Source organism: Streptomyces sp. NPDC033136 (genome assembly GCF_055578235.1).
In genome coordinates this window covers 78076-189810 of record NZ_JBVIPD010000010.1, presented here as the reverse complement: position 1 = coordinate 189810, position 111735 = coordinate 78076, and the positions used below count along the sequence as shown (strand labels likewise).

The window sequence follows — 111735 nt, the reverse complement described above, 5'->3', positions numbered from 1 at the left end:
GACGGCGGCACCGACGTCCTCGTGGTCCACGAGGGCATCCCCGACGCCGTGCCCGCCTCCGACAACGAGACGGGCACGCGCATGGCCCTGGAGAACCTGGCCCGCTTCGTCGAGGCGAGCTCCGGCTCCGGCTAAATGGCGTCGCACACCGACGGAAGCGCCCGCCCGAGCGCCTTGAGGTGCAGGGCGTCGAGCCGGTGGCCGTACGCGGACCAGCCGGCTGCCACGGCCAGGCGCGGAGCACACGACGGCAGGGTCCGGGTCCTTTCCGTCTCCTTCAGCGCGGCCAGCAACTCGGTGGTGATGCGGTCCAGGGCCGGGCGGACCTCCTTCACCAGGTCCGGGCGCTCGGTGGGGCGCTCCCCGGGGTGCGCGTCCCAGCGGGCGTACAGCCCGCGCTGCACCAGCTTGTTCGCCTCGATCTGGTCCCGGAACACGGCGGCCACGGCGTCCGGATCGAGCCCGAGGACGGCCGCCCGGGCCCGGACGCCGTCCAGGATCTGCGCCTCCCGCACCGGATCGTCGATCGGCGTGCTCGTGCCGTACTTGGCGGCGGCGACCTTGTCGGCCAGCAGCAGCCGCTGAGCGAGCAGTTCGGTCACGGAGGTGAGGCCGAGCCCGGGGGCGGCGGCGTTTTTGGCTGGAGCGGGGTGCTCGGCGGCGGCGGTCGCCGGGGCCGCCGTGCCGAAGGCCAGCGTGGCCGCGGCGGCGAGCAGGGTGAGTGCTGTCCGGAGGCGTCGAGGGCGCACAGGGATTGTCCTTCCGTGGAGGCTGGCGTCAACTTACCGATCTCGCAAGGGCGTGCGGCACCGTCGAGGCCAGATCACGCCACCTTGTGCACAGCGGCACCACGCCCCGCATCTGGACGCCCTCGCACGGGCTCGCCTAGGGTGCGACGGCAAGCGCTTTCTAGCCTGCCCATGCCCTTCACCCCTGTGCGCAGCCCCGCCGGCGGCCCGGACGAGGAACCGCCGCGGGTCTGGCGCGGAAAGGCAGTGCCCGTGCCGCAGAGACCGTCGTTTCCGTCAGTGACCCGCAAGTCGTTCTTACGGGGAATGGCAGCCGTGGGCGCTGCTCCCCTGCTCCCCGTCGCCGCCGCCGAGGCCGCCCCCTCGGCCCGCCCCGACTTCCCTCTGGTCCACGGCGGCACCGCCGTGGACGTGTTCGTGGACGCCGCGGACGATCCCGCCGTCCTCCGCGCCGCCGGGGACCTCCAGGCGGACGTGGAGCGGGTGGGCGGCGTACGGCCGCGCCTGCTGTACACCGTCCCCCCACGGGCCCAACTCCTGGTCCTGGTGGGGACGATCGGCGCGAGCCCCGTGATCGACCGGCTCGTCGAGCAGCGCCGCCTGGACGTCTCCCGGGTCGAGGGCCGCTGGGAGGCGTCCGTCACGCAGGTCGTGGAGCGTCCGCTGCCCGGCGTGCGGCGCGCCCTGGTGATCGCGGGAAGCGACCGCCGCGGCACGGTCTACGGCATCTACGACACATCGGAGCGCATCGGCGTCTCCCCCTGGTACTGGTGGGCCGACGTCCCCGTGCGGCGCCGCGAGACCGTCACGGTCCCGGCCGGCCCCGTCAAGCGCCTCGAACCCGCCGTCCGCTACCGGGGCATCTTCATCAACGACGAGCAGAACCTGACCACGTGGTCGCGCCGCACGCAGGAGCCGGACAAGAACATCGGCCCCAGAACCTACGAGCGGGTCTTCGAGCTGCTGCTCCGCCTCAAGGCCAACTACCTGTGGCCGGCGATGCACCCGTACTCCGACTTCTTCAACAAGCACCGCGAGAACCCCGAACTGGCCGACCGCTACGGCATCGTGGTCGGCTCCAGCCACCCCGAGGCCATGCTGCGCAACGGTGTCCACGAGTGGGAGCCGTGGGCCGAGGAGCACCGGAATCCCGACGGCACGCGCCCGCTCTACGACTACACGGTGAACCCGGCGGTCATCTCCGCCTACTGGCGGGCCCGGGCCCGCGAGAACGCCGGGTACGAGAGCAGCTGGACGATCGGCATGCGCGGCCTGCACGACTCGGCGCTGGAGACGAAATACGCCACCACGATCCCGGAGAAGGTCGCGGTGATGAACGACATCATCGCCGACCAGCGCCGCATCCTGGCCGAGGAGGTGGGACAGCGGGCCGAGCCGCAGATCTTCATTCCGTACAAGGAGGTCCTGGAGCTCTACAACGCGGGTGTCCAGGTCCCCGAGGACGTCACGCTGATCTGGCCGGACGACAACCACGGCAACATGCGCCAGCTGCCCGACGACGCGGAGCGCCGCCGCTCGGGCGGCAACGGCATCTACTACCACCTCTCCTACTGGGGCCGGCCGCGGAGCTATCTGTGGCTGGACACCACGCAGTTGGCCAAGGTGTGGCAGGAACTGCGGCGGGTCCACGACCATGGGGCCGACCGCATGTGGATCTTCAACGTCGGCGACATCAAGTCGATCGAGACCGGACTGTCCTTCAGTCTGGACATGGCCTGGGACGTGGACCGCTGGGGTCCGGACAACGTCGAGGACTTCCTGGTCGAGTGGGCGGGCCGCCAGTTCGGCCGGCGGTACGGCTCGGAGATCGCCGCCATCCGCACGGAGTACTACCGACTGGCGGCGGAGCGGCGCCCGGAGTTCATCGACCGGGCGGTCTTCTCGACGGTGCACCACGGTGACGAGGCGGGCCGCCGGATGACGGCCTACGAGCAGTTGCTGGAGCGGGTCCGCCTGCTGGGGTCTAAGCTGCCCGAGGCCTGCCGGGACGCCTACTACGAGCTGGTCGAGTACCCGGTCCACGGCGCGTACGTGATGAACCTCAAGTACTACTGGGCGGACCGCAACACGCTCGCCGTCCGCCAGGGCCGCGGCGCGGGCACCAACCGCTTCGCGGACCTGGCCGAGGCGGCACACGCCGAGGAGCAGGCGATCACCCAGCGCTACAACACCGGGATCGCGGGCGGGAAGTGGGACGGCATCGTCAACCCCTACCCCTCCCAGATCCCGAAGGCGCCGGGCCGCCCGGCGGTCACCCGGGTCCCCCGGCAGGAGACCTCGGGTCTGGGGCTGGCCTCCGAGGGCAACCAGACGGGAACGGACCGGCCGCTGTCCTTCTCCTCCTACACCCGGGACCGCCGCTTCGTGGACGTCTTCAACACCGGCTTCCTCGCGCTGCAGTGGCAGGCCGAGCCGAGTGTCCCGTGGGTCCGGCTGAGCACGGCGGGCGGCGAACTCACGGACCAGACACGGGTATGGGTCGAGATCGACTGGGCGCGGGCACCGGAGGGCACGCACAGCCCGACGCTGGCCTTCACCGGCGCCGGCACCACCATCGAGGTGCCGATCCGGGTGGTCAACGACGGCGAACGAGCACGGCAGCGCGCCCGCGGCTTCGTCGAGGCTCACGACTACGTGTCGATCGACGCCACCCACTTCGACCGCCGGGTGGAACGCGGCGGGGCCCGGTGGCGGGTCGTGCGCGGGCTGGGGCGCCGTACGGCCGCCGTCGAGGCGGTCCCGACGACGGCCGCACCGGTCACCGGGGACCTCACCACGCGGTCACCGGAACTGCGTTACCGGGTGCGCTTCACCACGGCCGGCACCTTCCCGGTGACGGTCTTCCGGCTGCCTTCCCTCGACGAACGCGGCAAGCGCCGCCTGGCCGTCGCCCTGGACGACCAGCCGCCGGCGGTCCTGTCGGGCCAGGCGATCGCCACCGGCAACCGGGGCGACGCCTGGGCGCGCAACGTGGAGGAGGGCGTCGAGAAGCTGACGGCCCGGGTGACCGTGTCCGCGCCCGGTGAGCATGTGCTGAGGGTGTTCATGGTCGACGCGGGGATCACGGTGGACCAGATCGTGATCGACACCGGCGGGCTTCCGGTGAGTTATCTGGCACCGCCGGAGAGTTTCCGGCGCATATGACACCGAGACCGGGCGGGCCTCCTCTTCGATGAGCGCCCGCCCGGTCTTTCACAACGGCGTCGCCAGCCAAATCCATGTATACGGAAAAGACATAAGGGCAACCGAACATGCCCGAGTGACGGAAAACAACCACCTGACGCCTGACGTGCGTCCGATGTGATGCACCCAGCGCTTCTCCGTGCACCCGTGCGCCCCCCTCGAGAAAGGGTTCACCAAGCGGGCGGGCAGAGTGGACTGGGCAGGACATGATGCATAAGCCACGTCGGTGAAACATCACCGTATGTGCTGTCGACTCGGGCAGGTGGTATTTCATGAACAGCTGCGTTCCTGAACCGGAACGGGTATGGACGGTTGGCACTGCTCCAGGCATATTCCCATCCATCGGCCACGGTATCGCCTTGTTCCGTCGGCCGCTGGAGTTTCTGAATTCTCTGCCCGTGCGGGGCGATCTGGTCGAGATACGTCTCGGCCCGCAGCGCGCCTGGATGGTGTGTCACCCGGAGCTGGTCCACCGGATGCTCCGGGACACCCGGACGTTCGACAAGGGCGGTCCGCAGTACGAGCGGCTCCGGGCGCTGATGGGCGGCGGCATCGTCACCTGCCCGCATGCGGAGCACCGGCGGCAGCGCAGGCTGCTGCAACCCACCTTCCGCCCGTCCAGCGTGGCCGGGCACACGGGTCTGATGGCCGAGGAGTCCGCGCTGCTGTGCCGTGACTGGCGGGCCGGGCAGAGGATCGATGTCAGTGCCGCGATGCTGGGGCTGACGACCCGGCTGATCAGCCGGGTCCTGCTGTCGGACTCGCTCGGCCCGGCCGCGGCCGACGAGGTGCGGCACTGCCTGGCCGCCATCGTCCGCGGCCTGTTCGTCCGCACGGTCGTGCCCGTCGAGGCCCTGTTCCGTCTTCCCACCCCGGCGAACCGCCGCTACCGGCGTGCGGTGGAACGGGTCCGCGAGCTCATCGACGCGGCCATCGCCGAGCGCCGCCGGGGCGCTCCCCGCGACGACCTGCTGGGACTCCTGCTGGCGGCGGCGTCCGCCCGGGGCGAGGGCGACTCGCCCCCGGTCACCGACCGGGAGGTGCACGACCAGTTGGTCTCACTCCTGCTCACGGGTTCCGAGAGTCCTTCGATGTGCCTGGCCTCCGCCTTCAGTCTCCTGGCCCGGCACCCGGAGGTGGAGCAGCGGCTGCACGCCGAGGTCGACACCGTGCTCGCGGGCAGGCTGCCCGACGCCGACGATCTGCCGCGCCTGGTCTACACCCGGGCCGTCCTCACCGAGACGCTGCGCCACTCCCCGCCCGGCTGGCTCTTCACCCGGGTCACGACCCGGGAGGCCGAGCTCGGCGGACGCCGTCTGCCGCGCGGCACCACCGTCCTCTACAGCCCCTATCTCCTGCACCACGACCCGGCGTCGTTCCCCGAGCCCGGCCGGTTCCTGCCCGAGCGCTGGCTGGAGGGCGAGGCCGCCGCCGGCCCGCACGGGGCGCTGGTCCCGTTCGCCGCGGGCAGCCGCAAGTGCATCGGCGACCTGTTCTCCCTGGCCGAGATGACGGTGGCCCTCGCGGCCATCACCGGCCGCTGGCGGCTGCGCCATCCGCCCGGACGCATCGCACCGTCGTGCCCGGGGGCGACGCTGGGGCCGAGGTCCCTCACCATGATCTGCGCACCACGGGCCGACGCGCCGGGCGGCACCGCGCCGCGCACCGTCGCCCTCACACCGGGGGCCGCGGCCGCTGCGCCCGGGACGGAGAAGAGCCGGAGGGACGGTGACAACGGTGTCCACCACGCATGAGGAGGCCGGAACCCTCACACAGAGCGCGATGCCCGCTGGGAACTTGGTGGAGCTGATCGACGCTCACCTCTACATGCCCTTCCCGTTCCGGCGGAATCCCCACGAGTCCGCGGCCGCGGCGGGCGTCGGCCACTGGCTGCGCGTGAGCGGCCTGAGCGACGAACCGGGGGTCACAGCGATGATCGCCCACACCCGCCCCGCCGAGCTCGCCTCCTTCAACAGCCCGGACACCGACGCGGGAATGCTCCAGCTGGTGGCCCATCAGATCGCCTACCAGTTCGTCTTCGACGACCGCGCCGAGGAGGTCGGCCGGCAGCGGCCGGGCTCACTGCTGCCCATGCTGTGCGAGAGCATCGCGATCCTGCGGGACGACGCCCCGCCCGCCACCCCGCTGGGAGCGGCCCTGGCCGACCTCTACCGGCAGATCCGCGAACGGTGCACCCCCGCACAGGCCGAACGCTGGGCCTCCAAGAGCCGCGAGTACGTGCACGGGCTGCTGTACGAGGCGGTGGCCCAGAACCACGACTCCCCCGTACGGTCCGGGCTGTGCACCTCGATACGGTCCCTCACCGCGGGCGTCGAACCCTTCTACCCGCTGTGCGAGGCGGCGCAGCCGTGCGAGCTGAGCGACGAGGAGCTCCATCACCCGCTCATGCGGCACCTGAGCCGGCTGTCGGCCGACGCGGCGGTGTGGATCCCCGACCTGTTCTCCGCGGTGAAGGAACAGCGGTCCGGGGAAATGATCAACCTCGCCCTGGCCTACCAGCGGGCCCACCAGTGCTCCCTGCCGGTAGCCGTCACCCTGGCCATCCGGCAGATCAACCGCACGATCCGCGAGTTCGAGAGGCTCTACGCCGAGATCGCACCGGAGTTGAGCCCTTCGGGCGTCGGCTACGTGGAGGGCATGGCCGGCTGGATCCGCGGCTGCTACTACTGGTCCCGCACCGTGCCGCGCTACGCGGACGCGGCCAGGGCCCCGACCCTGCGGTGAGGGCCCTCGGCTGCGGGCCGGGCGGCGGGTGCCCATCCGAGCCACCGTACCCACCGGATCGCCGCTCCACGCCGCCGTAGCGGGCCATTCACCCTTCTTCGTCGTGCTCGTCCCGGATTCCGGAACGGTGCAGGCCGGGAGGCGTACGCTCTGCGCTGCCTCCCGATGGCCGACGACAGGAAGCGGTACGGCACATGGCGAACGAGCTGCGGCAACCCCCGCCCGATTCCCGGCCGTTGCTCGAGCGCCGGAAGGAGCTCCGGGCACTCGACTCGGCGCTGACCGGCCTGCGCGACTGCGTCGACGGTGTGCCCCAGGCGCCACGCGGCGGGCTGCTCGCCTTCACCGGTGCGGCCGGGATGGGCAAGACCGCCCTGCTGACCGAGGCCCGGGCCCGCGCCCGGGCGCAGGGCTTCACCGTGCTGTCGGGCCGGGGCGGCGAGAAGGAGCAGGAGCTGGCGTTCCACGTGGTGCGCCAGCTCGTCCAGCCCTCCCTGGCGCCGATGGACGAGAAGGAGCTCCGTGACTTCCTGGGCGGCTGGTACGACATCGTCGCCGCCGCCCTCGGTCTGGTCGCGACACCGACCGGCCACGTGCCCGACCCGACCGGGGTCCGTGACGGACTCGACTGGGTGATGACGCGCCTCGCGGTGCAGAAGGCACCCCTCGTCCTGCTCCTGGACGACCTGCACTGGGCCGATGCCGAGTCGCTCGGCTGGCTCGCCTCCTTCGCTCCCCGGGCGGTGGACCTGTCCCTGCTGGTCGTCGTCGCCTACCGGCCCGACGAACTGCCGCCGGAGGGGGACGCCTTCAGCACCGCCGCCTCCGACACGGGGAACCGTCCCTTCACGCTGGCGCCGCTCAGTGCCGCCGCCGTGGCACGGATCGTCCGGGACGAAGTGGGCGAGCAGGCCGAGGAGGGATTCTGCGAGGAATGCTGGGAGGTCACCGGCGGGAGCCCCTTCGAGGCCGTCGAACTCGCCATCAGGCTCGGTGAGCGCCGGCTGCGGGGCGCCGGCCGGGACCTGCCCGTCATGCGTGAACTGGCCGCCGCGGTGACGGGCCCCGGGCTGATCGCGCGTCTGCGGGGGTTCGGTACCACGACCGTCCGCTTCGCCTACGCGGCGGCCGTCCTCGGTCAGGCCATCTCACCGGAACTGGCCGCCCGCATCGCGGCGATCGGCAGCGCCGCGGCGGCCGAGGCGACGGAGAAGCTGCGCGCCGCCCGCATCCTGGCCGACGGTGAGGAGCCGGGAGACAGCCTGGAGTTCGTCCATCCGCTGATCGCCGCCACGATCTACGGGTCCATCAAGCCGAGCCTGCGGGAGGGCATGCACAACTCGGCGGCCGAGGCGGTACTGGCGGCCGGGCTCGGATCCGCCGCCGCGGCCCGGCATCTGCTGGAGGTGCCCTGCGAGGGCAGCGCCGAGGCGGTCGTCTGCCTGCGGGCGGCCGCGCGTGAGGCCCTGCACTCCGGTGCTCCGGAGGCGGCCCGCCGACTGCTGAACCGGGCCCTGCAGGAGCCGCCGCTGCCGGAGGAGCGCGCCGCCCTGCTCCACGAACTCGCCTGCGCGACCTTCCTCATCAAGCCCACGGCCACCGTGGCGCATCTGCGGGAGGCACTGACGGAACCCGGCATCGATCCCGAGCTGCGTGCCTCGATGGTGTACCGGCTGACCCAGGCGCTGGCCCACACGGACCGGATGGCGGAGGCCGCGACGGTGGCCGCCGACGAGGCGCAGCGGGCAGCCCATCCCCGGATCCGGCTGCGGATGCAGGCCGACCACTTCGTCTGGAGCGCGTTCCGCACCGACGAGCGCGACTCGGCCGGCCGGTCCCGGACGCTCGCCCGGCTGGCCGGCCGTCTGACGGGCCGCGGCCTGGAGGAGCGGTACATCCTCGGACTGAGGGCGTGGGACGCCATGATGTGCGGCGAGCCCCGGCACGAGGCCCTGGCGTACGCCGAGAAGGCCCTGCGCGGCGGGCTGAGCTGGACCCACGAGAACCGGGGCTTCGAGGTTCCCGTCTCGGTCGCGCTGGTGTTCATGTACTGCGACCAGCCGCGACGGGCCGAGGAGCTGTTCGCGAAGGGCATGGCGGAGTGCGAGTCGAAGGGCTGGCGCGGCTCCCATATGGCCCTGAGCCAGACGCTCTCCGCGTACATCCGCTACCGCCGCGGCTGCCTGGCCGAGGCCGAGAGCCTGGTGCGCGAGGGTCTGCGCATCGCCGACCGGGTGGAGGGCGCGGTGCCCGCCCAGTGGTTCGCCGTCGGCATCCTGATCCAGACCCTCCTGGCCCGCGGCCGGGCGGTGGCGGCACGCCGGATCGCCGACACCTACCGCTACGGCGACACCATCCCGAACGCCGTCATCTACCCCGACCCGCGCACCGTCTACGCCGAGCTGCTCCTGGCCGAGGGCCGGCCCGACGAGGCCGCGCCGCTGCTGTCCGGGGTCGGCGAATGGCTGGAGGGCCGTGACTGGCGCAACCCCGCCTGGTGCCCGTGGCAGCTGGGGCTGGCGAGGGCTCTGGCCCGGACCGCTCCCGACCGGGCGGTGCACCACGCGCAGGACGCCGTGAAGCGGGCCCGGGACTTCGGCGCGGCATCCGCGATCGGCCAGGCGCTGCGCATCCAGGCGGAGGTGACGGGCGGGGCGGCGGCGCTCGACCTGCACGCGCAGGCCGTGGACCACCTACAGCGGTCACCGGCCGCGTACGAGCTGGCCGGCGCGCTGGTCGGCCACGGCGCCGCGCTGGCCCGCAACGGCCGCCTGCACGACGCCGCCGACCGGCTCTACCAGGGCCTGGAGGGCGCGGTGCACTGCGGCGCCGAGGGGCTGGCCGCCCGGGCCAGGCGCGAACTGTCCGCCGCCGGCCTGCGGCCGCTGCCTCTGCGCTACGCCCAGACGGACACGCTCACCACGCAGGAGCGCAAGGCCGCCGAGATGACGGCGCAGGGTCGTCCGGTGGCGGCCGTCGCCCAGGCACTACGCCTCACCGAGCAGGGCGTGCGGCAACTGCTCTCCTCCGTGTACCGCAAGATCGGCACCGACGCCGGAGGCCTGGCCGAGGCCTTGGAGACGTTCCCCCGGCCACGGCCGTGACCCGTCACATGCTGGTCCGGTCGTAGCCCTGCCGGGTCAGCGGACGCCGGCGCAGGGCACGGCGGACGCCGAACGGATCCAGCAGCACGCGACCCCCTCTCACTTTCCCAAGTGCCCTGCGCTGCCCACCACTTGACGTTGAACCGTTTCACTGCTTCTCTCGTAAGACTGTCTCTGGGAGCGCTCCCACCCCACCTCCATGTGAAGGGAACTCCGTGCAGACCTCCCCCCACGCCACCCCCAAACGCACCCTGCCCGCGCTGCTCACGGCCGTGCTGCTGGCCTGCCTGCTGTCCTGGGCAGGCGGCTCGCCCGCACACGGCACTCCGGGTGACGGCTCCGCGCCCGATCCGGACATCGCGTCCGCCGGACGCTGGGACGCCTCCTCCGGCAGAGCGGCCGAGGCCGCCGCTCCCGGGCAGCCGGGCGACCCGAACATCAAGTTCGTCGGCCGCTGGGACACGACCAGCTCCAGCACCGCCTACACCCCGTACTGGGCGGGTGCCTACTACCGGGTCGGCTTCACCGGACGGACCGTGAAGCTGAAGCAGCGGGGCACGATCGACCTGTGGGCGCGGATCGACAACGGGCCCGTGAAGTTCTACGACGACGTGAAGGGGACGGTGAACCTGACCCCGGCGGCCCTCTCCCCCGGCAACCACACGCTCCAGGTCAACTACCAGGTGGTGGCCGGTTCCTACCGGGGCGACGCCGTCTTCCAGGGGCTCGTCCTCGACAGCGGCGCGACGACCTTCGCACCGCCGGCCCCGGCCAGGCTGGTCGAGTTCGTCGGCGACTCGATCACCGTGGGCACGACGACCTCGCAGAACGCCAGGACCGCCTACGGCTGGCTGATCGGGGAACGGCTCGGCGTCGAGCACACGCAGATCGCGCAGGGCGGTGCGTGCCTGGTGGCCGCGGCCGACGGATGCGTCGGTCTGGAGCGGCAGTTCACCAAGCTCAACCCCAACCGGGCGACGCCCGACTGGAACTTCTCGCGCTACCGCGCCGATGCGGTCGTCATCAACCTCGGCACCAACGACGTGGGGCACGGGGTGAGTTCGACGCAGTTCCAGTCGGCGTACAGCAGCCTCCTGCGCAAGGTCCGGGCCGCGTACCCCAACGCGTGGATCTTCGCGCTGGAGACGTTCCGCGGACGGTACGTCCCGCAGACCGAGGCCGCTGTGCGGGCCGCTGTCGCCGGGGGTGACGCCCGCGTGTCCTTCGTGGACACGACCGGCTGGCTGAGGTCGGGCGACCTGACGGACTCGGTGCATCCCAGCGACCGGGGGCACCGGGCCGTCGCCGACCGGCTGGCGCCGCTCATCGCGGCGAGGATCGGGGCGTAGGGGCGATTCCAGGGGGCGGGCCTCACACCTGGCCGGGGCCCGTCCCTCCCTTCAGGCGTTCCAGGTCGGAGGGGCGGACCTGGATGACGACCAGGGCGATCAGGGCGGCGACGGCGGTGAAGACGGCCGCCATGATGAAGGCGGCCGAGACGCCGGACGTGAGGATCTCGTCGGACCAGGGCTTGGGCAGTTCCCCGGTGCGTTCGAACCGCAGGCGTTCGGCCGGGGTCGCCTGCCGGAGGAAGTCCGGGACCTGATTCTCCGCCTTGTTGGCGCTGGCCGTGCCGTACATCGTGACCAGGATGGACAGGCCGAGGGAGCCACCGACCTGCTGGGTGGCGTTGAGGATTCCGGAGGCCGCGCCGGTCTCCGGGGTGGGCACGTTCGACAGCGCCATGAGGGTCAGCGACACGAACTCCATGCCCATGCCCAGACTGAAGACGAGCATCGGGCCGAGGACGCTGCCCGCGTAGGTGGAGTGCACGTCGGTCAGGGTGAGCCAGGCCAGTCCGATCGCCGCCAGGATCGCGCCCACCACCATGAACGGCTTGGGCCCGTAGACGGGCAGGAACCGCGAGGCCAGTCCGGCGCCGACCGCGATGACCGCGCTGACCGGCAGGAAGGCCAGTCCGGCCGCGAGCGGGCTGAAGTCCAGCACGTTCTGCACGAACAGCGTGAGGAAGAAGAACATGCCGAAGATCGCGGCGGCGAGGCACAGCATGATGCCGTAGGTGCCCGCGCGGTTGCGGTCGGCGAACATGTGCAGCGGCGTGATGGGCTGTCTGGAGCGCCGCTCGATCAGGACGAAGGCCGCCAGGAGCACCACCGCGCCGGCGAACGAGGCCAGGGTGAGGGAGTTGCGCCAGCCGTCCTGCGCGGCCCTGATGAATCCGTAGACCAGCAGCACCATGCCCGCCGTGGAGGTGAGCGCGCCGGTGACGTCGAAGCGGCCGGGGTGACGTTCGGACTCCCTGATCCAGCGCGGTGTCGCGAGCACGATGAGCAGGCCGATGGGCACGTTGACGAACAGCACCCACCGCCAGTTCAGCCACTCCACCAGCATGCCGCCCGCGAGCAGCCCGATCGCGCCGCCGCCCGCGGAGACCGCGGCGAAGACCCCGAAGGCGCGGTTGCGTTCCGGGCCTTCGCGGAAGGTGGTGCTGATCAGGGCGAGGGCCGTCGGGGAGGCGATGGCGCCGCCGACGCCCTGCAGGGCGCGGGCCCCGAGGAGTTGGCCGGCGTTCTGGGCGAACCCGCCGAGCAGGGAGGCGAGCACGAACAGCAGCACGCCGAAGACGAAGACGCGCCGCCGTCCCAGGATGTCGCCGGCCCGGCCGCCGAGCAGCAGCAGGCCGCCGAAGGTGAGCGTGTACGCGTTCACCACCCACGACAGGCTCGTGGTGGAGAAGTCCAGGGAGCTCTGGATGTGCGGCAGCGCGATGTTCACGATGGTGATGTCGAGGACCACCATCAGCTGGCAGGAGGCGATGACCAGGAGTGCCATCGCGTTCCCGCCGCCACTGGATCCCTTGGTGGTGGTCGCCTGTGAGACCGGCTGCGGGCCACTGCCTGCGGTGTCCACCGTTCGACGGTACGTCCGGCCTCCAGCGCTCACCACTCGATCACCCTCTGCCCCTGTGAGGGCCGTGCGCTGACGGCAGTCGCTCGGGCGGGAACGCCAGTTGCGCTGCGGCCCCGAACTGGAATTCCGGGAGTGTGCGGCGACACTCCGAGGAAGGCGGACCGGCGGGCCGCGTACGGAACCAACGCCCCGCCGGACCGGCTGGTGCACGGGTCCGCAAGCTGGTGCGGGGGCAGCGGTTCGCCGATCCCGAGTTCGCGCTGGCGCTGGACGCGGGAGCGAACCCGCTGACGCCGCACGAGGTGGAGGTGCTGCGGCTGACCGCCGACGGCACGCCCACGCGGGAGATCGCCGAGCGGCTGTGCCTGTCCGTGGCGACGGTCAAGCAACCATCTCGGCGATCACCCGGAAGACGGGGGGCGCAACCGCATCGACGCGATCCGCATCGCCCTGGAGTCGGGCTGGGCGTGAGCCTCACGTCCGCAGACGCCCTGGCAGAGGAGCGGCCGGGCAGGTCATCGAGGTGTACCTGCCCGGCCCCCGCGGGCCCTCGCTCCCTGCCGGGGTCTGTCACGAGCATCCCAGCCCCGGCGCCCCGCCGGCCAGCACCGTTCGTCACGCGTCCGGCGTGAACGCGTCCTCCCGGGACCGGGAGGAACGCCGATGCGGGATGGGCGTTGGGCTCGGCCTCTTCGCGGTCAGCGGCCGCCGCGGATGAGGCCCGTCAGGTAGCGCCACAGCGAGGAGCGCTGCCGGGCGGACGGGTCCGGAAGGATCTCCTGGGCCACCTCCGGCGCGGGGTCGTCCGTCCACGGCCGCGCGGGCGGCGCCGAGGCGAGTTCGTACCGCACGGGCAGCGAGCGCAAGCCGCGCATGAACGGCGAGGAGCGCCAGGGCAGTTGGTCGGCGGGCAGGGCGAGGTCGAGGTGGTCGAACCGCTCGAACAGGCGGCCCACGCCGGCCGCCGCGACCGTGGAGGCGAGTTCCCGCGCCGGGCACTGGCGCGGACCCGCCCCCCAGGACAGATGCGCGCGGGTGCTGATGGTGGTGCCGGAGGCGACGTGGTCGGCGAAGAGCGGGTCGGCGTGCGCGGCGGCCGAGGAGACCCACACCGGGTCACCGGCCCGGATGGTGTAGTTGCCGAGCGGGGTGTCCTCGGCCGCGAAGCGCGGGACGAAGTTCACCAGGGGCGGCTTGCGCATGACCACGCGGTTCATGGTCTCCCTGACCATCCCGGCGGACAGGCTGGCGCGCACGCTGCCCTCCCCCGAGATGACCTCCACGACCGTGTTGGAGATGAGGATGCCGACGTGGTCGGAGGTCATGCCCAGCAGCATGAACAGCTCGCGGGCCAGCTGGTCGAGCGACAGGTCCGGGTGCGCGGCCAGCAGGTAGGAGGGGAAGTCGTCGCCGGGCTGCTCCAGCTTCAGCGCGGCCAGTTCCGCCAGCGTCGCCAGCAGGCGCTCCAGCGCGGCCTCGGCGTCCGGGCCCGCGTCCAGCACGCGCCACATGTCCATCAGCGCGTCGTCGCCCTGCGAGCCGGGGAAGCCGAGCAGATGGCTGGCCACCATCAGGGGCAGCGGCCGGGAGAACTGCGCGGACAGGTCGGCCACGCCGGTCCTGCCGCCCTGCCCGACCAGGGTGATCAGCTCGTCGGCGTAGGCCGTGACGGCGGACTTCAGGCGCTTGGCCTGCGGGTGGCGGGGGTCCTGGAAGGGTTTGAGGGCCACGTCCCAGGCGGTGCGCAGCGGCCGGTAGCCGGGGCCGCCCTGGATCAGGATGTGGTTGACCTCCAGGGACGGGCCGAGCGGCCAGTCGGCCGGCACCCGGCCCTCGGAGCGGGCCCGCCAGTTCTCCAGGCCCTTGGGCCAGCCGTCGTCGTCCTGGAGCACCCGGAGCGCCTCACGGTAGCCGAGGACCAGCCAGGCGGGCACCCCGAGCAGATCGACGGGCGCGACCGGACCGTGCTGCTGCCGGAGCCGCTCGTACACGAGCGCGGGACGCGTCTCGTAGTCCCTGGTCAGCAGCGGTTCGGGACGCAGTGTCTCCAACCGCGTGTCGTCCAGGTCCACGGATCCGCCGTCACCCCGCTGGGATTCCATCGCTTGCCACCCTCCGACACGCCCTGTACCGGCGCGCCATCAGCCGGTAACCGGAAACGGGGGGACCCTACCTCAGGCCGAACCGACGGGTAACGACGGGGGTGGGGTGACGCGGAAGCCTGGGTCGCGTATCAGGCCGCGGTGTAACCGAGTTGACGCCGCATGTAGGGCGTCATGAGGGTCTTCGCCTTGGCCAGGGTGGTGGTGCGGCTGCCGAGGACCGCGGGCTCGCCGCCCGGGACGGGCAGCACGGTCAGTCCGTCGGCCGGGCCGAACGGCACGATGAACGGGGGACGGTGGACCGGCCGGTAGAAGCGCGGCTCCTTGCGGTGCCTGCCCGGACTCTGCAGGTAGGCACGGATGTTGTGGGCGGCCAGGTCCGCCTGGGCGAGGGCGGCCGGGGTGATCTTGAGTTCGCTTACGTCGTTGACGTCGCCGACGGCGAACACGTCGAGCCTGCCCTCGACCCGGAGGGTCCGGTCGACCTTCACATGTCCGGCGCCGTCGAGCCAGTCGCCGTGCCCGGCCAGGCGGAGCCAGAGGGTGTTGGGGGTGGTGCCGGTCGCCCAGAAGGACAGATCGGCCTCGAGGACGGTGCCGCGGGCGTCGCGGTAGGTGCCGAAGTCGTTGCCGGGTGACATGAAGGAGTCGAGCCGCACCTCGACGTCGTGGGACTCCAGCCATGCCAGGGCCTTGCGGCCGGGGCGCTCGCTTCCGGCGGAGTCGAGCAGGGCGGGCCCGGAGTGGGCGAGGGTGACCCGGGCGTCCGGGCGGGCGAGGCGGATCTCGGCGCTGAGTTCGACGCCGCCGGGTCCGCCCCCGACGACCAGGACATGCTCGGCCGTGGCGACGTTGCGCTGATGCTCGGCGAACGACTTGGCCGCTTCCTCGGTGGTGGTGCCGGTGAAGCGGGCGGGCTCGGGATAGTCGGCGCCGGTGGCGATCACGAGCACGTCGTAGGGCAGCCGCTCACCGGTGGCGAGGACCACCTCCCGCTCGGCGGTGTCGATGCGGACGGCCTTGCCGGTGACGACCCGGCCCTGGTGCAGCAGCCGGTCGTAGGGGATGAAGGGGGCGTGGGTCCACTCGGGGCGGATGCCCGCGCGCAGGGAGGCGACCCGGTGGAAGAAGACCTCCTTGCGGTCCACCAGCGTGACCCGGGCCGTGCCGTCCAGCCGCTTCGCCAGCCGGACACCGGCGTAGCCGCCGCCGATCACCACTACGTCGCCGTCGAACACACCGAGTCTCCTGTGCCGGGGTGGGGGGATCGAGTGCCGCCGCGGACGGGCCCCGCTCGGATTCGGCTCCCGGCGGTCACTCGACTGACCGCGACAGTAGCGCTTGAAGGTTAAAGGGATTACAGGGATCCGTGCATGTTCCGTGAAGGCATCGGCACTTGACCGGCCGTCACTTCCCCCAGATCTTCCGGTAGGCCTCCCGGTAGCCCGTCGGATTCCAGGCCGAGGCGCCCTCGCTGTTTTCGGCCGTGGCGATGTGCACGGGCGCCACATAGCCGCTGGCGGGACGGCCGGAGAAGGCGCGGTTGAACTCGTCGACGATCTGCCAGCCCTGCAGGGACAGCGGCTCGGGCACGGTGGCGGCCTGGTACTGCTCGCTGTTGATGCGCTGGAAGGCGGACGGGTCGCCGTCCCCGGCGCCGATGTTGAAGGGCGGGCCCGAGCCCTTCACGCCGGCCGCGCGGAAGGCGGGGGCGGCGTCGGCGAAGTACAGGTCGTTGATGGCCACGGAGTGGGTCCACCGGTCCTGGAACCGGGAGAGCAGGGAGGAGATCTCCCGCGGGGTGCGGCTGCTCGCGTCCGGAATCGGGATGTTCTCCACCGACAGCAGCCGCACGCCCTGGCAGCGCTCCAGCTCCTTCCGGATCAGGTCGGACTTGTTCCGCGCGAAGGGGATCGAGGCGTCGGTGATGAGGACGACCCCGGCGCGTCCGCCCGAGTCGGCGATGACCCACTGGGCGCTGATGCGGGCCACGTCCTGGACCCGGGTGGTGACGTTGGTGAAGAGGTCGGGCCGCAGGCTGGGGCCCGGCTCGGGGACCGCGTGCCAGCCGATGAGCGGGATGCGCAGGGCGTTGGCCCGGGCGGCCTGCTGTGCCGTCGAGTCGGGGTCGAAGCCGCCGATGACGATGCCCGCTGGCCTGAGGGCCACGGCTTCGCTCATGGCCGCCTGGATGCCGGCCGGTGTGCCCTGGCCGTCGATCACCCGGACGTCCCAGCCGATGACCCGCGCGGCTTCCCGCACCCCTTCGGCCGTGCCCGCGACGCCCGGGTTGGTCATGGTCTGGGCGACGTAGACGATGGTCTTGCGGGACACCGCCTCCGGGCCGTCGGCGGGGCCGTCCCAGGCGATGTCGGTCCGCTCCGCCCGGGTGACGGCTTCCCCGGCCCGGGCGTGGACGGCGGGGCAGCCGCTGCGGCCCGTGGCGGTCTCGTCGGCGCCGTCCGTCGAACCGCGTTCGCAGCCGGTGAGGACGGCGGCCGCGGCCAGCAGCACGCAGGAGGCGAGCCGCGCGGTGCGGAGTGCGGGGGCGGCCTTGCGGGTGCGGTCCACGGGTGCTCCTGTGAGGGGATCGACGGGATCTGCCGAAGAGGTCAGGGGGGCGCGCCCGCCGTACCGCCCTCGGGGACCGCGGAGGGCGGGGGCGGCGGCGCGGCGGGGGTGTCGCGGGCCGCACCGCCGCGCAGCCGGCGGCGGGCGGCGTATCCGGCCAGGCCCACGGCGATGAGCAGCGTGCCGCCGTGGAACAGTGGGACGGTCCAGAAATCGGCGCCCAGCTGGGCGATGCCGGTGAGGCCGACGGCGAGGACGGCCACGGCGACGACCGTGCCGAGGGGGTTGGGGCGGCCCGGCCTGATCGCCGTGGAGCCGAGGAGGGCGCCGACGAAGGCGGGCAGCAGATAGTCGAGGCCGACGCTCGGGTTGCCGATCTGCTGCTGGGCCGCGAGCAGCACTCCGGCGAAGCCGACGATCAGACCCGAGGCGGCGAACGCGTAGACGGTGTACGTGCGGGTCGGGATGCCGACGAGGTCGGCCGCCCGCGGGTTCGAGCCGACGACGTACAGGTACCGGCCGAGCGGCAGCCGCTCCAGCACCAGCCAGAGGACGGCCGCGAGGGCGAGCACGTAGAAGGCGGGGACCGGCAGGCCGAGGAACGAGGAGTCGTAGAGGTCGGTGAACGCGGGCGGGAGGCCCTGCGGGCCGGGGACGATCCGGCCGCCGTCGGTGACCCAGCCGGTCACCGCGTACATCATGCTGCCGGTGCCGAGGGTGGCGATGAAGGAGTCGATCCGGCCGAACACGACGATGATGCCGTTGAGGACGCCCACGACCAGCCCTCCGGCGACAACGGTGAGGCATGCGAGCGGCCAGGGCCAGGCCAGTTCGACGACGAGTTGCAGCACCATCACATGGGCCAGGCCGAGGCCGTAGCCGATGGAGAGGTCGAACGCGCCGGTGACGATGGGCACCATGGCGGCCAGGGCGAGGACGGCGGGGATCGACTGGCTGAACAGGATCGAGTCGAGGGTGTCCAGCGTGGGGAAGGTGTCCGGCAGGGCGAGGGAGAAGACCAGGTAGAGCAGGGCGGTGAGGGCGAGCAGGCCGTAGGCGCCGATGTGGTGCCCGCCCGGACGGCGAAGGCGCCCGGGGCGGCGCTGAGGCCGGGGCGGGGGCGTCATGGGTGCCCTGCGGTGGACGGGGGCATGGCCGAGGCCGCCCGGGTGAGTCCGGCGACGGTGAGGGCGGGGCCGCTCAGCTCGGCCGTCACGGCTCCGCGCACGAACACCAGCGTGCGCCGGCACACGCTCGCCACCTCCTCGAAGTCGGTGGACAGCAGCAGGACCGCGAGGCCGGCCTCCAGTGCCTCGTGGAGCAGGCGGTGGATGGTGGCCTTGGCGCCGACATCCACGCTCGCGGTCGGCTCCTCGAGGATCAGCAGCCGTAGGTCCGCCCGCAGCCAGCGGCCGATCATGACTTTTTGCTGGTTGCCGCCGGAGAGGGTGGCGATGGGGGCCTCGCTGTCGCGGGGGCGCACCGAGAACCGGTCGATCAGCTGTGCCGCCCGGGCGCGTTCGCGGCGGGGCCCGATCCAGCGCGGTGCCGGCGGGCCGCCCGCGCGGGGGTTGGCCAGGAGGTTCTCCCGGACGGTCAGCTCGGCGAGGCAGCCTTCCCGCAGCCGGTCGCCCGGTACGAGGCCGACCCCGAGGGCGACGGCCTCGGCGACGGTGCGAGGGCGGTAGGGCCGCCCGTGGAGCACGGCCCGCCCGCCCAGGAGGGGCAGGGCCCCGGCCAGGGCGCGGCCCAGATCCATGTGCCCGGCACCCGAGAGGCCGACCAGGCCGAGGACCTCTCCGGCAGCGAGCTCCAGGCTGACCGGCCCGGCGCGGCCGGTGCGTACGCCGTCGAGGGTCATGACGGCCGGTGCGTCGGCCGGGGCTGCGGCGGGACGGCGGGCGGCCGGTTTCTCCTCCTCGCCGACGATGTCCCGGACCAGGCGGGTGGGGCTGTGGCCGGCGAGCCGGCCGTGGCTGACGAGGCGGCCGTCGCGCAGGACGGCGAAGGTGTCGGCGACCTGGTAGACCTCGTCCAGGCGGTGACTGACGTAGAGGAGGGCGTGCCCCCGGTCACGCAGACCGTGCAGGACGCGGAAGAGCCGGACGCTGTCCGCGGCGGGCAGACGGGCGGTGGGCTCGTCGAGGACGATGAGCCGTGCGCGTGCCGCGAGGGCCCGGGCGATCGCGACCAGCGAGCGGTCGGCGGGCGTGAGTCCGGAGACCGGCGCGTCGGGGTCGAGGTGACCGGCGACGCTCCGCAGCGCGTCGACGCAGCGTTCGCGGGTGCCCCGCCAGGAGACGATCCCGGCCCGGCGCGCGTACCCGTTGGTCAGGGCGATGTTCTCGGCGACCGTCATCCACTCCACGAGGCCGAGGTCCTGGTGGATGAAGGACATGCCGCGGGCGGCGGTGCGGCTGCCGAGGGGCTCCCCGGCGACGGTGATCTGCCCCGCGTCGGCCTGGTGGACACCGGCGAGGATCTTGATGAGCGTGGACTTCCCGGCGCCGTTGGGCCCGAGGAGGGCGAGGACACTGCCGGTGTGGACGTCGAGGTCGACCCCGGCCAGCGCGACGGTCCCGCCGAACCGCTTGCCGAGCCCCCGGATCCGGACCAGGGGCTCCGGGCCGAAGGGCGAGGCCGCCTTCGTCGAGGTGCCGGGAGCGTCATACACCCGAACAAATTACATCATTTCGGGCACTTTTCAGGAGTGTCGCGAGTCCGGCGGGGCCAGTGGCCGCGTCACGCCGCGTCGAGTCCGCACTCGGCCCAGATGACCTTGCCCTCGGGCAGATAGCGGGTGCCCCAGCTCTGCGAGAGCTGGGCGACGAGGAACAGACCGCGTCCGCCCTCGTCGGTACTGGCCGCGCGGCGCAGGTGCGGGGCGGTGTTGCTGGCGTCGGAGACCTCGCAGATCAGGGTGCGCCCGTACAGCAGCCGGACCCGGATGGGCCCGGTGCCGTGCCGGATGGCGTTGGTGATCAGCTCACTGAGGATCAGTTCCGCGGCGAACGCGGTCTCCTCGAGCCCCCAGTCGGACAGGCGGCGCATGGCGGCGGCCCGGACCTCGCCGACGAGCGCCGGGTCGGCGGACAGCTCCCAATCGGCGATCCGGCCGGGGTCCAGGGCATGCACGCGGGCCACCAGCAGGGCGATGTCGTCGTGCGGGTGCGCGGGCGCCACGGTGTCCAGGACGGCCTGGCAGGTCTCCTCGGGCGCGCGTTCCGGATGGGCCAGGGCGGTGCGCAGCTGGTCCAGGACCACGTCGACGTCGCGGTGCCGGTCCTCGATCAGGCCGTCCGTGTAGAGGACCAGCTGGCTGCCCTCGGGGAGGTCGACCTCGACGGTGTCGAAGGGCAGGCCTCCGAGGCCGAGCGGGGGCCCGGCCGGCAGGTCGGGGTAGGTGACGGTGCCGTCGGGGCGGACGAGCGCGGGCGGCGGATGGCCTGCGCGCGCCATCAGGCAGCGTTGCCCGGCCGGGTCGTAGACGGCGTACAGACAGGTCGCGCCGATGACGCCGACGCCCTTGCCGTCGGGGTCCTCCCGGTCCAGGCGTCCGACGAGGTTGTCCAGGTGGGTGAGGACCTCGTCCGGGGGGAAGTCGAGCTCGGCGAAGCTGCGGGCGGCGGTGCGCAACCGGCCCATGGTGGCCGCGGAGAGCATGCCGTGGCCGACGACGTCACCGACGAGGAGCCCGACGCGGGCACCGGAGAGGGGGATGACGTCGTACCAGTCGCCGCCCACGTCGGACTCGGCGGGCAGATAGCGGTGAGCGACCTCGACGGCGTCCTGGTCGGGCAGGCCGTGCGGGAGCAGGCGGCGCTGGAGGGCCAGGACCATGGCGCGTTCGTGGGTGTAACGCCGGGCGTTGTCGATGGACAGGGCGGCGCGATTGGCGAGTTCCTGGGCCAGGGAGCGGTCGTCGTCATCGAAGGAACCCCCGGCGCGGTAGAAGCCCGCGATGCCGAGGAGGACGCCGCGGGCCAGCAGCGGCACCGCGATCAGGGAGTGCACGTGGCCCAGCAGGCCCGCGGGGTGCTCGGGGTCCTGGGCGAGCCAGCCCGCCGCGGCCTCGAGGTCGGGTTCCAGCACGGCTTCGCCGCTGGTCAGGCAGCGCAGCTGGGGCGCTGTCGGGCCGAAGTCGACGCGCTTGCCGGGCGGGGTGAAGGGCACGCCCTCGCGGGCACCGTGGAGCACCGTGCGGCGCAGGTCGGCCAGTGGGTCGGCGGACTCCTCGCCGCGCAGGACGGCGTCGGGCAGGTCGATGGTGACGAAGTCGGCCAGCCGCGGGACCGCCGTCTCGGCCAGTTCCTCGGCGGTACGGCGCACGTCCAGGGTGGTGCCGATGCGGGCGCTGGCCTCGGACAGCAGCTCCAGGCGCCGCCGCGCGGCCAGGGCGTAGGCCCCGACGTGCGGCTCCCCCAGCATCACGAGGCCGCGGGCCGGGAACGGCGCTTCCGCGTGCCCGTCCGCCACACCTGGCCCCCCGTCGTCCGCGGCAGACGGGCTGAGCCCAGCGGCGCCCCCCTCCCCGCCGGCCGCGGGAGGCTCCCCCGGTCCGGCGGCATACCGGCCGAACCCAGCCGCGCCCTCCTCCGGACCGGCCCCAGCCGGCTCCCCCGGCTCGGCAGCCCCCCGCCCTCCGTCACCCGCGGCAGGCTCGCCGATACCTGGGGTACCCAGGCCGGTGCTCAGGTCTCCCGTGGTCGCGGTGGCGGGGCCGGGCTCGGTGGCCTGTCCGTCCCCGTCGGCCGTCACGGCCGGGCCCGGCACGGTCGCGAGGTGGCCCGACGGCAGCACGATCGAGGGGCGTGCGGCGTGCGGGACCGCGGGGACGGACAGGCCCGGTGGCTCGGCCGTCTGGTGCGGCATGGCGAGCGGATCCGCCGCCGGTGAGCCGGGGAGCACGGCCTCGATGGCGATGCCCCGCAGCCCGGCGGTGCTCGTCACCGGGCGGCTCACGAGGGTCGCCCGCCGGCCGCCGGGCAGGGGCACGTCGACGGCGCCCCGCTGTCCGCGGGAGATCAGCTCGGCGGCCTTCTCCCGCAGAATGTCCTGTTCACGGGGATGGAACTCGCGGGCCAGCGCGTCCATCGGGACGCCGCGGTGCCGCCCGGCGGCTTCGGCCCCGGAGGCCTGGTACGCCCGCAGCAGCGCGCGCTCGTGCGCCGAGCTCTGCCCCAGCAGCCGCCGCTCGATGCCCTCGGCCGCCCTGCGGATGGTGACGCCCAGCCCTGGCTGCTCGAAGCCGCGCGGATAGCCGAAGCACAGGACGCCTTCGATGCGCCCGCTGAGCGGGTCCCGGACGGGCAGCGCGACGCAGGCGCTCGCCTGGGAGCGCTCCGCGAAGTGCTCGGCACCGTAGACACGGATGAGCTGCCGCTCCGCGAGGGCCAGTCCGATGCCGTTGGTGCCGGCGACCTGCTCGGCGAACACGAACCCGGGGACGACCTGGATGGCGGGCAGGCTCCTGACCATCGCCGGATCCCCGAAGCGGCGCAGCAGGACCGTCCCGTTCGCGTCCGCGACCGAGATGTTGACCTGGCGGCCGGAGAACGTGGCCTGCAGCCGGTCGAGCACCGGCACGGCCGCGCGGACGATCCGGGCGGCCGGATCGAAGTCCTCCTGGTAGGGCAGGTCGGACGTGGCCGGCGACAGGCCGAGGGTCCGGCAGCGCCGCCAGGAGTTCAGGATGGACGTCCGAACGCCCGTCTCGACCGGCTCGCCCTGCAGGAACCGCTCGCGAAGACGGGCGGGCCCCGTGCCGTCCGTCGCACGTCCCGCCTGCCTGGGTTCCTCGCCGGACCGAACCACGCTTCGCCTCACTTGCGCCCGCGGTAATCCCCTGCTCGGGAAGAGCATCTGGCATTGATGAGGATACGGGCATTACGGGCATGCGTCACGGCTGTGCCGGAGCACCTCGGCCGGGGTGGGCGGGCGCGTGCGGCCCGGCGGACCGCGATCACCCCAGGAAACTCAGCCGCACCTTCCGGTCCGGGTTGTCCTTGTTGGTGTCCACCAGGCACACCGACTGCCACGTGCCGAGCTCCAGTCGTCCGCCCAGCACCGGCAGGGTCGCGTGGGGCGGGACGAGGGCGGGCAGGACGTGGTCGCGGCCGTGGCCCGGGCTGCCGTGCCGGTGCTGCCAGCGGTCGTCGGCGGGCAGCAGGGTGTGCAGCGCGGCGAGCAGGTCGTCGTCGCTGCCGGCGCCGGTCTCGAGCACGGCGATCCCCGCCGTCGCGTGCGGGACGAAGACGTTGAGGAGGCCGTCGCGGCCGGCCGCCGCCTCCCGCAGAAAGGACTCGCAGTCGCCGGTGATGTCGAGGACCCTCTCCGTGGATCCGGTGCTGACGTTCAGAACGCGGGTGGTGAAGACATCTGACATGCCCTCCATCCTGACCCATGCGCCGGGTTCCGCACGGCCGCCCCGGCCCGGCGGCCCGTTGGTTCCGCACGGCCGCCCCGGCCCGGCGGCCCGTTGGTTCCCCCGCCGCGCGGCGGGGGAACCGCGCCTCACGGCCTGGTGACGACCGAGCCGCCGTAGACGTTGCCGGGGCTCGCGACCGCGGTGATCGCCCGGGCGAGCAGCGTGGACGGTTCCTGGCCTTGATCATCATCACGCGGGTCCTCGCCGGGGGCCTCCTTCCGGCCCGCCGGCCGGAGAAGTCCACTGGTTCGGCGCCGTCGAGCCGCTCCGGGAAGATCCGCACCCCCGGCACCGTTAGTAGAAGCGTGAACAACACGCGTGAGGTCGAGGTAGTGGTCATAGGCGCTGGTCAGGCCGGTCTGGCAGGCGCCTATCACCTGCGGCGATCCGGTTTCGAGCCGGACCGCGACTTCGTCGTGCTGGACCACTCCCCCGGGCCCGGCGGCGCCTGGCAGTTCCGCTGGCCGTCGCTGACGTACGGCACGGTGCACGGGATGCACGCACTGCCGGGGATGGAGCTCACCGGCGCGGACCCGGCACGGCCGTCCGCCGAGGTGATCGGCGCGTACTTCGACCGGTACGAGCGGACCTTCGACCTGCGGGTGCGGCGGCCCGTCGACGTGCGGGCGGTGCGCGAGGGTCCCGGCGGGCGGCTGCGCGTGGAGACCTCGGACGGCGTGTGGTCGACGCGGGCGCTGATCAACGCCACCGGCACCTGGGACCGGCCGTTCTGGCCGCGCTATCCGGGCCAGGAGACGTTCCGGGGGCGGCAGTTGCACACCGGGCAGTACCCCGGGCCCGAGGAGTTCGCCGGTCAGCGGGTCGTGGTGGTGGGCGGCGGCGCCTCGGGCACCCAGCATCTGCTGGAGATCGCCCCGTACGCGGCGGCCACCACCTGGGTGACGCGGCGTCCGCCCGTCTTCCGTGAGGGGCCGTTCGACGAGAACGCGGGCCGGGCGGCGGTCGCGCTCGTCGAGGAACGGGTGCGGCAGGGGCTGCCGCCCCGCAGTGTCGTCTCGGTCACCGGCCTGCCTGTCACAGGACTTTGACAACACACTCTCGTGACCAGGGATGATGACTGTCCGTATAACCGGGCATGAGTAAGGCCCCTGGTCATGGTGCTCACCAGGGGCCCTGTCTCTGGGGTGCAGCCTGCTAGGGCAGGGTGTCTAGCCGCTCCTGCCTGGACTCAGCGACACGCACCGCAGCACGGGCGGACTGCGCCAGGAAGAACAGGGCCACCGTGAGTTCCGCCCTGGTCACCTTCTCGTCCTCTGCCACGGACAGGGCCCGGACCACGTCCATCCTGGCCACTCCCAGGATGGACTCTTCCCAGGACTGCACTTCCCTGGCCTCAGATGCTCGGGGAATGAGGAGAGCCCTCTGTAGAAGCTGCTCGATCCTGCCACCTGCCTCACAGATGACAGTCTTGGCCGGCTCTGACTGACCCTCTGGGATGATGCCCATAGTCCCTACCTCCAGGGGCAAGGCCCCGGTGTCAGAGCTAGTCCCTCTGCCCGGGGCCGTTCTGTGTCTCCAGTGAGTACCGGAGAAGGGTCAGCGTACTCGTACCCTCGAATACTCGTAAGGTCGAATCCTCGGATGCGTGTATCCCCGAACGGTCGCACGCTTGACCCATGATCGACCGGACGCAGCCTGTCTACCCGCAGCTTGTGAGCATCCTCAGGGCCAGGATCACCGAGGGCACCTACGCCTCAGGGTCACGCATGCCTGCTGTCCTCGCCGTGGCGAGTGAGTTCGACGTAGCTGCGTCAACAGTCCAGCGGGCATTTGCAGCCCTCAGGGCAGACGGACTGATCATCACTTGGTCTGGCCGCGGTTCATTCGTGGCAGACCGGAGCACTTAGCCAGGAACGTTTGTCGGCTGTCGTTGCCGTGGGGCCAAGTCTCTACCCCTGGCCTCTCCTACTCTGTCTGCTCTCTGGCTTGTCAGTGTCGTTTCGTATGCCACTCACCTAAGGCATGCCGGCATTGTCTGCGCCTGCTCAGGTATATGCACACGCACACCCCCGGGGTAATGGCTAGAAAGACATTCGATGAACCCGCCGGGAGCGCCTTCCTCTGTTTGCGTACGAGTTTGGCACTTTTCATGATCGGAAACACCCCCGTCAGTAGTCGTTGCATTCGACCATGTACGGGTTTCGAGATTCTCGCAAGAGCAGATGCCAAACACAAAAGCCGGGGACCCTGACAGCCAAAAAAGGCGTGTCAGAATCCCCGGAAATGTGTCAGTGCTCCCAGCTATTACCGTAGCCGTCCGCCTTGGCAATGAACATCTTAGGCTTGTAGGTACGCCAGAATTCCGCCTCAGCTTCCGCGGCCTCATCAATCACGGGCTCAGGCATGACAATGAGTCCACCAATGACGCCTACTCCCTCATAGCCAAGTGCAATGGCTGCCTCTGTGGTCAGCCGGCCATCCTCCGCCAACTCCCAGTGTTCAACTCGGTTACCGGCACTGGCACCTTCAAGAGGAGTGGTCTCGTAGTTGCCAGAGGTGGCGCACCACGCAAACAACCCTGCATGCCTCTCCAGGGTCCTACGGGCATCCTCCGCAGCCTTATACAGTCGCTCCCATTCCTGGCGTGCCTTGGCAGCCTTCTGGGCCTCCTTAAGGCCCATGGTCACAAGCTCATCCTTCAGAGCCTCTGAGTATTCCTGGTGAGCCTTCTCCACAAGGGCATTGAGGATAGGCACCATGCGCTTGTATTCGTCAGCCTTGGCCTGAATGGGGAGCAGCACTGAATCCCTGTCAGGCAGTTCCTTGCCGGCCTGTACCGCGGTAATTTCCTGCTCTCGCAATTCCTGCTCAGCCTTGACCAGGGCCGGAACCTCATACCGGGGCGTAGCCTCGTACTCCCTGGTGACATTCCGTGTGGCATAGGCTGCGTTCTCCTGCCTGTAGTCAGACAGCTTTGCCTTGGCATCCTCGTATGCCTTACGCAGTGCCTTGACCTTAGGGGAAAGGGGGAGGTCACTCGGGGGTTCAACAATGTACTTAGTCATGGTCTCTCCTAGTCGACATCAGCGATGCTGATGCCTAGTTCTTAGTCAGCGTGTTCCCTACTCACCCCGGAAGTGTCCGGCCCTAATGGCCTCCCACACTTCCAGGGGTGTCATGTCATTGATCTCTGCATGGGTCTGTTGTCCTGCTGCCTCTGTGTCCTTAGCCGTGTCATCCATGGCATTCCTCCTAGGCAGTAAGAGCAGAGAGGTACCTAGCGCCAGTGCGCTCCGAGACCTTGAAAGCGGCTGACAGGGCCTTAGCCGTGACCTTCTGCCCAGTCTTATCGAGAGTGTCCGCCACCTCTCGAATAGCCGCTAGAGAAGGCTTGGAGCGCCCCTTTGGACCAGTCGCCAGACAGTCATCAGAGGTTGGAGCCTCAGTATCGTTTCCGTCGCTCTCAGGGCCCTCATGGACTGAATCAGCCTGAGTGACACCGACAGTCGTGTTCCGGGGCGTCACGGCAAGGTGCAGGAGGTGAGCTGCACTGACAGAGGGAGCTGCACTCAGGGCAGCGATAAGCCATGGGCCGGAAGTGACATAGCCGGCTGCAAGTAGGTGCGCCGTAATCTGCGCACCCGCAGCAAGTCCGATCGATGTAATGGCACCCACAATGGCGCTGATACGGCCCCTGACACCCTTGGGGCGAGTGGCAGCAATAGCGGCGCAGACGGCATACAGAGAAAGGACCAGGGGTGCCATGTATTCGGTACCGCCACTGAATCCCGCGGTTCGAGCAAGACTGATCTCAGCCGGCGCACCCATGAGCAGTGCGCCGAGCAAGACAGCCGGACGCCCAATAGCAGCAGTAGCCATGGCATACCAGGGAGTGTGGAAGTTGTTCATTCGCCATGTGTCCTAACGTCTAGTCGTTGTATGCGGCTCGAATAGCCGCACGCACCCCGGGATCCTTGATCGCGGCAAGTACGGTGCGCAGAGGAATACCAAGCACCTTGGCAACGGCTACCTGATACTTGAGCTTCGGGTTACGTTCCCCGTTGAACCACTTCTCCGGGGTTCCCTCGTAAACGTCGCAAGCCTCGGCAATTTGCCGATAGGTAATGCCCTTGACTTCCCTGATTGACGACCACGTTTGGCGGTCCCATACGGACACCTTGTTTCGCATTGACATCACTTTCCTTCTGCCATGTGTGGAGTTGTGGGGTCCATGGGCATAAAAAATGACCCTGGCCTCTGCGACATGGCGAACACAGAGACCAGGGCCACTTACCTAGGCAACCCAGTGCCAGAACCTAGGAGAGGGGGAACGCATGACCACAACTACGGAGGGAGGTTGAGAGAAGAGAAGCCTGTTTTCTGCTCTCACTATTGACGTCGGTGTCACTCGGGGGTGGTTTGTGACTTCTAGTGGTGGAACTGAGAGCCACATCACAGGAGAGAGGTTGGCTCTGGTCTCGGAGCCCGGGGCAGGGCCCAACACAGGCGCCACAGACAGACCTTGACGCCCTGTGCGCCCTCCTGAGGGCCGTACAGGGGCTCAGATGACCACAGAGACCAGGGAGCGGCACAGAGGCCGCTACAGCGCCACACAGAGGCTTAGCCGGGGCTGGACAATCCCTAGTCGAGACATGAGGTCTCTCCACTCGACTAAGTCTCGTGTTTCGCTGCCAGACCCCTAAAGGTCTGGCTAGCTCAACTCTCCCTCACTCCGTTCGGTCGTTGCCTTGGCTGTCAGGGATCCCCTTGGCCTCTGAGCCAAGGAACCTCTTACTTACTAGGTATATGTTCCCCTCTCTTAAGGAGAGAGGGGTATATGTTTGGGGGGTTGTCCTGACCCTCCCTAGCATGGGTCGTGACGACCCTCCCTGTAGAGGGTCGACCTAGCAGAGTGTTCTAGGGGAGGGTTCTTACGACCCTTCCTCTAGCCATGACCTCTTGACACCGATGTGCCGAACCTTGGTTCCACTCATCCCAGGGCGCACCGCGGGGCACATGCCGTTCTCTCGAATCCAGCCTTCCTTGGTGAGCCGGCTCAGCTTCTTCCGGAAGTTGGCCTTATCCATATTGGCTTCCTCGGCCAGAGTCTCATTGGAGGCAGTGCAGCCACGGCTATTCACGCCACAGTGCAGGGCCACGACACCCAAGACACTCTTGTCAGCATGGTTAAGGTCTGACCGGTAGACATGGCGCATGTAGTCCATGTTCCTGTCTGTCATGTCAATCCACTCAGGGTCATTGATGAGCACTAGGCCATTCCTACCAATGGCCTCTGACACTTCCTCCTGCCGTTCCGCGGCATCCATTTGCGCATAGACCTCTGCCAGGATCTCTGACAGTTCCTCGCCCTCAGGGATTCCAGAGACTTCCTCGGCCGGCTCTGTTTCCTCCTGCCGCGCCCCGGCTCTGATACGGGCTAGTTCTACCTGTTGCTCAATGCTCAGCATCCGGCCCCAGGGGTCATTAGGGTCAATGCCAAGGGCTATGCATTCTTCCGCGGTAATGTCAGTCTGCATTTTTCTCTCCCACCATCTCAAGCATGCCTTCCAGTTCTTTGGTCATGTACGCAGACATGGCAAACTCCATGAGTCCGCGCGCCCTCTGCCATTCCATTCCGTAGTGACGAGTGAGGAACCATATTCCGGCGTCATACTGCATGGCGCCACGCCAGACCATATGGGCAATGTCCACCACTGCCTTTGTCTCAGCCTTTGTCACTGCCATGCCCTTTCTGGACATAAGAAAAGGGCCCTGCGATAACAGGGCCCTCACGGGGTAATGCTTATTCTGTTGTCTGCTATGCGTCGTACTCCAGTTGAGACACGCTGTCGTCTACCCAAAGACCTATCAGGAACTCTGCTGCCTCATCCTCTGTGAGGTACGCCGTTTGCGCGTAGACCTTGACTGCTGCTGCCAGGGTCAGCACTCCTGCGTTCCAGTAGTCCCCCAGGGCGTTGACCAACTCGGTCAACGTCTCTACGTGCCCCTCCTGCCAGTCAGACAGCTCCGAGCCGTTCTCGTCTGCGTACAGCCCCATGTATCCTGGCATCTCCTTCACAGGAGACACGGGGCGTGTTCTTGTTTGGCGACAGGCACGCCCCGTGCCTATGTAACAACGGTGTGTTGCTGGTTATTCCCCGGTCGTCAGACCAAGTCTGTTGAGCCTAGCCGTGCGTTCGGTCGGTGTCTCAGGTTCGGGCCCCGTGACCTCAAACTTCCCGTGAGCCAACTCAACTCGGAACCCGGACCGAATGAGTTGCTTCCTCTGCCCCTCGGCATCAAGGGTTGGCCAGAGTTCCCCGTAGGTCTGTCCCGTGCTCACCTCAGACCAGTGACCCTCGATCACGGGTTCCGCGGCTAGCTCATCCCTGCGCCCCATGAGGGACGCCATGAGGCCCCGGAACCCTTCTTGGTCGTCATCCCAGAGGCCGGCCACAGAGTCTCGCCTAAGCCTGTCAATGCGCTTGCGCACTTCCTCAAGCTCTCGGGTGTTGTCTGTGCCAGGGACCCATACCCTCTCGGTCACCGGCTCATGAAACCAGCGCTGGAGGAAGAGCAATTCCATCCACTCTTCCAGCTCATCTGCACGCACAGAGCCCTTGCATCGCTCTTCCTTGGGGAAGGATCCGCACACGTAGTACCGATACGTGATGTCCCCTCGGGTGCGTACTTTCTGTACTGCCTTGGCTCCGCAGATGGCGCAGAACGTGACGCCATACAGAGGGTTGACCTTGTTCGCCCTCTTGGCCTTACTGAGTGTCCGCCGCTGGATAGCGGCCTGGAGAGACTCCCACTCTTCATCAGTGAAGACAGGCTCAGCCAACCTGACAGGCTCCCCGTCCGGACCATAGAGCAACTCACCCCGGTACTTCTTCAAGCCCTGAGTTGACTCACTGGTGAGAACGTTCTTGACCGTGGTCTCTGCCCACTTCTCCTGTACGCCCTCCCCCTTGCGGCTCTTGACAGGCTTGCCCTTGCGCAGCCTGGCGCGGTCCCTGGCAGTCAGGATGCCTTGTGCGTTGAGGTACTTAGCCACTCCAAGGAACGACTGCCCGTCAATGATCTGCTGCCGCATCTCATGCAGGATCTCGACCATTTCAGGGTCACGTTCGAGGTACGCCGCGGTCTTGCCGTTCTCGTACCGGTTGACAGGACGGAACCCAAAGGGAGGGAAACCGCCGTGCCATCGTGCAGTGAACCGGCGCCGCTCGTGGCTGTCCTTGACCCTGGCCTTGATGCGTTCCAGTTCCTTGGCCGGTCCCATGGACTTGAGGCGCAGCATGGTCCTGCCCTCAACCGTGTGCATCATCTGGTTGAAGTCAGGGTCATCGAGAACAACGATGACCTTGTTGTGATCCAGGGCCCAGTCAATGAACGCAGAGAAGTGTCTGTCATCACGGGACAACCGGTCTTGGGTGGTCACCCAAATCTCGTCCCATGCGTCGAGTCCCTCAGGGGCAAGACGCTTGCCGAGTTCCGGCCTGTCCATAGGCTTAACGTCACCGGACACTGACACATCCTGTGCCACGTCAACGATAGTGACGCCTGCTTCCTCGGCACGTCTGCGCAGCTTCTCGTCTTGCGCTTCAATGCTCTCGGAACGCTCCCCCTTGGCATCACTGACACGTTCACACAGCAGTACGCGGCGCCCCACGTCCACCCCTCCCCTATGGGGGGACCGTGTGTTCTGTCCCCCTCTGCCTCCAACTCTCCCAGGGGCTATGCATAGTTGTCAATCATCTGTGAGAGGACTGCCGCTCAACGACGCGATCCGGCAGGGCATCGAGGACGGAGTGCTCGACCGGCAGCCGATGTTCGACCGCATCACGCCCACGGGGGTGGAATGGAGGGAAGGCCGGCACGTCGACGCCGACGTCATCCTCTGGGCCACCGGCTTCCGCGCCGTCATCGACCACCTCGCCCCATTGCGGCTGCGCGCCCCGGGCGGCGGCATCCGCATGCAGGGCACGCACGCGGCCGCCGACCCCCGCGTGCATCTCGTCGGCTACGGCCCGTCGGCCAGCACCATCGGCGCCAACCGCGCCGGTCGCGCGGCCGTGCGGGACATCAGGCGGCTGCTGGCGGGGGAGCCGGTCGCCGCGTGACGCGGGCCGGTGCCCACGGGGCTCTCACCCGGCGGCCTGCTTGGGAGTGCTCTTCCGCTGGGCGTTGAACTCGGCCACGTTGCGCTGGTGTTCCTGGTAGTCCGCCGTGAAGCGCGTGTCGCCGGGGCGGACCGTGACGAAGTACAGCCAGTCGCCCGCGGGCGGGTTGATGGCCGCCCGCATCGCCTCCTCGCCGGGATTGCCGATCGGCGTGGGCGGCAGTCCCATGCGCTGGTACGAGTTGTAGGGGCTGTCGATCCGTGTGTCGCTCACCGTCGTACGGAGGGTGGAGCGGCCGAGGACGTAGTTGAGGGTGGAGTCCATCTGCAGCGGCATGCCGCGTTCGAGGCGGTTGAAGATCACGCGGGCGACCTTGCCCATGTCGGCCGTGGTGGCCGCCTCCGCCTGGACGATGCTCGCGGTGGTGACGGCCTGGTAGACGTTCATGGCGTTGCGCTGCGCCCCCGCGGCCATGGGCGCGCCGTTGAACTTCTCGTTGGCGGTGTCGACCATCAGCGACAGGAGTTTCTCCGGGGTCGTCTTCTCCCGCAGTGGATAGGCCGCCGGGAAGAGGTAGCCCTCCGGGTTGCCCTCGGCGTCGTTCGGCAGTTTCAGCGCTGCCTTCGCGAGGGACTTCTTCGCGCTGCCGGCGGGCAGGGCGAGGGCTTTGTCGACGGCGGCGTAGACCTGGCTCGCACGCCAGCCCTCCGGGATCACCAGGGTCCTGGGCCGGCTGTCCTTCTCGGGCGCCAGGGTCAGCAGCGGCACCGCCACGGCGGTACCGACCACGACGGCTCCGGTCGCGACGAGGGCGATGCGGCCCCGGCGCGTCAGTCGAATCGTGCTCCGTGGCGGAGTGTTCTTCTGCATGCGGGCACGGTAACCCGCATATCGTCATAAACCCGGCATATTTTCATCTTGTCGGTTCCAGTTGGGCGTCCCGGCGTACGAGTGCCGCGTACCGGCCGTCCCGCTCCAGAAGTTCCTCGTGCGTGCCGCGTTCGACCGCGCGCCCCGCGTCGAGGACCACGATCTGGTCGGCGCCCCGCACGGTGGACAGCCGGTGGGCGATGGTCAGCGTGGTGCGGTTCGCCGACAGCGCGTCGATGGCGTCCTGAACGGCGGCCTCGGTGCGGGTGTCCAGCGCGCTGGTGGCCTCGTCGAGGATGAGGACCGGAGGGTCGCGCAGGATCGTGCGGGCGATGGCCAGGCGCTGCTTCTCCCCGCCCGAGAAGCGGTGGCCGCGCTCACCCACGACGGTGTCGTAGCCGTCGGGCAGGGACGTGATGTGGTCGTGGATCTGCGCCGCCTTCGTCGCCTGGTGCAGTTCCTCGTCGGTGGCGTCGGGCTTGGCGAAGCGCAGGTTGTCGGCGACCGAGGCGTGGAAGAGGTAGGTCTCCTGGGAGACGACGCCGACCGCGCGCGCCAAGGTGTCGAAGTCGAGGTCGCGGACGTCTGCCCCGTCGAGGGTGACGCGGCCGCCGGTCACGTCGTAGAGGCGGGGCACCAGGTAGCCGAGGGTGGACTTGCCGGCGCCGGTGGGACCGACGATCGCGAGGCTGCCGCCGGCCGGGACGTTGAGGTCGATGCCGTCGAGGACCGGGACGCCCTGGTCGTCGTAGCCGAAGGAGACGTTCTCGAAGCGGACCTCGCCCTTGATCCGGTCGAGGCGGACCGGATCCGCGCGCTCGGTGATGTCGACCGGCAGGTCGAGGTACTCGAAGATGCGCTGGAACAGGGCGAGCGAGGTCTGGATCTGCACACCGGTCGACAGCAGGCTCACGGCCGGGCGGAAGAGGCCCTGCTGGAGCGAGACGAAGGCGACGATCGTGCCGATGGAGACCTTGGGGCCGCCCAACTGGAAGGCCATGCCGGCGGTCCAGTAGATGACGGCGGGCAGGGCGGCCATGACGATCGTGATGACGGCCATGCGCCACCGGCCGGCCATGTTGGACCGCACCTCCAGGTCGACGAGTTCCTCGGACTCGTCGGAGAAGGACTTCGTCAGCGAGTCGGAGCGGCCCATCGTGCGGCCGAGCAGGATGCCGCTGACGGAGAGCGACTCGGTGACCGTGGCGGCCATGGCGGCCATCTGCTTCTGGCGCTGGGTGGTGATCTTCCGGCGTTCGTTGCCGACGCGTCGGCTGATCCACACGAACACCGGCAGCAACAGCAGCGAGACGACCGTCAGGCGCCAGTCGAGGGCGAGCATCGCGACGATCGTGGCGATCACGCTGGTCAGGTTGGAGACCAGGGAGGTCGCGGTGGAGGTGACGGTGGCCTGCATGCCGCCGATGTCATTGGCGATGCGGGACTGCACCTCACCCGTGCGCGTGCGCGTGAAGAAGGCGAGGGACATGCGCTGGAGGCGGCCATAGACGGCGGTGCGCAGGTCGTGCATGACGCGCTGGCCGACCGTCGTGGAGATCAGGGTCTGGAGGACACCGAAGACGCTGGTGAGGACGGCGCTGAGGATCATGCCGAGGGCCAGCAGACTGAGCAGGCCCGTACGCCCCTCGGGGATGGCGACGTCGAGGATCTCCTTCAGCAGGAAGGGCGTGGCGACCGAGACCAGCGACGCGGCGCCGACCAGCAGGCCGACGATCGCGAGGCGGCCCCGGTAGGGGCGGAAGAGCCTGAGGATGCGGCGGACCTGCCGGGGCTGTTCCTTCGCGTCGGCCGGCGGGGTCCAGGGGGCTTCGTGATCGGGATGCATGGGCTCCTACGTGAGGGTGCGGCGGATCGGATCGCAGCTCATTGTTACCTATACTCACAATGAACCGCATCCTGATAATGTTCCCGCATGACCACGCCCGACCCCGACGGCCTTCTCGCCGAGCAGTTGCTGCGGCTCACGCGCCGGGTGCACCGCATTCAGAAACGCCATCTGGAGCAGCGCGAGCTCGGCATCACCCCGGCCCAGTCCCGGCTGCTGCGCACGCTCGCCCACTGGGGCACGCCGCCACGCATGGCCGACCTGGCCGAGCGCCTGGAGGTGGTGCCGCGGGCCGTGACCACGCTGGTCGACGGGCTCGAGGCGAACGGCAAGGTGCGGCGGGTCCCGGACCCGGCCAACCGGCGGGTCATCCGCATCGAGCTCACGGACGACGGCCGGGGCGCGCTGCGCGAGTTGCGGGCGGCGCGCAGGTCGGCCGCGGAGGAGATCCTCGCGCCGCTGACGGAGGATCAGCGGGAGGCGCTCGGCGGGCTGCTGGACACCCTCATTGACGGAACACCGGTGAAGTCCTGCTGACACCGCGGAACATGTGAACCGGCCGCGGCCGATTCACAGTGGCTCACGGACGATGGCCCGGGGCGCGCTGCGCGAGCTGCGGGCAGCGCGCAGGCGGCCGCGGAGGACCGTGGACCGGCCGCGGCCGCCGCTCGTCCTGCTGGAGCGGTGGCCGCGGCCGGTTCCGGTGTCCGTCAATCCGTCCGTCAATCCCTCCGTCAACCAACCTCGGCTGCGGGTTCCCTGGGCTTCTGGCCGGGGATGCCCGGCGCCGGGTTCCCGGCCGTCGCCGGCGCGGCCGCCGGGACCTCGCCGCCGTCGGCGTCCTCCGGCGGATCCGTCTCCTCCCTGTCGAGCGTCCTCTTCGCCCGTGCGGTGTCCAGGGCCCCCTCCCAGCGGGACACCGCGAAGACGGCGACGCAGTTGCCGAGCAGGTTGGTGACCACCCGCATCGAGTCCATGATGCGGTCCACGCCGAGCAGCAGAGCGACGGCTCCGGCCGGAATGGCGCCCAGGGACGAGGCGGTCGCGGACAGCGCCAGGAACGCCGAGCCGGGGATGCCCGCCATGCCCTTGCTGGTCAGCATCAGCACCAGCACCACGGTGACCTGCTGGCTCAGGCTCAGGTCCACGCCCACCGCCTGGGCGATGAACAGCGTGCCGATGGACAGGTAGAGCGAGGCGCCGTCGAGGTTGAAGGAGTACCCCGTGGGCAGCACCAGACCCACGGCGTCGTCGCGGGCGCCGGCCCGGCGCAGCTTCTGCATCACGCGCGGCATGACGGACTCGGTGGAGGCGGTGCCGAGCGCGAGCAGCATCTCCTCGCGGATATAGCGCAGGAACTTCCACAGGCTGAGCCCGGTCACCATGCGCAGGGCGACCGCGAGCAGGGCGACGAACAGCGCCGCGGCGACGTAGCAGAGCACGATGAGCTTGGCGTACGTCTCCATCACGCCCAGGCCGTAGTTGCCGACCAGGTGGGCCATCGCGCCGAACACGGCGAGCGGGGCCAGCCGCATGACGAATCCCACGACCGCGAAGATGATCTCCTGGGCCTGCTCGACGGCGGGCAGGATCTTCGGCACCCTGGTGTGCCCGAGGTGCAGCAGGGCGGCGCCCACCAGGCAGGCCAGGATGAGGACTTGGAGCAGTTCGTTCTCGGCGAAGGCCCCGGCGAAGCTCTGCGGCAGCGCGTTCAGGACGAACTCGGTCGTCGTGGGCAGTTGGCCGCCGCCCGTCGTCTCGTCCACCGCCGCGGTGTTCAGGGAGGAGGGATCGACGTTCATGCCCCTGCCGGGGCCGACGACGTTGGCGGCGACGAGACCGATCACCAGGGCGGTCGTGGAGGCGACCTCGAACCAGATCAGGGCCGATCCGGCCGAAGGCCTTCAGGTCGCCGGCCCTGGCGATGCCGACGACGACCACACAGAACACCAGCGGTGAGATCACCGTCTTGATGAGCCGGGTGAAACCGTCGCCGAGCGGCTGGAGAGCCGTGGCCGTGTCCGGCCACAGCTTTCCAACGGCGATTCCGAGGACGAGAGCGCAGAGGACCTGCGCGAAGAGTGAGCTACGCAGGGGGCGTGCGACGCGCCGCGGCAGGGACGGTACGGACGGTGGCACGAGGCCTCCTCAGGGGACGGGAGACACAGAAGCCGGAGGCGACTTCTGCGATACGGAAAGATACTTCCGTGATCCATCACCCTGGAGGGCCTCTTGATCACGCACGAGACCGCAGCGTTTCAGCCACGTAAAAGTGCCTTGGGTGGCGCGTGCCACACGGCGCTCAGCGGCGGCTGCGGTCTCCGGTGAGCACCCCCTGCGCGGTGGTCAGCGCTTGGTCGTAGCAGCCGTGCGAGCCGTACAGCCGGTAGCGCTCGCTCGTGGTGCCGACCGCGAGGCCCTGGTCGCGGGGCACGTTCGCGGTGCAGGTCGCGTCGCCCGTGGAGATGTGGTCGAGCCGGGACCATGCACTGCGCCTCGTGCCCCGTGTCTCGACGGTATTGGCGCGGTCCCCGAGGGTCAGCGCGGTGCGCAGCAGGTCGCCCGCGCCGAGGGTGGTCGTGCCGTCCCTCATGTGAGTCCGGTGCGTGCGCGTGGTGCGGCCGTCGACGGTCACCGACTCGTCGTCGCTCCGGGTGGCTTCGCGCCCGTCGCTCGTCTCGCCGTCGGCCCAGCGGTGCGCGGAACGGTAGGCGAGTGAGCGGCTGACGGCGGTCCTGACGCGGCCGTGCGAGGTGTCGACGCATCCGGCGACGGTGAGCCGGTGGGCGCCCTCGGCGTCCACCCGGTGCTCCCGGACCCGGCGTGTACGCCGAGGAGCCGGTGAGGTCACCTTCCTGGTGTGCGGTGAGTTCCAGGTGACCTGCTCGCGCCGCTCGCACTGCCAGACCAGGACGTTCACAGGCGTGCTCCAGCCGGTCCGCCCCTCGGGCACGCCGGCCACCGAGACCTCGAACCGGTGCGGACGGCCGTCGTTGAGGAGGCCAGGAGGGTCGCCCCGGCGAGCATCGACATGACGATCCGTCTTTTCATGGGCGGTGTACTACGGGGAGTCCGCCACCTCCGCAATGAGCACCGGCGGGCCGAGGCGGCCCCCGTCCCACCCCTGTCGGCCGGTTCCGGCCGGTGAACGGAAAACCTGTTGCCCCCGGCCTCGCGGCGAAGCGAACCTGTCACGGTTTGTTGCCTTCGGCCTTCTCCCCATCCCCCTGACCCGAGCCACTGGGACGTCATGCAGATTCAAGACCTTCCGTACCCCGACCCGGGCGTGCCGGACGCGCGTTCGGGTCCCCGATTCCTGAGGTGGCTCTTCCGGAACCAGCTGGGCGGGCAGCTCAAGGCGCTGGCCTGGGGGCTGCTGCACTTCGCCTCCGTCGCCGCGCTGCCGTTCTGCGTCGGCGCCGCCGTGCAGGCCGTCGTCGACCGCTCCGGCACGGGACTCGCCCTGGCGGGCGGTCTGCTGGCGCTGGCCTGCGCCGGCAGCGCGGTCGGCGACACCCTCCTGCACCGCGTCGCGATCACCAACTGGATCACGGCGGCCGCGCGCGTCCAGCAGCTGCTCGCCCGCAAAGCCGCCCACTTGGGCTCGGCACTGACCCGGCGCGTCGCGGCCGGTGAGGTCGTGGCGGTCTCCACCGGTGACGTCGAGAAGATCGGCTGGTTCGTGGAGGCCCTGTCCCGGTTCACCGCGGCCCTGATCACCGTCGTACTGGTCTGCGTCGGCCTGCTCGTCTACCAGCCGGCCCTCGGCGTGGTCGTCGCCGTGGGCCTGCCCGTGCTGGCGCTCGCCGTCCTGCCGCTGCTGCCCCGCGCCACCCGGCGTGCCGACGTGCAGCGTGAGAAGGCCGGACGCGCCACCGAACTCGCCTCGGACACCGTCGCCGGTCTGCGGGTGCTGCGCGGCATCGGCGGTGAGGAACTCTTCCTCGACCGCTACCGCCGCGCATCCCAGGAGGTCCGCCACGCGGCCGTGCGCAGCGCCCGGATGTGGTCCCTGATCTCCGCGATCCAGGTCCTGCTGCCCGGTCTGCTGCTCATCGCCGTCGTCTGGTACGGCGTGCATCTGGCGCGCCAGGGCCGGATCACCGTCGGTGAACTGGTCACCGTCTACAGCTCGGTCATGATCCTCACCTATCCACTGCGGCACTTCGAGGAGATCGCCATGGCGTACTCCTTCTCCCGGCCCTCCGCCAGGCGGACCGCGGGCGTGCTGGCGCTGGAGCGGGCCACGGACACCGCCGGGTCGCGAGCGGCCGGCGTCCCCGCGGGGGACCTGTACGACCCGGAGAGCGGGCTGCTCGCACCGGCCGGCCGGCTCATGGCCGTGGTGTGCGGCGACCCGGACGCGGCGGGCCGGCTGGCGGAACGGCTGGGCGGGCACCCGTCCCAGGAGGGCACCTCGGTGCTGCTGGGCGGTGTGCCGCTCGACGAACTCCCGCTGGACAGCGCCCGTACGGCCGTCCTCGTCCAGGACAAGGACCCGGTCCTGCTGTCCGGCACGCTGCGCGAGCTGCTCGACGTACCCGCCTCGGACGACGTCGAGCCGCGGGATGCGCTGGCGGCCGCGCAGTGCGGCGACGTGCTGGCGGCGCTGGTGCAGGGCTCGCTGGACGCCGCCGACCCCATGGACGCGCGGATCACCGAACGCGGCCGGTCCCTGTCCGGCGGTCAGCGGCAGCGGCTCGCGCTCGCCCGGTCGCTGCTCACGGACCCCCAGGTGCTGGTCCTCGACGAGCCGACCTCGGCCGTCGACTCGCACACCGAGGCCCGGATCGCCGAGGGCGTACGGGAGTTGCGCGCGGGGCGCACGACCGTGGTGTTCACCTCCTCCCCGCTGCTGCTGGACCGCGCCGAACGCGTCGTGTTCCTGCACGAGGGCGAGGTCGTGGCGGTCGGCGCCCACCGCGAACTGGTGCACGCCGAGCCCCGTTACCGGGCGGTGGTCACCCGCGAGACCGACGACGAGGCCGCCCCGCACGTGCGGTCCGGCGGGGCCGTTCTCGACGGCGTACCGCAAGAAGACGTACTGCAGGACGACGTACTGCGAGAAGACCTACTACGAGAAGACGACGTGCTGCACGAACTGGAAGAGATCGAGGAGAAGGCATGATCGGCGTCGCGCCACCGGCGTACGACCCGGCGGCCCCGACCACGGCGAGCACCCTGCCGGTCGGCGTCCCCGCGACCGTCCGTGCCTACGTGACCGAACTGCTGCGGCGCCACCGCCGGGCGTTCGTGCTGCTGGTCGCCGTCAACGCAGCGGCCGTCATCGCCTCGATGGCCGGTCCGTGGCTGCTGGGCGGACTGGTGGAGCGGGTGTCCGACGGTGCCCGGGACCTGCGCCTGGAACGCACCGCGGGGCTCTTCGTGGCCGCGCTGGTGGTCCAGGCCGTGTTCGTCCGCCAGGTGCGGCTGCACGGCGCGATGCTGGGCGAGCGGATGCTGGCAGACCTGCGCGAGGACTTCCTCGTGCGGTCGGTCGCCCTGCCGCCCGGCGTGCTGGAGCGGGCCGGGACCGGTGACCTGCTGTCCCGGATCACGACGGACATCGACCGGCTGGCCAACGCGATGCGCGAGGCCGTGCCGCAGCTGTCGATCGGTGTGGTGTGGGCGGTCCTGCTGATGGGAGGACTGGTCGTCACGGCACCCCCGCTGGCGCTCGCCGTGCTGGTCGCCCTGCCGCTGCTGATCGTCGGCTGCCGCTGGTACTTCCGGCGGGCGCCCTCGGCCTACCGCTCGGAAGCCGCCGGGTACGCCGCCGTGGCCGCAGCGCTCTCCGAGACGGTGGACGCCGGGCGTACCGTCGAGGCCCACCGTCTCGGTGACCGCCGTATCGCGCTGTCGGAGCGCCGGATCCGGGAGTGGACCGCCTGGGAGCGGTACACGCTCTGGCTGCGGTCGGTGCTCTTCCCGGTCGTCAACATCACCCACTTCACCGTGCTCGCCTCGGTCCTGATGATCGGCGGCGTGTTCGCCCTGAACGGGTGGATCGACGTCGGCCAGCTCACGACCGGCGCGCTGATCGCCCAGATGCTCGTCGACCCGGTGGGCATGATCCTTCGCTGGTACGACGAGCTGCAGGTGGCGCAGGTGTCGCTGGCCCGGCTCGTCGGGGTCCGGGACGTCGAGCCGGACGCGGGCGACGCCACGGTCGTCCCCGAGGGGCGCCATGTGCACGCCGACCGGGTGCACTTCGGGTACCTGGAGGGCGTGGACGTCCTGCGCAAGGTGTCCCTGGAGGTCTCCCCCGGCACCCGGCTGGCCCTGGTCGGCCCCTCGGGTGCGGGCAAGTCCACGCTGGGCCGGCTGCTCGCCGGGATCTACGCGCCCCGGGACGGCCGGATCACCCTGGGCAGCGCCGAGCTGTCCCGGATGCCCGCCGAGCGCGTGCGCTCCCATGTGGCGCTGGTCAACCAGGAGCACCACGTCTTCGTGGGCTCCCTGCGCGACAACCTCCGGCTCGCCCGGACCGGGGCGGTCGACGCCGAGCTCTGGGCGGCGCTGGGCGCGGTCGACGCGGACGGCTGGGCCAGGGCGCTCGACGACGGCCTGGACACCGAGGTCGGCTCCGGGGGCCTGGCGCTCACTCCCGCACAGGCCCAGCAGATCGCCCTGGCCCGCCTGGTGCTGGCCGACCCGCACACGCTGGTCCTGGACGAGGCGACGTCCCTGCTCGATCCCCGCGCCGCCCGCCACCTGGAGCGTTCCCTGGCCCGGGTCCTCGACGGCCGTACCGTGATCGCCATCGCCCACCGGCTGCACACCGCGCACGACGCGGACGTCATCGCCGTGGTCGAGAACGGGCGGATCAGCGAGCTGGGCAGTCACGAGGAGCTGGTCGCGGCGGACGGGGCGTACGCGGCGCTGTGGAGGTCCTGGCACGGGTGAACCGGCACGGGTGAGGGCCCCGGGGGCGGGGGCACGTGCTGGTGAGTCCTTGGCGTTGCGCGGTCCCGAGGCTCGGTGGAAGGCTGGAAGCAGGCACCGGCTCGGGGAACGCCCGGGGACCGTGGCAGTGGTCCAGCGACGGGCGGCGCCGGTGCACCGTGCGGCGGCGGCCCGGCGCGGGCCTTCGTGAGAACGGGCCCGTCCCCACCCCCTGGAGGTACCCGTGAACAGCTCCGACGGCTGGGGAGACGACGTCTACCAGCCGGATCAAGACGAGCAGAGAGAGGACACGGGGCTGCTCGACGCCGAGGACACCCTGGAGAACGACGGCGTCGACGATCCCCTGGACCGGGGCTGGTCCCCTCCGGAGCGGCCCTGGGCCGTCGAGCACCTCGGTGTGACGGCGGCCGAGCGGCAGCGGGGCGAGACGCTGGACCAGCGGCTCTCCGAGGAGCTGCCGGAGCCCGTCGCCCCGGACGGTGACGGCCTCGGGGACTGCGCGGGCACCGACGGGGAACTCCTGGACAACGAGGTCGGCGCGGCCCGCTCCGGCCGGCTCGTGGCCCCCGACGAGGGCGCCCACGAGGACGAGGAGGCCGCGCTGGTCGCCACGGACGTGGGCATCGACGGGGCCGCGGCGTCCGCCGAGGAGGCCGCCGTGCACATCGTCGACGAGGACACCCTGTCCGGCTGACCGCGGAAACCGGCCCGAGCCGCTGGAGGAGCATCCATACAGCAGGACAAGCACCCCGACTACCACCCCGTCGTCTTCCGCGACCGCGCCGCCGGTTACGCGTTCCTCACCCGGTCCACCGCGACCAGCGAGCAGACGATCGCGTGGGACGACGGCGAGACCTACCCGGTGGTGGACGTGGAGATCTCCTCGGAGAGCCACCCCTTCTACACGGGCAGGGCCCGCACGGTGGACACGGAGGGCCGGGTCGCCGCGTTCGAGCGGCGGTACGGCAGCGGCTGAGGCGCGTCTTCGGGCTCGGGGAGCGCACGGGCCTGCGGCGGGGGAAACGCACGGACCTGCGGCTCAGGGAGGACCCGGAGCTGCGGCTGGTGAAGCCACGGACTGTCGGGCTCGGGGAGACACCCGGACCTGCCGGCGCACGGGAAGAAGCGAACAGACCTGCCGGCCCGGAAGCAGCACGGACCTGCCGGCGCACAGACCTGCCGACTCGGAAGGAAGCCGGACCCGGCCCGCCGGCTGGGGCCGGGGTCAGATCACGTTGAGCGCCGCCGCGCAGCCCACCCCGCCGAGCAGCATGAACACCGGCATCAGCACCTTGAGCTCGACCCAGCTGCCCGCCCGGAACCGCATGAACTTCGGCGGCCCGACCGGGTACCAGCGCTTGCGGCCGACGGGGATGGGCCACAGGATCGGGCAGCCGGAGACGGTCAGCGCGTCCCCGATGTCGTGCACGATCGCGCCCAGCACGACCGGCAGCCCCAGCCACAGGTACTCCTGGCCCGGCGCGGTGAACAGCCAGTCGGCGCCGTTGCCCGGCTTGTCCAGCACGCCCGCGAGGATCCACGCGGTGGTCGCGGCCAGCAGCCACACCAGGACCTCGCTGCTGGAGCCGCGCGTCGCCCGCCACAGCAGGCCCTCGATGGCCAGGACCATGTGCACGAAGAGGACCGCCAGCACGCCCCAGCGGTCACTGGTGATCGCCACGGCCGAGGTGCCCGCACCGATCAGCACCGCCCACAGCCAGGTGTGCGTCAGAGTGCGGTGCCCGCCGGAGCGGCGCGGGTCGCCCTGCTTCTTGGTGGCCTTGTAGACGGCGTACGACAGCTTGTCGACGATCTCGCACAGCCAGCGCGACACCGGTCCGAAGGACCGGGAGATGGTTGCCGCCTTGTGGTCGAGGTCCGGGGCGAGGGCGGCTCCGGCGCAGATCAGGGCACCGACGAGGAGGACCGGCCAGGGCATCGGGTGCCCGGCCGCCGCGGCGGCCGCGCCGACGCCGAGCCAGGCCGCGCCGCCCGACAGTGAGTGTGCTGGTCCCATCATGGCCGTTGCCCGCCCCATTCCTCATGTGCCGCTGTCCAGTTGACCGGGTGCGCTGACGTTCCCGTCGGCGCCCCAGCGTAGCGTTCGTGATCTTCGGGCCCGCAGCCGATTCCCGCATCGGGCACCGGGCCAGGCAAGATGGGGGGCGTGACCCTCATCGATCAGTTGCCGCGGACCGCCGACCCCGACGCCCTGTACGAAGCCTTCGAGTCGTGGGCCGGCGAGCGGGGTCTCACGCTCTACCCCCACCAGGAGGAGGCACTGATCGAGGTGGTCTCCGGCGCGAACGTGATCGTGTCGACGCCCACGGGCTCCGGCAAGAGCATGATCGCGGCGGGCGCGCACTTCGCGGCGCTGGCCCGGGACGAGGTCACCTTCTACACGGCTCCGATCAAGGCGCTGGTGTCGGAGAAATTCTTCGAACTGTGCAAGATCTTCGGCACGGAGAACGTGGGCATGCTGACCGGAGACGCGTCGGTCAACGCCGACGCCCCCGTCATCTGCTGCACCGCCGAGGTCCTCGCGTCGATCGCGCTGCGCGACGGCAAGCACGCGGACGTCGGCCAGGTCGTGATGGACGAGTTCCACTTCTACGCGGAGGGCGACCGCGGCTGGGCCTGGCAGATCCCGATCCTGGAGCTGCCGCAGGCACAGTTCGTGCTGATGTCGGCGACGCTCGGCGACGTCTCCTTCTTCGAGAAGGACCTCACCCGCCGCACCGGCCGCCCGACGGCGGTGGTCCGCTCGGCGACCCGCCCGGTGCCCCTGTCCTACGAGTTCCGCTACACCCCGCTCACCGAGACGCTGACCGACCTGCTGGCAGCCCGGCAGGCCCCCGTCTACATCGTGCACTTCACGCAGGCCCAGGCGGTGGAGCGGGCGCAGGCGCTGATGAGCATCAACATGTGCTCGCGGGAGGAGAAGGAGCGGATCGCCGAGCTGATCGGCAACTTCCGCTTCACCACCAAGTTCGGCCGCAACCTCTCCCGTTACGTCCGGCACGGCATCGGCGTGCACCACGCCGGCATGCTGCCCAAGTACCGGCGTCTGGTGGAGAAACTGGCGCAGGCCGGCCTGCTGAAGGTCATCTGCGGCACCGACACCCTCGGCGTGGGCGTCAACGTCCCCATCCGCACGGTGCTGTTCACGGCCCTCACCAAGTACGACGGCACCCGCGTACGCACCCTGCGCGCCCGGGAGTTCCACCAGATCGCGGGCCGTGCCGGGCGGGCCGGCTTCGACACGGAGGGCTTCGTCGTCGCGCAGGCGCCCGAGCACGTCGTCGAGAACGAGAAGGCGCTCGCCAAGGCGGGCGACGATCCGAAGAAGCGCCGCAAGGTCGTCCGCAAGAAGGCCCCCGAGGGCTTCGTCGCGTGGTCGGAGCAGACCTTCGAGAAGCTCATCGCCTCCGAACCGGAGCCGCTGACCTCCCGGTTCCGGGTGACGCACACCATGCTGCTGTCGGTGATCGCCCGCCCCGGCAACGCCTTCGAAGCGATGCGCCACCTGCTGGAGGACAACCACGAGCCGCGCAAGCAGCAGTTGCGGCACATCCGCCGCGCCATCGCGATCTACCGTTCGCTGCTCGACGGCGGCATCGTCGAGAAGCTCGACCAGCAGGCCGCCGAAGGGGAGGAAGGTGAAGGCCGCATCGTCCGCCTCACGGTCGACCTCCAGCAGGACTTCGCGCTCAACCAGCCACTGTCCACGTTCGCACTCGCCGCGTTCGAACTGCTCGACCCCGAGTCGCCGTCGTACGCGCTCGACATGGTGTCCGTCGTGGAGTCGACGCTCGACGACCCCCGGCAGATCCTCGCCGCCCAGCAGAACAAGGCACGCGGCGAGGCCGTCGCCGCGATGAAGGCCGACGGCGTCGAGTACGAGGAGCGCATGGAGCGCCTCCAGGACATCACGTACCCGAAGCCCCTGGAGGAACTGCTCTTCCACGCGTACGACACCTACCGCAAGAGCCACCCCTGGGTGGGCGACCATCCGCTGTCGCCGAAGTCCGTCATCCGGGACATGTACGAGCGGGCCCTGTCCTTCACCGAGTTGGTGTCCCACTACGAGCTGGCCCGCACCGAGGGCATCGTGCTGCGCTACCTGGCCAGCGCCTACAAGGCCCTCGACCACACCGTCCCGGACGACCTCAAGTCCGAGGATCTGGAAGACCTGATCGCGTGGCTGGGCGAGATGGTGCGCCAGGTGGACTCCAGCCTGCTGGACGAGTGGGAGCAGCTCGCCAACCCCGAGGTGATGACCGCCGAGGAGGCCCAGGAGAAGGCCGACGAGGTCAAGCCGGTCACCGCCAACGCGCGCGCCTTCCGCGTCCTGGTCCGCAACGCCATGTTCCGCCGCGTCGAGCTCGCCGCCCTCGACCAGGTCGGGGATCTGGGCGAGATGGACGCGGAGTCCGGCTGGGACGCCGACGCGTGGGGCGAGGCGATGGACACGTACTGGGACGAGTACGACGACCTCGGCACCGGCCCCGGCGCCCGCGGCCCCAAGCTGCTCCTTATCGAGGAGGAGCCGGAGAACGCCCTGTGGCGGGTCCGGCAGATCTTCCACGACCCGAACGGCGACCACGACTGGGGCATCAGCGCGGAGGTCGACCTCACCGCCTCGGACGCGGAGGGCCGCGCGGTCGTCCGGGTCACCGACGTCGGCCAGCTCTGACCGGCCGGGCAGCAGCGAGCACAGGAGAATCCCACCCATGACGACGAACCCGGCCGAGAGGCTCGTCGACCTGCTCGACCTGGAGCAGATCGAGGTCAACATCTTCCGCGGCCGCAGCCCGCAGGAGTCCCTGCAGCGGGTCTTCGGCGGCCAGGTGGCCGGCCAGGCGCTGGTCGCCGCCGGCCGCACCACCGAGGGCGACCGCCCCGTGCACTCGCTGCACGCCTATTTCCTGCGCCCGGGCCGGCCGGGCGTGCCGATCGTCTACCAGGTCGAGCACGTGCGCGACGGGCGGTCGTTCACCACCCGCCGGGTCACGGCCGTGCAGCAGGGCCGCACGATCTTCAACCTCACCGCCTCCTTCCACAAGCCGGAGGAGGGCAGCTTCGAGCACCAGCTGCCGCCCGCCCGCAAAGTCCCGGACCCCGAATCCCTGCCCACGGTCACGGACGAGATCCGCGAGCACCTGGGCACACTGCCCGAGCAACTGGAGCGGATGGCGCGGCGCCAGCCCTTCGACATCCGCTACGTCGACCGGCTGCGCTGGACCGCCGAGGAGGTCCGGGACGCCGAGCCGCGCAGCGCCGTGTGGATGCGAGCGGTCGGGCCGCTCGGCGACGACCCGCTCGTCCACACCTGCGCCCTCACCTACGCCAGCGACATGACCCTCCTGGACGCCGTCCGCATCCCGGTGGAGCCGCTGTGGGGGCCGCGCGGCTTCGACATGGCGTCGCTGGACCACGCCATGTGGTTCCACCGGCCGTTCCGCGCGGACGACTGGCTGCTCTACGACCAGGAGTCGCCGATCGCGGTCGGCGGCCGTGGTCTGGCCCGGGGCCGGATCTACGACCAGGAGGGCCGGCTGGTCGTGTCCGTCGTGCAGGAAGGGCTCTTCCGGAAGCTGGGCTGACCTCGCCCTTCGCCCGGCAGGGAAGCCCGCGCTCCGCGGATCTCCCGATCGCGCCCGAGGCCGGATCCGGCGACCATGGCAGGAGGAGGCCCAGCCGGTGCCGCACGTCCGCCGATCCGGGAGGTGACCACGCTGCACACCGTGCTCCCCGTCCTGTTCGCGATCTGCGCGGCCTTCGGCAACGCCGTCGCGACGGTGCTGCAGCGCAAGGCGGCGCTCACCGTGCCGAGCTCCCAGGGGTTCCGGGCCGGGCTGATCGCCGATCTGCTGCGGCGGCCCGTCTGGCTGGCCGGCATCCTCGCGGTGATCGGCGCCGCCGTCCTCCAGGCGCTGGCACTGGCCACCGGCCCGCTGACGATCGTGCAGCCGCTGTTCGTGCTTGAGCTGCCGCTCACCCTCGTCGTCGCCTCGCTGCTGATGCACCGGCATCTGCCCGGCAGGGGCTGGCTGGCCGTGACGGTGGTGGTGGCCGGCCTGGCGATCGCGCTCGCGGCCGCCTCCCCCACCGGCAACCGCACCCACGTCGCGCTGGACCGCTGGATTCCCGCACTCGCCGTGTGCGCGGGGGTGGTCGTCGCCCTGTCGCTGGCCGCCCTCCGGCACCCGGAGGGCCGCGCCCGGGCGGCATGCCTGGGCACTGCCACGGCGATCAGCTACGCCGTGACCGCCGCCCTGATGAAGGCCGCCACGCACATCCTCGACGACCAGGGACTCGTCGCCTTCCTCACCGCCTGGCAGACCTACGCCTTCGCCGCCACCGGCGTGTGTGCGCTGTTCCTGCTGGAGAACGCCATGCAGGCCGGCCCGCTGGTCGCCTCGCAGCCCGCCCTCACCCTCGGCGACGCGCTGGTGAGCCTCGCCCTCGGCCTCCTCCTGTACGAGGAGACCATCCGCTCCGGGTGGTGGCTGCTGCCCGAGCTGTTCGGCGTCGCACTGATCGCCGCCGGGGTCTTCGCACTCGCCCGGATCCCGCTCACCCAGTCGCTGGTGGCCCCGGACGAGGAGCGCGAGACGGCTGCCGCGCCCTGAGCGCGAGGAGGCCGCCGGCTGGCCGGCTGCCTGACTGGCTTGCTGGCTTGCTGGCTTGCTGGCTACCGGTCGTTCGAGCAGGCGGGGTGACGGTTGCAGCCGGGTCACCCGTCCGGCTGGCACCGCGGGCACCACACCGTGCCGCGGCCTGCCATCCGGGATCGCCGCAGGCCGGTGCCGCAGCGTGGGCATCTCGGGTCGGGGTCGTCGCGGTGCCCAGTGAGCCAGGAGCCGCGCGGCGGCACGCAGCCGGCGGAGACCGATGAGCGCAGGGTGCGCCGCATCTCGCCGTACAGGCGACGGCGGTCGGCCTCGGTGAGATCACGCGCCGGGCGGTCGGGGCGCAGCCGGGCGCGCCACAGGATCTCGTCGGCGAGCAGGTTCCCGAGTCCGGCGAGAACGGACTGGTCGGTGAGCGCCGTCTTGAGGTGCCCGCGACGTGACGAGAGCACGGCCTCGAACTCCCCGCGCTCGACCGCCATCGCGTCGGGTCCCTGCCGCCGCAGCAGCCGGTCGATGTCGGACTCGTCGTGGGCCAGCCAGAGCCCCTGGAGTTTGCGCTGGTCACGAAAGCGCAACTGTCGGCCGCCGCCCAGGGTGAACAGGACCCGGTCATGCGCCTGGACCGCATCTTCGGACTGCCCGCAGACCAGCCGGCCGGTCATGCCGAAGTGCAGCACGAGGGTGGATCCGCCGGTACGGGCGAACAGCCACTTGCCGTGCCGTTCCGGCGTGCCGAACCGCCGCCCCTCCAGCGCGTCACGCAGCCGCCTCTCGTCGACCCCGTGCAGGACACCCGCGTCCCGCACGTCGACGTGCCGGATAACCCGCCCTTTCGCGCAGGACTCGAGCACCTGCCGGAAGCCCTCGACGTCGGGGAGCTCGGGCATGACCGGGGCGTCAGGTTTCGTGGAGCACGGACGGCACGTTCCCCGTCGGGTCCGTGAACCAGGCGGTCAGCGGGTCGCCGCCGCGCAAGACGCGGATCGCGTTCACGGAGAAGCCGCTGAACGCCCTTGTACTACCGAACATGGTCGCCTCCTGGACACAGTGTCCTTGGAGTGCCGACCTGTACGCATCCGGAAGCTCATCGGTCAGCCGGACGGGGTGTCGCAGCACCGCCGGGGCATTCCGCCGGCCGCCGCCGGCCTCTGCGGCGGAGCCAGCGCGGCAGGCCGTGCGAAGGCGCGGGGGCCAGGGGTGGTGGTGCCGGGGCGGGCGACTGCTGCAGGGCGAGGTCCGGGACGGGGTCCGGGACGAGGGCGGGGACCGGACGTGGTGCCGGGCTCTGCCTGCGGGCCGTCTCCATCGTGTGGGCCAGGTCCGCGCGGAACCACGCCACCTCGTCCGGCTCGCCCGCCGTCATGAGCGTCTCGGCCAGATCGGCGGCCGGAGAACCGGGGGCGCCGTGCGACGGAAGCCGGGGGCGGCAGCGGTCCAGGTGAGCGCGCTCGTGGGGGTCCTCGACGACGTCCGCCACGTCGTCGGGGTCGAGGAGGCAGGCGACGGCTGCCGCCCGTGCCCAGGGGTCGTCCCCCGCCTGCCGTGTCAGGAAGCCGGCGTGGCGTCCCCGCCAGTTGCGGGGCCTGCGGTCCAGCCCGGACTTCTGCCCCTCCCGGATCGCAGCGGGCGCACGGCGGCCGGTCAGCAGCCGGACGCTGCTCTGCTCGGCCGCGAACTGCTCCAGTTCCTCGGCCAGATACAGCCAGACGACGGTCCGATAGCGGTTGAGATAGAACGTCACGGGCACGAGCAGGCCGTAGCGAGCGAGGCTCGTGAACCTGGTGGGCGTCACGTTCATGCGCGCGGCGCCCTCGGTGGTGCCGACCGTCGTGACGCGCCGGCGCAGGCCGTCCGGGAAGCCGTCCTCCGTGCGCAGCCGGTCGATCTCGGCGCGGGCCACGCGAGGCCCTCCGCCGCCTTCGCCGGGAACGGTCCGGATGAGCCCGAGGTTGACCGCCAGGTCGAACTCGCCGCGCTTGAGGCCGAGTTCGCGGGCGGCCCGGCTCGGGGCGCAGGAAAAGCGGCCGGTTTTGGTGCTGGTGCCTGACATGGTCGGTCTCCCCCGTGGAGTCGGCGGCTCACGCCGTGTGCGATCGCCGTGAAACGACCGTAGCCGTTTCGGCGCACCTCGTGGTGAGCCTGTGGATAACTCCGCGGGGATGACGAACGTCCAGGTCAGAGGTCTGTCATCGGTTTCCGTTCAAGGTGGCGCGCATCCACGTCGAGGTGCTCACCCACCCGGTTGACCAGAAGTGTCATCTCGTACGCGATCTGGCCGATGTCGGCCTCCGCACCGCTGAGGACGCACAGACAGCTGCCCGTGCCGGCCGCGATCACGAAGAGCACCGCGTCGTCGAACTCGATCATCGTCTGGCGTACGCTGCCCGCGCCGAAGTGCCGTCCCGATCCCTTGGCCAGGCTGTGCAGGCCGGACGACACGGCCGCGAGGTGCTCGGCGTCCTCGCGGCGCAGCCCCGTGCTCGCCCCGGTCACCAGGCCGTCGTTGGACAGCACCAGTGCGTGCCGCACTTCGTGGACGCGCTCGGTCAGGTCGTCCAGCAGCCAGTCGAGTCCCTGGTTCTGCGCCATGTTCCGTTCTCCCCGTTTTCTCCCCGTGCGATTCTCCTCCTTGCCGGAGGATCTCCACGCCAGCCTTACCCACGACCGCTGCCGGGGCAAGGAGGATGGGAGCCATGGCAGAGAAGATGACCGACGCGCAATGGCGGGAGTTCGTCTCCCACGGCACCCGCACCGGAAAGCTGTCCACGGTCCGGGCCGACGGCAGCCCCCACGTGGTCCCGGTCTGGTTCGTGCTGGACGGGGACGAGCTGGTGTTCAACACCGGCAAGGACAGCGTGAAGGGGCGCAACATCGTCCGGGACGGCCGGGTCGCCCTGTGCGTGGACGACGACCGGCCGCCGTACTCCTTCGTGGTGGTGCGGGGCCGCGCCCGCGTCTCGGAGGACCTCGACGAGATTCGGCACTGGGCCACCCGCATCGGCGCCCGGTACATGGGCGAGGATCGCGCCGAGGAGTTCGGCGCCCGCAACGGCGTCCCGGGCGAACTCCTCGTCCGCGTCACCATCGACAAGGTCCTGGCGGAGGCCGACGTCGCCGACTGACCGCGCAAGTCCCGGTCAGCCGACCGAGTCGAGAAGCCGGGCGGTGTGCATCCGCCCGGCGTACTCGACGAGCCGGATCAGCACCTCCTTCCCCGAGTCGCGGTCCCGGGCGTCGCACAGCACCACGGGTGTGCCCCGGTCGAGGTCGAGGGCGCGCGAGACGCCCTGGGCGCCGTGCTGCCGGGCGCCCGCGAAGCAGTTGACCGCCACCACGAACGGGATGCGCCGGTGCTCGAAGTAGTCGACGGCGGGGAAACAGTCCTCCAGGCGGCGGGTGTCCGCGAGGACCACCGCGCCGAGCGCGCCCTGCGACAACTCGTCCCAGAGGAACCAGAACCGGTCCTGGCCCGGCGTGCCGAACAGGTACAGGGAGAGGCCGGACCGGATGGTGATGCGTCCGAAGTCCATGGCGACGGTCGTGGTGGTCTTGTGGTCCACGCCGTCGGTGTCGTCCACCATCTGGCCCGCTTCGCTGAGCAGTTCCTCGGTGCGCAGTGGCCGGATCTCGCTCACGGCGCCCACCAGGGTGGTCTTGCCCACGCCGAACCCACCGGCGACCAGGATCTTCAACGCCAGCGCGGCATTGTCGCCGTCTGCGGCGTCGGAGTGCTCGGAGACCATTGATCACTTCTCTCGGGAGTGCCGCCAACGGGTGACGTGCGTACGGGGGTTACGTGCGTACGGGTGGAGTGCACACGGGTGGAGTAGGCGTGTGGGAGTTGGTCTCTACAGCGCCCTCAGGCCCTCGATCACCTCGCGCAGGATGCGTTCGTCGGGCAGTTGGGCGGGCGGTACGGGGCGGCTGACGGTGACGCAGCCGAGTTCGAGGAGGTCGCCGAGGAGGACCCTGACCACGCCGACGGGCAGGTCCGCGCCGGCGGCGAGTTCGGCGACCGACTGGGTCTCCGTGCGGCACAGGCCGATGAGGTTGCGGTGTTCCGGGCCGAGCGGGGCGTCGTCCACGCCGGGTGCGCCCGGGTCCAGCGTGACCAGGGCGATCAGGTCGAACCGCACGCCTGTGGGGCCGGGCCGGGTCCGTCCGCCCGTCATGGCGTACGGGCGGACGAGCGGGCCGGCCTCGTTGTCGTACCACTGGCTGCCCTGGTCGAGCGGGGTGCCGGTCATGTCCTCGGTCATCTGCGCGGACCGTTCTCTCTGTTCATCCGCCGGCGGGCGGCCGTGCGCCGACGCGCGGCGCGGTGCCGAGATGCTCGCCGACACGTTTGACCAGGCGGGCCATCTCGTAGGCCACGAGGCCGATGTCGGCGGTCACGGCGGTGAGGAGGGCGAGGCAGGAGCCGTCGCCCGCGGCGGCCACGAACAGGAAGCCCTCGTCCATCTCCACCATGGTCTGGCGGACACCGCCGGCCCCGAAGTGCCGTCCCGCTCCCTTGGCGAGGCTGTGGAAGCCCGAGGCGACCGCGGCCAGGTGCTCGGCGTCCTCGCGGCGCAGGTCGCTCGAAGCGCCCATGGCAAGGCCGTCGTTGGACAGCACCACGACGTGCCGGATCTGGCTCACGCGGACCACGAGGTCGTCCAGCAGCCAGTCGAGTTCGCCGGAGCGCCTGGCGGTGTGTGTACTCGGTTCCTGGATCATGCGGGGTCTCCTTCACTGCCGTCGCCGGCCGTCGCGGGGCCGGGCGTCGCGCCGCGGCCGGATTGCCTGCCGCCGCCGCGGGCCCAGCCGTCGCGGTAGGCCGCCATGCGGTCCCGTACGAGTTCCGGGGTGCGTTCGTCGTCCCGGGGCGCGAGCGTCGGTGGCGGCTCCTCGGGGCGCCCGTCGCGCAGTTGAGGGGCGAGGCTGGCCTGTCGTACCCGACGCGGGAGGTCGTCGGAGTCTTCGGGCTGCTCCTGGGGGCGGTGCAGTCGCAAGGTGGCGACTCCTGAGGGTGGGGTGTGGCTCGTGGTCTCCGTGGGCACCGCGGTCTCGGCGACGGCCGGTACGGGTGCCACGAGGGCGCGCCGGTCGGCCTGTGCGGGAACGGCGTCCTGGAGCAGGGTGCCGTCGGGCACGTGTGCGTAGGCGCGTTCCGTGGCGTGGGGCGCGGGGGCCGCTTCGGCGGGGGGAGCTTCCGGCGCGCCGGTGTGCAGCAGGGCGGTGGGCAGCAGGACGACCGCGGTGGTGCCGCCGTACGGGGAGGTCCTCAGGTGGACCTTGACGTCGTGCCGGGCGGCGAGCCTGCTGACCACGAACAGGCCGAGCCGGTCGCTGTCGAACAGGTCGAGCGCCTCGGACTGCTCGATGCGGCGGTTGGCCTCGGCGAGGGTCTCCTTGCCCATGCCGAGGCCTCGGTCCTCGACCTCGACGGCGTAACCGTTGCCGACGGGTTCGCCGGTGACGCGTACGCGTGTGTGGGGCGGAGAGAACTGGGCGGCGTTCTCGAGGAGCTCGGCCAGCAGGTGCGTGAGGTCGGCGACGGCCGCGCCGACGACGGCCGCCTCGGGGAGATGCCGTACCTCCACACGCGCGTAGTCCTCGACTTCGGACACGGCCGCGCGGACCACGTTGGTCAGGGAGACGGGCATGCGCCAGGCCCGGCCCGGGGCGGCTCCGGAGAGGATGATCAAACTCTCCGCGTGGCGGCGCATGCGGGTGGTGAGGTGGTCGAGGCGGAAGAGGTCGCTCAGCTCGTTCGGGTCGTCGGAGCGGCGTTCCATGCTGTCGAGGAGGCTCAGCTGCCGGTGGACGAGGACCTGGCTGCGGCGGGCGAGGTTGACGAAGACACCGGAGATGCCGCTGGCGAGTTCGGCGCGCTCCACGGCGGCCCGCAGCGCTGCGCGGTGGACCGTGCCGAGGGCCTCGGCGACCTGCCCGGTCTCATCCTCCGCGGGTGCCCTCGGCGGTGCCTCGGCCCGGATGTCGATCTCCTCGCCCGCGCGCAGTCTGCGCATGGCGTCGGGAAGTTTGCGCCGGGCGATCTCCAAGGCACTGTTGCGCAGGCTCACCAGCTCCACCACGAGGCCGCGTCCGATGCGGACGGAGATGAAGAGCGAGGCCGCCACGGCGGCGAGCCCGAGCAGGACGGCGGCGCCGGCCGGGGTGAGCAGACCTCGGGTGAACGGATCGGCCCGCTGTGCGACAGCGTGGGCCGCGTCGTCCTCGATGATGCGCATACCGTTCTGCACGCGCGTGTGGGCCGTGCTCCAGGTCTCCTCGGGGACCGCGTCCACCGCGCGGGCGCCCGGCCCGGCCGCCAGCACCTTGTCCTCGACGGCGCCCAGGGTGTCGTAGGCGCCGTTGTCGGCGAGGCTGTTCCAGGCGGCGCGTTCGGTGCCGCGCAGGTCCGCCGCGGAGGACTCGGTGAGGGTGCGGCGCAGGTGGACGGCGCCGGTGAACAACCGGAGCCGTTCCCCGGTGAGGGTGCCGGTCACGCGGGCACTCGCCAGGACCGCGTCCTCCTGGGCCAGCGCCTCTCCCGCGCGGGAGAACTCGAGCAGCACGCGCGCGTCGGAGCCGAGGGCCGCGTCCTGGATGCCGGTGAGGGAGCCGACCGCGCCGAAGGCCGACGCGATGGTGCTCGTGTACCGCTCGTACGTCTCGTCCCAGCCCACACGGCGGTCGAGCACCGCTGTCCGCAGCGGCCGCAGCTGCTCGGCACCGGTGACGAACTCCTCCATCCGGCGCGCGACCGCGGCGGGGAGTTCCTCGCTGTCGGCGACGGTGTGGTCCTCGCCGAGCCGCAGTTTCGCGACGGCCCGGTCGCTGCGCCGGGCGAGTTCGTCCAGCTCGTCGTTCGCCACGGCGGAGGGGTCGGTGGCGGCGCGTACCGCTGCGGCGCGTTCGGCCTGGAGGGCCGCGACCGCCGCGGAGACGGGGGCGCGGACCGCGCCGTCCACACGCTGGACCTGCCGCAGCCGGGAGACGTCCTGGGCGGTGGTGACGGTGGCGTAGGCCCACAGGCCCAGGAGGGAGACGACCGGCACCATCAGCAGACAGACGATCTTGGCGCGCACGGTACGCGGGCGCAGGTGGCGGCGCTCCGCGCGCGGGGGTGTCCCGTCCGATGCGGCGTCCGAGGGCGCCTCGGGGCCCTCGTCGGCCGGTGGTCCGGCGTGCGCGCGGCGGCCGCGCACGGGCGGGGGCGGCGCCTGGGCGCCGGTTGTGGGGGGCCTACGGGGTGTACGCATGGACTCCTCGCTCGGGAGTGGGTCGGGGGCGAGCCGCGGCACTCAGGCCCGTCCGGGCTCGGGGCGGCGTCCGGGCTCGGGGCGGCGTCCGGCTTCGAGCACACGTCGCGGGCCGCGGGGCGGGCCGCTCGGGCCGCCGGGCCGCGCGCTAGGGGGCGACGCTCTCGACCGGCCGCTGGGCCGAGGCGGACGCCTCGCGCTCCCCTGCGGTCGGCGACAGCGCGACGAACGCCGAGGTCAGGAAGAGGTAGGACCCGAGGCCGACGGCGAGAGGGAAGATGAACTGCATCGCCGTGGCCCCGGTCAGGGCTTCCCCGGAGGGCGTCACGCGCACGCCCACCGCGAACATCCCGGTGTAGTGCATGCTGCTGACGGCCGCGCCCATGATCAGGGATGCGATGGTGACCGCGACGGGCGACTTGATGTTGAGCGCCGCCCACAGGGCCGCCGTCGCGGCGGCGACGGCGATCAGGACGGAGAGCCCGACGAGCACCGGGTCGTAGGTCACGTCGCCGTGCAGGCGGACGGCCGCCATGCCCAGGTAGTGCATGCTCGCGACGCCGAGGCCGGTGGTGAGCCCGCCGACGAAGAGGGCCCGGCCGCGGTCCCGCCCGTAACCGACGGCGAAGACGCCGGCGCAGACGACGACCATGGCCACGAGCAGGCTCAGGAGGGTGAGCGGCACGTCGTAGCGGATGTCGGTGCCGGTGACGCCGAAGCCGAGCATGGCCACGAAGTGCATGGTCCAGATGCCGGTGCCGATCGCCGAGGCGGCGGTGAGGAGCCAGTTGCGGCGCGAGCGCCCGGTGGCGGCGAGCGCGCGGACGGTGCAGCGCAGTCCGAGCGCGGCGCCTATGCAGGCCATCACGTACGACAGCGCGGGGGTCAGCCACCCCAGGGCGGCGTGGTCCAGGTGTCCCATGGCCCCGGGACGCTAGACCCGGCACAGGCGCGCGAAGGGGGCACCTTTCGAAAGGTGCTGGAATATGACGCAAGGATGTACCGGAACGATCGAGTCACGCTCGAACATGTGCACAGAGGCATCCATCCGTGCCGGTGAGGAATCATGCGGTACATGAGCGACGACCAGACGCGTGTCCAGGAGTTCTTCACCGCCCGCGCCGCCGACTGGGACAGCAGGTTCCCGGACGACGGTCCGGCCTACGCCGCCGCGGTCGCGGAACTCGGGTTGCGGGCGGGCGACCGTGTGCTGGACGCCGGCTGCGGCACCGGACGCGCCCTGCCGCCCCTGCGAGCCGCCGTGGGGCCCTCGGGAGTGGTTCTCGGTGCCGATCTGACCCCGGCCATGCTGCGGGAGGCGGTAAGGGCCGGACGCGACCATGACGGGCTGTTGCTGCTCGCGGACGTGGCCGCGCTGCCCTTGCGCGCTCGCTCGCTGGACGCCGTGTTCGGGGCGGGACTCATCTCGCATCTGCCGAGTCCGGCCGAGAACCTGCGCGAACTGGCGCGTGTGGTGCGCCCCGGCGGTCTGCTGGCGCTGTTCCACCCGATCGGCAGGGCGGCGCTCGCGGCCCGCCACGGCCGCCCGCTCACCCCGGACGACCTGCGCGCCGAACCCAACCTCCGCCCGCTACTGGCCGGTTCCGGATGGCGCCTGAGGTCGTACGCCGACGAGGACTCCCGCTTCCTGGCGCTCGCCGTCCGCGCGGACTGAGCCGGCTCGTCACCCGGCCTCGGCGTCCGGCGCCTGCGCGTGCCGCACGGGGCAGCCCCGGACGCCCGGGACCGGGCGCGTGCCCAGGTCGGCGATCCGGTAGCCGTACGGATAGCCCTTGATCTCCCAGTTCTGCCGGGCGAAGTGCGGGGCGCGCCGGGGCGGCAGCAGACGGACCGCGCGGCCTCGCAGCCGGACCGCGCGGCGTACCCACGCGCGCGTGGCGGCGCTCGGCGGTTCGTAGCGGAAGGCGCGCAGGAGCGCGTCGTCGAGCAGGGAGAGGGTCGTGGTGCGCAGCAGGGGGGCGAGCGGGCCGGGGTACCAGGAGGCCATCAGGTCGAGAGTGGCGTCCGAGACGCGGCGGGCCTCCTCGTCCCAGGCGAAGTGGGCCGCCTCGTAGGCGTCGAGGCAGGTCTCGAAATCCTCGTAGGTCTCGGGGATGTCGTTGATCCCCATGTGGCGGCCGAGCGTGCGGAAGTGGACGACACTGGCGACGGTCTCGTGGCGGGACATCCTGCGCCAGCCGTAGGCGTCGATCCACCGTTTGGGCATCACGACGAACGTGCAGAGCACGTAGCGCATGTCGTCGTCGCTGATGTCGTAGCTGCGGTGCATCTGGTTGATGCGGCGGATCGCGGTCTTTCCCTGGCCGCTGCCGAAGCCGTGCTCGACGATGGTGTCCAGGAGGAGTGAGGTGTCGTCGTAGCGCTTCTGCGTCCGCTCCGTGAGCTCCGCCGTGCGAGCGAGCAGCCGGCCGATGCTCGGGACGGCGTACGTGCGGTACAGGGCCAGCTCCAGCGCCCGGGTGAAGTCCCAGGGGAACTCGTACGCCACGCTCAGTCGGTAGATGTCCGTGGCCTCCCGGTACGGGTCCATCCGCCGGATCCGTTCCAGCCGTGCGAAGCGCTTCACCGTGCCGTCCCCCCTTCTGCCGCAGGTCCTGCAACTTTACGTTGGTGTCCGGGACATGTACGACCGGCACGGCAGTCGCACAGAGGGAAGGCGGTCCGCATGTGGGGCAGGGTCCGCAAGGCCGGGGGCAGAGTCACCCGTGCCTGGCGCACGGAGCCGAGGGCCGGGGCGGACAGGCGTCCGCACAACCTCTTCGAGGCCGCGGCCGGCTACGTCACGGCGTGCGCGCAGGACGACCAGGAGCGGGCCGACGAGGCGGCCGGCTGGGTTTCGCCGGAGGCGCTGTCGTTCGGAGTGAACGAGCTCGCCTGCCGGGCCGTGATCGCGCTCGCGCGGCAACGCGGCGAGTCGCCGGAGACCGTGGCCCGTGAGCTTCTGGGACTGCCGGCGGCGTGACGCGCCGCCCTCCCGGACGGCCGATTCGCCCCGTCCGCCGGAAAGCTGCAGCTCCGCGTGCGCATGCGGGGTCGTGACAAGCGGCTTCCGCGCGCACTAGGGTGCGCGCGGTTGGACGAACCGATGGGGAGGCTGGGATGGCCGGGACGGATGAGGACGCCGTCGCCGCCGAGGACGATGCGCTCTATGTGCTCACGGCGGTGCTGCTGACGCCGGCGAAGTTCCCGAGTGTGCTGGGCGACGACTACCCCGAGGCATGCGCGGCGCTCGGTCTGGCGCCGCTCGCCGACGGGTACGGGCTGGTGCTCGGGCAGGACGGTGAGGGCGCCCGGTGGACCGTGGTCATCGACGACGTCTCCCTGGTGGCGGTCGCGATCGCATCCTGGGACTGCGGCATGGAGTACGACCTGTCGCCGGACGAGCGCACGGTCGTGGCGGCCCTGCCCGGCTGGCCCCTCGCGGTCGCCGTCGCCGCTCCCGGGGTGCCCGCGCCGCACGATCCCGGTCCGGAGGTCGACGACCGGCCCCCGCTGGCACCACCGGACACCAGCGTCTGGGGGCCCGGCCAGCGGCGTCTGGGCGCGGACGAGATCGCGCTGCACTGGGCGACGTGGCGGGAGCAGGTCGACGACGCGGCCTTTCCGAAGCAGGAGTCCCCGGGGGCACCGGGCGACGAGGGCGGGACGGTCGGCGGTCCGGACGGGAGCAGGGAGGACGGGCGCCCGGGCCAGAGCCGCATCCGGCGCGTCCTCGCGGAGGCGCGCACCTACATCGACACACCGCCGCCGCTGGGGCGCGTCCGCTCGTCGTTCGCGCCGGGTGACGCACGGATCCTGCGGGCCGACGGTCCTGGCTGGTCGCTCGTGGCCAGGACCGACGACATCGCCTTCGTGCTGCTCGACGAGGAGCCCGGCGAGGTCCTGCCGGTGGGCCGGGGGCCGGAGCTGCCGGGTCTCCTCGAGGCGCTGGACGATATGGCCGTACGGCCGAACTGAACCGGTCGGACCCCTCGGCACTGCCGCCGGTGGCTCCCGCTCGGCCGGATTGCCCCGGTCAGCGCCTCAGCGGCCGAGCTCCTTGCGGGTGGCGCGGCGCAGCCTGCGGCGCTGCGACGGGTCCAGCGTGAAGTACGCGGCGGCCGGGACTCCCAGGATGATCAGGAGCGATGCCCACCAGGGCAGCCAGATCAGCAGGATGAGCCCGACCGCCACACCGCCCGCGGCGATCTTGGCGTTCTTGGACATGACTGTCGCCTCCTTCGCGGCCACTGCCGCTCTCTGTCTCGAAAACGGACCCGCGCTCGCGACGGTTCCGGACCGCGCCCCTGAGACATCCCTGAGGTGCGACCCCGACGCACCCCTGAGACCTCTATGGTGACCCAGCTCACAGGCTGACCATACCCATCTGCACCAGAAGTGCTGTATTCTCGGCGACTCCGCTCCACTAGTCAAATTTGAGGAATCAGCCATAGACGAGCATCCGACTCACCCGGCGCCCTCCTCCGGCATCTCCGCACTGCCCCTGTGCCACTCCGTGTTCCTGCCCGGCGACCCGGCCCGCACCGGCAGCGTCGCCTTCTGGCGGCCCGACGGCGATGCCCCTCCGGCCGTGGCACCGGCGTCCGTCGCGGACCTGACCGTCGTCGTGCCCGGAGACAGTGGGATCGAGGCAGCGAGGGCGTCCGCCGTCGTGGTGCCGTTGCGCGCGGCCCTGCCGGTCCTCACGCGTGCGCGTGCCGACGCCCGGGGGCACCGCTCCACCCTGTTCTGGGGCGCGGCCGCCCTGCACGCCCTGCACCTCGTGGCACGCGGACTGCTGCTGCCGGGGCTGTCCCAGGGCGACCACGACGCCTGGCACACGGGCCCGCTGCGCGCCCAGGACGTCGAGGACGTACGCCGCCTGGCCGCCGCGATGCCGCCGGAGGCGCACGCCGTGCCGCTGGACGGCCCCGGGCCGCTGCGGCTGCCCGGCCCGGAGCAGCTCCTGCGCGCCTTCCTCGACGCGGTTGCCGACACCCTGCCCCGCTCCCCCGCCGCCCCGCTGGTGACGGGCGGTGCCGCCTACGCGGCGGCCGAGCCGGTGCGCCTGCCCGAGCAGCGTGCCTGGGCGGCGGATGTCGCGGCGGGCCACGACGCGGGCGTGCGGCTGTCCCTGCGGATCGAGGCGGACGGTCTGACCGACACGGACGACGACCCGGACGACGGCGCGGACGTGACCTTCCGGGCCGTGCTGCAGGTGCACAGCGTCAGCGATCCCGCGCTCGTCGCGGACGCCGCGGACGTCTGGGCCGGCACCGGGGGCGAGGCCTTCGGCCGCCGCGCGCGGATGGACGCGCTCCTCGCCCTGCGCCGGGCGGCCCGTGCCTGGGCCCCCCTCACGCCGCTGCTCTCGGCGGCCGTGCCCGACGCGGTCGAGCTCGCCGACGAGGAGGTCACCGAGCTCCTGGGAGCGGGCGCCCGCTCCCTGGCAGCGGACGGCGTCGACGTGCACTGGCCGAAGGGACTGACCCGCGACCTCACCACGCGCGCGGAGGTCGGGCCCGCCGAGGACGAACAGGAGTCGGGCAGGGCCTTCGCGGCCACGCCGTCGTTCCTGTCCGCCGACGCGCTGCTCGCCTTCACCTGGTCGTTCGCGCTGGGCGAGCGGCGGCTGAGCCGCGAGGAACTGGACCGTCTCGCCGAGGCCAAGCGCCCTGTGGTGCGGCTGCGCGACCAGTGGGTCCTGATCGACCCTCAGGAGGTACGGCTGGCGCGCTCCCGGCAGGACGACAAGGTCACGCCCGTGGACGCGCTCGGCGCGGCCCTCACCGGCTGGGCGGAGGTGGACGGCCACCGGGTCGAGGTGCGGCCGACCGGCTGGCTGGCGGCACTGCGGGAGCGGCTCGCGGACCCCGAGGCGCAGCAGCCCGTGGAGCAGCCGGCCGCCCTGGCCGCTACCCTGCGGGACTACCAGCGGCGGGGCCTGAACTGGCTCGCGGGTATGACGTCGGTGGGACTGGGCTGCTGCCTCGCCGACGACATGGGACTCGGCAAGACCATCACGCTGATCGCCCTCCACTTGCACCGGCAGACCGACGCACCGTCCGCCGGGCCCACCCTGGTGGTCTGCCCGACGTCCCTGATGGGCAACTGGCAGCGGGAGATCGAACGGTTCGCGCCCGGCACACCCGTGCGGCGCTTCCACGGCGCACGGCGCAGCCTGGAGGGCCTGGCCGACGGGGAGTTCGTGCTCACCACGTACGGCACGATGCGCCTGGACGCGCCCCGGCTCGCCGGGGTGCAGTGGGGCATGCTCGTGGCGGACGAGGCCCAGCACGTGAAGAACCCGTACTCCTCGACGGCGCGGGAGCTGCGCTCCATCGGCGCACGCGCGCGTGTGGCGCTCACCGGCACCCCGGTGGAGAACAACCTGTCGGAGCTGTGGGCGATCCTCGACTGGACGATGCCGGGGCTGCTGGGCCGCCTCGGCACCTTCCGCAGGCGGTACGCGAATGCCGTCGAGGGCGGCCAGGACCCGGCCGCGGCCGACCGGCTGGCCCGGCTCGTACAGCCGTTCCTGCTGCGCCGCCGCAAGTCGGACCCGGGGATCGCGCCCGAGCTGCCGCCGAAGACGGAGACCGACCACGCCGTGTCGCTCACCCAGGAGCAGGCGGGGCTGTACGAGGCCGTGGTGCGCGAGGCGCTCGCGGAGATCTCCGGCGCCGGGAGCATGGCGCGGCGGGGCCTGATCGTGAAGCTGCTGACCGGCCTCAAACAGATCTGCAACCACCCGGCGCAGTACCTCGAGGAGGAGCGTCCGGTGATCACCGGACGCTCCGGGAAGCTGGAGCTGCTGGACGAACTGCTCGACACGATCCTTGCCGGGCAGGCGGGCGTGCTGGTCTTCACGCAGTACGTGCGGATGGCCCGCCTGCTGGAACGGCACCTGGCCGCCCGTGGCACGCCCACACAGTTCCTGCACGGGGGTACGCCCGTCACCCAGCGCGAGGCCATGGTGCGGCGCTTCCAGAACGGCGAAGTGCCGGTGTTCCTGCTGTCGCTGAAGGCGGCGGGCACCGGGCTGAACCTCACCCGCGCCGAGCACGTCGTGCACTACGACCGCTGGTGGAACCCGGCCGTCGAGGCGCAGGCGACCGACCGCGCGTACCGCATCGGCCAGACGCGGCCCGTGCAGGTGCACCGGATCGTCGCCGAGGGAACCATCGAGGACCGCATCGCCGAACTGCTGGCCCACAAGCGGGAGCTGGCGGACGCGGTCCTGGGCTCCGGTGAGGCCGCGCTCACGGAACTGACGGACGCCGAACTGACGGATCTGGTCGAACTGCGAGGGGGCCTGCGATGACTCGGTACGACGGTGACACGGAGCGCACGTTCGCCGCACTGCCGCCCGCGCGCGGACGGGGGTTCGCGCAGACCTGGTGGGGCCGGGCCTGGCTGAAGGCGCTGGAGGACACGGCGCTGGAACCGGCGCAGCTCAAGACGGGTCGCCGGCTCGCGCGCGCGGGAGCGGTCGGTGCGATGTCGGTGCGCCCCGGGCGGCTCACGGCCGTCGTCCAGGACCGCGACCGCACGGCGTACCGGGCCGACATCCTTCTGGAGGAGCTCTCGCCCTCGCAGTGGGACCGCCTCCTGGACATGACGGTGGAGCGGGCCGGACACGTGGCGGCGCTGCTGGACCGGGACATGCCGCCACACCTGGTCGAGGACGCGGCCGCCGCGGGCGTCGAACTGCTGCCCGGCCTGGGCGATCTGGAGCCGGAGTGCGACTGCGGGGCCTGGGACCACTGCGGTCACACGGCGGCGCTCTGCTACCAGGTGGCCCGGCTGCTGGACCAGGACCCGTTCGTCCTGCTGCTGATGCGGGGGCGCGGCGAGGCCGCCCTGCTGGAGGATCTCCAGGCGCGCGGCGGCGCGTCCGCGGCGGGCTCCTTCGAGCCGGAGGGCGTGGACGCGGCCGAGGCCTACGCCGCCGGTGACATCCTGCCGCCGCTCCCGGGTCTGCCCGTCCTCCCCGACGCGCCCGGTGTGCCGCCGTCCCTGGACACCGAGACGCCGCCCGCGCCCGGCATCGACCCGGCCGCGCTGGAGTTCCTGGCCGCACGGACCGCCGTACGGGCGCACCGGCTGCTCTCGGAGGCGCTCGAGGGTGCCGTCGACGAGGAGTTGACGGTGGCGCAGGACGCGGTGCGGCTGGCCGCGGGCGGGCCCGGGCGGGAGGTGGCGGACCGGCTCGCCGATGGGTCGGGACGCGACCGGGAGGGCCTGGCGACGGCCGTCCAGGCCTGGCGTCACGGCGGTAGGCACGCGCTGTCCGTACTGGACGAGGAGTGGCAGGTGGACGGCGAAGCGCTCGCACGCGCACATGCCGCTCTGGAGTCCGCCTGGGACGCGGACGAGCGGCCGGGGCTGCGGGCGCGGGGCAACCGGTGGACGGTCGCCGGCGCGCCGGTCCAGCTGCGCCTCGGCCGGGACGGCCGCTGGTGGCCGTACCGCAAGGAGCGCGGCCGCTGGCAGCCCGCGGGAGGCGCCGCCCAAGACCCGGCGACGGCCCTGGCGTCGGCTGAACTCGTCCCCGAAGAGGGGAGCTTCCTGTGACGATCCGCCGATACGGCCAGGACGTCCTCACGGTCGCCGACGAACTGACCGAGGCGTATGCGGAGGTCTTCACGGAACCGCCCTGGGAACCCCGGGGCGTCGAGGAGACCCGGGCAGAATTCCGCGAGCGGCTGGAGACGGACGTGCGCCGTCCGGGCTTCCGGGCGGTGCTGGCACTGTCCGAGGACGGCGGGGTGGAAGGTTTCGCCACGGGCTGGATCACTCAAGCGCCCTTCCGCGGCGATCGCGCCTACGGAAAGGTGACACGACGGCTCGGTGCCGACCGGGTGGACGAACTCCTGGTCGGCTCCTTCGAGATCGACGAGCTGGGCGTACGCTCCCGGGCTCGCGGTACGGGTCTGGGGCGGCGGTTGCTGTCCGCCGCCGGCTCCGACGCGCCCGGCGGCCGGGCCTGGCTGATGACCTGGAGCGGGGCTGCGGACGCCCTCGCCTTCTATCGCCATGCCGGATGGTGGGAGCCCGGCCCACTGCCGGGTGAGGAGACGGACATGGTGGTGTTCGTCGCGCCGGGCCGGCTCCCGGCACGGCCTCCGGTCAGGGCAGTAGGTCGCCGGTGTCCAGGGACGGCAGGAGTGATTCGAAGTCGCTCGGCAGGTCGCTCGGCAGTTGCGTCGGGAAGCCCGACGGCAGCCGGGTGGGCAGCTCGCTCGGCAGCCTGATGGGCAGTTCGGTGGGGATGCCGAAGGACGGCGCGGGCGTGCGGCTGCTCTCGCCGGACGGCTCCTCGTCGGGTGAGTCGTCCCGCCCCGAGGCCATCAGCACCACGACGGACACGGCCGCGGCGGCCACGAGCACGGCGAGCAGGACGAGCAGCGGATTGCGGCGGCGGGGAGGTCCGGGCGGGTGAGGCGGTACGGGTGGCATGGCCATACCGGCCACAGTCGCCGCGCTCCGTTCAAGGCGCGAGGGGCGCACGGAAGCTGATACGGGCTCATGGCATGGATCGCATGATTCCGGAGCATGACGGGTCCGTCGGCCGGTCACTGTGACCGGCCGACGGACCCGCACGCGCGCGTGAGGTCAGCCGCGGGCCCCCAGCAGGTGGTCCATGGCCAGCTGGTCCAGCTGCTCGAAGGCCATGCCGCGGGCGGCGGCCGCCTCGACGTCGAACGCCTCGAACGCCGACCGGTCGGCGAGCAGGGACTGGAGGCCGTCCGCGGCGGTCGGCTGGGCCAGCTCGTCCAGGCGGGCCGCGCGCAGGGCCTCCTGGACCTCCGGGTCGGCGCGGAAGGCGGCGGCGCGGTCCTTGAGGATGAGGTAGTTGCGCATGCAGCCGGCGGCCGAGGCCCACACGCCGTCGAGGTCCTCGGTCCGCGGGGGTTTGAAGTCGAAGTGCCGCGGGCCGGTGTAGCCGGCCGACTCCAGCAGGTCGACCAGCCAGAACGCGGCGCGCAGGTCACCGGCGCCGAAGCGCAGGTCCTGGTCGTACTTGATGCCGGACTGGCCGTTGAGGTCGATGTGGAACAGCTTGCCCGCCCACAGCGCCTGCGCGATGCCGTGCGGGAAGTTCAGCCCGGCCATCTGCTCGTGCCCGACCTCGGGGTTGACGCCGTACAGCTCCGGCCGCTCCAGCCGCTCGATGAACGCCAGGGCGTGGCCGACGGTCGGCAGCAGGATGTCGCCGCGCGGTTCGTTCGGCTTGGGCTCGATCGCGAAGCGCAGGTCGTAGCCCTGGGAGGTGACGTACTCGCCGAGCAGGTCGAAGGCCTCCTTCATCCGGTCCAGGGCGGCACGGACGTCCTTGGCGGCGCCGGACTCCGCCCCTTCCCGGCCGCCCCAGGCCACGTACACCTCGGCGCCCAGCTCGACGGCCAGGTCGATGTTGCGGATGGTCTTGCGCAGCGCGTAGCGGCGCACGTCGCGGTCGTTGGCGGTGAAGGCGCCGTCCTTGAAGACCGGGTGCGTGAAGAGGTTGGTGGTGGCCATCGGGACCTTCATGCCCGTGGCGTCCAGCGCCTGCCGGAAGCGCTTGATGTGGGCCTCGCGCTCGGTGTCGCTCGAGCCGAACGGGATCAGGTCGTCGTCGTGGAAGGTGACGCCGTGAGCGCCGAGACCGGCCAGGCGCTGCACCGTCTCGACCGGGTCCAGGGCACGCCGCGTGGCGTCGCCGAAGGGATCCCGTCCCTGCCAGCCGACGGTCCACAGGCCGAAGGTGAACCTGTCCTCGGGGGTGGGCTGGTAGCTCATGCCGCGGCTCCTTGCTCGCTGAGGCTATTTCGTCATGCCGATTTACAAATTAGTATGCGAGCACCTTCCTGGGAAGAGACAAGGTGTCTCGGGACGAGAGCAGAGGGAGAAACCCGATGTCAGCAGCCGAGGGTCCGCTCGTCGTCGGCGTGGACTCGTCCACCCAGTCGACCAAGGCGCTGGTCGTCGACACGTCGACCGGCCGGGTCGTCGCGAGCGGCCAGGCGCCGCACACGGTCTCCTCGGGGGCCGGGCGCGAGAGCGATCCGCGCCAGTGGTGGGACGCGCTGTGCGAGGCCCTGCGCCAGTGCGGTGACGCGGCGCACGAGGCCGCCGCGGTGTCGGTCGGCGGGCAGCAGCACGGCCTGGTCACGCTCGACGGCCGGGGCGAGCCGGTGCGGCCCGCCCTGCTGTGGAACGACGTGCGCTCCGCGCCGCAGGCACGCAGGCTGACGGAGGATCTGGGCGGCGCGAAGTTCTGGGCCGAACGCACCGGAAGCGTCCCCGCCGCCTCCTTCACGGTCACCAAGTGGGCCTGGCTGGCCGAGCACGAGCCGGAGGCGGTCCGCGCCACGAAGGCCGTACGTCTTCCCCACGACTACCTGACCGAGCGGCTCACCGGGCAGGGCACGACCGACCGCGGCGACGCCTCCGGGACGGGCTGGTGGACGTCCGGGACGGAGGCGTACGACGAGGAGGTCCTGGCGCACGTGGGGCTCGACCCGGCCCTGCTGCCCCGTGTGGTCCGGCCCGGCGAGGTGGCGGGCACGGTGCGCGACAGTCATGATCTGCCGTTCTCCAAGGGCACGCTGGTCGCGCCCGGCACCGGCGACAACGCCGCCGCGGCGCTGGGCCTCGGGGTGCGTCCGGGCACGCCGGTGATGAGCCTCGGCACCTCGGGCACGGTGTACGCCGTGTCGCGTCACCGGCCTGCCGACCCGAGCGGCACGGTGGCGGGCTTCGCCGACGCCCGCGGCGACTGGCTGCCACTGGCCTGCACCCTGAACTGCACGCTCGCCGTCGACCGCGTGGCCACGCTGCTGGGCCTGGACCGCGAGGCCGTCGAACCGGGCACGGCCGTCACGCTGCTGCCCTACCTGGACGGCGAGCGCACCCCGAACCTGCCGAACGCCTCCGGGCTGCTGCACGGCCTGCGCCACGACACGACCGCCGGGCAGCTCCTCCAGGCCGCCTACGACGGTGCCGTGCACTCCCTGCTCGGCGCGCTCGACCTGGTCCTCGACGCGGAGGCCGACCCCTCGGCGCCCCTGCTGCTGATCGGCGGCGGCGCCCGGGGCACGGCCTGGCAGGAGACCGTACGGCGGCTGTCGGGGCGTCCCGTACAGGTGCCCGAAGCCAAGGAGCTGGTCGCGCTCGGTGCCGCCGCGCAGGCGGCCGGGGTGCTGACCGGGGAGGACCCGGCGGCGGTCGCGCGGCGCTGGGGCACGGCGGCCGGTCCGGTGCTCGACGCCGTCGAGCGGGACGAGGAGACGCTGGCCAGGATCGCCGGGGTACTCTCCGACGCGGCTCCGCTGCTGGAGCGGCCCACCGACACCCACTGAGGACTGGCGTCAGGCATGACCGCACCGCTGCACGAGGCCCGCTCCGCGCCGGGACGCGCGCTGCCCGACACCCAGCAGGGCATGCGCCGCCGCAACCTCTCCCGTGTCATGCACGCCGTCCGCGCCGAGGGACCGCTCTCCCGGGCCGCTGTCGCCTCACGGATCGGCCTGACCCGGGCGGCGGTGTCGACGCTCGTCGACGAACTGATCCGGTCGGGCCTGCTGGAGGAGCTGGGGCCCGAACGGCCCGGCAGGGTGGGCCGCCCCGGCTCCGCGCTCGCCGTCAGCGGACGCGGCCCGGCCGGGATCGGTGCGGAGGTCGGCGTCGACCATCTCGCGGTCTGCGCCGTCGACCTCGGCGGCACGGCCCGCTCGCGCGCGATACGGCAGGGGGCGAACCGCGGCCGCTCCCCAGAACCAGTGATCGCGGAACTCACCGAACTGATCCGCCGGGTCGTCGCCGAGGCGGAGGGCCAGGGCCTGTGGCCGGCCGGGCTCGCCGTGGCCGTACCGGGGCTGGTGGCGCGCGACGCCCGGACCGTCGTACGCGCCCCGAACCTCGGCTGGCACGACACGGACCTCGGTGAACTGCTGCCCGCGGGCCTCCCGCTGACCGTGGACAACGAGGCCAACTTCGGTGCCCTCGCGGAACTCTGGCTCGGTGACGGCACACCACGCGACTTCCTGCACGTGTCGGCGGAGATCGGTATCGGTGCGGCGGTCGTGGTGGACGGCGGGCTGCTGCGCGGAACCCGCGGTTTCGCCGGCGAGTTGGGGCATGTGCCGGTCCGGCCCGAGGGACCGGAGTGTGCGTGCGGCGGGCGGGGATGCCTGGAGCAGTACGCCGGGGAGGAGGCCGTGCTGCGTGCGGCCGGTCTGGAGCCGGACCAGGACCGCGTGGGACTGCTCGCGGGGCGGGCCGCTGAGGGCGACGAGGACGTCCGCCGTGCCCTGCGTGACGCGGGCACCGCCCTCGGAGTCGCCCTGACCGGGGCGGTCAACCTGCTGGACCCGGAGAGCGTGGTGCTGGGGGGCGAGCTGTCCGGGCTGGCGCCCTGGCTGCTGCCCTCGCTGCGTGAGGAGTTGGCGCGGCGCACGGCGGGCCCGGCCTGTCCCGTGTCCGTGTCACGACTGGGCCCGCAGGGGCCGCTGCTGGGGGCCGCGCACTCGGTGGTGCGGGCGGTCCTGGACGACCCGGCGGTGTTCGCCCAGCAGGCTTGAGAACGGGTCAGGGCCACACGGCCCGGAGGTCGGCCCCCTCCGCAATCACCCGGCCGGGTGAGCGAGTTGTCCACAATTCCGGCCCCGTCCACCACTTCGGGGTGCTTCCTCCTGACCGCCCGGCAGGCGCCGTAATTTGATTCAGGCGGGCCGCGGCCACAACGGCCGCCGCTCTCCTTAGTCGATCAAGTGACACCCGCTGCCGTCGAACCCGGAAGGCACACCCTCATGGAACGGATGACCCACGGTCCCAGCAGGCGAAGCATCCTCATGGGCGCCGCCCTCACCGCCGTCCCCTCCACCCTGCTCCCCGGCACCCGGGCCACCGCCCGGCCCCAGACCGTCGACCACCCCGGAGCCGCGTGGCATCCGGCGAGCCGCGCCAACTACACGCCCTCGAACCGCCCCCGGGCCCATCCGCTGAACTACGTGGTCATCCACGTCGCGCAGACGACGTACGCCGGCACCCTGTCGGTGTTCCGCGACCCCGGGAAGAAGGTCTCCGCGCACTACGTGGTGCGCTCCTCCGACGGGCACGTGGCACAGTGCGTGCGCGAGACCGACATCGCGTGGCACGCGGGGAACTGGGACTACAACACCCGCAGCATCGGCATCGAGCACGAGGGCTGGGTGGACCGGCCCAGGTACTTCACCGATGCCATGTACGAGCGGTCGGCCCGGCTCACCGCGGCGATCTGCGCGAGGTACGGCATCCCCCGGAACCGCGCGCACATCATCGGTCACCACGAGGTGCCGGGCAGCGACCACACCGACCCGGGCCGGCACTGGGACTGGAAGCGCTACCTCAGACTGGTCAAGTCCGCCTGAAACCTGGCCAATGCCCCTCCGCGCCACCTCACATGCCGGTTACACCTCACTCAACCTCTGGTTGCGGCGCGGTAATCAGGCGACGATGGGACCATGACTCTGGCCCAGCGCGCCATGGAGCGCCTGCAGGCCTGGCCCGACCTGATGGCGGGCCCGGCAAGTTGCGGTACCGGACGGGCGCTCCGTTCCGTCCGTGACGAGATCGTCCACGTCCACTCGCCGCGGGACGTGGATCTCCACCTCACCGACCGGGCCATCCAGCGCTTCCACTACGACCTGGCCGGTTCGAGCGCGATCCGCCTGGTTCCCGGATCGTGCTGGGTGACGGTTCACCTCGACTGCGAGGCGGACATCGACCTGCTGCTCAGCCTGGTGAGCATCGCCCTCAAGGCCCACCAGACCCGGCCCGCCACCGACGGGCCCGGGCCGGCCGGGTGCAACTTCCACCGTGTCACGGTGCTCCCGCGTGACGCCGTGGCGGGCGGCTGAGTCTTGGCGGACGAACCGGAGGCGGTCAACGCCGGTGCCTGGGGCACGTACGGGGCACATCATCTGCGGCGTGGCACCCCGCTGCCCGAGGCGACGCGGCTCGACTGGGGGTTCGAGGGCGGCGGGCCGGGGACCGAGGTCCTCGGGGAGCTGACGGGCCGGCGGGTGCTGGACCTCGGGTGCGGTCCGGCGCGGCACGCCGCCCATCTGGTCCGGGACCGTGGCGCGCTGGTGGACGCGGTCGACGCCTCGGCGGGGCAGTACGAACGGGCGCGGGCCCGTTACGGCTCGCTGCCCGGGCTGCGGCTCGTCCTGGCCGACGCGGTGGAGCATCTGCGCATCGCGGAGCCGTACGACGTCATCTACTCCGTCAACGCCGTCCCGTACATCGACCCGCACCGGCTGCTGCCCGCTCTCGCCGGGGCGCTGAGGCCGGGCGGCAGGCTCTGCTTCACGGTGCTGCACACCAACGCGCGGGGTGACGGGCCGTCGGACCGGGTCGCCGCGCGGCCCGAGATCCTGCGGCTGGCCGGCGGCGATGACGTCACCGTCCAGATGTGGGTCCTCACGCCGGAGCTCTGGACGGAACTGCTCACCGAGTACGGGCTGCGGCTGGAGGGAGTCGATGTCCTCGACACGCCGCAGGCCGGGAACCACGCGTGCTACCGGCTGCTTCGGGTGACCCGGCCCGTCCGCGTCTCCTCCCGGCCGCGCGTCGCCAAGCCGCCGCCCGCCCACGCGGCGCTCGGGGTCGGTGCCGTGCTGTACGGGCCGCGCGGGCTGCTGCTCGGCCGGCACCGGCGCGGGACGTGGGAGCTGCCCGGCGGGACGGTGGAGCCCGGGGAGTCGCTGCGGGAGACGGCCGTGCGGGAGCTCGCCGAGGAGACCGGGCTCGCGGCGCGGCCGGAGGACGTCCGGCTGCTGGGGACGCTCCTGGACGACGCGGGCGGGGTCGTCCGGGTGACCGTGGCGGCCCTGGTCACCGCCTGGCGGGGCGAGCCGACGGACCAGCCCGGGGAGAGCGTCGGCCGCTGGCGCTGGTTCGGCCTGGACCGCCTGCCGGAGCAGCTGTTCGTGTGCAGCGCCCAGGCCCTCACCGCCTGGCGGCCCGGGCTGCCCATCGACCACACACCGGCTCATTTCACGCCGTTCGCCACCGGATCGGGCGACAGCTGAAGCACCCGGAGGGGGGCGTTTTTTCAGCCGTTCCCGTGTGGCCGGCGCTCAGCCACCCTGCCGACCGCCGCGGTCTGGTGCACTGCCCCTGAGATTCCTGACAGTTGACGAGGTATCAGGGGGCATGGTGGCAGGTCGTCGCGGGCGGCGGGCAGCGGGCAGAGCGCTACTGGCGTTTCTCACGGCGTTCGGCGCGCTGGCCGGTGCGGCCCTGGCGGGGGCGGCTCCGGCCGACGCCGTCCACAAGGGCGTACGGGTCGCGCCGGGCGTCAGGTACGAGGAGTTCGACATCAAGGCGGCCGAGGGGGTGGCCCACGCGCATGTGCTGAAGGTCGACCTGGGCCATCCGCAGGTACGGGTCGACCTGCTGCATCCCGGGGCCGTGGCCTCGCGTGCGCGGGTCTCGCGCATGGCGGACGCGCAGGGCGCGGTCGCCGGAGTCAACGGCGACTTCTTCAACATCATCGAGACGCAGCACCCGGGCGTCGAGCCGACCGGCGCGAGTGTGGGTCCGGCGATCGCGGCCGGGCGGACGCTCAAGGCGGCCGTGCCGAACGGCCAGCGTTTCGGCCCGGTGCTGCCGCCCGGCACGACCACCGAGGACGTGTTCGGCGTCGGAACGGACCAAGTGGCGCGGCTGGACCGGCTGGCCCTGGACGGCTCGGTCCGCACGGCCGAGGCGCAGCTGCCGCTGGGCGGGCTCAACCAGTACGCCCTGCCGGTGGGTTCGGTCGGCGCGTTCACCTCCGACTGGGGCAGCGCCTCCCGCGTGCGCGCCACGTGCGGCACGGACACGGACCGGGCCGCGCCCTGCAGCACGGACACGTACGAGGTGACGGTCCGCGACGGCAGGGTCGTGGCGGCCGCCGACACACCCGGCAGCGGTCCCATCGCCGAGGGCACCACCGTGCTGGTCGGCCGGGAGGCGGGCGCCCAGCAGCTGCGGAAGTTCGCCACGGACGGGCCGGTCGAGGTGGAGCACCGTCTCGTGGCGGCCACGGACGGCACCGCGTACCGCCTCGCCCTCGGCGGCTACCCGGTCCTCACGGGCGGGCGGCCGCTGCCGGGCCTGGACGACACGGCGTCGGCCGTCCGCACGGCCGTGGGAATCGCCGACGGCGGGCGGCGCATGCTGCTGCTCGCGCTGGACGGGGCAGCCGCCTACCGCGGCGGCCTGACGATCGCGGAGGTGGCCGACACCATGGGGAAGCTGGGCTCGGACGCCGCCTTCAGTCTGGACGGCGGCGGGTCGTCGACGCTGGTCGCCCGGCAACCGGGCGCGAGCGCCGTCTCGGTGCGCAACCACCCCAGCGGCGGCGCCGAGCGGACCGTTCCGAACGGCATCGGCGTGTTCTCGGGGGCGTGACGTCAGGGCCGCAGACCGCTGACGATGTCCGCCGTCGCCGTGAGGCCGCTGTGGATGGTGGGGGCGATGCTGGTGCTCGCCAGGTAGAAGCCCAGCAGCAGGCAGACCAGCGCATGGGAGACCTTCAGCCCGCCGTTGCGCAGGAAGATCACCGCCAGGATCAAGAGCAGCAGCACCACAGAGATGGAAATGGCCATCGTCAACTCCTCCGCCACGCCGCCATGTCCGGTTCACGGCGTTCGGCCGTAAGTGTGGCGTAGCGGAGGGTTCATCCGTGCGGCTGACCTGTCCGCCGAACGTGTGGTGTCCTCCCCGCGCCCTACCTCGCGCGCCGGGCGTCCAGGAACGCCTCCAGTCCGGCGAGGTCGTCGGTGTTGAGGTGGTCGACGCCCGCGGCGAGCAGTTCGCCCCACAGCGCGTCGCGGGCGGGCCCGGCCAGGTCGGGCGTCGCCCAGAACCGCACCCTCTGCCCACGCCGGTGGGCGGTCCTGACGATGCCCCGCAGCTTCTGCCGCTCGGCGTCGGGGAACGCGCCCACGCCCTGCCAGGTGAAGTTGAGCCACCAGTTGTCGCTGATCAGCGGAATGAAGGAGGCCTGGGCCTGACCGCCGAGGTCGGCGAGGCGGCCGTCGTAGAAGGCGCGCCGGACGGTCTGGGCCTGCAGGGGGGCGCGGGCCGCGCGGTCGCCGGAGATCACGGCCGTGACCGGGCCGCGGTGGACACGGCCGTGGACGTATGTGGTGAACAGGTGCCGGTAGCGCCGGAGGTGGCGGTCGAGTTCGAGGTACGTCGGCGCCCCCTCGGTCTTGATGTCGATGAGCAGCTGCAGCGAACCGCGGTACCCCCGGTACACCGAACCGCGGTGGGCGCGGACGCGGGCGGCGAGCGGGTCGAGGTAGAGGGACTCGAGTGTGCGGGACGGGTCGAGGTCCTCCGGGTCGTGGGCGACGAGGAGCTGGTCGCCCACGAGGTAGATGTCGGCCTCGACGCTGCCGAAGCGGTGGTCGAGGGCGTCGAGCAGCGGGCGCGGGTGCTCGTAGTCGTTGTGGGCGTGGGCGCGCCACAACGGGCGGGGCCTGTGCCGTCGTTCGCCGGCCAGTGCCTGCGCGGCGGGGAGGGCGACCGGGCCCGCGAGGGCCGCGCCGAGGGTGGTGAGGGCTCTGCGACGGGTGGTGAGGGCCATGCTCTGCCTCCCTGGAGGTGCCGTACGGGACCCCTGCGAGTATGGGTCCCGGTCGGTCCAAGAAGCAGGCCTGTGCGCGGAGTTGGTGGGACTGCCGCTGTGCGTTCACTTCACCGGGCCGGGGCGCACGGAAAAGCCCGCCCCTGGTGGGACGGGCTTTCACGGGCTGCCCCGGGCCTTCACGGAGCTTTCCGGGCCGCCCGCCGCCCCGGGCTTTCCCCGAGGAGCCCCCCGCGACGGCCGGATGGACGTCAGGGGGCCAGGAGGTCGACCCGTGCGGCCAGTTCCTCCCGGTGGGCGCCCGCCGTGCCGTAGGCGATCGAGTCGGCCTTCGCGCGCTTGAGGTACAGGTGCGCCGGGTGCTCCCACGTCATGCCGAGGCCGCCGTGCAGTTGCACGGCCTCCTCGGCGGCGTGGACGGCGACCGGCGCGGCGTAGGCCTGGGCGACGGCGACGGCCACGTCGATGTCCTCGCCGCCGGCGAGGGCGTCCGCGGCGTTGCGGGCGGCAGCACGGAGGTTGACGACCTCCAGCCACAGCTGGGCCAGCCGGTGCTTGAGCGCCTGGAAGCCGCCGACGGGCCGGTTGAACTGCTTGCGCTCCTTCAGGTAGCGGACGGTCTCCATCAGTGTCCAGTCGGCCAGGCCGAACTGCTCGGAGGCGAGCAGCCCGGCTCCGGCGCGCAGGGCCCGGCGCACGGCGGGCTCGGCGTCGCCCAGGAGGCGGCCCCGGGCCCCGTCGAGGGTGACGGTCGCGAGCGGGCGGGTCAGGTCCAGGGAGATCTGCGGAGTGACGGTCGCGGTGGCGGCGTCGACCGCGTACAGGCCGCCGTCGTCGGCGGGCACGAGCAGGACGTCCGCGACGGCGGCGTCCGCGATGCCGGTGAGTTCACCGTGCAGCAGGCCGTTCTCGTGGAGGACGGTCTTGTAGGCGGCGCCCGGCGCGACGTTGAGGGAGACCGCGAGGGCGCCGATCGTCGTCCCGGTCGCGAGTTCGCGCAGGAGGTCGTCGGTGCCGCAGGCCAGCAGTGCCTCCGTGGCGACGACCGCGCTCGTCAGATACGGCACGGGCGCGACCGCGCGGCCCAGTTCCTCCAGCACCACGGCGGCTTCCCGGTGTGTGGCGCCCTGGCCGTCGAGTTCCTCGGGCACCAGCAGGCCGGCGAGGCCCATGCCGTCGGTGAGGGCCTTCCACAGGGCCATGTGGTGTGGGGCGTCCGACTCGGTGCGGGCGATGACGCCGGGTGCGTCGCAGTGGTCGGTGAGCAGGTCGCGGACGGCGGCGCGCAGCGCCTCTTCCTCTTCCGAGTACAGCAGGTCGCTCATCGGGCGAGGTCCTTCCAGGCGACGTCCTTGTCGGTGCGCGGCTCGGCGGGCAGGCCCAGGACGCGCTCGGCGACGATGTTCAGCAGGACCTCGGTGGTCCCGCCCTCGATGCTGTTGCCCTTGGAGCGCAGGTAGCGGTAGCCGGCCTCGCGGCCGGTGAAGTCGACCAGCTCCGGGCGCCGCATGCTCCAGTCGTCGTACAACAGACCCTCCTCGCCGAGGAGTTCCACCTCCAGGCCGCTGATCTCCTGGTTGAGGCGGGCGAAGGCCAGCTTCATGCCGGCGCCCTCGGGGCCGGGCTGGCCCGCGACCAGTTGCTGACGCAGCCGCTCGGCGGTGAGGCGGGAGACCTCGGAGTCCACCCACAGCTTCAGCAGCCGCTGGTGCAGGTCGTGGGTGCGCAGCTCCGGGCGCTCGCGCCAGGTCTTCGCGACCGGGCCGATCATGCCGCCCTCGCGGGGCAGCCGCATGCCTCCGATGGCCACGCGCTCGTTGTTCAGCGTGGTCTGGGCGACCTTCCAGCCGTCACCGACCTCACCGAGGCGGCGCGTGTCGGGGATGCGGACATCGGTGAGGAACACCTCGTTGAACTCGGCCTCACCGGTGATCTGCCGTAGCGGCCGCACCTCGACGCCCGGGTCGGTCATGTCGCACACGAAGTAGGTGATGCCCCGGTGCTTGGGCACGTCCGGGTCGGTGCGGGCGATGAGGATCGCCCAGCGGGCGACATGGGCGCTGGACGTCCAGACCTTCTGCCCGTTGACCATCCAGGCTCCCCCGCTCTCGGCTCCGCTCGAGCGGGAGGTGCCCCCATCCTCCCGCACGGCCCGGGTGCCCAGCGCGGCCAGGTCGGATCCGGCACCCGGCTCGCTGAACAGCTGGCACCAGACCTCCTCCCCGGTCCACAGCGGCCTGAGGTACCGCCGTTTCTGCTCCTCGGTGCCGAAGCCCAGGATGGTCGGCGCGGCCATGCCGAGGCCGATGCCGATGCGTCGGGGGTCGTTGTCGGGTGCTCCGGCCGCCTCCAGCTCGGCGTCCACGACGGCCTGGAGGGAGCGGGGCGCACCGAGTCCGCCGAGGCCCTCCGGGTAGTGCACCCAGGCGAGTCCGGCGTCGAAGCGGGCCCGGAGGAAGTCCAGGCGGTCGGTCGAGGCCGGCGGATGGGCGGCCAGCAACGCCCGGGTACGACGGCGCAGTTCCTCGGCGTCGGTCATGCTGCCTCCTCCATGACGACCGCGACCCGGCCGGTGGTGAGCCCGTCCGCCACCTTCTGCACGGCGGCGGCTGCCCCGGCGAGCGGCACGCGCTCGCTCACCAGCGGCTTGATCGCGCCCCGGGCGGCCAGCTCGGTGAGCTGCTCGTGGCAGCGCCGGACCAGCTTCGGGTTCTTGGTGTTGTACAGGCCCCAGTGCAGGCCCAGGATCGAGTAGTTCTTCACCAGGGCGTGGTTCAGGCCCGGGCTGGGGATCGTGCCGCTGGCGAAGCCGACGACGACGATCCGCCCCTCGAAGGCGACGGCCTTGGCGGACTGGGTGTAGGCCTCGCCGCCGACCGGGTCGTAGATCACGTCGGCGCCCCGACCGCCGGTGGCCTCCTTGACGGCCGCGACGACATCCTCGGAGCGGCGGTCGATCACGACGTCACAGCCCAGCTCGCGGGCGACGGCCGCCTTCCCGGAGCCGCCGACGACACCGATGACGGTGGCGCCGGCGGCCTTCCCGAGCTGCACGGCCGCGCTGCCGACCCCTCCTGCGGCAGCGTGGACGAGCAGGGTCTCGCCGGCCTCCAGACCGGCCCGGCGGTGCAGGCCGAACCAGCCGGTCTGGTAGCCGATGTGCAGGGCCGCGGCCTCCGCGTCGTCCAGGGCGTCCGGCGCGGGCAGCAGGGCGGCGGGGTCCGCGACGGCGTACTCCGCGAAGCCGCCGTGCGGCAGTGCCGGGTTGGCGATCACCCGGCGGCCGTCCTCGGTCTCGCCGCAGATCTCCACACCCGGGGTGAACGGCAGCGGCGGCCTGACCTGGTACTGGCCGCGGCACAGCAGGGCGTCCGGGAAGTTGATGCTGGCCGCGCGCACCTTCAGCAGGACCTGGCCCTCACCGGGCGCGGGCGGTTCCACGTCCTCAAGCCGCATCACCTCGCCCGGCTCGCCGTTCTCGTGCACTTGCCATGCCTGCATGCGGGGCCTCCACGGGGGACTGCTTCGTCTGACCGGGGTCACTTCGCATACTAAGCGGTCGCTTGCCGATGAGGGAACCGTCTCCGGGCGAAGAGTCCCGCCACCTGGCACCTCACGCGTCACGACTGCTTCGGCCGCGCCCGTACATGCATCCGCTCCCCCTGCGGCCCGAACAGGCTGAGGAACTCCACGGGCCCCTCCCCCGTCGACCCGAACCAGTGCGGCACCCGGGTGTCGAATTCGGCGGCCTCCCCCGCCGTGAGCACCACGTCGTGCGCGCCCAGCACCAGGCGCAGCTTCCCGGCGAGCACGTACAGCCACTCGTAGCCCTCGTGCGTGCGCGGGTCCGGCTCCTGCCTGCGCTGCGGTTCGAGCACCTTGTAGGCCTGGAGGCCGCCGGGCTGGCGGGTGAGCGGCCAGTGGGTGCGGCCGCCCATCACGATCGGCTTGGACCGCACGCGCGGGTCACCGGCCGGCGGGGCTCCGACCAGTTCGTCGAGCGCCACCTGGTGAGCGCGCGCGATCGGCAGCAGCAGCTCCAGGCTGGGTTTGCGCAGGCCGGACTCCAGTCGCGACAGGGTGCTGACGGAGATGCCGGTGGTACCGGAGAGCGCCGACAGGGTCACCTCCCGGTCCTTGCGCATCTGCCGCAGCCGGGGGCCGACGCCCGCGAGTACCTCGTCCGTGGTCATGTCCGTATTGCAGATTCGGCAAGGTCGTTTGTCAATACCGCAGTGCCGGGGCGACGCTCGGTCGCGGAGGTGGTCACCATGACCGAGAAGTACGCAGTGGTCGTCATCGGCGGCGGTGCGGCGGGCCTGTCCGCGGGGCTGGTGCTGGGGCGGGCCCGGCACCGCACGCTGGTCGTCGACGCGGACGAGCCGCGCAACGCGCCCGCCGCGCACATGCAGGGGTACCTGTCACGGGACGGCATGCCGCCCGCCGAGTTCCTCGCGATCGGCCGGGAGGAGATCGCGCGCTACGGCGTGGAGCTCGCGCGGGACCGGGTGGCGGAGGTCGGGAGGGATGTCGGGAGGGATGAGGACTTCACCGTGGTCATGGCCGGGGGCCGGACCGTGCGGGCCCGGCGGCTGGTCGTCGCGACCGGGCTGAAGGACGAGCTGCCGGCCGTCCCCGGGGTCGCGGAGCGGTTTGGCCGGGACGTGCTGCACTGCCCCTTCTGCCACGGCTGGGAGGTGCGCGACGAGCCGTTCGGGGTGCTGGCCCCCACTCCGGCGAGTGTGCACCAGGCGCTGATGGTGTCCCAGTGGTCGAAGGACGTGCGGTTCTTCCTGCACACGGTCGCCGAGGAGGAGCTGTCCGACGCGGATCTGCGGCGGCTCGCCGCGGCCGGGGTGGACGTGGTGCCCGGGGAGGTCGCGGGGCTGGTGGTCGAGGACGACCGGCTCACCGGGGTCCGGCTCGCGGACGGCACGACGCACGCCCGCTCGGTGCTGTTCGCCGCTCCCCGGCCGGTTCCCCGGACCGGCCTGCTGGAGCAGCTCGGCGCCGAGCTGCACGAGACGCCCTTCGGCGCGTACCCGGTGGTCGACGCGAACGGCCTGACGACCGTGCCGGGCGTATGGGCCGCCGGCAACGCGATCGGCTTCGCCGAGCAGGTCGTGCACGCGGCGAGCGGCGGGTACCGGGCGGCGTCCGCGATCGTCGGGGACCTGCTGATGACGGACCTGGACGCCGTCTGAGGGCTCCGCCCGTGGCACCCGGCCGTCCGGGTGTAGAGGCGGCCCCTCCGGTGCACCATGACTGCATGCTGCTGCACCGGCTGGCCCGAGTGTCCCAGGAGGTCGCCGCCACCTCGGCTCGGTCCCGGAAGACGGCTCTGCTCGCGGAGCTCTTCCGGGACGCCGAGGCGGACGACGTGCCGATCGTCATCCCCTATCTGGCCGGGCGGCTGCCGCAGGGCCGGATCGGCGTGGGCTGGAAAGTGCTGAGCCGCCCGGTCGACCCGGCAGCGGAGCCCGGCCTGACCGTGCGGGACGTCGACGCCCGGCTGTCGGAACTCGCCAAGGTGTCCGGACCCGGCTCCCAGGCCGAACGCGCCCGGCTGGTCGGGGAGTTGATGGGCGCGGCCACCGAGGCCGAGCAGCGGTTCCTGCTCGGGCTGCTCACCGGCGAGGTCCGGCAGGGCGCACTGGACGCCGTGGCCGTCGAGGGACTGGCCCAGGCGACCGGGGCACCCTCCGCCGAGGTACGTCGGGCCGTGATGCTCGCGGGTTCCCTCCAGGCGGTCGCCGAGGCCCTGCTCGCGGACGGCCCCGCCTCCCTCGACCGCTTCCGTCTCACCATCGGCCGCCCGGTCCTGCCGATGCTGGCCCACAGCGCCTCCTCGGTCGCCGAGGCCGTGGACAAGCTCGGCGCCTGCGCGGTCGAGGAGAAGCTGGACGGCATCCGCGTCCAGGTGCACCGCGACGGCGACACCGTACGCCTGTACACCCGCACCCTCGACGACATCACCGACCGCCTGCCCGAAGTGACGGCCGCCGCCCTGGAGTTGCGGGGCGAGCGGTTCATCCTGGACGGCGAGGTGATCTCCTTCGACGAGGACGGGCGCCCCCGCTCGTTCCAGGAGACCGCCGGACGTGTCGGCTCCCGCACGGACGTGGCGACGGCCGCCCGCACGGTCCCGGTCTCCCCCGTCTTCTTCGACGCGCTGTCCGTCGACGGCCACGACCTCCTCGACCTGCCGTTCACCGAGCGGCACGCCGAACTGGCACGCCTCGTCCCCGAGCCGATGCGGGTGCGGCGCACGCTGGTGTCCGGGCCGGACGACACGCCCACGGCGGAGGAGTTCCTCGCCGAGACCCTGAAGCGCGGCCACGAGGGCGTCGTCACCAAGGCCCTCGGCGCCCCCTACAGCGCGGGCCGGCGCGGCGCGTCCTGGCTCAAGATCAAGCCGGTGCACACCCTCGACCTGGTGGTCCTGGCCGCCGAATGGGGCCACGGACGCCGCACCGGCAAGCTCTCCAACCTCCACCTCGGCGCCCGCACCCCCGACGGCGACCTCGCCATGCTCGGCAAGACCTTCAAGGGCATGACCGACGCGATGCTCACCTGGCAGACCGAACGGCTCCGGCAGCTCGCCGTCGACGACAACGGCCACGTCGTGACCGTCCGCCCGGAACTCGTGGTCGAGATCGCCTACGACGGCCTGCAGCACTCCACCCGCTACCCGGCCGGCGTCACCCTCCGCTTCGCCCGCGTGATCCGCTACCGCGAGGACAAGCGCGCGGAGGACGCCGACACGGTCGAGACGCTGCTGGCCGCCCATCCGGAGGTACAGCCGTGAAGCGCAGTGCGGGCCTGCTGCTCTTCCACCCCACCGCCGACGGGCTCGACGTGCTGCTCGGCCACATGGGCGGCCCGTTCTTCGCCCGGCGCGACACCGGAGCGTGGACCGTGCCCAAGGGCGAGTACGAGCCCGGCGAGTCCGCCTGGGCGGCCGCCAGACGCGAGTTCCAGGAGGAACTGGGACTGCCCCCGCCCGACGGCGAGGCCATCGCCCTGGGCGAGGTCCGGCAGACAGGCGGCAAGATCGTCACCGCCTGGGCGATCGAGGCGGACCTCGACCCGGCGACGATCGTGCCCGGCACGTTCCGGATGGAGTGGCCCCCGCGGTCGGGACGGCTCGCGGAGTTTCCCGAGGTGGACCGGGTGGCGTGGTTCGGCATCGACCGGGCCCGTGCGGTGATCGTCAAGGCGCAGGCCGCGTTTCTCGACCGCCTGGCGGAGCACTCGCCCTGAGGAGACGCTCCCGCGTTGCGGTCCCCTCCGCCGCGCGGGAAGGTCGAGACACAGCCCGCTCCGAGGGAGGTCAGCCATGCCCATCGCAACGGTGAACCCGGCGAACGGCGAGACGCTCAAGACGTACGAGGCCATGGGCGAGGAGGAGATCGAGCGCCGGCTCCAGCTCGCGGAGGCCACGTTCCGCACCTACCGGACCTCGTCCTTCGACGAGCGCGCCCGGCTGCTGAACCGGGCCGCCGACCTCCTCGAAGAGGACCAGCAGGACATCGCCCGCGTGCTGACCACCGAGATGGGCAAGCCGATCCAGCAGGCCCGGGCCGAGGCGGCGAAGTGCGCCAAGGCGATGCGCTGGTACGCCGACCACGCCGAGGAACTGCTCGCCGACGAGGAACCCGCCGACGCCGACGTCAAGGATTCCGGCGCCTCGCGGGTACGCGTGCGCTACCGGCCGCTCGGCCCGGTGCTGGCGGTCATGCCGTGGAACTTCCCGCTGTGGCAGGTGATCCGCTTCGCCGCGCCCGCGCTGATGGCGGGGAACGTGGGCCTGCTCAAGCACGCCTCGAACGTCCCGCAGACCGCCCTCTACCTGGAGGACCTCTTCCACCGGGCGGGCTTCACCGAGGGCTGCTTCCAGACCCTGCTGATCGGCTCCGCGGCGGTCGACGAGATCCTGCGCGACGAGCGCGTCAAGGCGGCCACCCTCACCGGCAGCGAGCCCGCGGGCCGCGCGGTCGCCTCCACCGCCGCAGAGATGATCAAGAAGACGGTGCTGGAGCTGGGCGGCAGCGACCCGTTCGTCGTGATGCCCTCCGCCGACCTCGACCGGGCCGCGAAGGTCGCGGTCACCGCGCGCGTGCAGAACACCGGGCAGTCCTGCATCGCCGCGAAGCGGTTCATCGTGCACACGGACGTCTACGACGCCTTCGCCGAGCGCTTCGCCGAGGGCATGAGGGCGCTGAAGGTCGGCGACCCCATGTCCGACGACACCGAGGTCGGGCCGCTCTCCAGCGAGCAGGGGCTGCGCGATGTGGAGGAACTGGTCGACGACGCGGTGCGCGGCGGAGCGGAGGTGCTGTGCGGTGGCGAACGGCCGGACGGGCCGGGCTGGTACTACGCGCCGACCATCCTCGCCGGCATCACCCGCGAGATGCGGATCCACCGGGAGGAGGCGTTCGGACCGGTCGCCACGCTGTACCGGGCAGCCGACCTGGACGAGGCCGTGCTGATCGCGAACGACTCGCCGTTCGGGCTGAGTTCGAACGTGTGGACGCGGGACGAGGCCGAGGTCGACCGGTTTGTGCGGGATCTGGAGGCCGGCGGGGTGTTCTTCAACGGCATGACGGCGTCCCATCCGGCGTTCCCGTTCGGCGGGGTGAAGCGGTCCGGGTACGGCCGTGAGCTGTCCGGGCACGGAATCCGCGAGTTCTGCAACATCACCACTGTTTGGCATGGTGCGTGAGTGTTGCGGGGCTACGATCCCGTCTGTGAACCGCGAAGTGACTCTGCCTCTGATCGTCGACGACCGCGGGACCTTGCAGGTGGCTGCGGCGGATGTCAGCAAGCTGTTGCGGACGGTGGGGGGGCGCTGGGTGCGGCTCGTCGAGGCCGGGGAGTCGGGGCTCGACGAGGACACGGTCGCCACGTTGACGATCGAGCTGGCGAAACTGGCCGACCGTATCGATGTGGCCTGTATCGCGCACAGCAGCGGGGGGGCCACCTGAGCTGCGCGCGTGCGGATATGCGGGGCTTGTCGCGCCCACGCGTCGAAGCTGCACACCAAGCACAGCCCCGCCCCCCTGAGCGGGCGGATTCCCCGGAGCGGACCAGAACATCGCTTGGTAGGTCGTCACGATGGAGGAGACGCTGGAGCCGGCGCGTGAGCGCCACGCCGACCACCCCCAACTGCCGTCGGCCCTCCGGCTGATCGAGAACACCGGTGTGCGCACGCGACCCATCGCGCAACCCAAGGTGGGAATCCACGTCCGGCAACCGGGTGGTGCGGGCGACACCGGGGACGGTGATCGTCGTACCTCCCGGGTGCCCGCGCACGTTCGCCGATCCGACGGACGAGCCCGCGAAGATGCTCTTCCGAGCCCGCCGCCGGATCACGAGGCGATCGGGGAACTCCGCGCGCGGTACGACATCGAGCGGCTGACGCCACTCAGGCACCGTCAGCGGATGGGCACACCGGCGAGGGTGCGGGCGATGACCAGGCGCTGGATCTCGCTCGTGCCCTCGAAGATGGTGTAGATGGCCGCGTCGCGGTGCATCCGCTCGACCGGGTACTCCCGGGTGTAGCCGTTGCCGCCGAGGATCTGGACGGCCTGGGCCGTGACCTGCTTGGCCGTCTCGCTGGCGAACAGCTTGGACATCGAGCCCTCGGCCGCCGTGAACGGCTTGCCGTTGACCGCCATCCAGGAGGCGCGCCAGACCAGGAGCCGGGCCGCGTCGATGGACGTGCGCATGTCGGCGAGCTGGAACGCCACGCCCTGGTTGTCGATGATCGGCCGCCCGAACTGCTCCCGGGTCCTGGCGTAGTCGAGGGCGACCTCGTACGCGGCCCGGGCGGTGCCCACCGCCATGGCGCCGACGGCCGGGCGTGAGGCCTCGAACGTGGCCATCGCCGCGTTCTTCACGCGCTCCCCGCCCTGCTTGGCCTTCTCCCGTGCGCGGGCGAGCCGCTCGTCCAGCTTCTCCTTGCCGCCGAGCAGGCAGGAGCCGGGAACGCGCACGTTGTCGAGGATGACCTCGGCGGTGTGCGAGGCGCGGATGCCGTGCTTCTTGAACTTCTGGCCCTGGGACAGGCCCTCGGTGCCCGACGGGATGATGAAGGAGGCGTGGCCCTTGGAGCCGAGGTCGGCGTCGACGACCGCGACCACCACGTGGACGTTGGCGATACCGCCGTTGGTCGCCCAGGTCTTGGTGCCGTTGATGATCCACTCGTCCTTGGCCTCGTCGTAGACGGCGCGCGTGCGCATGGAGGCCACGTCGGAGCCGGCGTCGGGCTCGGAGGAGCAGAAGGCGGCCACCTTGACGTCGCTGGCGTCGCCGTACATCTGCGGGATCCAGGTGCCGATCTGCTCCTCGGTGCCGTTGGCGAGGACGCCGACGGCGGCCAGGCCGGTGCCGACGATGGACAGGGCGATGCCGGCGTCGCCCCAGAACAGCTCCTCCATGGCCATCGGGATGCCGAGGCCGGTGGGGTCGAAGTACTGCTGGGCGTAGAAGTCCAGGGAGTAGATGCCGACCTTGGCGGCCTCCTGAATGACCGGCCAGGGGGTCTCCTCACGCTCGTCCCATTCGGCGGCCGCGGGGCGGATCACATCGGCGGCGAAGCCGTGGAGCCAGTCGCGGACCTCCTTCTGCTCGTCGTTGAGCTCCATGGTGAACTCGGCCATGTCGGTCCCCTCCAGCGGCACACATGCATGTTACTTGCAGTAACACCAGTCTGTTACCGGTGGGTAGTCCGCGTCAACTCCTACCGACCGGTCGGCACCCTCTCGGTGTCCATGGCATGTTTCAGTGTTAGTTTGCGCAAGCGTCATCGAAACAGCACGGGTGGGGAGAGCACATGGACACCACGCAGCGGACCGATCAGCAACGGTCCGCCGACCGCCGGCGGCGTGAGCTGCTCGAGGCCGCCGACCGAGTGGTGCTGCGCGACGGCCCGCAGGCCTCGATGAACGCGATCGCGGCGGAGGCCGGCATCACCAAGCCGATCCTCTACCGGCACTTCGGAGACAAGGGTGGACTCTACGCGGCCCTCGCCAAACGGCACACCGACGCGCTGCTGGACTCGCTGCGCGCGGCGCTGGACGCGCCGGCGGACCGGCGGGAGCGGGTCGAGGCGACGCTGGACACCTACCTCGCGGCGATCGAGGCGCGGCCCCAGGTGTACCGGTTCCTGATGCACCCGGCGGAGGGGAGCCAGCCGGGGGATCAGGGCTTCGATGTCGGCAAGCACAGTGCGCCGTTGCTGCGGCGGATGGGTGAGGAACTGGCCCAGGTCATCGAGGAGCGGCTGGATCTCGGGCCGGGCGGGCAGCGGCTGGCGCGGGTGTGGGGGCATGGGATCGTCGGCATGATGCATGCCGCCGGGGACTGGTGGCTGGGAGAACGGCCGTGTTCTCGGAGCGAGTTGGTACGCAGTCTTGCCGACCTGCTGTGGGGGCGGCTGGCTGCCGCCGGGGACAGGGTCGGCGGCCCCGGGTTCTGAGGGTGGTGTTCCGTCTGCCGGCCGGTGGGGGCGGGTCGCGCACACGCGGCGGAGCCGCATGCCGAACGCAGCCCCGCACCCCCGAGGTCCCTCACCTCACTCGGTGCCAGGAAGCCCGGCTCACCTGGCGCATCAGCCTGCGGTGGCGCCAGCCGGTGAGGTGGTCCGCGTAGATGCGGCCCTGAACGTGGTCGCACTCGTGCTGGAGGCAGCGGGCGAAGAAGCCCGTGCCGTGCACGGTGACCGGGTCGCCGGTCACCGTGAAGCCCTCGACGACCGCGTGGTCGTGGCGTTCCGTGCCCGCCTCCAGGCCCGGGAGGGACAGGCAGCCCTCCGGGCCGCGGATCACCACTCCGTCCGCCTCGACCAGGCGCGGGTTGACCACGTGCCCCACGTGCCGGACGTCCTCGTCGTCGGGGCAGTCGTAGACGAAGACCCGCAGGGACTCGCCGATCTGGTTGGCGGCCAGGCCCACGCCCTGTGCGGCGTACATGGTCGCGAACAAGTCCTCGACGAGCCGGGCCAGTTCGGGGCCGAAGTCGGTGACCTCGGCGCAGGGTGCGTGCAGGAGCGGATCGCCGTGCAGAGTGAGGGGTCTCACGCGGCCGCGGGAGCCGGGGATGGAGCTGTGTCGCATGGCGGCAAGAGTAAGGTCCTGTCGGTCCGCGCCTCCCACACGAGTTCGCCACAGTCCCGCGGTTCGGGAGTGCGAAGGGATCTCGATAGGCTGAGGTCCCACCACGTGGCCGTCAGGCTTCAGAGCGCGGCGCGTACGCAAGGAGGATCGAGAACTGATGGCAGGCAACTCGGACCCGCTCTCGCCGCGGGCCAAGCTGGCCGTGACCGCGGGCAAGGCGGTCGCGGCGGCATCGCGCGCCGCAGGACGCGGCAGCGGTTCGGTGATCGGCGGCCGGGTGGCACTCAAACTCGACCCCGACCTCCTCGCCCGGCTGGCGCAGAACCTGGACGTGATCCTGGTCTCGGCGACGAACGGCAAGACCACGACCACCCGGCTCATCGCCGAGGCCCTGCGCGCGGCGGGGCCGGTCGTCTCCAACGCGCTCGGCGCCAACATGCCGGCCGGCATCACCTCGGCGCTCGCGGGCAACTCGGACGCGCGCTACGGCGTCATCGAGGTCGACGAGAAGTACCTCGCCGGTGTCGCCCGCGACACAGCCCCGAAGTGCATCGCGCTGCTCAACCTCTCCCGTGACCAGCTCGACCGTGCCGCCGAGACCCGCATGCTCGCCGAGAACTGGCGTGAGGGACTCGCCGGTTCCAAGGCCGTGGTCGTGGCCAACTGCGACGACCCGCTGGTGGTCTGGGCGGCGTCCTCCTCCCCCAACGTGATCTGGGTCGCCGCCGGGCAGATGTGGAAGGACGACGCCTGGTCCTGCCCGTCCTGCGGCGGCGTGATGCAGCGCCCGGGCGACGACTGGTTCTGCGGCGAGTGCGGCTTCCGCCGTCCGACGCCGAGCTGGGCGCTCTCCGGCGACCACGTCCTCGACCCGCACGGCTCGGCCTGGCCGATCCACCTCCAGCTGCCCGGCCGCGCCAACAAGGCCAACGCCGCCTCCTCGGCCGCCGTCGCCGCCGTCTTCGGGGTGCCGCCGCAGGTCGCGCTGGAGCGCATGTACCAGGTGCAGGCGGTAGCCGGGCGGTACGACGTCGTCCAGTTCCAGGGCCGCGACCTCCGGCTCCTGCTGGCGAAGAACCCGGCCGGCTGGCTGGAGACGTTCTCCCTGATCGACCCGCCGCCCGCGCCGGTCATCCTCTCCGTGAACGCGCGCTCCGCCGACGGCACCGACACCTCCTGGCTGTGGGACGTCGACTACACGCGTCTGACCGGCCACCCGATCTGCGTCGTCGGCGACCGGCGGCTGGACCTGGCGGTGCGCCTGGAGGTCGCCGACCAGCACTTCCAGGTCTACGAGAACCTCGACCAGGCCGTGCAGGCGTGCCCGCCGGGCCGCATCGAGGTCATCGCCAACTACACGGCGTTCCAGGACCTGCGCCGCCGCGTCGGCAACTGAGCACGAGACGTCAGGGGACTTTTGTGAGCGACAACCAACTGCGGGTCGTCTGGATCTATCCCGACCTGCTCAGCACCTACGGCGACCAGGGCAACGTCCTCGTCGTGGAGCGCCGGGCGCGGCAGCGCGGCCTGGACGTGGCCCGGCTGGACGTGCGCAGCGACCAGCCGATCCCGACCTCCGGTGACATCTACCTGATCGGCGGCGGCGAGGACCGTCCGCAGCGGCTCGCCGCCGAGCGGCTGCGCCGGGACACCGGACTGAGCCGGGCCGTGGAGAACGGCGCCATCGTGTTCTCCGTGTGCGCCGGCTACCAGATCCTCGGCCACGAGTTCATCAACGACCTCGGCCAGCGCGAGCCCGGCCTCGGGCTGCTGGACGTGGTGTCGGTGCGCGGCGACGGCGCGCGGTGCGTCGGTGACGTCCTGGGCGACATCGACCCGCGCCTCGGCCTGCCCCCGCTGACCGGCTTCGAGAACCACCAGGGTGTCACCCACCTCGGCCCCACCGCCCGCCCGCTCGCCCAGGTGCGCTTCGGCAACGGCAACGGCACGGGCGACGGCACGGAGGGCGCGTACAACGACACCGTCTTCGGCACGTACATGCACGGGCCGGTGCTCGCGCGCAACCCGCTGATCGCGGATCTGCTGCTGAAGCTGGCCCTCGACGTCAACGCGCTGCCGCCGACCGACGACCGCTGGTACGAGGCACTGCGCGACGAGCGCATCGCGGCTGCTCAGCAGCCTGCCTGAACAGCGCGTCCCAGGTGACCCGGGGCGCGCGTCAACCTGCTGGTCAACAGCCCGTATGACGGCACATCCGCACAGGTGAGCGGGGTCGTCCAGCAGGCGGACGCGTGCTTCGGTCCGGCCCCTCGAAGCCGCTAGGGTGGCGGGGATTCGAGCCGGACAACGCGGTCCGGTCCCGGCCCACGTGGAGAAGGTTTTCGGGCTATGCGCATTGGTGTCCTCACGTCCGGCGGCGACTGCCCCGGCCTGAACGCCGTCATCCGGTCCGTCGTGCACCGCGCCGTCGTCGACCACGGCGACGAGGTCATCGGCTTCCGGGACGGCTGGAAGGGCCTCCTGGAGTGCGACTACCTCAAGCTCGACCTCGACGCGGTGGGTGGCATCCTCGCCCGCGGCGGCACGATCCTCGGGTCCTCCCGGGTCCAGCCCTCCCATCTGCGGGACGGCGTGGAGCGGGCCAGGGGCCATGTCGAGGAACTCGGCCTCGACGCGATCATCCCCATCGGCGGCGAGGGCACGCTCAAGGCCGCCCGGCTGATGTCGGACAGCGGTCTGCCCGTCGTGGGTGTGCCGAAGACCATCGACAACGACATCGCGGTCACGGACGTCACCTTCGGCTTCGACACGGCCGTGGGCGTGGCGACCGAGGCCCTGGACCGGCTGAAGACCACCGCCGAGTCCCATCAGCGGGTCCTGGTGGTCGAGGTCATGGGCCGGCACACCGGCTGGATCGCGCTGCACTCGGGCATGGCGGCCGGCGCGCACGCCATCGTCGTACCCGAGCGGCCCTTCGACATAGAGGAGCTGACCAGGCGGGTCGGCGAGCGGTTCGAGGCGGGCAAGCGCTTCGCGATCGTGGTGGCCGCGGAGGGGGCCAAACCCCGGGCCGGGACCATGGAGTTCGACGAGGGCGACAAGGACATCTACGGACACGAACGGTTCGCCGGGATCGCCCGTCAGCTGTCGGTCGAGCTGGAGGGGCGGCTCGGCAAGGAGGCCAGGCCGGTGATCCTCGGGCATGTACAGCGCGGCGGGACCCCGACCGCCTACGACCGGGTGCTGGCCACGCGGTTCGGCTGGCACGCGGTGGAGGCGGTACACCGGGGTGAGTTCGGGCAGATGACCGCGCTGCGGGGCACCGACATCGTGATGGTGCCGCTGGCCGAGGCCGTGAAGACGCTGAAGACGGTGCCGGAGGACCGGTACGACGAGGCGGAATGCGTGCTCTGAGGCCATGCCCGGGTGCCGAGCGCGGGTCGTGTGCGGCTTGTCGCGCCCACGCGGCTGCCCCATCGTGAGCACAGCCCAACGCCCCTGAAGGGCGATGAACCGCCCCCGGTCGTAGCGATGACCGGGGGCGGTTCTACTCTTGTGCGCGGACAGAATGCTGCACACCCCCACGAAACAGGAGCCGGCGGAATGGATCACAGCGGGCACGGCATGACGATGGATCTGCCGCCGTTCACGCTGGGGCGAGGGCTGGAGTGGTCGGCGGACCCGTTCTTCCTCATCGCCTGCCTGGCCGGGCTCGCACTGTACGGGTGGGGTGTCGTACGGCTCGTGCGGCGCGGGGACAAGTGGCCCGTGGGCCGGACCGTCGCCTACGCCCTGGGCGTGCTGAGCATCATGCTCATGATGTGCACGCGGCTGAACGACTACGGCATGGTCATGTTCAGCGTGCACATGGTGCAGCACATGGTCATCAGCATGGTCTCGCCCATCCTGATCCTGCTCGGGGCCCCCATTACCCTGGCCCTGCGAGCGCTGCCCCCCGCGGGGCGGGGGCGCAAGGGGCCGCGTGAGCTGCTGCTGATGTTCCTGCACAGCCGGTACATGCGGATCGTCACGCACCCGGCGTTCACGATCCCGCTGTTCATCGCCAGCCTCTACGGGCTGTACTTCACGCCGATCTTCGACACGCTGATGGGCTCCGGAGCGGGGCACATCGCGATGATGGTGCACTTCCTCGCCGTGGGCCTGGTGTTCTTCTGGCCGATCATGGGCGTGGACCCGGGCCCGCACCGGCCGGGCTATCTGATGCGGATGCTGGAGCTGTTCGCGGGCATGCCGTTCCACGCGTTCTTCGGGATCGCGCTGATGATGGCCACCCAGCCCATGGTCGAGACGTTCGAGAACCCGCCCGCCTCGCTCGGCATCGAGGCGCTCTCCGACCAGAACGCGGCGGGCGGCATCGCCTGGGCGTTCAGCGAGATCCCCTCCGTGCTGGTGCTGGTCGCACTGCTGTTCCAGTGGTACGCCTCGGAGCAGCGGCAGGCCAGGCGCACGGACCGGGCCGCCGAACGGGACGGGGACAAGGAACTCGAGGCGTACAACGCCTATCTGGCCTCGCTGAACGCGCAGGGACGCTGAAGACGGCTCGCGAAAGGCCCATGCGCGCCGGGCATCCGGCAGGCACCATGGAGGGACCGGACCACGAGGAGGGTGTTGCGATGCCCGGTTCCACTAACGGTTCCAACGGCACGAAAACCATGGGAGCGCTCACTGTCGGCGGACTCGTCGCCGTGACGGCCTACACGGTGGCCCTCGGGAGCAATGGCTGGCTGTGGTTCGGCTGGGTCGTCCTGGGCCTGATCACCCTGGGGATGGTGGTCACCACGCGCAGCACCTGAGGGCTCACTCCCGGGTCAGCCGGCCCGCCGAGTGCACGCCCGGCTGGTACTTCGGGAGCCGGACGGTGATCTTCATGCCCGCGCCCGTGGCCGTCTCGATGACGAGGCCGTGGCCGTCGCCGTAGACCTGGCGGAGCCGGTCGTCGACGTTGGAGAGGCCGATGCCGCCCGAGGGGCTGACCTCGCGGGCGAGGATGCGGCGCAGCAGGTCGGGGTCCATGCCGGCGCCGTCGTCCTCGATGACGACGAGCGCCTCGGCGCCCGCGTCCTGGGCGGTGATCTGGATGTGGCACTTGCCCGAGGACACCGCCTTGCCCTCCAGGCCGTGCTTGACGGCGTTCTCGACGAGGGGCTGGAGGCACAGGAAGGGCAGGGTGACGGGCAGCACCTCCGGCGCTATCTGGAGGGTCACGGAGAGGCGGTCGCCGAAGCGTGCCCGCACCAGCGCGAGGTAGTGGTCGATGGCGTGCAGCTCGTCGGCGAGAGTGGTGAAGTCGCCGTGCCGGCGGAACGAGTAGCGGGTGAAGTCGGCGAACTCGAGGAGCAGCTCGCGGGCCCGCTCGGGGTCGGTGCGGACGAACGAGGCGATCACCGCGAGCGAGTTGAAGATGAAGTGCGGGGAGATCTGGGCCCGCAGCGCCTTGATCTCGGCCTCGATCAGGCGGGTGCGGGACTGGTCGAGGTCCGCCAGTTCCAGCTGGACCGAGACCCAGCGGGCGACCTCGCCGGCGGCCCGGACGAGGACGGCGGACTCGCGGGGGGCGCAGGCGACGAGGGCGCCGTGCACGCGGTCGTCGACGGTGAGCGGGGCGACGACCGCCCAGCGCACCGAGCAGTCGAGGCTGCCGCAGGTCAGCTGGAAGGCCTCGCCGCGGCCGGTCTCCAGGGGGCCCGCGAGGCGTTCCATGATCTCGGTGCGGTGGTGTGCGCCGTCGCCGTCCCAGACCAGGACCTGTTCGCGGTCGGTGAGGCAGAGGGCGTCCGTGCCGAGCAGGGAGCGCAGTTTGCGGGCGGACTTGCGGGCGGTCTCCTCGGTCAGCCCGGCCCGGAGCGGAGGTGCGGCGAGGGACGCGGTGTGCAGGGTCTCGAAGGTGGCGTGCTCGACGGGCGTACCCAGGCCGCCGAGGCTCTGGGGACGAGCCGTGCGCCGGCCGAGCCAGACACCCAGCGCCAGCACCGGGAGCACGGCGACGCACAGGCCGGCCAGGAACCCGCTCATGCCGTCACCTCCGTGCGCAGTTCCTCGGGCAGGTGGAACCGGGCCAGGACGGCGGCCGTGCCCGGCGGTACCCGGCCAGGGGTGGCCAGGGAGACCAGGATCATGGTGAGGAAGCCCAGCGGCACCGACCACAGGGCGGGCCACGCGAGCAGGGCGTGCAGGGTGCCCCGTCCCGGGTAGCCCGCCATGGTCGCGGCGACGGCGAGCAGGGCCGAGCCGCCGCCGACCAGCATCCCGGCGGCCGCGCCGGGCGGGGTCAGCCGCCGCCACCAGATGCCGAGGACGAGCAGCGGGCAGAACGAGGACGCCGACACGGCGAAGGCGAGCCCGACGGCGTCGGCCACCGGGAGCCCGCCGACCATGACGCTCGCCGCGAGGGGCACGGCCATCGCGAGGACGGTCCCGAGCCGGAAGTGCCGGACGCCGCGCGCGGGCAGGACGTCCTGGGTGAGCACGCCCGCGACGGCCATGGTGAGTCCCGAGGCCGTGGACAGGAACGCGGCGAAGGCGCCGCCCGCCACCAGCGCGCCCAGCAGATCGCCGCCCACTCCCCCGATGATGCGGTCGGGCAGCAGGAGGACGGCGGCGTCCGGATCGCCGGTGAGGGTGAGCTCGGGGGCGTAGAGGCGGCCGAGGGCGCCGTAGACGGGGGGCAGGAGGTAGAAGGCGCCGATCAGGCAGAGGACCGCGACGGTGGTGCGGCGGGCGGCGACACCGTGCGGGCTGGTGTAGAAGCGGACCACGACGTGCGGCAGGCCCATGGTGCCGAGGAACGTGGCCAGGATCAGCCCGTACGTGGCGTACAACGGGCGTTCCTCGCGGCTCTCGGCCTGGGAGGGCGACAGGTCGCCGCCGCCGCTGCGCTCGGCCTTGGGGACGGGGGCGCCCCGGGCGAAGGTGAGGCGGGTGCCGCGCTCGATGTGGTGGGTGCCGGCCGGGAGTTCCAGGCGGGCACCGGTGTGCGTGCGGCCGTCGACGGTACCGGTGACCGTGACGGTCAGGGGGCGCTCCAGCCTCAGGTCGATGCTGTCGTCGACGTGGACGGCGCGCTGCTCGCGGAAGGTGGCCGGTTCGTCGAAGGCGTGGCGGGGGGCGCCGTCGCTCTGCCAGGCGAGGACCAGGAAGAGAGCGGGGACGAGCAGCGCGGTGAGCTTGAGCCAGTACTGGAACGCCTGGACGAAGGTGATGCTGCGCATGCCGCCGGCGGCGACGATGGCGGTCACGACGACGGCGACGATCACGCCGCCGAGCCAGTCGGGAGCCCCGGTCAGCACTGTCAGCGTCAGTCCGGCGCCCTGGAGCTGCGGCAGCAGGTAGAGCCAGCCGACGCCGACGACGAAGGCTCCGGCCAGCCGCCGTACGGCCGGGGAGGCGAGGCGGGCCTCGGCGAAGTCGGGGAGCGTGTAGGCGCCGGAGCGGCGCAGCGGGGCCGCGACGAAGAGGAGCAGGACCAGGTAGCCGGCGGTGTAGCCGACCGGGTACCAGAGCATGTCGGGGCCCTGGACCAGGACGAGGCCCGCTATGCCCAGGAAGGAGGCGGCGGAGAGGTACTCTCCGCTGATGGCGGCGGCGTTGAGGCGTGGTCCGACGGTGCGGGAGGCGACGTAGAAGTCGGAGGTCGTGCGGGAGATGCGCAGGCCGAAGGCGCCGACCAGGACCGTCGCGACGACGACCAGGGCGACGGCGGGGACGGCGTAGCCGGAGTTCATGGGCGTGGGATTCAGCGGTCTTCGACGAGGCGTACGAAGTCGCGCTCGTTGCGTTCGGCGCGGCGGACGTACCAGCGGGCGAGCAGGACGAGCGGGACGTAGAGGCCGAAGCCGAGGACGGCCCACTCCAGGCGGCGGGCGTCGGGCAGCGCGGCGAAGAGCAGCGGCAGCGGGCCGACGAGCAGGCCGAGGACGGCGAACACGGTGAGGGCGGCGCGCAGCTGGGTGCGCATCAGGGAGCGGACGTAGGTGTGGCCGAGGGTGGTCTGCTCGTCGATCTCGGTGCGCGGGCGGTAGTAGCCGGAGGCGTGGGGGTACCGGCCGCGCGAGCGAAGCCGGGCGTGGGGGAGGCTCTGGCGGGGCGGGCCGGTGACGACGACGCGGCGCTCGGTGTGGTCCTGGGGCACGGTCACGGCCTCCTCATGAGCAGGTCGCGCAGTTCGCGCGTGTGGCGCCGGCTGACCTGGAGCTCCTCGGAGCCGACGCTGACGCTGACGGTGCCGGCGTCGAGGCGGAGTTCTCCGATGTGGCGCAGGGCGACGAGGTGACGGCGGTGGATGCGCACGAAGCCCCGGGCGCGCCAGCGCTCCTCCAGGGTGGACAGCGGGATGCGGACCAGATGGCTGCCCTTGTCGGTGTGCAGCCGGGCGTAGTCGCCCTGGGCCTCCACGTGCGTGATGTCGTCGACGGCGACGAAGCGGGTCACTCCGCCGAGCTCGACCGGTATGTGGTCCGGGTCGGGCTCGTGCACGGGTATGTGCGGGGCGGCGCCGCGCAGCTCGACGGCCCGGCGGACGGCCTCGGCGAGCCGTTCCTTGCGGACCGGCTTGAGGACGTAGTCGACGGCCTTGAGGTCGAAGGCCTGCACGGCGAAGTCCTCGTGCGCGGTGACGAACACGACGAGCGGGGGCCGGGCGAACCCGGTGAGCAGCCGGGCCAGGTCCAGGCCGTCGAGGCCGGACATCTGGATGTCGAGGAAGACGACGTCGATGGCCTCGGGCCCGCCCGGGCCCGACTCCAGGGCCCGGTTGATGCGGCGCAGCGCCTCGGTCGCGTCGCCGGCGCCCTCCGCGCTGCCGACGCGGGGGTCGGCCTGCAGCAGGTAGAGCAGCTCCTCGAGCGAGGGGCGTTCGTCGTCGACAGCCAGGGCACGCAGCATGAAGGTGGAGTGTAGGGGCGATCCGTGCGTCTGGTACATGTGCCGGGTGTGGACGTCGTCACTGGACGCGGTGCCCGCGCCGGGCCGGGAGCGGTCAGGGGTGTCGGTGGATACAGTGCCCGCATGAACAGCAGGTCCACGCCGTTCGACGAGCTCGACCGGAAGATCATCGCTGCGTTGATGGCGAACGCCAGGACGTCGTTCGCCGAGATCGGCACGGCGATCGGGCTGTCGGCCACGGCGGTCAAGCGCCGGGTCGACCGGCTGCGTGAGACAGGTGTGATCACCGGTTTCTCGGCCACGGTGAAGCCGTCGGCGCTGGGCTGGCGCACGGAAGCCTACGTCGAGGTGTACTGCGAGGGCGCCGCCCCGCCGCGGCGGCTGGCCGAGGTCGTGCGGGACTACCCGGAGATCGCCGCGGCGATGACCGTGACCGGCGGCGCGGACGCGCTGCTGCACGTGCGGGCGCGGGACGTGGAGCACTTCGAGGAGGTGCTGGAGCGGATCCGGCAGGAGCCGTTCATCCGGAAGACGATCAGCGTGATGGTGCTGTCCCACCTGCTCCCGGAGAGCCCGGAGGCGGGTGCCAGCCAGCCGGCGCCGGAGGCGGTCCCGGGCCGCGCAGCAGACGTGCGCCGACCGGCCTGAAGGCGCAGCGTTCCTGCGCGAACGCGCAACCTTTGTTCCTTGTCGGCCACCCCGCCGGTTCCTACCGTTGTGTCAACCACCTGTCACACACCGTGAGGAAGCGGAGGGACCCCTCTGTGCCCGACTCCCGTGTGCCGCGCCGGCGGCGCTACCTAGTCTGCGAACCCAGACACTTCGCCGTGCAGTACGCGATCAACCCGTGGATGCACCCCGACGAACCCGTCGACGTCATCCGCGCCCTGGACCAGTGGCAGGCGCTGGTCGACACCTACCGTGCCCACGGCCATACCGTGGACGGTGTGAAACCCGTTCCCGGCCTGCCCGACATGGTCTTCGCCGCGAACGCGGCCGTCGTCGTCGACGGCCGCGTCTTCGGCTCCCTCTTCCACGCGCCCGAGCGCCGTGCCGAATCCGTGCCGTACGAGGCGTGGTTCAAGACGGAGGGCTACGAGGTGTACCACCCCGAGTCGGTGTGCGAGGGCGAGGGCGACCTGGTGCCGGCCGGCCGCTGGATCCTGGCCGGGACGGGCTTCCGTACGACCCGGGAGGCTCACAGCGAGGTGCAGGAGTACTTCGGCGTGCCGGTGGTCGGTCTGACACTGGTGGATCCGCACTTCTACCACCTGGACACGGCGCTGTTCGTCCTCGACGAGGAGAACATCGCCTACTACCCCGAGGCGTTCTCGCCGGGCAGCCGCGAGGTGCTGGCCCGGATGTACCCGGACGCGGTGCTCGCCACCCGCGAGGACGCGATGGCGTTCGGGCTCAACTCCGTCTCCGACGGGCGCCACGTGTTCATCTCACCCGGGGCGACGAGCCTGGCCGGTCAGCTGGCCGAGCGCGGCTACGTCCCCGTCCCCGTCGACCTGTCCGAGTTCCACAAGGCCGGTGGCGGCATCAAGTGCTGCACCCAGGAGATCCGGGAGAACCGCTCATGACCGCACCTGTCCGCACCCAGGACTCGCCGGGGACCCGCGGCTCGGAGGAACTCATCCGCGCGGAGGAGCCGGTCCTCGTGCACAACTACCATCCGCTGCCCGTGGTCGTCGCCCGTGCCGAGGGCACCTGGTTGGAGGACGTGGAGGGGCGGCGCTACCTCGACATGCTGGCCGGCTACTCGGCCCTGAACTTCGGCCATCGCCATCCGGCGCTGATCGAGGCCGCCCACCGCCAGCTCGACCGCCTGACCCTGACCTCGCGTGCCTTCCACAACGACCGGCTCGCCGGGTTCGCCGAGCGGCTGGCCGCGCTGACCGGCATGGACATGGTGCTGCCCATGAACACCGGCGCGGAGGCGGTGGAGAGCGGCGTGAAGGTGGCCCGCAAGTGGGCCTACGACGTCAAGGGCGTCCCGGCGGACCGGGCGACGATCGTGGTCGCGGCGGACAACTTCCACGGCCGTACGACGACGATCGTCAGCTTCTCCACGGACGAGACCGCCCGGGCGGGGTTCGGGCCCTTCACCCCGGGCTTCCGGATCGTGCCGTACAACGACCTGGCCGCGCTGGAGGCCGCCGTCGACGAGACGACGGCGGCGGTGCTGATCGAGCCGATCCAGGGCGAGGCGGGGGTGATCATCCCGGACGACGGCTATCTGACCGGTGTGCGCGAGCTGACCCGGCGCACGGGCTGCCTGTTCATCGCGGACGAGATCCAGTCCGGGCTCGGCCGGACGGGCAGCACGCTGGCGGTCGAGCACGAGTCGGTGGTGCCGGACGTACTGCTGCTGGGCAAGGCGCTGGGCGGCGGCATCGTGCCGGTGTCGGCGGTGGTCGGGCGCAGGGAGGTCCTCGGGGTGCTGCACCCGGGCGAGCACGGGTCCACCTTCGGCGGCAACCCGCTGGCGGCGGCGGTCGGCACGGCGGTGGTCGAACTGCTGGAGACGGGCGAGTTCCAGCGCCGGGCCGCCGAGCTGGGCGTGGTCCTGCGCGACGGTCTGACCGGGCTGGTCGGCAAGGGCGTGGTCGGCTTCCGGTCGCGCGGTCTGTGGGCGGGCGTCGACGTCGACCCCGCGCTCGGCACCGGCCGCGAGATCAGCGAGCGCCTCATGCGGGAGGGGGTCCTGGCGAAGGACACCCACGGCTCGACGATCCGCCTGGCACCGCCGCTGACCATCACGGGCGAGGAGCTGCGGGGGGCGCTGGGGGCGCTGGAGAAAGCGCTGGGGTGACACATCGGGGCGGGGCGTGTCCCGATGAACCCGGGCCCATCGGGACACGCCCCGGCCCGTCAAGGTCTCGCCCTCCGGGCGGTCCGCGCTGGCGTTCGTCAACCTCGGTGGGCCTGCTGCCCACGCCCCGCGCCGGCGGCACGGGTCACACATCGGCGGCTCCGGCCCTCCGCCGCCGCCCCGCCCGGCCCCGCCCGGGCCGCCCCCTCCCGCGGGAAGGTGAAGATTGAGGCAAGAGGTGGTAGACCACTCTCAGCGACAGAGAGGTCGGCCGTGGGCGCACACGAGGAGTACGGCGTTGCCCGGCAGCGGTTCGACGTGGCCGACGCCGCGCCCCTTCTGCTCGATCCGCAGGGCGTGGTGACGGGCTGGACCAGGGATGCCGGGCGGTTGCTGGCGTACCCGGCTTCCGAGGCGGTCGGCAGGAAGCTGGCGGATCTGCTGGTCAGCGAGGACGCGCAGCGCGTACCAGAGCTGGTCGAGCGGTGCCGCAGGGAGGACGGCTGGACGGGGCTGCTGACGGCCCGGCGCAAGGACGGGCAGCCGGTCAGGGTCGTGGCCCGGATCGCCTCGGCCGAGGAGGCGCACGGCGGCTCGCGCTGGCTGGTGCTGCTGTCGGAGCTGGCCGACGCCCCCGGCTGGAGCATGAACCGCACGGTGCTGCAGCGGATGGTGGCCGACGCCCCGGTCGGTATCGCGATCGTGGACACGGACCTGCGCTTCGTGTGGTCCAACGCCGCCCTGGAGCAGTTCGGCGGCGGACCGGCAGCGCGCCGCCTGGGCCTGCGCTTCGCGGACGTCCAGCCCGGCCTGGACGCCCAGGCGGTCGAGGCGCAGATGCGGAACGTGCTGGAGACCGGCGAGCCGGTCGTCGGGTACGAGCACGTGGGCCACGTGCGGTCGGCGCCGCTGCGCGAGACGGCGCACATGCTGTCGTTCACCCGGCTCGAGGACGACCGGGGCAACCCGATGGGCGTGTACTACACGGTCGTCGACGTGACCGAGCGGCACCGCGCCCGGCAGCGGCTGGCGCTGCTGGACCGGGCCGGTGAGAGCATCGGCCGCAGCCTGGACCTCATGCGCACCGCGCAGGAGCTGGCCGAGGTGGCCGTGCCGGAACTGGCCGACCTCGCCACCGTGGACCTGCTGGAGCCGGTGCTGCGGGGCGCCGAACCGGCCCCCGGCCCGCTCGCGGACACGGAGGAGGCGGTGGCGCTGCGCCGCGCCGGACACCGGTACGCGGAGGACGGCCTCGCGGAGTCCGTCATCGCCATCGGCGAGGTGGTGGCCTTCCGGGCCGGAACGCCCCCGGTCCGCTGCCTCACCACGGGACGGTCCTGGCGTGAGGAGCGGCTCGACCCGCTGGCCCGGGACTGGACCACGGACGCCCCGAGCGGCCGGCAGGCCAGGTTCCGGGAGCTGGGCCTGCACAGCGTGATGACCGTGCCGATCCGGTCACGCGGCACCACGCTCGGCGTGACGACCTTCTTCCGGAGCCGCCACCGGGAGCCGTTCGACGAGGGGGACCTGCGCCTGGCCGAGGACCTCGTCGCCCGCGCGGCCGTCTGCGTGGACAACGCCCGCCGCTACACCCGCGAGCGCGACGCCGCGCTCGTCCTGCAGCGCAGTCTGCTCCCCCACCGGCTGCCCGAGCAGGACGCCGTCGAGGTGGCCGCCTGCTACCGGCCGGCCGACGAACTGACCGGCCTCGGCGGCGACTGGTACGACCTCATTCCGTTGTCCGGGGCGCGCGTCGCGCTGGTCGTGGGCGAGGTGCCCGGGCACGGCATCGACGCCGCCGCGGCCATGGGGCAGCTGCGGACCGCCGTACGGACCCTGGCGGCTCTGGATCTGCCACCCGAGGAGGTGCTGGCGCACCTCGACGACCTGGTGGCGCGTTCGGCCCGGGAGGAGGGCGCCGAACCGGGCACGTCGGGATCGGCGGGCACGCAGTGCGTGGGCTCCGGGTGTCTGTACCTCGTGTACGACCCGGTCGACGGCGGCTGTGCCATGGCCGCCGCGGGGCACCCCGCACCGGCCGTGGTCCTGCCCGGCGGCTCGGTCACGTTCGCCGATCTGCCGCAGGGGCCGCCGCTCGGCGTGGGCGGCCCGCCCTTCGAGGCGGTCGAGCTGTCCCTCCCGGAGGGCAGCACCCTCGCCCTGCACACCGACGGGCTGCTGGCCCGGGCCGAGACCTGGGCCGTCGACGCCGGCCGGGAGCGGCTGCGGCGGGCACTGGAGCGGACGGGCCCGCTCGAGTCGCACTGCCGGGACGTGGTCGACGCGCTGGTCCCGGCGCGCCCGTACGACGACGTGGCCCTGCTGATGGCCCGGACGAAACGTCTCGGCACCGAGCAGGTCGCGGCCTGGGAGCTGCCCTCGGACCCGGCCGTCGTCGCCGACGCCCGTCGCACCGCCACCCGGCAGCTGGCGCACTGGGGCCTTGAGGAGCTGGCCTTCACCACGGAGCTGGTGGTGAGCGAGCTGGTCACCAACGCCATCCGGTACGCCGCCGGGCCGATCCGGCTCCGGCTGATCCGGGAGCGCGCCCTGGTCTGCGAGGTCTTCGACGGCGGCGCCACCGCGCCCCATCTGCGCCATCCCCGTACGACGGACGAGGGCGGGCGAGGGCTGCTGCTGGTCTCGCAGCTCACCCAGCGGTGGGGCACGCGGTTCGTCCCCGACGGGAAGGTCATCTGGGCCGAGCAGTCCCTGACGGAGGTCCCGGAATGATGCCGGGGCAAGGCTTTCCATGCCATGGGAAACTGGGGTGGTCCCGGCAGCGGTGAGGCGGCGGCCATGACGGATACGGCGATCGACTACGCGGCGGTGTTCCAGTCCCTGCCCGGCATGGTGGCGCTGCTGACGCCCGAGCTGGTGTACGCGGACGTCAACGAGGAGTTCGCCCGCCTCTCCGGCCGCTCGCGCGAGCAGCTGGTCGGCCACTACCTGTTCGACGTCTTCCCCGAGAACCCCAACGACCCGGCCGCTACGGGCATGCGCAACCTGGAGGCCTCGCTCCACCGCGTCCTGGCCACCCGGGAGCGCGACACCATGGCCCTGCAGCGCTACGACGTGGAGGATCCCGAGCGGCCCGGGGAGTGGGAGGAGCGCTACTGGAGCCCGGTGAACGCGCCGCTGCTCGGCGCCGACGGGAAGGTGGAGCTGATCGTGCACCGCGTCGAGGAGGTCACGGAGCTGATCCGGGCGCGGGGGCGCGACGAAGGGAACCGGGGCCGGAGCAGCCGCGCGCGGATGCTGGAGGCGGAGCTGTACACCCGCGCCCGTGAACTGCAGGAGCTGAACGAGCGGCTGCGCCAGGCGCACTCCCGGGAGCGGGAGGTGGCCCTGGCCCTGCAGGAGGCGATGCTGCCCGCCCGCCGTCAGGTCAGCCACCACCATCGGGCCGCCGTCCGCTACCGGCCCGCCGTGGGCTCGCTCAACGTGTGCGGGGACTGGTACGACCTGGTCGACCTGGTGGGCGGCCACCGGATCGGCGTGGCCGTGGGCGATGTGGTCGGGCACGGGCTGGGGGCCGCCGGGGTGATGGGCCAGTTGCGCAGCGCGCTGAGCGCCGCGTCCCGGGTGGCGACGGGGCCAGCGCAGGCCCTGGACGTACTGGGGCGGTACGCGCACGTGGTCGACGGGGCCGAGTCGGCGACCGCGGTGACGACCTTCATCGACTTCGACCGGCACGTCATCACGTACAGCAGCGCCGGCCATCCGCCGCCCGTGCTGCTCCACCCCGACGGCCGCGCGGAGTTCCTCGACCAGGCCACGGACACGCCGCTCGACGCCCGTCCCGACCCGATGCCGAGACCCCAGGCCGCGACCGCCTTCTCGCCGGGCGCCACGCTGGTGCTCTACACCGACGGCCTGATCGAACGGCGCCGTGAGGACATCGACACGGGCCTGGACCGGCTCGCCGACGCGCTACGCCGGCACCGGGACCAGGACCCCGAGGTGCTGGCCGACACCGTCCTGCTGGAGCTGCTGCCGCCGGGCGGCGCGACGGACGACACCGCGCTCATCGTCGTGCGGCTGTGACCTACAGGCGCGTCTTGCCGTGGTCGAGCAGCCGGACGCGGTCCACGTTCTGCCGGTCCTCGGCGTCCGCGCTGGGCTCTCCCCCGAACCATGCGTCGAGGATCTCCTTGAGCAGCGGCTCCGAGGTCAGCCGCAGGCTGAGGGCTAGCACGTTGGCGTCGTTCCAGCGGCGGGCCCCGTCGGCCGTGTAGGCGTCCGTGCACAGGGCGGCCCGGACGCCGGGGACCTTGTTCGCGGCGATCGAGGCACCCGTGCCCGTCCAGCAGCACACCACGGCCTGGTCGGCCGCCCCGTCGGCGACCTCGCGGGCCGCCGCCTCGGAGCACACCGCCCACTGCGGGTCGTCCCCGGGGCTCAGCGCGCCGTGCGGGCGCACCTCGTGCCCCCGGTCGCGCAGCGCGGTCACGAGGGAGCGGGCGACGGGCTCGTCCATGTCCGAGGAAACAGAGATGCGCATGCTGCGCAGACTACTCGGCGCGACAGTCGCGGCCACCCGCCCGCACTGGCAGCCCGGCACGAGCCGCACGCCCGCCTCAGGGCCCGGCCCGCAAGAGCCGCCGGCCCGCCACGCACCCCCGCTGTCGCGCCACGCCACCCGTTCGGCTTGCCCGCCATCCGCGCGGCGCGGCACGCTGGTCCCGTGGCCCTCCCCAGCCGCTCGGGCACCACCGGACACACTCTGCCTGACTGACCGTCAGTCAATCAGCGAAGGAACTGTGCGATCCCGCCGCACGAGGTGCCCGGTGGCCACGCCTGCACCTACACTGGCACCCCACGACACGCCGGTTGACCTGCTGGAACGCGGCGGTTGAGTCCACCGCCAGAGTCGAGGAGCGCCCGCTTTGTTCTACTACCTGCTGAAATACGTGCTGCTGGGTCCGCTGCTGAGACTGGTCTTCCGGCCTCGGATCGAGGGTCTGGAGCACGTTCCCGCGGAGGGTGCGGCCATCGTCGCCGGCAATCACCTGTCGTTCTCGGACCACTTCCTGATGCCCGCGATCCTCAAGCGGCGCATCACCTTCCTCGCGAAGGCCGAGTACTTCACGGGCCCGGGCATCAAGGGCCGCCTGACGGCCTTCTTCTTCCGCAGCGCGGGCCAGATCCCCGTCGACCGCTCCGGCAAGGACGCGGGCCAGGCCGCGATCCGCGAGGGCCTCGGCGTGCTGAGCAAGAGCGAGCTGCTCGGCATCTACCCCGAGGGCACCCGCTCGCACGACGGCCGGCTCTACAAGGGCAAGGTCGGGGTGGCTGTGATGGCCCTCAAGGCCGGCGTCCCGGTCATCCCCTGCGCGATGATCGGCACCTTCGAGGCCCAGCCGCCCGGCAAGGTCATCCCCAACATCCACCCCGTCGTGATCCGCTTCGGCGAGCCCCTCGACTTCTCCCGCTACGAGGGCATGGAGAACGAGAAGGCCGTCCTGCGCGCCATCACCGACGAGATCATGTACTCGATCCTCTCCCTGTCCGAGCAGGAGTACGTCGACCGGTACGCGGCCGTCGTGAAGGAAGAGGAGGCCGCCGCGGCGAAGGAGCGGAAGTTCCGGCGGCTGCCGCTCCGTTGATCAGATATGCCGTCGGCAGAAGCCGTTCCCCGGCCGGCTCCGGGCGCTCTACGATCGCGGCATGAGACGTGCTGTGGTGATCGGGGCCGGCGGGCAGATCGGCCGGCCGGCGGTGGAGGCGCTGGCCCGGGACGGCTGGGAGGTGACGGCCACCTCACGCGGCGCCGGCCGGGACGGGAGCCCGCCGGGCGGGGTACGGACGGCGCGGTGGGCAAAGCGGGAGCTGGGCTACCGGCCGGTCGTGAGCTACGCCGACAGCCTGCCAGAGACGATCGGCCGGCTCACCCGCCGGCTGTACGGACGGGGCTGGCGCGAGGCGTTCCCCCGCTCGCGCGGATCTACCCGGACCTGTTCGGCTACGCGGCGAAGGACGCCTGGTTCACCGCCCAGGGGTCGTGAAGGAGGGGCGGCCGTCCGGCTTGCCGGTCAGCGGGTAGCTGTCCACCCGGGTGCTGACACAGGGGCTGGCCAGGTTCGGTGACGCTGTGCGAAGCCGCGCCCTTCTCGGTGATCAGGTGGGAGCCCTTGAACCGCTGGTGCAGTTCGACGGCGCCTCCGTACGGCGTGGCCGCGTCACCCTCGGACTGGACGATGAGCACCCCGGGCAGGCCCCTGCCGGTCTTGACGTCCACCGGCGTGCGCTGCTCCACGGACGGTTACGTCAGGGAGGCCAGGGCCTCGTCGAGCAGCCGCCGCAGCCGGAGGGCGTCCGGCGCCACGGCGGTCACCAGCGCGGCCGGTCCGGCGAGCGGCACGACCGAGGCCCCCTCCCCCGGCGTCCGGGCCGTCACCGGGTCGTCCGCGAACTCTGGCCTCACGACGACCAGCTGACCGACGGCCCGGTGTCCCGCGAGCACGGCCGGCCCGTCCCAGCCGCCCGGCGCGCCCGGCCCGCAGGCCAGTTCCTGGTCGAGCACCACCCGGCCGGCGAGCCGCACGGTCAGACGGCTCGTCAGCCGCCCGGGCTCCTCACCGACGCGCCCGAGCACCTGCTCCTCGCGCAGCACGAGCCGCGCCGTGGCGGCGAGGTCGACGCGGGTGGTGACATACAGGTCGCTGCCTCCGGCCGAAATCAACTGCTCGGGCAGCCAGTGCAGTTCGGCGTGGCCGGCGACGCCGAGCCGGACGTCGTAGCGCGCCTCGCCCTTGGCCTGCCCCGGCAGTGCGATGGTCGCGGCGGCGGATCCAACGGACAGTCGCGCTCCCTCCTCCACCCGGCCCTCCACGGTGAAGTGGTCACCGCCGAGCGGCCCGCTCATCGCGCCGACCAGCATGACCCGCGCCTCGGAACCGGTGGCCCGGGTACGCCGCAGGGCCAGGGGCCCGTCGCTCTCCAGCACGGGCAGCGAGGTCCCGCCCCGGCCGTCGGCACGGGCGACGATCCGCGCGACGGACCGCACCCCGGCGCCGGCGCTCCCGCTCACGCCGTCCACGCGGTGAGCTGCGCACGCACCCACGCGGCCACGTCGGCCACTCCGGCCTCGCCGCGCAGCGACTGGAAGACGACCGGCAGTTCGGCCCGCTGCGCCTTGGCGTCGGCGGCCATCCGCGCGAGGTCGGAGCCGACGTACGGCGCGAGGTCGGTCTTGTTGACGACGAGCAGGTCAGCGGTGGTCACGCCCGGCCCGCCCTTGCGCGGGATGTCGTCGCCCCCGGCCACGTCGATCACGAAGATCTGCGCGTCCACGAGCCCCTTGGAGAAGGTCGCGGTGAGGTTGTCCCCACCGGACTCCACCAGCACCAGGTCCAGCGGTCCGATCGCGTCCTCCAGATCCTCCACGGCTTCCAGGTTCGCGGAGATGTCGTCCCGGATCGCGGTGTGCGGACAGGCCCCGGTCTCCACGGCGGTGATCCGCTCGGGCGGCAGCACGGCCTCCCGCAACAGGAACTCGGCGTCCTCCCGGGTGTAGATGTCGTTGGTCACGACAGCGAGGGACAGCTCGTCCCGCAGGGCCCGGCACAGCGCGGCGACGGTGGCGGTCTTGCCCGAGCCGACCGGTCCGCCGAGCCCGATGCGCAGGGCACGGCGGCTGCCGTCGGGGCGGACGGAGTCGGCACTGACGGCGCCGGGGCCGTCGTGCGTGTGGCTGTGGTCGAGGTGCATGAGGGGAACTCCCAACTTCTTGTCGGACGGCTACGAGTGGCTACGAGTGGCTGCTGAGTGGTGCGGTCGACGGCCTGTGTCGACGGCCTATGAGGCGAACAGCCGCACGGCCCATCCCGCATGCGTCTCGGCTCCGACCTCCAGCAGCGGCGCCGACCCCGCCGGCAGCGCGTCGACGCCCTCGTCGACGACGCTGCGCGCCGCCTCCACCGCCCGGTCCGCCACCCGGTCCATCTCCGGCGCCAGCCGCGCCAGCACCCCCGTCGCGTCGAAGGGGTCCAGACTGAGCAGCCGCACCGTCGCCGAGGCGGGCCCGCTCACGCTCTCGTACGCGGCGCAGTAGGCCGCGTCGACCGGCCCCAGCCCCGCCGCCCGAGCCGCCAGCCCCAGCACCACCGGCTGGTGAGCCCCCTTGGGGAACTCCCGTGCCAGTGCGTCCAGTTCGGCCGACGGCCAGGTAGCCCGGGCGGCCCGCAGCAGTTGCCGCCCCAGCTTCCGCGCGGCGGCCCGCAACGCCGGCGACGGCGTGCGGGCATCCGCCGCACGGTCCAGCGCGACCGGGTCGATCCCGAGCGCCGCGGCCGCCGCTAGGCCCGCCGCTGTCAGTCCCGCCGTGTGCAACCGCCCCCGGCAGAACTCTCCCAGGCTCACCGCCCCGCTGATCCGCCCGGCCTTGACCGCGGCCTCGGCCCCACCGGAGTGCGCATGCCCACCGGCGGGAAACCGCCCGTCGGCCAGTACGAGAAGCGCCGCTCGCGACATCAGAACATCCTCAGAACAGGAAGTAGCGCTGGGCCATGGGCAGTTCGGCCGCCGGTGCCGCCTCGACGAGCTCCCCGTCGATGTGGACGGCGAAGCTGTCGGGATCGACCCGTACCTCGGGCCGCGCGTCGTTCTCCCGCATGTCGGCCTTGGTGACTCCCCGCGTCGACTCGATCGCCACGAACCGCTTCCCGAGCGCCAGCCGTTCCGGCAGACCGTCCTCGACGGCGAGCGGCGCGACGAAGTTGACGGAGTTGGAGGCGGGCGCCTGCCCGATCGCCCCGTACATCGGCCGCGGCAGGATCGGCTGGGGCGTGGGGATCGAGGCGTTGGCGTCGCCCATCTGCGCGTAGGCGATCTGCCCGCCCTTGAGGACGAGCTGCGGCTTGACGCCGAAGAACGCCGGCTCCCAGAGCACCAGGTCGGCCAGCTTGCCGCTCTCCACCGAACCGATCTCCCGGGCCAGCCCCTGGGCGAGGGCGGGGTTGATCGTGTACTTGGCGACATAGCGGCGTACCCGGCGGTTGTCGGCCCGCCCGTCCCCGGGCAGTGCCCCCCGCCGCCGCTTCATCACGTGGGCGGTCTGCCAGGTCCGCATGACGACCTCGCCCACGCGTCCCATGGCCTGGGAGTCGGAGGAGATGATCGAGATCGCGCCGAGGTCGTGCAGCACGTCCTCCGCCCCGATCGTGGACGGCCGGATCCGCGACTCGGCGAAGGCCAGGTCCTCCGGAACGGCCGGGTTGAGGTGGTGGCACACCATCAGCATGTCGAGGTGTTCCTCGGCGGTGTTGACGGTGAACGGCCGCGTCGGATTGGTCGAGCTGGGCAGCACGTGCGGCTCGGAGACCACGGTCATGATGTCCGGCGCGTGCCCGCCGCCCGCACCCTCGGTGTGGTAGGCGTGGATGCCCCGCCCGGCGATCGCGGCCAGCGTGTCGCCGACGAAGCCGGCCTCGTTGAGGGTGTCCGTGTGGATGGCGACCTGGATGCCCGTCTGCCCGGCGACCGTCAGCGAGGCGTCGATGACGGCCGGGGTCGAGCCCCAGTCCTCGTGCAGTTTCAGGCCGAGCGCGCCGCCCCGGATCTGCGACAGCATCGCCTCGTGGGAGACGGTGTTGCCCTTGCCGAGGAACCCGATGTTGAGCGGGTAGGCCTCCATGGCCTCCAGCATCCGCGCCAGGTGCCAGGGGCCGGGCGTCACGGTCGTCGCCTTGGAGCCCTCGGCCGGACCGGTGCCGCCGCCGACGAGGGTCGTGATGCCCGAGGACAGCGCCTCGTCGGCGATCTGCGGGCAGATGAAGTGGACGTGCGCGTCGATCGCGCCCGCCGTGAGGATCCGCCCGTTGCCGGCGATGATCTCGGTCTCCGGGCCGATGACCAGGTCCGTGTGGACACCGTCCATGGTGTCGGGGTTGCCCGCCTTGCCGATGCCGGTGATCCGGCCGTCGCGGATGCCGACGTCGGCCTTGACGATCCCCCAGTGGTCGATGATCACCGCCCCGGTGACGACCGTGTCCGGAGAGCCCTCGGCGCGCGTGACACGCGCCTGGCCCATGGACTCGCGGATGACCTTGCCGCCCCCGAACACGGCCTCGTCACCGGCGAGTCCGGGACCGCCGGAACGATCCTCCTCGATCTCGACCAGCAGGTCGGTGTCGGCGAGCCGGATCCGGTCACCGGTCGTCGGGCCGAACAGGTCGGCGTAGGCGGCACGCGAGATCTCAGGCATCGAGGGCACCTCCGGTCTCCCCGCGCAGACCGGGCACGACGCGGGCGCCGGCCAGCGGAACGAGTTCGACGTCGACGGGGATCCCGGGCTCGAAGCGCACGGCGGTGCCGGCGGCGACGTTCAGCCGCTTGCCACGCGCGGCCGCGCGGTCGAACTCCAGGCCGGGATTGGCCTCGGCGAAGTGGTAGTGGGAGCCGACCTGGACGGGCCGGTCGGCGGCGTTGAGGACGGTGAGCCGGGTGACCTCGCGGCCCTCGTTGTAGGCAATCGGCCCGTCGGCGAACAGGATCTCTCCGGGAATCACGGCAGCCTCCCCGTCAGACGATCGGTTCGTGGACGGTGACGAGCTTGGTGCCGTCCGGGAAGGTGGCCTCGACCTGGACATCGTGGATCATCTCCGGGACGCCCTCCATGACGTCGTCCCTGGTCAGGATCTTGCGCCCGGAGGACATGAGTTCCGCGACCGTGCGGCCGTCACGGGCGCCTTCGAGGAGGTGCGACGTGATGAGCGCGACCGCCTCGGGATGGTTGAGCTTCAGGCCCCGGGCCCGGCGCTTCTCCGCCACGTCGGCCGCCACGTGGATCAGCAGTCGCTCTTGCTCGTGCGGGGTCAGTTGCACGTCCCACCTCACAGTCCTCGCTCCGGGCCGTGCGGGGCCCGGTTGCCGCAGCCCCGGGGGAAAAGCCCTGGTGGCGTGGCGGCAGGCTAGTTGGACCGGGTTTCAGGCACGTTAACCGAGCTGTGATCTCTCAGACCGGCGCGCCCGGGTCGCGCGTGCTCATCATCGCAGTCCGTCCCGGACGACCTCCGTGGGCATCTCCCCCCGGACGCGGCCCGGGCGGAGGAAGATCCTCTCGCAGTCCTGGACGACTCCGGGCCCGACGGCCTTCAGGGCCCCGAGGAGCCTCGGGTCCACCTCGTGGGGCAGCGGCGGCGGGCTCTGCCCGGCCACGCTCCCGAAGACGCCGCCCACGACGTCGAGGACCTCGCCGACGATCGCTCCGATCAGCTCATCCTTGCCGCTGAAGCAGCGCTGGACGGCACCGGCGGAAAGGCCCACCCCCTTCAGAGCGGCCCCGCAGAAAGCGACCGTGCACCCCTCGCCGTAGCGGACTGGGGTGCACGGTCACGGGGGTGCACGGTCTTTCCTCTGCCCGGGCGGGCGGCCATGCCGGGCCGACCGGCCCCCGCTCATCCCCCAGGGCCGGGCTACGCCGGGCCTGCCCCCCGGTGCTCCGCCGCGATGCCGAAGCGCTGCTGTTCGCGAGGGGCGGACGGGACCTCCCGGACCGTGGAGACCGCGCTGACCACCTGCTCCTCGGCGGGCTGCGCCGGTTCCTGGAGCTGTTCGAGTCGCCGCAGGTCATCGGCGGAGACGAGGGCGACGAGGGGCTTGCCGTGCCGGGTGACGACGACGCGCTCGCCGGCGTACACCACGCGGTTGATCAGGTCGGCGAGTTCAGCCCTGGCTTGCGTCACCGGAATCTCGTAGGCCATGTCCCCATCATAACGTCACGTACGTCCTGTACATTTTTTACAGATGGCCGTCGCCGGAGACGGCTCTGCCCGCGAGGAGGGTTCGCCATGGACCGACCGTCCGCCCGTCACGTACTCCCCGAGTTCACCGAACGCACGGGGTCCGGCCAACGGACGATGGATCCGTACTCGAAGCTCCTGGAGGAGCGGATCGTCCTCCTCGGGACGCCGGTGGACGAGACCTCGGCGAACGACGTGATGGCCCAGTTCATGCACCTGGAGCACCACGCCCCGGACCTCGACATCTCGCTCTACATCAACTCACCGGGCGGGACCTTCCATGCGATGACGGCGCTCTACGACACGATGCGCTACGTCTCCTGCGACGTGGAGACGATCTGCCTGGGCCAGGCCGGGGCGGCCGCCTCGGTGCTGCTGGCGGCGGGCACCCCGGGCAAGCGGTCCGTACTGCCGGACGCCCGTCTGGTGATCCATCAGCCCGCCCTGCCCGAGCCGGTCCGGGGGCAGGCGAGCGATCTGGCGATCCAGGCCGACGAATTGACGCGGATCCGGACCAGGATGGAGGAGATGCTCGCGCGGCACACGGGACGCACCCGTGAGCAGGTGAGCGCGGACATCGAGCGGGACAAGGTCCTCACCGCCCAGGAGGCGGTGGACTACGGTCTGGTGGACCGGATCATCCCCCACCGGAAGGCCACCCTGGCCGCACCGACCGGAGAGTGAGACGCCGGTGCTGCCGCCGGAACTGCCGCCCCTGCCCGCCCTGACGTGCGCCGAGGCGGAGTTGATCGACCGTTACCTCGACGTCGTCGACCTGCTCGGCCGGATCAACCCCGCGCTGCACGGCGACACCTACCGCGCACTGCGCGCCGCCCAGGCCCTGGTCGGCAAGGCGACCGCGCTGCGTGACGCGCTGACCCTGATGCACGAGCGGGGCGAGACGGAGTTGCACGCCGGCACGCTGGCCCGGGCGCTGCGCGTACTGGACGGCGAACAGCGCACGGCCCGGGTCACCCTGCCGCCCGGCCCCGTCAGTTGAACCGGATCCGCCGGCCCCGGCCCGGCCGCGCGGACGGAGCGTCCGGGGCCGAGTCGAAACGGACCAAAAGACGTACCGCTGTTCGGAGTAGACGCGCGTCCAATTTTCGGGCCGTCAGAGTTGCACAGCGCGCGTGCCCGAGGGGCGGAATGGGACATTCCATCGCTGGTCCGGCGGTCCTCGGCACTGTGGACGGCGGCTCGAACACAGCCATGTCCACCCGAACGGGCGAGTGGTGAGTAACAACACAAATCCCCGGTTCCGTTGGGATTTCCGGACAGCCATGAGTCAAGATCCCTGACTGACGACAAGCCCCCGCCACAGCGGCGGGGCGATCCGGGCGGACGCCGAGTCCTGCCGCCGCCCGGATGACCGGTCGACAGGAGTGGATCGGCAGGAGTGGAGGACCCAAGCACGACGGGTCGCCGGGACGGTCACGCCATGACCGGTCCGAGCAGCCCTTGGGGTGAAGCCGCGTCAGCGGCCGGGCAACTTCGCCAGCCCGAATCCGACAGGTCATCCTTCACAGGCGGCTGACGAAGGGTTGCGCATGACTGCGCTCAATCGTGTCCCGTCGCTCATGGCCCGGGCCGGTACGGCCTCGGCCCTCACCATCGCCGCGGTGGGCGGCTCGATCGTGGCGCCCGGCTTCTCGTCGGAGGCCTCGGCAGCCACCCATGGGACGAAGGCGCTCCAGATCGCGGCCTCGAAGAAGGGCTCGCCCTACCGCTACGGGGCCACCGGTCCGCACAGGTTCGACTGCTCCGGGCTCACGCTCTACTCGTTCAAGAAGGCCGGCAAGAAGCTCCCGCGCACGGCCGCCCAGCAGTACAACAAGACGCGCCATATCTCCGCCAAGAACCGCAAGGCGGGAGACCTGGTGTTCTTCCACTCGGGCAGCAACGTGTACCACGTGGGTATCTACGCGGGTAAGAACAAGCTCTGGCACTCCCCCAAGAGCGGGGACGTGGTGCGGCTGCAGAAGATCTGGACCAAGAGCGTCTGGTACGGACGCGTGAAGTGATCCGCTCGGCGTGGGGGGGGGGGGGGGGGGCCCCCCCCCCCCCCCCCCCCCCAGGCTGTAGAAGAGATCACACCGCGCACCCCTCCAGGCCTCCCCCACAACACCCCCCCACCCCCCCCCCCAACACA

At 71.8% G+C, this 111735-nt stretch carries 101 protein-coding genes and 8 pseudogenes (1 of these 109 only partly in view); 53 read left to right on the top strand and 56 right to left on the bottom strand.

The features are described 5' to 3' along the window. Positions 1–135, top strand: partial view of an SRPBCC domain-containing protein gene (locus tag ACZ5TL_RS20735; protein WP_468591468.1) — the end only. It extends 339 nt beyond the left edge of the window; only the last 135 of its 474 coding nucleotides appear in the window; the start codon falls outside the window, past its left edge; the stop codon is at positions 133–135. Here ACZ5TL_RS20735 and ACZ5TL_RS20730 read toward each other — a convergent pair. Next, positions 132–749, bottom strand: coding sequence for a chorismate mutase (locus ACZ5TL_RS20730; protein ID WP_468591467.1), 618 nt, complete (start codon positions 747–749; stop codon positions 132–134). The genes ACZ5TL_RS20735 and ACZ5TL_RS20730 overlap by 4 nt on opposite strands. A 306-nt stretch (positions 750–1055) precedes the next feature. Here ACZ5TL_RS20730 and ACZ5TL_RS20725 point away from each other — a divergent pair, with 306 nt between their 5' ends. The 5 genes from ACZ5TL_RS20725 to ACZ5TL_RS20705 all read left to right on the top strand — a co-directional run bounded on the left by ACZ5TL_RS20725 (position 1056) and on the right by ACZ5TL_RS20705 (position 11151). Beyond that, positions 1056–3914, top strand: coding sequence for a glycosyl hydrolase 115 family protein (locus ACZ5TL_RS20725; RefSeq protein ID WP_468591466.1), 2859 nt, complete (start codon positions 1056–1058; stop codon positions 3912–3914). A 437-nt stretch (positions 3915–4351) separates the two neighbouring features. Then, the gene (locus tag ACZ5TL_RS20720) at positions 4352–5707 is read left to right on the top strand and encodes a cytochrome P450 (protein WP_468591465.1); all 1356 of its coding nucleotides are present in this window, start codon (positions 4352–4354) and stop codon (positions 5705–5707) included. Continuing rightward, positions 5691–6698, top strand: a complete 1008-nt coding sequence (locus ACZ5TL_RS20715) for a (-)-alpha-amorphene synthase (protein ID WP_468591464.1) — start codon at positions 5691–5693, stop codon at positions 6696–6698. The genes ACZ5TL_RS20720 and ACZ5TL_RS20715 overlap by 17 nt, the downstream gene beginning before the upstream one ends. A 194-nt stretch (positions 6699–6892) precedes the next feature. Next, positions 6893–9802, top strand: coding sequence for an ATP-binding protein (locus ACZ5TL_RS20710; protein ID WP_468591463.1), 2910 nt, complete (start codon positions 6893–6895; stop codon positions 9800–9802). A gap of 215 nt (positions 9803–10017) precedes the next feature. Beyond that, the gene (locus ACZ5TL_RS20705) at positions 10018–11151 is read left to right on the top strand and encodes an SGNH/GDSL hydrolase family protein (RefSeq protein ID WP_468591461.1); all 1134 of its coding nucleotides are present in this window, start codon (positions 10018–10020) and stop codon (positions 11149–11151) included. 22 nt (positions 11152–11173) lie between these two features. Here the strand turns inward: ACZ5TL_RS20705 and ACZ5TL_RS20700 are convergent, their stop codons facing one another. Continuing rightward, complete coding sequence (locus ACZ5TL_RS20700) at positions 11174–12655, bottom strand: MFS transporter (RefSeq protein ID WP_468591576.1); 1482 nt, start codon at positions 12653–12655, stop codon at positions 11174–11176. A 212-nt stretch (positions 12656–12867) separates the two neighbouring features. Here ACZ5TL_RS20700 and ACZ5TL_RS20695 point away from each other — a divergent pair, with 212 nt between their 5' ends. Continuing rightward, on the top strand, positions 12868–13365 hold the full coding sequence (locus ACZ5TL_RS20695) for a helix-turn-helix transcriptional regulator (protein WP_468591460.1): 498 nt from the start codon (positions 12868–12870) through the stop codon (positions 13363–13365). Positions 13366–13431: 66 nt separating this feature from the next. Here the strand turns inward: ACZ5TL_RS20695 and ACZ5TL_RS20690 are convergent, their stop codons facing one another. The 7 genes from ACZ5TL_RS20690 to ACZ5TL_RS20660 all read right to left on the bottom strand — a co-directional run bounded on the left by ACZ5TL_RS20690 (position 13432) and on the right by ACZ5TL_RS20660 (position 23791). After that, complete coding sequence (locus ACZ5TL_RS20690) at positions 13432–14835, bottom strand: cytochrome P450 (RefSeq protein WP_468591459.1); 1404 nt, start codon at positions 14833–14835, stop codon at positions 13432–13434. A 131-nt stretch (positions 14836–14966) separates the two neighbouring features. Then, positions 14967–16073 (bottom strand): NAD(P)/FAD-dependent oxidoreductase, encoded by a 1107-nt coding sequence (locus ACZ5TL_RS20685; RefSeq protein ID WP_468591458.1) that lies wholly within the window; start codon positions 16071–16073, stop codon positions 14967–14969. Between the two features lie 169 nt (positions 16074–16242). Next, complete coding sequence (locus ACZ5TL_RS20680) at positions 16243–17406, bottom strand: substrate-binding domain-containing protein (protein ID WP_468591457.1); 1164 nt, start codon at positions 17404–17406, stop codon at positions 16243–16245. 41 nt (positions 17407–17447) lie between these two features. Next, positions 17448–18533: an ABC transporter permease gene (locus tag ACZ5TL_RS20675; RefSeq protein WP_468591455.1), complete on the bottom strand. Its 1086-nt coding sequence runs from the start codon at positions 18531–18533 to the stop codon at positions 17448–17450. After that, a complete protein-coding gene (locus ACZ5TL_RS20670; RefSeq protein WP_468591454.1) occupies positions 18530–20080 on the bottom strand; it encodes a sugar ABC transporter ATP-binding protein in 1551 nt (516 codons plus the stop codon). Before ACZ5TL_RS20670 ends, ACZ5TL_RS20675 begins: the two co-directional genes overlap by 4 nt. A 68-nt stretch (positions 20081–20148) precedes the next feature. Further along, positions 20149–23220, bottom strand: coding sequence for a SpoIIE family protein phosphatase (locus tag ACZ5TL_RS20665; protein ID WP_468591453.1), 3072 nt, complete (start codon positions 23218–23220; stop codon positions 20149–20151). 148 nt (positions 23221–23368) lie between these two features. Further along, positions 23369–23791: a YjbQ family protein gene (locus tag ACZ5TL_RS20660; RefSeq protein WP_468591452.1), complete on the bottom strand. Its 423-nt coding sequence runs from the start codon at positions 23789–23791 to the stop codon at positions 23369–23371. A 347-nt stretch (positions 23792–24138) separates the two neighbouring features. Between ACZ5TL_RS20660 and ACZ5TL_RS20655 the strand changes: the two are divergent. After that, positions 24139–24870 (top strand): annotated as a pseudogene (locus ACZ5TL_RS20655) (NAD(P)-binding domain-containing protein); the annotation flags it as partial. Between the two features lie 118 nt (positions 24871–24988). Here ACZ5TL_RS20655 and ACZ5TL_RS20650 read toward each other — a convergent pair. Next, positions 24989–25177 (bottom strand): hypothetical protein, encoded by a 189-nt coding sequence (locus ACZ5TL_RS20650; protein ID WP_468591451.1) that lies wholly within the window; start codon positions 25175–25177, stop codon positions 24989–24991. A 293-nt stretch (positions 25178–25470) separates the two neighbouring features. Here ACZ5TL_RS20650 and ACZ5TL_RS20645 point away from each other — a divergent pair, with 293 nt between their 5' ends. Next, entirely contained in the window at positions 25471–25701 is a 231-nt protein-coding gene (locus ACZ5TL_RS20645; protein ID WP_468591450.1) for a GntR family transcriptional regulator, read from the top strand. 381 nt (positions 25702–26082) lie between these two features. Here ACZ5TL_RS20645 and ACZ5TL_RS20640 read toward each other — a convergent pair whose 3' ends face one another. From ACZ5TL_RS20640 to ACZ5TL_RS20615, 6 genes are all read right to left on the bottom strand, one after another. Continuing rightward, positions 26083–26859, bottom strand: coding sequence for a hypothetical protein (locus ACZ5TL_RS20640; RefSeq protein WP_468591448.1), 777 nt, complete (start codon positions 26857–26859; stop codon positions 26083–26085). A gap of 863 nt (positions 26860–27722) precedes the next feature. Then, positions 27723–27983 carry a helix-turn-helix domain-containing protein gene (locus ACZ5TL_RS20635; protein WP_468591446.1) on the bottom strand — a complete coding sequence of 87 codons (261 nt, stop codon included), beginning with the start codon at positions 27981–27983 and terminating at the stop codon, positions 27723–27725. Between the two features lie 742 nt (positions 27984–28725). Next, positions 28726–29331 carry a hypothetical protein gene (locus ACZ5TL_RS20630; RefSeq protein ID WP_468591445.1) on the bottom strand — a complete coding sequence of 202 codons (606 nt, stop codon included), beginning with the start codon at positions 29329–29331 and terminating at the stop codon, positions 28726–28728. After that, positions 29321–29539, bottom strand: coding sequence for a hypothetical protein (locus ACZ5TL_RS20625; protein ID WP_468591444.1), 219 nt, complete (start codon positions 29537–29539; stop codon positions 29321–29323). Before ACZ5TL_RS20625 ends, ACZ5TL_RS20630 begins: the two co-directional genes overlap by 11 nt. Positions 29540–29612: 73 nt before the next feature. Next, complete coding sequence (locus tag ACZ5TL_RS20620) at positions 29613–29882, bottom strand: hypothetical protein (RefSeq protein WP_468591443.1); 270 nt, start codon at positions 29880–29882, stop codon at positions 29613–29615. A gap of 63 nt (positions 29883–29945) precedes the next feature. Then, positions 29946–31469: a recombinase family protein gene (locus ACZ5TL_RS20615; protein ID WP_468591442.1), complete on the bottom strand. Its 1524-nt coding sequence runs from the start codon at positions 31467–31469 to the stop codon at positions 29946–29948. An 85-nt stretch (positions 31470–31554) separates the two neighbouring features. Here ACZ5TL_RS20615 and ACZ5TL_RS20610 point away from each other — a divergent pair. Then, positions 31555–31920 (top strand): annotated as a pseudogene (locus ACZ5TL_RS20610) (pyridine nucleotide-disulfide oxidoreductase); the annotation flags it as partial. A 24-nt stretch (positions 31921–31944) separates the two neighbouring features. Here ACZ5TL_RS20610 and mltG read toward each other — a convergent pair. After that, complete coding sequence (mltG, locus tag ACZ5TL_RS20605; RefSeq protein ID WP_468591441.1) at positions 31945–32790, bottom strand: endolytic transglycosylase MltG; 846 nt, start codon at positions 32788–32790, stop codon at positions 31945–31947. Between the two features lie 43 nt (positions 32791–32833). Then, positions 32834–34636: an ABC transporter ATP-binding protein gene (locus tag ACZ5TL_RS20600; protein WP_468591440.1), complete on the bottom strand. Its 1803-nt coding sequence runs from the start codon at positions 34634–34636 to the stop codon at positions 32834–32836. A gap of 87 nt (positions 34637–34723) precedes the next feature. Between ACZ5TL_RS20600 and ACZ5TL_RS20595 the strand changes: the two genes are divergently transcribed. Continuing rightward, on the top strand, positions 34724–35173 hold the full coding sequence (locus ACZ5TL_RS20595; RefSeq protein WP_468591438.1) for a MarR family winged helix-turn-helix transcriptional regulator: 450 nt from the start codon (positions 34724–34726) through the stop codon (positions 35171–35173). Positions 35174–35370: 197 nt separating this feature from the next. On the opposite strand, the pseudogene ACZ5TL_RS20590 reads toward ACZ5TL_RS20595, so the two are convergent. Continuing rightward, positions 35371–36775: pseudogene (locus tag ACZ5TL_RS20590) on the bottom strand (cation:dicarboxylate symporter family transporter). Positions 36776–36938: 163 nt separating this feature from the next. Continuing rightward, positions 36939–37640, bottom strand: a pseudogene (locus ACZ5TL_RS20585) (peptide-N4-asparagine amidase); the annotation flags it as partial. Positions 37641–37886: 246 nt separating this feature from the next. Between ACZ5TL_RS20585 and ACZ5TL_RS20580 the strand changes: the two are divergent. The 4 genes from ACZ5TL_RS20580 to ACZ5TL_RS20565 all read left to right on the top strand — a co-directional run bounded on the left by ACZ5TL_RS20580 (position 37887) and on the right by ACZ5TL_RS20565 (position 42518). Continuing rightward, entirely contained in the window at positions 37887–39764 is a 1878-nt protein-coding gene (locus tag ACZ5TL_RS20580) for an ABC transporter transmembrane domain-containing protein (protein WP_468591437.1), read from the top strand. After that, positions 39761–41542, top strand: coding sequence for an ABC transporter ATP-binding protein (locus tag ACZ5TL_RS20575; RefSeq protein WP_468591435.1), 1782 nt, complete (start codon positions 39761–39763; stop codon positions 41540–41542). Before ACZ5TL_RS20580 ends, ACZ5TL_RS20575 begins: the two co-directional genes overlap by 4 nt. Positions 41543–41765: 223 nt before the next feature. Then, positions 41766–42236 carry a DUF5709 domain-containing protein gene (locus ACZ5TL_RS20570; RefSeq protein ID WP_468591434.1) on the top strand — a complete coding sequence of 157 codons (471 nt, stop codon included), beginning with the start codon at positions 41766–41768 and terminating at the stop codon, positions 42234–42236. 36 nt (positions 42237–42272) lie between these two features. Then, positions 42273–42518, top strand: coding sequence for a type B 50S ribosomal protein L31 (locus ACZ5TL_RS20565; RefSeq protein WP_468591575.1), 246 nt, complete (start codon positions 42273–42275; stop codon positions 42516–42518). A gap of 249 nt (positions 42519–42767) precedes the next feature. Here the strand turns inward: ACZ5TL_RS20565 and ACZ5TL_RS20560 are convergent, their stop codons facing one another. Then, positions 42768–43562 carry a metal-dependent hydrolase gene (locus ACZ5TL_RS20560; RefSeq protein ID WP_468591433.1) on the bottom strand — a complete coding sequence of 265 codons (795 nt, stop codon included), beginning with the start codon at positions 43560–43562 and terminating at the stop codon, positions 42768–42770. A 147-nt stretch (positions 43563–43709) separates the two neighbouring features. Here ACZ5TL_RS20560 and ACZ5TL_RS20555 point away from each other — a divergent pair, with 147 nt between their 5' ends. The 3 genes from ACZ5TL_RS20555 (at position 43710) to ACZ5TL_RS20545 (ending at position 48177) form a co-directional block, all read left to right on the top strand. Further along, positions 43710–46238, top strand: a complete 2529-nt coding sequence (locus ACZ5TL_RS20555; RefSeq protein ID WP_468591432.1) for a DEAD/DEAH box helicase — start codon at positions 43710–43712, stop codon at positions 46236–46238. A 37-nt stretch (positions 46239–46275) separates the two neighbouring features. Beyond that, positions 46276–47148 carry an acyl-CoA thioesterase gene (locus ACZ5TL_RS20550; protein ID WP_468591431.1) on the top strand — a complete coding sequence of 291 codons (873 nt, stop codon included), beginning with the start codon at positions 46276–46278 and terminating at the stop codon, positions 47146–47148. Between the two features lie 132 nt (positions 47149–47280). Beyond that, positions 47281–48177 carry a DMT family transporter gene (locus ACZ5TL_RS20545; protein WP_468591574.1) on the top strand — a complete coding sequence of 299 codons (897 nt, stop codon included), beginning with the start codon at positions 47281–47283 and terminating at the stop codon, positions 48175–48177. A 104-nt stretch (positions 48178–48281) separates the two neighbouring features. On the opposite strand, the gene ACZ5TL_RS20540 is transcribed toward ACZ5TL_RS20545, so the two are convergent. The 4 genes from ACZ5TL_RS20540 to ACZ5TL_RS20525 form a co-directional block, all read right to left on the bottom strand. Then, positions 48282–49067: an Fpg/Nei family DNA glycosylase gene (locus ACZ5TL_RS20540; RefSeq protein WP_468591430.1), complete on the bottom strand. Its 786-nt coding sequence runs from the start codon at positions 49065–49067 to the stop codon at positions 48282–48284. A gap of 10 nt (positions 49068–49077) precedes the next feature. Next, entirely contained in the window at positions 49078–49209 is a 132-nt protein-coding gene (locus tag ACZ5TL_RS20535) for a hypothetical protein (protein WP_468591428.1), read from the bottom strand. A gap of 55 nt (positions 49210–49264) precedes the next feature. Next, positions 49265–50230: a DUF6397 family protein gene (locus ACZ5TL_RS20530; RefSeq protein WP_468591427.1), complete on the bottom strand. Its 966-nt coding sequence runs from the start codon at positions 50228–50230 to the stop codon at positions 49265–49267. Between the two features lie 125 nt (positions 50231–50355). After that, the gene (locus ACZ5TL_RS20525; protein ID WP_468591426.1) at positions 50356–50769 is read right to left on the bottom strand and encodes a roadblock/LC7 domain-containing protein; all 414 of its coding nucleotides are present in this window, start codon (positions 50767–50769) and stop codon (positions 50356–50358) included. Positions 50770–50873: 104 nt separating this feature from the next. On the opposite strand from ACZ5TL_RS20525, the gene ACZ5TL_RS20520 reads away from it, so the two are divergent. After that, the gene (locus tag ACZ5TL_RS20520; RefSeq protein ID WP_468591425.1) at positions 50874–51302 is read left to right on the top strand and encodes a PPOX class F420-dependent oxidoreductase; all 429 of its coding nucleotides are present in this window, start codon (positions 50874–50876) and stop codon (positions 51300–51302) included. A 15-nt stretch (positions 51303–51317) separates the two neighbouring features. Here the strand turns inward: ACZ5TL_RS20520 and ACZ5TL_RS20515 are convergent, their stop codons facing one another. The 5 genes from ACZ5TL_RS20515 to ACZ5TL_RS20495 form a co-directional block, all read right to left on the bottom strand. Further along, positions 51318–51923: a GTP-binding protein gene (locus ACZ5TL_RS20515; RefSeq protein ID WP_468591424.1), complete on the bottom strand. Its 606-nt coding sequence runs from the start codon at positions 51921–51923 to the stop codon at positions 51318–51320. 105 nt (positions 51924–52028) lie between these two features. Next, complete coding sequence (locus tag ACZ5TL_RS20510; RefSeq protein ID WP_468591423.1) at positions 52029–52439, bottom strand: DUF742 domain-containing protein; 411 nt, start codon at positions 52437–52439, stop codon at positions 52029–52031. Positions 52440–52461: 22 nt separating this feature from the next. Next, positions 52462–52899 (bottom strand): roadblock/LC7 domain-containing protein, encoded by a 438-nt coding sequence (locus tag ACZ5TL_RS20505; protein WP_468591422.1) that lies wholly within the window; start codon positions 52897–52899, stop codon positions 52462–52464. Continuing rightward, positions 52896–55430, bottom strand: coding sequence for a sensor histidine kinase (locus tag ACZ5TL_RS20500; RefSeq protein ID WP_468591421.1), 2535 nt, complete (start codon positions 55428–55430; stop codon positions 52896–52898). Before ACZ5TL_RS20500 ends, ACZ5TL_RS20505 begins: the two co-directional genes overlap by 4 nt. Before the next feature lie 148 nt (positions 55431–55578). Then, positions 55579–56352, bottom strand: coding sequence for an MHYT domain-containing protein (locus tag ACZ5TL_RS20495; RefSeq protein ID WP_468591420.1), 774 nt, complete (start codon positions 56350–56352; stop codon positions 55579–55581). Between the two features lie 153 nt (positions 56353–56505). On the opposite strand from ACZ5TL_RS20495, the gene ACZ5TL_RS20490 reads away from it, so the two are divergent. Next, positions 56506–57105 (top strand): class I SAM-dependent methyltransferase, encoded by a 600-nt coding sequence (locus ACZ5TL_RS20490; protein WP_468591418.1) that lies wholly within the window; start codon positions 56506–56508, stop codon positions 57103–57105. Positions 57106–57114: 9 nt separating this feature from the next. Here ACZ5TL_RS20490 and ACZ5TL_RS20485 read toward each other — a convergent pair whose 3' ends face one another. Next, complete coding sequence (locus tag ACZ5TL_RS20485; protein WP_468591417.1) at positions 57115–58017, bottom strand: oxygenase MpaB family protein; 903 nt, start codon at positions 58015–58017, stop codon at positions 57115–57117. A 99-nt stretch (positions 58018–58116) separates the two neighbouring features. On the opposite strand from ACZ5TL_RS20485, the gene ACZ5TL_RS20480 reads away from it, so the two are divergent. Beyond that, a complete protein-coding gene (locus tag ACZ5TL_RS20480; RefSeq protein WP_468591416.1) occupies positions 58117–58413 on the top strand; it encodes a hypothetical protein in 297 nt (98 codons plus the stop codon). A gap of 137 nt (positions 58414–58550) precedes the next feature. Continuing rightward, positions 58551–59408: a hypothetical protein gene (locus ACZ5TL_RS20475; RefSeq protein WP_468591414.1), complete on the top strand. Its 858-nt coding sequence runs from the start codon at positions 58551–58553 to the stop codon at positions 59406–59408. A 66-nt stretch (positions 59409–59474) separates the two neighbouring features. Here ACZ5TL_RS20475 and ACZ5TL_RS20470 read toward each other — a convergent pair whose 3' ends face one another. After that, a complete protein-coding gene (locus tag ACZ5TL_RS20470; RefSeq protein WP_468591413.1) occupies positions 59475–59657 on the bottom strand; it encodes a hypothetical protein in 183 nt (60 codons plus the stop codon). Between the two features lie 223 nt (positions 59658–59880). Between ACZ5TL_RS20470 and ACZ5TL_RS20465 the strand changes: the two genes are divergently transcribed. The 3 genes and pseudogenes from ACZ5TL_RS20465 to ACZ5TL_RS20455 form a co-directional block, all read left to right on the top strand. Then, positions 59881–62754 carry a DEAD/DEAH box helicase gene (locus ACZ5TL_RS20465; protein WP_468591573.1) on the top strand — a complete coding sequence of 958 codons (2874 nt, stop codon included), beginning with the start codon at positions 59881–59883 and terminating at the stop codon, positions 62752–62754. Continuing rightward, positions 62751–64007: an SWF or SNF family helicase gene (locus tag ACZ5TL_RS20460; RefSeq protein ID WP_468591411.1), complete on the top strand. Its 1257-nt coding sequence runs from the start codon at positions 62751–62753 to the stop codon at positions 64005–64007. The genes ACZ5TL_RS20465 and ACZ5TL_RS20460 overlap by 4 nt, the downstream gene beginning before the upstream one ends. After that, positions 64004–64468 (top strand): annotated as a pseudogene (locus ACZ5TL_RS20455) (GNAT family N-acetyltransferase); the annotation flags it as partial. The gene ACZ5TL_RS20460 and the pseudogene ACZ5TL_RS20455, both read left to right, overlap by 4 nt. A 94-nt stretch (positions 64469–64562) precedes the next feature. Here ACZ5TL_RS20455 and ACZ5TL_RS20450 read toward each other — a convergent pair. Together ACZ5TL_RS20450 and xylA are read right to left on the bottom strand one after the other, a co-directional pair. After that, on the bottom strand, positions 64563–64898 hold the full coding sequence (locus tag ACZ5TL_RS20450) for a hypothetical protein (RefSeq protein ID WP_468591409.1): 336 nt from the start codon (positions 64896–64898) through the stop codon (positions 64563–64565). Between the two features lie 150 nt (positions 64899–65048). Further along, on the bottom strand, positions 65049–66215 hold the full coding sequence (gene xylA, locus ACZ5TL_RS20445; protein WP_468591407.1) for a xylose isomerase: 1167 nt from the start codon (positions 66213–66215) through the stop codon (positions 65049–65051). Positions 66216–66331: 116 nt separating this feature from the next. Between xylA and xylB the strand changes: the two genes are divergently transcribed. The 6 genes from xylB (at position 66332) to ACZ5TL_RS20415 (ending at position 72857) form a co-directional block, all read left to right on the top strand. After that, positions 66332–67777 carry a xylulokinase gene (gene xylB, locus ACZ5TL_RS20440; RefSeq protein WP_468591406.1) on the top strand — a complete coding sequence of 482 codons (1446 nt, stop codon included), beginning with the start codon at positions 66332–66334 and terminating at the stop codon, positions 67775–67777. A gap of 15 nt (positions 67778–67792) precedes the next feature. Beyond that, positions 67793–68998 (top strand): ROK family protein, encoded by a 1206-nt coding sequence (locus tag ACZ5TL_RS20435; protein ID WP_468591405.1) that lies wholly within the window; start codon positions 67793–67795, stop codon positions 68996–68998. 228 nt (positions 68999–69226) lie between these two features. After that, positions 69227–69826 (top strand): N-acetylmuramoyl-L-alanine amidase, encoded by a 600-nt coding sequence (locus ACZ5TL_RS20430; protein WP_468591404.1) that lies wholly within the window; start codon positions 69227–69229, stop codon positions 69824–69826. Between the two features lie 93 nt (positions 69827–69919). Further along, a complete protein-coding gene (locus ACZ5TL_RS20425; RefSeq protein ID WP_468591403.1) occupies positions 69920–70315 on the top strand; it encodes a luciferase domain-containing protein in 396 nt (131 codons plus the stop codon). Positions 70316–70318: 3 nt separating this feature from the next. Next, a complete protein-coding gene (locus ACZ5TL_RS20420) occupies positions 70319–71491 on the top strand; it encodes a bifunctional class I SAM-dependent methyltransferase/NUDIX hydrolase (RefSeq protein ID WP_468591402.1) in 1173 nt (390 codons plus the stop codon). A gap of 124 nt (positions 71492–71615) precedes the next feature. Further along, the gene (locus tag ACZ5TL_RS20415) at positions 71616–72857 is read left to right on the top strand and encodes a phosphodiester glycosidase family protein (protein ID WP_468591401.1); all 1242 of its coding nucleotides are present in this window, start codon (positions 71616–71618) and stop codon (positions 72855–72857) included. A 2-nt stretch (positions 72858–72859) separates the two neighbouring features. On the opposite strand, the gene ACZ5TL_RS20410 is transcribed toward ACZ5TL_RS20415, so the two are convergent. From ACZ5TL_RS20410 to ACZ5TL_RS20385, 6 genes are all read right to left on the bottom strand, one after another. After that, on the bottom strand, positions 72860–73054 hold the full coding sequence (locus tag ACZ5TL_RS20410; protein ID WP_031107271.1) for a hypothetical protein: 195 nt from the start codon (positions 73052–73054) through the stop codon (positions 72860–72862). A 122-nt stretch (positions 73055–73176) separates the two neighbouring features. Next, positions 73177–74040: a phosphatidylinositol-specific phospholipase C/glycerophosphodiester phosphodiesterase family protein gene (locus ACZ5TL_RS20405; protein WP_468591400.1), complete on the bottom strand. Its 864-nt coding sequence runs from the start codon at positions 74038–74040 to the stop codon at positions 73177–73179. Positions 74041–74291: 251 nt separating this feature from the next. Then, the gene (locus ACZ5TL_RS20400; protein WP_468591398.1) at positions 74292–75365 is read right to left on the bottom strand and encodes an acyl-CoA dehydrogenase family protein; all 1074 of its coding nucleotides are present in this window, start codon (positions 75363–75365) and stop codon (positions 74292–74294) included. Next, on the bottom strand, positions 75362–76579 hold the full coding sequence (locus ACZ5TL_RS20395) for an acyl-CoA dehydrogenase family protein (protein WP_468591397.1): 1218 nt from the start codon (positions 76577–76579) through the stop codon (positions 75362–75364). The genes ACZ5TL_RS20400 and ACZ5TL_RS20395 overlap by 4 nt, the downstream gene beginning before the upstream one ends. After that, positions 76576–77541: an NADPH:quinone oxidoreductase family protein gene (locus ACZ5TL_RS20390; RefSeq protein WP_468591396.1), complete on the bottom strand. Its 966-nt coding sequence runs from the start codon at positions 77539–77541 to the stop codon at positions 76576–76578. Before ACZ5TL_RS20390 ends, ACZ5TL_RS20395 begins: the two co-directional genes overlap by 4 nt. 119 nt (positions 77542–77660) lie before the next feature. After that, positions 77661–78233 carry a helix-turn-helix domain-containing protein gene (locus tag ACZ5TL_RS20385; RefSeq protein WP_468591395.1) on the bottom strand — a complete coding sequence of 191 codons (573 nt, stop codon included), beginning with the start codon at positions 78231–78233 and terminating at the stop codon, positions 77661–77663. 78 nt (positions 78234–78311) lie between these two features. On the opposite strand from ACZ5TL_RS20385, the gene ACZ5TL_RS20380 reads away from it, so the two are divergent. The 7 genes and pseudogenes from ACZ5TL_RS20380 to ACZ5TL_RS20350 form a co-directional block, all read left to right on the top strand. Then, positions 78312–79244: an NAD(P)/FAD-dependent oxidoreductase gene (locus tag ACZ5TL_RS20380; protein WP_468591394.1), complete on the top strand. Its 933-nt coding sequence runs from the start codon at positions 78312–78314 to the stop codon at positions 79242–79244. Positions 79245–79309: 65 nt separating this feature from the next. Further along, complete coding sequence (locus ACZ5TL_RS20375; protein ID WP_468591393.1) at positions 79310–80848, top strand: ATP-dependent DNA ligase; 1539 nt, start codon at positions 79310–79312, stop codon at positions 80846–80848. Further along, entirely contained in the window at positions 80845–81303 is a 459-nt protein-coding gene (locus ACZ5TL_RS20370; protein ID WP_468591392.1) for an NUDIX hydrolase, read from the top strand. The genes ACZ5TL_RS20375 and ACZ5TL_RS20370 overlap by 4 nt, the downstream gene beginning before the upstream one ends. Positions 81304–81379: 76 nt before the next feature. After that, on the top strand, positions 81380–82765 hold the full coding sequence (locus ACZ5TL_RS20365; protein WP_468591390.1) for an NADP-dependent succinic semialdehyde dehydrogenase: 1386 nt from the start codon (positions 81380–81382) through the stop codon (positions 82763–82765). A gap of 25 nt (positions 82766–82790) precedes the next feature. Further along, positions 82791–83027 carry a DUF6213 family protein gene (locus tag ACZ5TL_RS20360; protein WP_468591389.1) on the top strand — a complete coding sequence of 79 codons (237 nt, stop codon included), beginning with the start codon at positions 82791–82793 and terminating at the stop codon, positions 83025–83027. 130 nt (positions 83028–83157) lie between these two features. Next, positions 83158–83271, top strand: a pseudogene (locus tag ACZ5TL_RS20355) (type III polyketide synthase); the annotation flags it as partial. Then, positions 83252–83478, top strand: a pseudogene (locus ACZ5TL_RS20350) (cupin domain-containing protein); the annotation flags it as partial. The pseudogenes ACZ5TL_RS20355 and ACZ5TL_RS20350, both read left to right, overlap by 20 nt. Here the strand turns inward: ACZ5TL_RS20350 and ACZ5TL_RS20345 are convergent. Beyond that, positions 83478–84704 carry an acyl-CoA dehydrogenase family protein gene (locus ACZ5TL_RS20345; RefSeq protein WP_468591572.1) on the bottom strand — a complete coding sequence of 409 codons (1227 nt, stop codon included), beginning with the start codon at positions 84702–84704 and terminating at the stop codon, positions 83478–83480. The pseudogene ACZ5TL_RS20350 and the gene ACZ5TL_RS20345 overlap by 1 nt on opposite strands. Before the next feature lie 173 nt (positions 84705–84877). On the opposite strand from ACZ5TL_RS20345, the gene ACZ5TL_RS20340 reads away from it, so the two are divergent. Further along, positions 84878–85522, top strand: a complete 645-nt coding sequence (locus ACZ5TL_RS20340) for a TetR/AcrR family transcriptional regulator (RefSeq protein WP_468591388.1) — start codon at positions 84878–84880, stop codon at positions 85520–85522. A 91-nt stretch (positions 85523–85613) separates the two neighbouring features. Here the strand turns inward: ACZ5TL_RS20340 and def are convergent, their stop codons facing one another. Next, complete coding sequence (def, locus tag ACZ5TL_RS20335) at positions 85614–86159, bottom strand: peptide deformylase (RefSeq protein ID WP_468591387.1); 546 nt, start codon at positions 86157–86159, stop codon at positions 85614–85616. 157 nt (positions 86160–86316) lie between these two features. Between def and ACZ5TL_RS20330 the strand changes: the two genes are divergently transcribed. The 5 genes from ACZ5TL_RS20330 to ACZ5TL_RS20310 all read left to right on the top strand — a co-directional run bounded on the left by ACZ5TL_RS20330 (position 86317) and on the right by ACZ5TL_RS20310 (position 90934). Beyond that, complete coding sequence (locus tag ACZ5TL_RS20330; RefSeq protein WP_468591386.1) at positions 86317–87555, top strand: DUF1727 domain-containing protein; 1239 nt, start codon at positions 86317–86319, stop codon at positions 87553–87555. A 23-nt stretch (positions 87556–87578) separates the two neighbouring features. Next, positions 87579–88307, top strand: coding sequence for a type 1 glutamine amidotransferase (locus ACZ5TL_RS20325; protein WP_468591384.1), 729 nt, complete (start codon positions 87579–87581; stop codon positions 88305–88307). A gap of 201 nt (positions 88308–88508) precedes the next feature. Beyond that, on the top strand, positions 88509–89534 hold the full coding sequence (locus tag ACZ5TL_RS20320; RefSeq protein ID WP_468591383.1) for a 6-phosphofructokinase: 1026 nt from the start codon (positions 88509–88511) through the stop codon (positions 89532–89534). A gap of 189 nt (positions 89535–89723) precedes the next feature. Then, the gene (locus tag ACZ5TL_RS20315; protein ID WP_468591382.1) at positions 89724–90674 is read left to right on the top strand and encodes a cytochrome c oxidase assembly protein; all 951 of its coding nucleotides are present in this window, start codon (positions 89724–89726) and stop codon (positions 90672–90674) included. Between the two features lie 80 nt (positions 90675–90754). After that, positions 90755–90934 carry a hypothetical protein gene (locus ACZ5TL_RS20310; RefSeq protein WP_468591381.1) on the top strand — a complete coding sequence of 60 codons (180 nt, stop codon included), beginning with the start codon at positions 90755–90757 and terminating at the stop codon, positions 90932–90934. Between the two features lie 4 nt (positions 90935–90938). Here ACZ5TL_RS20310 and ACZ5TL_RS20305 read toward each other — a convergent pair whose 3' ends face one another. Genes ACZ5TL_RS20305 through ACZ5TL_RS20290 form a run of 4 tightly spaced genes read right to left on the bottom strand, consistent with a single transcriptional unit; the run spans position 90939 to position 95021 of the window. After that, on the bottom strand, positions 90939–92153 hold the full coding sequence (locus tag ACZ5TL_RS20305) for a sensor histidine kinase (protein WP_468591380.1): 1215 nt from the start codon (positions 92151–92153) through the stop codon (positions 90939–90941). Further along, positions 92150–93862 (bottom strand): sodium/solute symporter, encoded by a 1713-nt coding sequence (locus ACZ5TL_RS20300; RefSeq protein WP_468591378.1) that lies wholly within the window; start codon positions 93860–93862, stop codon positions 92150–92152. Before ACZ5TL_RS20300 ends, ACZ5TL_RS20305 begins: the two co-directional genes overlap by 4 nt. A gap of 11 nt (positions 93863–93873) precedes the next feature. After that, positions 93874–94269: a hypothetical protein gene (locus tag ACZ5TL_RS20295; RefSeq protein WP_468591571.1), complete on the bottom strand. Its 396-nt coding sequence runs from the start codon at positions 94267–94269 to the stop codon at positions 93874–93876. 2 nt (positions 94270–94271) lie between these two features. After that, the gene (locus ACZ5TL_RS20290) at positions 94272–95021 is read right to left on the bottom strand and encodes a LytR/AlgR family response regulator transcription factor (protein ID WP_468591376.1); all 750 of its coding nucleotides are present in this window, start codon (positions 95019–95021) and stop codon (positions 94272–94274) included. Positions 95022–95144: 123 nt separating this feature from the next. Between ACZ5TL_RS20290 and ACZ5TL_RS20285 the strand changes: the two genes are divergently transcribed. From ACZ5TL_RS20285 to ACZ5TL_RS20265, 5 genes are all read left to right on the top strand, one after another. Then, positions 95145–95669 (top strand): Lrp/AsnC family transcriptional regulator, encoded by a 525-nt coding sequence (locus ACZ5TL_RS20285; protein ID WP_468591374.1) that lies wholly within the window; start codon positions 95145–95147, stop codon positions 95667–95669. A 116-nt stretch (positions 95670–95785) separates the two neighbouring features. Beyond that, entirely contained in the window at positions 95786–96607 is an 822-nt protein-coding gene (ddaH, locus tag ACZ5TL_RS20280) for a dimethylargininase (protein WP_468591373.1), read from the top strand. Next, a complete protein-coding gene (gene rocD / locus ACZ5TL_RS20275) occupies positions 96604–97839 on the top strand; it encodes an ornithine--oxo-acid transaminase (RefSeq protein WP_468591371.1) in 1236 nt (411 codons plus the stop codon). The genes ddaH and rocD overlap by 4 nt, the downstream gene beginning before the upstream one ends. 273 nt (positions 97840–98112) lie before the next feature. Continuing rightward, the gene (locus ACZ5TL_RS20270) at positions 98113–100572 is read left to right on the top strand and encodes a SpoIIE family protein phosphatase (protein ID WP_468591369.1); all 2460 of its coding nucleotides are present in this window, start codon (positions 98113–98115) and stop codon (positions 100570–100572) included. A gap of 66 nt (positions 100573–100638) precedes the next feature. Then, complete coding sequence (locus tag ACZ5TL_RS20265; protein WP_468591368.1) at positions 100639–101886, top strand: PP2C family protein-serine/threonine phosphatase; 1248 nt, start codon at positions 100639–100641, stop codon at positions 101884–101886. Between the two features lies 1 nt (position 101887). Here ACZ5TL_RS20265 and ACZ5TL_RS20260 read toward each other — a convergent pair whose 3' ends face one another. Further along, a complete protein-coding gene (locus tag ACZ5TL_RS20260; RefSeq protein ID WP_468591367.1) occupies positions 101888–102343 on the bottom strand; it encodes an RpiB/LacA/LacB family sugar-phosphate isomerase in 456 nt (151 codons plus the stop codon). A gap of 385 nt (positions 102344–102728) precedes the next feature. Between ACZ5TL_RS20260 and ACZ5TL_RS20255 the strand changes: the two genes are divergently transcribed. Further along, positions 102729–103448 carry a lysophospholipid acyltransferase family protein gene (locus tag ACZ5TL_RS20255; protein ID WP_468591366.1) on the top strand — a complete coding sequence of 240 codons (720 nt, stop codon included), beginning with the start codon at positions 102729–102731 and terminating at the stop codon, positions 103446–103448. Positions 103449–103827: 379 nt separating this feature from the next. Here ACZ5TL_RS20255 and ACZ5TL_RS20250 read toward each other — a convergent pair. The 9 genes and pseudogenes from ACZ5TL_RS20250 to ACZ5TL_RS20210 all read right to left on the bottom strand — a co-directional run. Further along, positions 103828–104098: pseudogene (locus tag ACZ5TL_RS20250) on the bottom strand (alpha/beta hydrolase); the annotation flags it as partial. Between the two features lie 6 nt (positions 104099–104104). Continuing rightward, positions 104105–104881: an urease accessory protein UreD gene (locus ACZ5TL_RS20245; RefSeq protein WP_468591364.1), complete on the bottom strand. Its 777-nt coding sequence runs from the start codon at positions 104879–104881 to the stop codon at positions 104105–104107. Continuing rightward, on the bottom strand, positions 104869–105552 hold the full coding sequence (gene ureG / locus ACZ5TL_RS20240) for an urease accessory protein UreG (protein ID WP_468591362.1): 684 nt from the start codon (positions 105550–105552) through the stop codon (positions 104869–104871). The genes ACZ5TL_RS20245 and ureG overlap by 13 nt, the downstream gene beginning before the upstream one ends. An 87-nt stretch (positions 105553–105639) precedes the next feature. Beyond that, a complete protein-coding gene (locus tag ACZ5TL_RS20235; protein WP_468591360.1) occupies positions 105640–106314 on the bottom strand; it encodes an urease accessory protein UreF in 675 nt (224 codons plus the stop codon). Between the two features lie 10 nt (positions 106315–106324). Beyond that, complete coding sequence (locus tag ACZ5TL_RS20230) at positions 106325–108046, bottom strand: urease subunit alpha (RefSeq protein WP_468591359.1); 1722 nt, start codon at positions 108044–108046, stop codon at positions 106325–106327. Beyond that, positions 108039–108350, bottom strand: coding sequence for an urease subunit beta (locus ACZ5TL_RS20225; RefSeq protein ID WP_468591358.1), 312 nt, complete (start codon positions 108348–108350; stop codon positions 108039–108041). The genes ACZ5TL_RS20230 and ACZ5TL_RS20225 overlap by 8 nt, the downstream gene beginning before the upstream one ends. A gap of 13 nt (positions 108351–108363) precedes the next feature. After that, positions 108364–108666, bottom strand: a complete 303-nt coding sequence (locus ACZ5TL_RS20220; protein WP_468591356.1) for an urease subunit gamma — start codon at positions 108664–108666, stop codon at positions 108364–108366. A 162-nt stretch (positions 108667–108828) separates the two neighbouring features. Then, on the bottom strand, positions 108829–109107 hold the full coding sequence (locus ACZ5TL_RS20215) for a hypothetical protein (protein WP_468591354.1): 279 nt from the start codon (positions 109105–109107) through the stop codon (positions 108829–108831). Positions 109108–109256: 149 nt separating this feature from the next. Further along, positions 109257–109544 carry a type II toxin-antitoxin system Phd/YefM family antitoxin gene (locus ACZ5TL_RS20210; protein WP_468591353.1) on the bottom strand — a complete coding sequence of 96 codons (288 nt, stop codon included), beginning with the start codon at positions 109542–109544 and terminating at the stop codon, positions 109257–109259. A gap of 87 nt (positions 109545–109631) precedes the next feature. Here ACZ5TL_RS20210 and ACZ5TL_RS20205 point away from each other — a divergent pair, with 87 nt between their 5' ends. From ACZ5TL_RS20205 to ACZ5TL_RS20195, 3 genes are all read left to right on the top strand, one after another. After that, positions 109632–110267, top strand: coding sequence for an ATP-dependent Clp protease proteolytic subunit (locus tag ACZ5TL_RS20205; protein WP_468591352.1), 636 nt, complete (start codon positions 109632–109634; stop codon positions 110265–110267). Between the two features lie 7 nt (positions 110268–110274). After that, positions 110275–110583 (top strand): hypothetical protein, encoded by a 309-nt coding sequence (locus ACZ5TL_RS20200; RefSeq protein WP_468591351.1) that lies wholly within the window; start codon positions 110275–110277, stop codon positions 110581–110583. 550 nt (positions 110584–111133) lie between these two features. After that, on the top strand, positions 111134–111607 hold the full coding sequence (locus ACZ5TL_RS20195; RefSeq protein ID WP_468591350.1) for a C40 family peptidase: 474 nt from the start codon (positions 111134–111136) through the stop codon (positions 111605–111607). The last annotated feature ends 128 nt before the right edge of the window (positions 111608–111735 follow it).

What these genes read in the sequence shown, in the direction of transcription:
- ACZ5TL_RS20725 (WP_468591466.1), top strand. Translation starts at nt 1,056, where the DNA reads ATGGCAGCCGTGGGCGCTGCTCCCCTGCTCCCCGTCGCCGCCGCCGAG.
- ACZ5TL_RS20710 (WP_468591463.1), top strand. Translation starts at nt 6,893, where the DNA reads ATGGCGAACGAGCTGCGGCAACCCCCGCCCGATTCCCGGCCGTTGCTC.
- ACZ5TL_RS20700 (WP_468591576.1), bottom strand. Translation starts at nt 12,655, where the DNA reads ATGGCACTCCTGGTCATCGCCTCCTGCCAGCTGATGGTGGTCCTCGAC.
- ACZ5TL_RS20690 (WP_468591459.1), bottom strand. Translation starts at nt 14,835, where the DNA reads ATGGAATCCCAGCGGGGTGACGGCGGATCCGTGGACCTGGACGACACG.
- ACZ5TL_RS20675 (WP_468591455.1), bottom strand. Translation starts at nt 18,533, where the DNA reads ATGACGCCCCCGCCCCGGCCTCAGCGCCGCCCCGGGCGCCTTCGCCGT.
- ACZ5TL_RS20660 (WP_468591452.1), bottom strand. Translation starts at nt 23,791, where the DNA reads ATGTCAGATGTCTTCACCACCCGCGTTCTGAACGTCAGCACCGGATCC.
- ACZ5TL_RS20645 (WP_468591450.1), top strand. Translation starts at nt 25,471, where the DNA reads ATGATCGACCGGACGCAGCCTGTCTACCCGCAGCTTGTGAGCATCCTC.
- ACZ5TL_RS20640 (WP_468591448.1), bottom strand. Translation starts at nt 26,859, where the DNA reads ATGACTAAGTACATTGTTGAACCCCCGAGTGACCTCCCCCTTTCCCCT.
- ACZ5TL_RS20635 (WP_468591446.1), bottom strand. Translation starts at nt 27,983, where the DNA reads ATGCGAAACAAGGTGTCCGTATGGGACCGCCAAACGTGGTCGTCAATC.
- ACZ5TL_RS20630 (WP_468591445.1), bottom strand. Translation starts at nt 29,331, where the DNA reads ATGCAGACTGACATTACCGCGGAAGAATGCATAGCCCTTGGCATTGAC.
- ACZ5TL_RS20625 (WP_468591444.1), bottom strand. Translation starts at nt 29,539, where the DNA reads ATGGCAGTGACAAAGGCTGAGACAAAGGCAGTGGTGGACATTGCCCAT.
- mltG (WP_468591441.1), bottom strand. Translation starts at nt 32,790, where the DNA reads ATGCAGAAGAACACTCCGCCACGGAGCACGATTCGACTGACGCGCCGG.
- ACZ5TL_RS20600 (WP_468591440.1), bottom strand. Translation starts at nt 34,636, where the DNA reads ATGCATCCCGATCACGAAGCCCCCTGGACCCCGCCGGCCGACGCGAAG.
- ACZ5TL_RS20595 (WP_468591438.1), top strand. Translation starts at nt 34,724, where the DNA reads ATGACCACGCCCGACCCCGACGGCCTTCTCGCCGAGCAGTTGCTGCGG.
- ACZ5TL_RS20580 (WP_468591437.1), top strand. Translation starts at nt 37,887, where the DNA reads ATGCAGATTCAAGACCTTCCGTACCCCGACCCGGGCGTGCCGGACGCG.
- ACZ5TL_RS20575 (WP_468591435.1), top strand. Translation starts at nt 39,761, where the DNA reads ATGATCGGCGTCGCGCCACCGGCGTACGACCCGGCGGCCCCGACCACG.
- ACZ5TL_RS20560 (WP_468591433.1), bottom strand. Translation starts at nt 43,562, where the DNA reads ATGATGGGACCAGCACACTCACTGTCGGGCGGCGCGGCCTGGCTCGGC.
- ACZ5TL_RS20550 (WP_468591431.1), top strand. Translation starts at nt 46,276, where the DNA reads ATGACGACGAACCCGGCCGAGAGGCTCGTCGACCTGCTCGACCTGGAG.
- ACZ5TL_RS20540 (WP_468591430.1), bottom strand. Translation starts at nt 49,067, where the DNA reads ATGCCCGAGCTCCCCGACGTCGAGGGCTTCCGGCAGGTGCTCGAGTCC.
- ACZ5TL_RS20535 (WP_468591428.1), bottom strand. Translation starts at nt 49,209, where the DNA reads ATGTTCGGTAGTACAAGGGCGTTCAGCGGCTTCTCCGTGAACGCGATC.
- ACZ5TL_RS20530 (WP_468591427.1), bottom strand. Translation starts at nt 50,230, where the DNA reads ATGTCAGGCACCAGCACCAAAACCGGCCGCTTTTCCTGCGCCCCGAGC.
- ACZ5TL_RS20525 (WP_468591426.1), bottom strand. Translation starts at nt 50,769, where the DNA reads ATGGCGCAGAACCAGGGACTCGACTGGCTGCTGGACGACCTGACCGAG.
- ACZ5TL_RS20520 (WP_468591425.1), top strand. Translation starts at nt 50,874, where the DNA reads ATGGCAGAGAAGATGACCGACGCGCAATGGCGGGAGTTCGTCTCCCAC.
- ACZ5TL_RS20515 (WP_468591424.1), bottom strand. Translation starts at nt 51,923, where the DNA reads ATGGTCTCCGAGCACTCCGACGCCGCAGACGGCGACAATGCCGCGCTG.
- ACZ5TL_RS20510 (WP_468591423.1), bottom strand. Translation starts at nt 52,439, where the DNA reads ATGACCGAGGACATGACCGGCACCCCGCTCGACCAGGGCAGCCAGTGG.
- ACZ5TL_RS20505 (WP_468591422.1), bottom strand. Translation starts at nt 52,899, where the DNA reads ATGATCCAGGAACCGAGTACACACACCGCCAGGCGCTCCGGCGAACTC.
- ACZ5TL_RS20500 (WP_468591421.1), bottom strand. Translation starts at nt 55,430, where the DNA reads ATGCGTACACCCCGTAGGCCCCCCACAACCGGCGCCCAGGCGCCGCCC.
- ACZ5TL_RS20495 (WP_468591420.1), bottom strand. Translation starts at nt 56,352, where the DNA reads ATGGGACACCTGGACCACGCCGCCCTGGGGTGGCTGACCCCCGCGCTG.
- ACZ5TL_RS20490 (WP_468591418.1), top strand. Translation starts at nt 56,506, where the DNA reads ATGAGCGACGACCAGACGCGTGTCCAGGAGTTCTTCACCGCCCGCGCC.
- ACZ5TL_RS20480 (WP_468591416.1), top strand. Translation starts at nt 58,117, where the DNA reads ATGTGGGGCAGGGTCCGCAAGGCCGGGGGCAGAGTCACCCGTGCCTGG.
- ACZ5TL_RS20475 (WP_468591414.1), top strand. Translation starts at nt 58,551, where the DNA reads ATGGCCGGGACGGATGAGGACGCCGTCGCCGCCGAGGACGATGCGCTC.
- ACZ5TL_RS20470 (WP_468591413.1), bottom strand. Translation starts at nt 59,657, where the DNA reads ATGTCCAAGAACGCCAAGATCGCCGCGGGCGGTGTGGCGGTCGGGCTC.
- ACZ5TL_RS20460 (WP_468591411.1), top strand. Translation starts at nt 62,751, where the DNA reads ATGACTCGGTACGACGGTGACACGGAGCGCACGTTCGCCGCACTGCCG.
- ACZ5TL_RS20450 (WP_468591409.1), bottom strand. Translation starts at nt 64,898, where the DNA reads ATGGCCATGCCACCCGTACCGCCTCACCCGCCCGGACCTCCCCGCCGC.
- xylA (WP_468591407.1), bottom strand. Translation starts at nt 66,215, where the DNA reads ATGAGCTACCAGCCCACCCCCGAGGACAGGTTCACCTTCGGCCTGTGG.
- xylB (WP_468591406.1), top strand. Translation starts at nt 66,332, where the DNA reads ATGTCAGCAGCCGAGGGTCCGCTCGTCGTCGGCGTGGACTCGTCCACC.
- ACZ5TL_RS20435 (WP_468591405.1), top strand. Translation starts at nt 67,793, where the DNA reads ATGACCGCACCGCTGCACGAGGCCCGCTCCGCGCCGGGACGCGCGCTG.
- ACZ5TL_RS20430 (WP_468591404.1), top strand. Translation starts at nt 69,227, where the DNA reads ATGGAACGGATGACCCACGGTCCCAGCAGGCGAAGCATCCTCATGGGC.
- ACZ5TL_RS20425 (WP_468591403.1), top strand. Translation starts at nt 69,920, where the DNA reads ATGACTCTGGCCCAGCGCGCCATGGAGCGCCTGCAGGCCTGGCCCGAC.
- ACZ5TL_RS20415 (WP_468591401.1), top strand. Translation starts at nt 71,616, where the DNA reads ATGGTGGCAGGTCGTCGCGGGCGGCGGGCAGCGGGCAGAGCGCTACTG.
- ACZ5TL_RS20410 (WP_031107271.1), bottom strand. Translation starts at nt 73,054, where the DNA reads ATGGCCATTTCCATCTCTGTGGTGCTGCTGCTCTTGATCCTGGCGGTG.
- ACZ5TL_RS20405 (WP_468591400.1), bottom strand. Translation starts at nt 74,040, where the DNA reads ATGGCCCTCACCACCCGTCGCAGAGCCCTCACCACCCTCGGCGCGGCC.
- ACZ5TL_RS20400 (WP_468591398.1), bottom strand. Translation starts at nt 75,365, where the DNA reads ATGAGCGACCTGCTGTACTCGGAAGAGGAAGAGGCGCTGCGCGCCGCC.
- ACZ5TL_RS20395 (WP_468591397.1), bottom strand. Translation starts at nt 76,579, where the DNA reads ATGACCGACGCCGAGGAACTGCGCCGTCGTACCCGGGCGTTGCTGGCC.
- ACZ5TL_RS20390 (WP_468591396.1), bottom strand. Translation starts at nt 77,541, where the DNA reads ATGCAGGCATGGCAAGTGCACGAGAACGGCGAGCCGGGCGAGGTGATG.
- ACZ5TL_RS20385 (WP_468591395.1), bottom strand. Translation starts at nt 78,233, where the DNA reads ATGACCACGGACGAGGTACTCGCGGGCGTCGGCCCCCGGCTGCGGCAG.
- ACZ5TL_RS20380 (WP_468591394.1), top strand. Translation starts at nt 78,312, where the DNA reads ATGACCGAGAAGTACGCAGTGGTCGTCATCGGCGGCGGTGCGGCGGGC.
- ACZ5TL_RS20375 (WP_468591393.1), top strand. Translation starts at nt 79,310, where the DNA reads ATGCTGCTGCACCGGCTGGCCCGAGTGTCCCAGGAGGTCGCCGCCACC.
- ACZ5TL_RS20365 (WP_468591390.1), top strand. Translation starts at nt 81,380, where the DNA reads ATGCCCATCGCAACGGTGAACCCGGCGAACGGCGAGACGCTCAAGACG.
- ACZ5TL_RS20345 (WP_468591572.1), bottom strand. Translation starts at nt 84,704, where the DNA reads ATGGCCGAGTTCACCATGGAGCTCAACGACGAGCAGAAGGAGGTCCGC.
- ACZ5TL_RS20340 (WP_468591388.1), top strand. Translation starts at nt 84,878, where the DNA reads ATGGACACCACGCAGCGGACCGATCAGCAACGGTCCGCCGACCGCCGG.
- def (WP_468591387.1), bottom strand. Translation starts at nt 86,159, where the DNA reads ATGCGACACAGCTCCATCCCCGGCTCCCGCGGCCGCGTGAGACCCCTC.
- ACZ5TL_RS20330 (WP_468591386.1), top strand. Translation starts at nt 86,317, where the DNA reads ATGGCAGGCAACTCGGACCCGCTCTCGCCGCGGGCCAAGCTGGCCGTG.
- ACZ5TL_RS20320 (WP_468591383.1), top strand. Translation starts at nt 88,509, where the DNA reads ATGCGCATTGGTGTCCTCACGTCCGGCGGCGACTGCCCCGGCCTGAAC.
- ACZ5TL_RS20315 (WP_468591382.1), top strand. Translation starts at nt 89,724, where the DNA reads ATGGATCACAGCGGGCACGGCATGACGATGGATCTGCCGCCGTTCACG.
- ACZ5TL_RS20310 (WP_468591381.1), top strand. Translation starts at nt 90,755, where the DNA reads ATGCCCGGTTCCACTAACGGTTCCAACGGCACGAAAACCATGGGAGCG.
- ACZ5TL_RS20305 (WP_468591380.1), bottom strand. Translation starts at nt 92,153, where the DNA reads ATGAGCGGGTTCCTGGCCGGCCTGTGCGTCGCCGTGCTCCCGGTGCTG.
- ACZ5TL_RS20300 (WP_468591378.1), bottom strand. Translation starts at nt 93,862, where the DNA reads ATGAACTCCGGCTACGCCGTCCCCGCCGTCGCCCTGGTCGTCGTCGCG.
- ACZ5TL_RS20290 (WP_468591376.1), bottom strand. Translation starts at nt 95,021, where the DNA reads ATGCTGCGTGCCCTGGCTGTCGACGACGAACGCCCCTCGCTCGAGGAG.
- ACZ5TL_RS20285 (WP_468591374.1), top strand. Translation starts at nt 95,145, where the DNA reads ATGAACAGCAGGTCCACGCCGTTCGACGAGCTCGACCGGAAGATCATC.
- rocD (WP_468591371.1), top strand. Translation starts at nt 96,604, where the DNA reads ATGACCGCACCTGTCCGCACCCAGGACTCGCCGGGGACCCGCGGCTCG.
- ACZ5TL_RS20265 (WP_468591368.1), top strand. Translation starts at nt 100,639, where the DNA reads ATGACGGATACGGCGATCGACTACGCGGCGGTGTTCCAGTCCCTGCCC.
- ACZ5TL_RS20260 (WP_468591367.1), bottom strand. Translation starts at nt 102,343, where the DNA reads ATGCGCATCTCTGTTTCCTCGGACATGGACGAGCCCGTCGCCCGCTCC.
- ureG (WP_468591362.1), bottom strand. Translation starts at nt 105,552, where the DNA reads ATGCACCTCGACCACAGCCACACGCACGACGGCCCCGGCGCCGTCAGT.
- ACZ5TL_RS20235 (WP_468591360.1), bottom strand. Translation starts at nt 106,314, where the DNA reads ATGTCGCGAGCGGCGCTTCTCGTACTGGCCGACGGGCGGTTTCCCGCC.
- ACZ5TL_RS20230 (WP_468591359.1), bottom strand. Translation starts at nt 108,046, where the DNA reads ATGCCTGAGATCTCGCGTGCCGCCTACGCCGACCTGTTCGGCCCGACG.
- ACZ5TL_RS20210 (WP_468591353.1), bottom strand. Translation starts at nt 109,544, where the DNA reads ATGGCCTACGAGATTCCGGTGACGCAAGCCAGGGCTGAACTCGCCGAC.
- ACZ5TL_RS20205 (WP_468591352.1), top strand. Translation starts at nt 109,632, where the DNA reads ATGGACCGACCGTCCGCCCGTCACGTACTCCCCGAGTTCACCGAACGC.
- ACZ5TL_RS20195 (WP_468591350.1), top strand. Translation starts at nt 111,134, where the DNA reads ATGACTGCGCTCAATCGTGTCCCGTCGCTCATGGCCCGGGCCGGTACG.